The organism is Variovorax sp. BGA-UO-ETr-C22, assembly GCF_059567965.1.
Genome location: NZ_JCAQPA010000007.1, coordinates 505,808 through 619,553 on the forward strand (window position 1 = coordinate 505,808; position 113,746 = coordinate 619,553).

93 protein-coding genes, 3 tRNA genes and 2 pseudogenes (2 of these 98 cut by a window edge) are annotated in these 113,746 nt (G+C 69.2%); 45 read left to right on the forward strand and 53 right to left on the reverse strand.

What is annotated here, in order from left to right:
• A protein-coding gene (locus tag AC57B8_RS06305) for a TonB-dependent siderophore receptor (protein WP_496478987.1) crosses the window boundary here: on the forward strand, nucleotides 1-139 show its 3' end. The gene continues 2,309 nt to the left of window position 1, outside the view; the window shows 139 of its 2,448 coding nt (coding positions 2,310-2,448); its start codon lies off the left edge, out of view; the stop codon is at nucleotides 137-139.
• Nucleotides 140-234: 95 nt separating this feature from the next.
• Here the strand turns inward: AC57B8_RS06305 and AC57B8_RS06310 are convergent, their stop codons facing one another.
• The 10 genes from AC57B8_RS06310 to AC57B8_RS06355 all read right to left on the reverse strand — a co-directional run bounded on the left by AC57B8_RS06310 (nucleotide 235) and on the right by AC57B8_RS06355 (nucleotide 33,464).
• Nucleotides 235-7,617, reverse strand: coding sequence for an amino acid adenylation domain-containing protein (locus AC57B8_RS06310; protein ID WP_496478988.1), 7,383 nt, complete (start codon nucleotides 7,615-7,617; stop codon nucleotides 235-237).
• On the reverse strand, nucleotides 7,618-15,369 hold the full coding sequence (locus AC57B8_RS06315) for an amino acid adenylation domain-containing protein (RefSeq protein WP_496478989.1): 7,752 nt from the start codon (nucleotides 15,367-15,369) through the stop codon (nucleotides 7,618-7,620). It abuts the gene before it with no gap.
• 8 nt (nucleotides 15,370-15,377) lie between these two features.
• Nucleotides 15,378-18,473: a non-ribosomal peptide synthetase gene (locus tag AC57B8_RS06320; protein WP_496478990.1), complete on the reverse strand. Its 3,096-nt coding sequence runs from the start codon at nucleotides 18,471-18,473 to the stop codon at nucleotides 15,378-15,380.
• Nucleotides 18,474-18,487: 14 nt separating this feature from the next.
• Complete coding sequence (locus tag AC57B8_RS06325) at nucleotides 18,488-25,540, reverse strand: SDR family NAD(P)-dependent oxidoreductase (RefSeq protein WP_496478991.1); 7,053 nt, start codon at nucleotides 25,538-25,540, stop codon at nucleotides 18,488-18,490.
• Entirely contained in the window at nucleotides 25,540-30,801 is a 5,262-nt protein-coding gene (locus AC57B8_RS06330) for an amino acid adenylation domain-containing protein (protein ID WP_496479115.1), read from the reverse strand. The genes AC57B8_RS06325 and AC57B8_RS06330 overlap by 1 nt, the downstream gene beginning before the upstream one ends.
• A gap of 5 nt (nucleotides 30,802-30,806) precedes the next feature.
• On the reverse strand, nucleotides 30,807-31,508 hold the full coding sequence (locus AC57B8_RS06335; protein WP_095950825.1) for a 4'-phosphopantetheinyl transferase family protein: 702 nt from the start codon (nucleotides 31,506-31,508) through the stop codon (nucleotides 30,807-30,809).
• On the reverse strand, nucleotides 31,486-32,229 hold the full coding sequence (locus AC57B8_RS06340) for a thioesterase II family protein (RefSeq protein ID WP_496478992.1): 744 nt from the start codon (nucleotides 32,227-32,229) through the stop codon (nucleotides 31,486-31,488). The genes AC57B8_RS06335 and AC57B8_RS06340 overlap by 23 nt, the downstream gene beginning before the upstream one ends.
• Nucleotides 32,230-32,234: 5 nt before the next feature.
• Nucleotides 32,235-32,483 carry an MbtH family protein gene (locus AC57B8_RS06345; RefSeq protein ID WP_070062433.1) on the reverse strand — a complete coding sequence of 83 codons (249 nt, stop codon included), beginning with the start codon at nucleotides 32,481-32,483 and terminating at the stop codon, nucleotides 32,235-32,237.
• Nucleotides 32,484-32,642: 159 nt separating this feature from the next.
• Nucleotides 32,643-32,891: a FecR/PupR family sigma factor regulator gene (locus tag AC57B8_RS06350; protein WP_496478993.1), complete on the reverse strand. Its 249-nt coding sequence runs from the start codon at nucleotides 32,889-32,891 to the stop codon at nucleotides 32,643-32,645.
• Nucleotides 32,892-32,930: 39 nt separating this feature from the next.
• On the reverse strand, nucleotides 32,931-33,464 hold the full coding sequence (locus tag AC57B8_RS06355) for a sigma-70 family RNA polymerase sigma factor (protein WP_496478994.1): 534 nt from the start codon (nucleotides 33,462-33,464) through the stop codon (nucleotides 32,931-32,933).
• Between the two features lie 175 nt (nucleotides 33,465-33,639).
• On the opposite strand from AC57B8_RS06355, the gene AC57B8_RS06360 reads away from it, so the two are divergent.
• The 5 genes from AC57B8_RS06360 to AC57B8_RS06380 all read left to right on the forward strand — a co-directional run bounded on the left by AC57B8_RS06360 (nucleotide 33,640) and on the right by AC57B8_RS06380 (nucleotide 36,971).
• A complete protein-coding gene (locus AC57B8_RS06360) occupies nucleotides 33,640-34,488 on the forward strand; it encodes a plasmid replication/partition related protein (RefSeq protein ID WP_307696023.1) in 849 nt (282 codons plus the stop codon).
• 351 nt (nucleotides 34,489-34,839) lie between these two features.
• Nucleotides 34,840-35,556, forward strand: a complete 717-nt coding sequence (locus AC57B8_RS06365; protein WP_070062429.1) for a hypothetical protein — start codon at nucleotides 34,840-34,842, stop codon at nucleotides 35,554-35,556.
• Nucleotides 35,553-36,077 carry a GTP-binding protein gene (locus AC57B8_RS06370; protein ID WP_496478995.1) on the forward strand — a complete coding sequence of 175 codons (525 nt, stop codon included), beginning with the start codon at nucleotides 35,553-35,555 and terminating at the stop codon, nucleotides 36,075-36,077. The genes AC57B8_RS06365 and AC57B8_RS06370 overlap by 4 nt, the downstream gene beginning before the upstream one ends.
• Before the next feature lie 47 nt (nucleotides 36,078-36,124).
• A complete protein-coding gene (locus tag AC57B8_RS06375) occupies nucleotides 36,125-36,508 on the forward strand; it encodes a roadblock/LC7 domain-containing protein (protein WP_062469906.1) in 384 nt (127 codons plus the stop codon).
• Nucleotides 36,509-36,611: 103 nt separating this feature from the next.
• The gene (locus AC57B8_RS06380) at nucleotides 36,612-36,971 is read left to right on the forward strand and encodes a hypothetical protein (RefSeq protein WP_095746312.1); all 360 of its coding nucleotides are present in this window, start codon (nucleotides 36,612-36,614) and stop codon (nucleotides 36,969-36,971) included.
• Nucleotides 36,972-37,026: 55 nt separating this feature from the next.
• Here AC57B8_RS06380 and AC57B8_RS06385 read toward each other — a convergent pair whose 3' ends face one another.
• From AC57B8_RS06385 to AC57B8_RS06405, 5 genes and pseudogenes are all read right to left on the reverse strand, one after another.
• Complete coding sequence (locus tag AC57B8_RS06385; protein ID WP_496478996.1) at nucleotides 37,027-38,268, reverse strand: dienelactone hydrolase family protein; 1,242 nt, start codon at nucleotides 38,266-38,268, stop codon at nucleotides 37,027-37,029.
• A 51-nt stretch (nucleotides 38,269-38,319) separates the two neighbouring features.
• Nucleotides 38,320-38,808, reverse strand: a pseudogene (locus AC57B8_RS06390) (flavin reductase family protein); the annotation flags it as partial.
• 9 nt (nucleotides 38,809-38,817) lie between these two features.
• Nucleotides 38,818-40,053: pseudogene (locus AC57B8_RS06395) on the reverse strand (styrene monooxygenase/indole monooxygenase family protein); the annotation flags it as partial.
• Between the two features lie 13 nt (nucleotides 40,054-40,066).
• On the reverse strand, nucleotides 40,067-41,314 hold the full coding sequence (locus tag AC57B8_RS06400; RefSeq protein ID WP_496478997.1) for a styrene monooxygenase/indole monooxygenase family protein: 1,248 nt from the start codon (nucleotides 41,312-41,314) through the stop codon (nucleotides 40,067-40,069).
• Between the two features lie 49 nt (nucleotides 41,315-41,363).
• Nucleotides 41,364-42,158 (reverse strand): SDR family oxidoreductase, encoded by a 795-nt coding sequence (locus AC57B8_RS06405; RefSeq protein ID WP_496478998.1) that lies wholly within the window; start codon nucleotides 42,156-42,158, stop codon nucleotides 41,364-41,366.
• A gap of 184 nt (nucleotides 42,159-42,342) precedes the next feature.
• Between AC57B8_RS06405 and AC57B8_RS06410 the strand changes: the two genes are divergently transcribed.
• Nucleotides 42,343-43,353 (forward strand): AraC family transcriptional regulator, encoded by a 1,011-nt coding sequence (locus AC57B8_RS06410; RefSeq protein ID WP_159275867.1) that lies wholly within the window; start codon nucleotides 42,343-42,345, stop codon nucleotides 43,351-43,353.
• 21 nt (nucleotides 43,354-43,374) lie between these two features.
• Here the strand turns inward: AC57B8_RS06410 and AC57B8_RS06415 are convergent, their stop codons facing one another.
• Complete coding sequence (locus AC57B8_RS06415) at nucleotides 43,375-44,184, reverse strand: siderophore-interacting protein (RefSeq protein ID WP_369646202.1); 810 nt, start codon at nucleotides 44,182-44,184, stop codon at nucleotides 43,375-43,377.
• A gap of 110 nt (nucleotides 44,185-44,294) precedes the next feature.
• Between AC57B8_RS06415 and AC57B8_RS06420 the strand changes: the two genes are divergently transcribed.
• The 5 genes from AC57B8_RS06420 to AC57B8_RS06440 all read left to right on the forward strand — a co-directional run bounded on the left by AC57B8_RS06420 (nucleotide 44,295) and on the right by AC57B8_RS06440 (nucleotide 48,944).
• Nucleotides 44,295-44,918, forward strand: a complete 624-nt coding sequence (locus tag AC57B8_RS06420; protein WP_496478999.1) for a TetR/AcrR family transcriptional regulator — start codon at nucleotides 44,295-44,297, stop codon at nucleotides 44,916-44,918.
• A 419-nt stretch (nucleotides 44,919-45,337) separates the two neighbouring features.
• Nucleotides 45,338-46,288, forward strand: coding sequence for a universal stress protein (locus tag AC57B8_RS06425; RefSeq protein WP_095746320.1), 951 nt, complete (start codon nucleotides 45,338-45,340; stop codon nucleotides 46,286-46,288).
• Nucleotides 46,278-46,793, forward strand: a complete 516-nt coding sequence (locus AC57B8_RS06430) for a hypothetical protein (RefSeq protein ID WP_496479000.1) — start codon at nucleotides 46,278-46,280, stop codon at nucleotides 46,791-46,793. Before AC57B8_RS06425 ends, AC57B8_RS06430 begins: the two co-directional genes overlap by 11 nt.
• Nucleotides 46,794-46,867: 74 nt before the next feature.
• Nucleotides 46,868-47,131, forward strand: a complete 264-nt coding sequence (locus AC57B8_RS06435; protein ID WP_070062421.1) for a hypothetical protein — start codon at nucleotides 46,868-46,870, stop codon at nucleotides 47,129-47,131.
• A gap of 169 nt (nucleotides 47,132-47,300) precedes the next feature.
• Nucleotides 47,301-48,944 (forward strand): ATP-binding protein, encoded by a 1,644-nt coding sequence (locus AC57B8_RS06440; protein WP_496479001.1) that lies wholly within the window; start codon nucleotides 47,301-47,303, stop codon nucleotides 48,942-48,944.
• Here AC57B8_RS06440 and AC57B8_RS06445 read toward each other — a convergent pair.
• The 11 genes from AC57B8_RS06445 to folC all read right to left on the reverse strand — a co-directional run bounded on the left by AC57B8_RS06445 (nucleotide 48,941) and on the right by folC (nucleotide 57,711).
• A complete protein-coding gene (locus AC57B8_RS06445; RefSeq protein WP_062469943.1) occupies nucleotides 48,941-49,558 on the reverse strand; it encodes a DUF4337 domain-containing protein in 618 nt (205 codons plus the stop codon). The genes AC57B8_RS06440 and AC57B8_RS06445 overlap by 4 nt on opposite strands.
• A 253-nt stretch (nucleotides 49,559-49,811) precedes the next feature.
• A complete protein-coding gene (locus AC57B8_RS06450) occupies nucleotides 49,812-50,183 on the reverse strand; it encodes a hypothetical protein (RefSeq protein ID WP_159275861.1) in 372 nt (123 codons plus the stop codon).
• Between the two features lie 218 nt (nucleotides 50,184-50,401).
• Nucleotides 50,402-50,478 (reverse strand) — tRNA-Asp (locus AC57B8_RS06455).
• Between the two features lie 69 nt (nucleotides 50,479-50,547).
• Nucleotides 50,548-50,623 (reverse strand) — tRNA-Glu (locus AC57B8_RS06460).
• Nucleotides 50,624-50,674: 51 nt separating this feature from the next.
• A tRNA-Ala gene (locus AC57B8_RS06465) sits at nucleotides 50,675-50,750 on the reverse strand.
• 36 nt (nucleotides 50,751-50,786) lie between these two features.
• The gene (gene gltX / locus AC57B8_RS06470) at nucleotides 50,787-52,175 is read right to left on the reverse strand and encodes a glutamate--tRNA ligase (protein WP_496479002.1); all 1,389 of its coding nucleotides are present in this window, start codon (nucleotides 52,173-52,175) and stop codon (nucleotides 50,787-50,789) included.
• An 11-nt stretch (nucleotides 52,176-52,186) separates the two neighbouring features.
• Nucleotides 52,187-53,410: an O-succinylhomoserine sulfhydrylase gene (locus AC57B8_RS06475; protein WP_070062416.1), complete on the reverse strand. Its 1,224-nt coding sequence runs from the start codon at nucleotides 53,408-53,410 to the stop codon at nucleotides 52,187-52,189.
• Between the two features lie 21 nt (nucleotides 53,411-53,431).
• Nucleotides 53,432-54,934 (reverse strand): amidophosphoribosyltransferase, encoded by a 1,503-nt coding sequence (gene purF, locus AC57B8_RS06480; protein WP_070062415.1) that lies wholly within the window; start codon nucleotides 54,932-54,934, stop codon nucleotides 53,432-53,434.
• A gap of 12 nt (nucleotides 54,935-54,946) precedes the next feature.
• The gene (locus AC57B8_RS06485) at nucleotides 54,947-55,432 is read right to left on the reverse strand and encodes a CvpA family protein (protein WP_070062414.1); all 486 of its coding nucleotides are present in this window, start codon (nucleotides 55,430-55,432) and stop codon (nucleotides 54,947-54,949) included.
• 35 nt (nucleotides 55,433-55,467) lie between these two features.
• Complete coding sequence (locus AC57B8_RS06490) at nucleotides 55,468-56,331, reverse strand: SPOR domain-containing protein (protein ID WP_496479003.1); 864 nt, start codon at nucleotides 56,329-56,331, stop codon at nucleotides 55,468-55,470.
• Nucleotides 56,332-56,403: 72 nt separating this feature from the next.
• Nucleotides 56,404-57,711 carry a bifunctional tetrahydrofolate synthase/dihydrofolate synthase gene (folC, locus tag AC57B8_RS06495; protein WP_095950847.1) on the reverse strand — a complete coding sequence of 436 codons (1,308 nt, stop codon included), beginning with the start codon at nucleotides 57,709-57,711 and terminating at the stop codon, nucleotides 56,404-56,406.
• A gap of 36 nt (nucleotides 57,712-57,747) precedes the next feature.
• Here folC and AC57B8_RS06500 point away from each other — a divergent pair, with 36 nt between their 5' ends.
• From AC57B8_RS06500 to argG, 4 genes are all read left to right on the forward strand, one after another.
• Complete coding sequence (locus AC57B8_RS06500) at nucleotides 57,748-58,101, forward strand: ArsC family reductase (protein ID WP_496479004.1); 354 nt, start codon at nucleotides 57,748-57,750, stop codon at nucleotides 58,099-58,101.
• A gap of 58 nt (nucleotides 58,102-58,159) precedes the next feature.
• Nucleotides 58,160-58,807, forward strand: a complete 648-nt coding sequence (locus AC57B8_RS06505) for a hypothetical protein (RefSeq protein WP_496479005.1) — start codon at nucleotides 58,160-58,162, stop codon at nucleotides 58,805-58,807.
• Nucleotides 58,808-58,933: 126 nt separating this feature from the next.
• Nucleotides 58,934-59,260: a pyrimidine/purine nucleoside phosphorylase gene (gene ppnP, locus AC57B8_RS06510; RefSeq protein ID WP_062469962.1), complete on the forward strand. Its 327-nt coding sequence runs from the start codon at nucleotides 58,934-58,936 to the stop codon at nucleotides 59,258-59,260.
• A gap of 15 nt (nucleotides 59,261-59,275) precedes the next feature.
• Complete coding sequence (gene argG / locus AC57B8_RS06515; RefSeq protein ID WP_062469963.1) at nucleotides 59,276-60,616, forward strand: argininosuccinate synthase; 1,341 nt, start codon at nucleotides 59,276-59,278, stop codon at nucleotides 60,614-60,616.
• A gap of 90 nt (nucleotides 60,617-60,706) precedes the next feature.
• Here the strand turns inward: argG and AC57B8_RS06520 are convergent, their stop codons facing one another.
• Complete coding sequence (locus tag AC57B8_RS06520) at nucleotides 60,707-61,543, reverse strand: glycine-rich domain-containing protein (RefSeq protein ID WP_496479006.1); 837 nt, start codon at nucleotides 61,541-61,543, stop codon at nucleotides 60,707-60,709.
• Between the two features lie 31 nt (nucleotides 61,544-61,574).
• Nucleotides 61,575-62,627 (reverse strand): UDP-N-acetylmuramate dehydrogenase, encoded by a 1,053-nt coding sequence (gene murB / locus AC57B8_RS06525; protein WP_496479007.1) that lies wholly within the window; start codon nucleotides 62,625-62,627, stop codon nucleotides 61,575-61,577.
• A 43-nt stretch (nucleotides 62,628-62,670) separates the two neighbouring features.
• Between murB and AC57B8_RS06530 the strand changes: the two genes are divergently transcribed.
• The gene (locus tag AC57B8_RS06530) at nucleotides 62,671-63,156 is read left to right on the forward strand and encodes a YajQ family cyclic di-GMP-binding protein (RefSeq protein WP_095746332.1); all 486 of its coding nucleotides are present in this window, start codon (nucleotides 62,671-62,673) and stop codon (nucleotides 63,154-63,156) included.
• Nucleotides 63,157-63,163: 7 nt separating this feature from the next.
• Nucleotides 63,164-63,808, forward strand: a complete 645-nt coding sequence (locus AC57B8_RS06535; RefSeq protein ID WP_496479008.1) for a retropepsin-like aspartic protease family protein — start codon at nucleotides 63,164-63,166, stop codon at nucleotides 63,806-63,808.
• Between the two features lie 19 nt (nucleotides 63,809-63,827).
• Here AC57B8_RS06535 and AC57B8_RS06540 read toward each other — a convergent pair whose 3' ends face one another.
• The 4 genes from AC57B8_RS06540 to AC57B8_RS06555 form a co-directional block, all read right to left on the reverse strand.
• Nucleotides 63,828-64,181, reverse strand: coding sequence for a RidA family protein (locus AC57B8_RS06540; RefSeq protein ID WP_070062404.1), 354 nt, complete (start codon nucleotides 64,179-64,181; stop codon nucleotides 63,828-63,830).
• A gap of 7 nt (nucleotides 64,182-64,188) precedes the next feature.
• A complete protein-coding gene (gene plsY, locus AC57B8_RS06545) occupies nucleotides 64,189-64,824 on the reverse strand; it encodes a glycerol-3-phosphate 1-O-acyltransferase PlsY (protein ID WP_062469978.1) in 636 nt (211 codons plus the stop codon).
• A 74-nt stretch (nucleotides 64,825-64,898) separates the two neighbouring features.
• Complete coding sequence (ybaK, locus tag AC57B8_RS06550; RefSeq protein WP_496479009.1) at nucleotides 64,899-65,390, reverse strand: Cys-tRNA(Pro) deacylase; 492 nt, start codon at nucleotides 65,388-65,390, stop codon at nucleotides 64,899-64,901.
• Nucleotides 65,391-65,415: 25 nt separating this feature from the next.
• Complete coding sequence (locus AC57B8_RS06555; RefSeq protein WP_062469984.1) at nucleotides 65,416-66,477, reverse strand: aldo/keto reductase; 1,062 nt, start codon at nucleotides 66,475-66,477, stop codon at nucleotides 65,416-65,418.
• A gap of 118 nt (nucleotides 66,478-66,595) precedes the next feature.
• Between AC57B8_RS06555 and AC57B8_RS06560 the strand changes: the two genes are divergently transcribed.
• A complete protein-coding gene (locus tag AC57B8_RS06560) occupies nucleotides 66,596-67,522 on the forward strand; it encodes an alpha/beta fold hydrolase (protein ID WP_496479010.1) in 927 nt (308 codons plus the stop codon).
• A 263-nt stretch (nucleotides 67,523-67,785) separates the two neighbouring features.
• Here the strand turns inward: AC57B8_RS06560 and AC57B8_RS06565 are convergent, their stop codons facing one another.
• Complete coding sequence (locus tag AC57B8_RS06565) at nucleotides 67,786-68,487, reverse strand: aspartate/glutamate racemase family protein (protein ID WP_496479011.1); 702 nt, start codon at nucleotides 68,485-68,487, stop codon at nucleotides 67,786-67,788.
• Between the two features lie 131 nt (nucleotides 68,488-68,618).
• Between AC57B8_RS06565 and AC57B8_RS06570 the strand changes: the two genes are divergently transcribed.
• Nucleotides 68,619-69,452 (forward strand): MetQ/NlpA family ABC transporter substrate-binding protein, encoded by an 834-nt coding sequence (locus AC57B8_RS06570; RefSeq protein WP_496479012.1) that lies wholly within the window; start codon nucleotides 68,619-68,621, stop codon nucleotides 69,450-69,452.
• Entirely contained in the window at nucleotides 69,449-70,804 is a 1,356-nt protein-coding gene (locus AC57B8_RS06575) for an LLM class flavin-dependent oxidoreductase (protein ID WP_496479013.1), read from the forward strand. The genes AC57B8_RS06570 and AC57B8_RS06575 overlap by 4 nt, the downstream gene beginning before the upstream one ends.
• A 141-nt stretch (nucleotides 70,805-70,945) precedes the next feature.
• On the opposite strand, the gene AC57B8_RS06580 is transcribed toward AC57B8_RS06575, so the two are convergent.
• Nucleotides 70,946-71,848 carry a LysR family transcriptional regulator gene (locus AC57B8_RS06580; protein ID WP_159273302.1) on the reverse strand — a complete coding sequence of 301 codons (903 nt, stop codon included), beginning with the start codon at nucleotides 71,846-71,848 and terminating at the stop codon, nucleotides 70,946-70,948.
• A gap of 111 nt (nucleotides 71,849-71,959) precedes the next feature.
• On the opposite strand from AC57B8_RS06580, the gene gcl reads away from it, so the two are divergent.
• From gcl to AC57B8_RS06595, 3 genes are read left to right on the forward strand one after another with little or no spacing between them, the layout of a single operon-like run.
• Nucleotides 71,960-73,753 (forward strand): glyoxylate carboligase, encoded by a 1,794-nt coding sequence (gene gcl / locus AC57B8_RS06585; protein ID WP_159273301.1) that lies wholly within the window; start codon nucleotides 71,960-71,962, stop codon nucleotides 73,751-73,753.
• Between the two features lie 17 nt (nucleotides 73,754-73,770).
• Complete coding sequence (gene hyi, locus AC57B8_RS06590) at nucleotides 73,771-74,556, forward strand: hydroxypyruvate isomerase (RefSeq protein ID WP_369629719.1); 786 nt, start codon at nucleotides 73,771-73,773, stop codon at nucleotides 74,554-74,556.
• Between the two features lie 23 nt (nucleotides 74,557-74,579).
• Complete coding sequence (locus AC57B8_RS06595) at nucleotides 74,580-75,497, forward strand: 2-hydroxy-3-oxopropionate reductase (RefSeq protein WP_496479014.1); 918 nt, start codon at nucleotides 74,580-74,582, stop codon at nucleotides 75,495-75,497.
• A 98-nt stretch (nucleotides 75,498-75,595) separates the two neighbouring features.
• Here AC57B8_RS06595 and AC57B8_RS06600 read toward each other — a convergent pair whose 3' ends face one another.
• Nucleotides 75,596-76,936 carry an NAD(P)/FAD-dependent oxidoreductase gene (locus AC57B8_RS06600; RefSeq protein ID WP_496479015.1) on the reverse strand — a complete coding sequence of 447 codons (1,341 nt, stop codon included), beginning with the start codon at nucleotides 76,934-76,936 and terminating at the stop codon, nucleotides 75,596-75,598.
• 220 nt (nucleotides 76,937-77,156) lie between these two features.
• On the opposite strand from AC57B8_RS06600, the gene AC57B8_RS06605 reads away from it, so the two are divergent.
• Nucleotides 77,157-79,457, forward strand: coding sequence for an NADP-dependent malic enzyme (locus AC57B8_RS06605; RefSeq protein ID WP_070062392.1), 2,301 nt, complete (start codon nucleotides 77,157-77,159; stop codon nucleotides 79,455-79,457).
• Between the two features lie 74 nt (nucleotides 79,458-79,531).
• On the opposite strand, the gene AC57B8_RS06610 is transcribed toward AC57B8_RS06605, so the two are convergent.
• The 3 genes from AC57B8_RS06610 to AC57B8_RS06620 are packed head-to-tail and all read right to left on the reverse strand — an operon-like array spanning nucleotide 79,532 to nucleotide 83,090.
• Complete coding sequence (locus tag AC57B8_RS06610) at nucleotides 79,532-80,323, reverse strand: aspartate/glutamate racemase family protein (protein WP_496479016.1); 792 nt, start codon at nucleotides 80,321-80,323, stop codon at nucleotides 79,532-79,534.
• Between the two features lie 13 nt (nucleotides 80,324-80,336).
• Nucleotides 80,337-81,386 (reverse strand): S-methyl thiohydantoin desulfurase domain-containing protein, encoded by a 1,050-nt coding sequence (locus AC57B8_RS06615; protein ID WP_159275744.1) that lies wholly within the window; start codon nucleotides 81,384-81,386, stop codon nucleotides 80,337-80,339.
• A 42-nt stretch (nucleotides 81,387-81,428) separates the two neighbouring features.
• Complete coding sequence (locus AC57B8_RS06620) at nucleotides 81,429-83,090, reverse strand: OPT/YSL family transporter (protein ID WP_496479017.1); 1,662 nt, start codon at nucleotides 83,088-83,090, stop codon at nucleotides 81,429-81,431.
• Nucleotides 83,091-83,250: 160 nt separating this feature from the next.
• On the opposite strand from AC57B8_RS06620, the gene AC57B8_RS06625 reads away from it, so the two are divergent.
• The 11 genes from AC57B8_RS06625 (at nucleotide 83,251) to AC57B8_RS06675 (ending at nucleotide 93,881) form a co-directional block, all read left to right on the forward strand.
• Entirely contained in the window at nucleotides 83,251-84,030 is a 780-nt protein-coding gene (locus AC57B8_RS06625; protein WP_495260910.1) for an IclR family transcriptional regulator domain-containing protein, read from the forward strand.
• Between the two features lie 297 nt (nucleotides 84,031-84,327).
• Complete coding sequence (locus AC57B8_RS06630; protein ID WP_496479018.1) at nucleotides 84,328-85,242, forward strand: dihydrodipicolinate synthase family protein; 915 nt, start codon at nucleotides 84,328-84,330, stop codon at nucleotides 85,240-85,242.
• Between the two features lie 38 nt (nucleotides 85,243-85,280).
• The gene (locus AC57B8_RS06635) at nucleotides 85,281-85,898 is read left to right on the forward strand and encodes a TRAP transporter small permease (RefSeq protein WP_496479019.1); all 618 of its coding nucleotides are present in this window, start codon (nucleotides 85,281-85,283) and stop codon (nucleotides 85,896-85,898) included.
• A 1-nt stretch (nucleotide 85,899) separates the two neighbouring features.
• Nucleotides 85,900-87,165, forward strand: a complete 1,266-nt coding sequence (locus AC57B8_RS06640; protein WP_062473357.1) for a TRAP transporter large permease — start codon at nucleotides 85,900-85,902, stop codon at nucleotides 87,163-87,165.
• A 55-nt stretch (nucleotides 87,166-87,220) separates the two neighbouring features.
• Nucleotides 87,221-88,219, forward strand: a complete 999-nt coding sequence (locus AC57B8_RS06645) for a TRAP transporter substrate-binding protein (protein WP_070062387.1) — start codon at nucleotides 87,221-87,223, stop codon at nucleotides 88,217-88,219.
• A gap of 155 nt (nucleotides 88,220-88,374) precedes the next feature.
• Nucleotides 88,375-89,409, forward strand: a complete 1,035-nt coding sequence (locus AC57B8_RS06650) for an ABC transporter substrate-binding protein (protein ID WP_095950867.1) — start codon at nucleotides 88,375-88,377, stop codon at nucleotides 89,407-89,409.
• Nucleotides 89,409-90,272, forward strand: a complete 864-nt coding sequence (locus AC57B8_RS06655; protein WP_493193513.1) for an ATP-binding cassette domain-containing protein — start codon at nucleotides 89,409-89,411, stop codon at nucleotides 90,270-90,272. The genes AC57B8_RS06650 and AC57B8_RS06655 overlap by 1 nt, the downstream gene beginning before the upstream one ends.
• A gap of 10 nt (nucleotides 90,273-90,282) precedes the next feature.
• Nucleotides 90,283-91,053 carry an ABC transporter permease gene (locus tag AC57B8_RS06660; RefSeq protein ID WP_496479020.1) on the forward strand — a complete coding sequence of 257 codons (771 nt, stop codon included), beginning with the start codon at nucleotides 90,283-90,285 and terminating at the stop codon, nucleotides 91,051-91,053.
• A gap of 11 nt (nucleotides 91,054-91,064) precedes the next feature.
• Nucleotides 91,065-91,541 carry a nucleoside deaminase gene (locus AC57B8_RS06665; RefSeq protein WP_159275739.1) on the forward strand — a complete coding sequence of 159 codons (477 nt, stop codon included), beginning with the start codon at nucleotides 91,065-91,067 and terminating at the stop codon, nucleotides 91,539-91,541.
• Nucleotides 91,541-92,359 carry an aminoglycoside phosphotransferase family protein gene (locus AC57B8_RS06670; RefSeq protein ID WP_496479021.1) on the forward strand — a complete coding sequence of 273 codons (819 nt, stop codon included), beginning with the start codon at nucleotides 91,541-91,543 and terminating at the stop codon, nucleotides 92,357-92,359. Before AC57B8_RS06665 ends, AC57B8_RS06670 begins: the two co-directional genes overlap by 1 nt.
• Before the next feature lie 10 nt (nucleotides 92,360-92,369).
• Nucleotides 92,370-93,881 carry a hypothetical protein gene (locus AC57B8_RS06675; protein WP_496479022.1) on the forward strand — a complete coding sequence of 504 codons (1,512 nt, stop codon included), beginning with the start codon at nucleotides 92,370-92,372 and terminating at the stop codon, nucleotides 93,879-93,881.
• Here AC57B8_RS06675 and AC57B8_RS06680 read toward each other — a convergent pair.
• The 3 genes from AC57B8_RS06680 to AC57B8_RS06690 are packed head-to-tail and all read right to left on the reverse strand — an operon-like array spanning nucleotide 93,845 to nucleotide 96,112.
• The gene (locus tag AC57B8_RS06680) at nucleotides 93,845-94,066 is read right to left on the reverse strand and encodes an oxidoreductase-like domain-containing protein (protein ID WP_307588791.1); all 222 of its coding nucleotides are present in this window, start codon (nucleotides 94,064-94,066) and stop codon (nucleotides 93,845-93,847) included. The two genes, AC57B8_RS06675 and AC57B8_RS06680, sit on opposite strands and share 37 nt — an antisense overlap.
• A 16-nt stretch (nucleotides 94,067-94,082) precedes the next feature.
• Nucleotides 94,083-95,435 (reverse strand): ATP-binding protein, encoded by a 1,353-nt coding sequence (locus AC57B8_RS06685; RefSeq protein ID WP_495302729.1) that lies wholly within the window; start codon nucleotides 95,433-95,435, stop codon nucleotides 94,083-94,085.
• A complete protein-coding gene (locus AC57B8_RS06690) occupies nucleotides 95,432-96,112 on the reverse strand; it encodes a response regulator (RefSeq protein WP_062473345.1) in 681 nt (226 codons plus the stop codon). The genes AC57B8_RS06685 and AC57B8_RS06690 overlap by 4 nt, the downstream gene beginning before the upstream one ends.
• Nucleotides 96,113-96,233: 121 nt before the next feature.
• On the opposite strand from AC57B8_RS06690, the gene AC57B8_RS06695 reads away from it, so the two are divergent.
• Nucleotides 96,234-96,926 carry a phosphatase PAP2 family protein gene (locus AC57B8_RS06695; RefSeq protein WP_223301405.1) on the forward strand — a complete coding sequence of 231 codons (693 nt, stop codon included), beginning with the start codon at nucleotides 96,234-96,236 and terminating at the stop codon, nucleotides 96,924-96,926.
• A 127-nt stretch (nucleotides 96,927-97,053) separates the two neighbouring features.
• On the opposite strand, the gene lpxO is transcribed toward AC57B8_RS06695, so the two are convergent.
• The 3 genes from lpxO to AC57B8_RS06710 form a co-directional block, all read right to left on the reverse strand.
• Nucleotides 97,054-97,950, reverse strand: coding sequence for a lipid A hydroxylase LpxO (gene lpxO / locus AC57B8_RS06700; RefSeq protein WP_062473341.1), 897 nt, complete (start codon nucleotides 97,948-97,950; stop codon nucleotides 97,054-97,056).
• A gap of 93 nt (nucleotides 97,951-98,043) precedes the next feature.
• Entirely contained in the window at nucleotides 98,044-99,474 is a 1,431-nt protein-coding gene (locus AC57B8_RS06705) for a sensor histidine kinase (RefSeq protein WP_070062381.1), read from the reverse strand.
• The gene (locus tag AC57B8_RS06710) at nucleotides 99,471-100,154 is read right to left on the reverse strand and encodes a response regulator (RefSeq protein ID WP_062473337.1); all 684 of its coding nucleotides are present in this window, start codon (nucleotides 100,152-100,154) and stop codon (nucleotides 99,471-99,473) included. Before AC57B8_RS06710 ends, AC57B8_RS06705 begins: the two co-directional genes overlap by 4 nt.
• Nucleotides 100,155-100,320: 166 nt before the next feature.
• Between AC57B8_RS06710 and AC57B8_RS06715 the strand changes: the two genes are divergently transcribed.
• Nucleotides 100,321-101,457, forward strand: a complete 1,137-nt coding sequence (locus AC57B8_RS06715; RefSeq protein ID WP_496479023.1) for an alpha/beta hydrolase — start codon at nucleotides 100,321-100,323, stop codon at nucleotides 101,455-101,457.
• A gap of 3 nt (nucleotides 101,458-101,460) precedes the next feature.
• Here AC57B8_RS06715 and AC57B8_RS06720 read toward each other — a convergent pair whose 3' ends face one another.
• Entirely contained in the window at nucleotides 101,461-102,339 is an 879-nt protein-coding gene (locus tag AC57B8_RS06720) for an NAD(P)-dependent oxidoreductase (RefSeq protein ID WP_496479024.1), read from the reverse strand.
• Nucleotides 102,340-102,466: 127 nt separating this feature from the next.
• Here AC57B8_RS06720 and AC57B8_RS06725 point away from each other — a divergent pair, with 127 nt between their 5' ends.
• Nucleotides 102,467-102,820, forward strand: a complete 354-nt coding sequence (locus AC57B8_RS06725; protein WP_062473331.1) for a winged helix-turn-helix transcriptional regulator — start codon at nucleotides 102,467-102,469, stop codon at nucleotides 102,818-102,820.
• Between the two features lie 13 nt (nucleotides 102,821-102,833).
• On the opposite strand, the gene AC57B8_RS06730 is transcribed toward AC57B8_RS06725, so the two are convergent.
• From AC57B8_RS06730 to AC57B8_RS06740, 3 genes are read right to left on the reverse strand one after another with little or no spacing between them, the layout of a single operon-like run.
• On the reverse strand, nucleotides 102,834-103,235 hold the full coding sequence (locus tag AC57B8_RS06730) for an OsmC family protein (protein WP_062473329.1): 402 nt from the start codon (nucleotides 103,233-103,235) through the stop codon (nucleotides 102,834-102,836).
• Nucleotides 103,236-103,266: 31 nt separating this feature from the next.
• Nucleotides 103,267-103,746 carry a GNAT family N-acetyltransferase gene (locus AC57B8_RS06735; RefSeq protein ID WP_496479025.1) on the reverse strand — a complete coding sequence of 160 codons (480 nt, stop codon included), beginning with the start codon at nucleotides 103,744-103,746 and terminating at the stop codon, nucleotides 103,267-103,269.
• A complete protein-coding gene (locus tag AC57B8_RS06740; protein ID WP_062473326.1) occupies nucleotides 103,743-104,210 on the reverse strand; it encodes an Lrp/AsnC ligand binding domain-containing protein in 468 nt (155 codons plus the stop codon). The genes AC57B8_RS06735 and AC57B8_RS06740 overlap by 4 nt, the downstream gene beginning before the upstream one ends.
• 128 nt (nucleotides 104,211-104,338) lie before the next feature.
• Here AC57B8_RS06740 and AC57B8_RS06745 point away from each other — a divergent pair, with 128 nt between their 5' ends.
• Entirely contained in the window at nucleotides 104,339-105,640 is a 1,302-nt protein-coding gene (locus AC57B8_RS06745; protein WP_095746358.1) for a D-amino acid dehydrogenase, read from the forward strand.
• A 42-nt stretch (nucleotides 105,641-105,682) separates the two neighbouring features.
• Here AC57B8_RS06745 and AC57B8_RS06750 read toward each other — a convergent pair whose 3' ends face one another.
• From AC57B8_RS06750 to AC57B8_RS06765, 4 genes are read right to left on the reverse strand one after another with little or no spacing between them, the layout of a single operon-like run.
• Nucleotides 105,683-106,033: a hypothetical protein gene (locus AC57B8_RS06750; RefSeq protein ID WP_496479026.1), complete on the reverse strand. Its 351-nt coding sequence runs from the start codon at nucleotides 106,031-106,033 to the stop codon at nucleotides 105,683-105,685.
• 27 nt (nucleotides 106,034-106,060) lie between these two features.
• The gene (locus AC57B8_RS06755) at nucleotides 106,061-106,885 is read right to left on the reverse strand and encodes a MetQ/NlpA family ABC transporter substrate-binding protein (protein WP_496479027.1); all 825 of its coding nucleotides are present in this window, start codon (nucleotides 106,883-106,885) and stop codon (nucleotides 106,061-106,063) included.
• 43 nt (nucleotides 106,886-106,928) lie between these two features.
• Nucleotides 106,929-107,591: a methionine ABC transporter permease gene (locus AC57B8_RS06760; protein ID WP_056571730.1), complete on the reverse strand. Its 663-nt coding sequence runs from the start codon at nucleotides 107,589-107,591 to the stop codon at nucleotides 106,929-106,931.
• Nucleotides 107,584-108,453, reverse strand: a complete 870-nt coding sequence (locus AC57B8_RS06765) for a methionine ABC transporter ATP-binding protein (RefSeq protein ID WP_062473317.1) — start codon at nucleotides 108,451-108,453, stop codon at nucleotides 107,584-107,586. The genes AC57B8_RS06760 and AC57B8_RS06765 overlap by 8 nt, the downstream gene beginning before the upstream one ends.
• On the opposite strand from AC57B8_RS06765, the gene AC57B8_RS06770 reads away from it, so the two are divergent.
• From AC57B8_RS06770 to pepN, 5 genes are all read left to right on the forward strand, one after another.
• On the forward strand, nucleotides 108,452-108,616 hold the full coding sequence (locus tag AC57B8_RS06770; RefSeq protein WP_496479028.1) for a hypothetical protein: 165 nt from the start codon (nucleotides 108,452-108,454) through the stop codon (nucleotides 108,614-108,616). The genes AC57B8_RS06765 and AC57B8_RS06770 overlap by 2 nt on opposite strands.
• A 72-nt stretch (nucleotides 108,617-108,688) precedes the next feature.
• Nucleotides 108,689-109,504, forward strand: coding sequence for a MetQ/NlpA family ABC transporter substrate-binding protein (locus AC57B8_RS06775; protein WP_496479029.1), 816 nt, complete (start codon nucleotides 108,689-108,691; stop codon nucleotides 109,502-109,504).
• Between the two features lie 126 nt (nucleotides 109,505-109,630).
• Nucleotides 109,631-110,735 (forward strand): peptide chain release factor 2 gene (gene prfB / locus AC57B8_RS06780; protein WP_095950518.1). Its coding sequence is split into 2 segments (ribosomal slippage): nucleotides 109,631-109,711 and nucleotides 109,713-110,735, totalling 1,104 coding nucleotides; the frame shifts between segments, so codons are not numbered across the junction.
• A gap of 3 nt (nucleotides 110,736-110,738) precedes the next feature.
• Nucleotides 110,739-111,428, forward strand: coding sequence for an HAD family hydrolase (locus AC57B8_RS06785; protein ID WP_070062371.1), 690 nt, complete (start codon nucleotides 110,739-110,741; stop codon nucleotides 111,426-111,428).
• Nucleotides 111,412-113,746, forward strand: partial view of an aminopeptidase N gene (gene pepN, locus AC57B8_RS06790; RefSeq protein WP_496479030.1) — the 5' portion only. The gene runs 365 nt beyond the window's last position; 2,335 of the gene's 2,700 nt are visible here — the first part of the coding sequence; it begins with the start codon at nucleotides 111,412-111,414; its stop codon lies off the right edge, out of view. Before AC57B8_RS06785 ends, pepN begins: the two co-directional genes overlap by 17 nt.

A 113,746-nucleotide genomic window follows, 5' to 3' on the forward strand; every position in this document is an offset into this window, starting at 1 on the left:
CATCAACAACCGCCTGAGCGCCTCGCTGCACATCGAGAACCTCGGCGACAAGCGCTACTACAACGGCCTGGGCGCCTACAACGGCTACACGCAAGGCAACCCGCGCAACGCCTGGCTGAAGCTCAGCTACAAGCTCTGACACGCACCAACGAACTGAAATAGGGCGGCACCGGCAGAAGGTGCCCTTGACGCACGACCCGGCTTCCGGGTCGTGCGTTTTTTTATGCCGAGGCCTCAGGCCGCGAGGGCTTCGGCCTCGCCCAGTCGCTCGGCCAGTTGCGTCAACAACACCGGGCTGCGCAGGATCGCGTGGTGGTCCTCGTCGAGCGCCGCGGCGCTCGCGAGGTCCGGCCGGCCCAGTTGCAGCGCCAGCGCGGCGCGGTCCGCCGCCGGGCGCCGTGCGATCCACCAGCACTCGGCGTGGCAACGCAGCGGCACGAGCGCCTCGGTCTCGATCGCCTTCAGCTGCTGGCTCACGAGGAAGATGCGGGCCAGCTCGTCGTCAGGCAGGTTCGCGTGCGCCGGCATCTCCAGTGCATCGCCACGGGCCTGCGCCTTGGCACGCGCCTGGGCAATCAGCGCTGCCACCGTCGCCTCGTCGCAGACGAAGTCGTCGATGTCGAGCAGCCCGTCGAGGCGCGCCGCCGGCCAGGCCGAGGCGACGAAGTCGGCGAAGTCGCGGCGGCCATCGTCGTCCACCGTCTGCAGGGGCGCGTCGGGCTCGGGCACGTAGGGATCGACCAGGCCGAGGAACGCCACGGCCTGCCCTTCTGCTTCGAGCCGCGCGGCCACGGCCGCCGCGAGCGCGCCGCCGAGCGACCAGCCCAGCAGGTGGTACGGCCCCTGCGGCTGCACGCCACGGAGCATGCGGGCGTAGTCATCGGCCATGCGCGCCAGCGACACGTCGCGGTGCGCGGGGTCGGCGAGCATGCGGCATGGCAGGCCGTACACGGTGCGCACGCCCTGCAGGCGGCGCGCCAGCGGCGCGTAGTCGTACACCGTGCCCAGCGCGGCGTGCAGGCAGAACAGCGGCGCCGCACCGGGCACCACGGCATTCAGCGCGACCAGCGGCGGCGCATCGGCACGCCCGCCCAGCAGCCCCGCGATGGTCGGCGCGCGCAGGAAGTCGTGCAGCTTCAGATCGAGCGCCGGCAGGCCCAGGCGCCGTGCCTGCGCCATCACCTTCAGGCTCAGCAGCGAATCGCCGCCGAGTTCGAAGAAGTTGTCGTCGCGGCCCACGCGTGCCACGCCCAGCACCTCGGACCAGATGCGCGCGAGCGCCTGCTCGGCGCTGCCGCGCGGCGCGTCGTAGCCGTCGCCGCCGGCGAACACCGGCGCCGGCAGCGCATGGCGATCGACCTTGCCGCTCATGTTGAGCGGCAGCGTGTCGAGCACGACGATGGCCGCCGGCACCATGTGCTCGGGCAGCAGCGCCGCGAGGCTGGCACGCAGCCGCGCCGGCTCGATGCGCTCGCCCGCCAGCGGCGACACATACGCCACCAGCCGTGCGCCGCCCGCGCCCTGGCTGGCGACGACCACGGCTTCGCGCACCTGCGGCAGCGCCAGCAGCTGCGCCTCGATCTCGCCGAGTTCGATGCGAAAGCCGCGGATCTTCACCTGATGGTCGATGCGCCCGAGGTACGCCATCTGCCCGTCGGCCTCCCAGCGCACGAGGTCGCCCGTGCGGTAGAGCCGACCGCCCGGCACGCCGAAAGGGTCGGCCACGAAGCGTTCCGCGCTCAGGCCCGTGCGCTGCAGGTAGCCGCGTGCCAGGCCGTCGCCGCCGAGGTACAGCTCGCCGGCCACGCCGGGCGGCACCTGGTTCATGGCGCCGTCGAGCACGTAGGCCGTGCGGTCGCCGACGAGGCGGCCGATGGGCATGTAGGCCGCGTCGAAACCCTCGCCCGGCGCGGCCTTGGCGATCATCGGCGTGATCACCGTCTCGGTCGGCCCATAGCCGTTGACGATGCGCGGTGGCTTCAGCACCGACTGCACCAGCGCGAAGCTGGTGCGCGGCATCGCCTCGCCGCCCACGGTGTAGGAGCGGATCGGCAGCCGGCTCGCGGCCTCGCCCATCAACTCGGCCATCTGGTGCAGGTAACCGGGCGTGAAGCAGGCGATGGTGATGCCGTGGCGGGCAATTTCGGCGCAGGTGCGCTCCACCGGCCAGACCTCTTCGTCGCGCGGCATCAACGCCGCGCCGAAGGCCAGCGGCACCCAGGTGCGCTCGTGCGCGCCGTCGAAGTTGATCGACGCGAACTGCAGCTCGCGGTCGTCCGGCGTCATGCCGTAGGCCTCGCCGATGGACTGCACGTGCATGGCCAGCGGGCCATGCGCCACGGCCACGCCCTTGGGCTTTCCGGTCGAGCCCGAGGTGTAGATCACATAGGCCAGATGGTCGCGGTGCACCGCCACGCCGGGGTCGTGTGACGGGCCGTTCGACAGATCGAGTGTGTCGAGCGTCAATGCCTTCACCTCGGGCATGCCGATGCGGCCGAGCACTGCGGCATCGTCGGCCAGCAGCAGCGCGACGCCGCTGTCTTCCACCATGTAGGCCAGGCGCTGCGGCGGGTACGCCGGGTCGAGCGGCACGTAGGCGCCACCCGCTTTCAGGATCGCGAGCAGCGCCACGACCATGTCGGCCGAGCGCCGCACCGCGAGGCCCACGCGCACTTCGGGCCGCACGCCCGCGCGCACGAGGTGGTGCGCCAGCCGGTTGGCGCGCGCGTCCAGCGCGGCGTAGCTCAGTGTGTGCTCGCCGAAGATCAGCGCCGTGGCATCGGGCCGCAGCGCGGCCTGGCGTGCCACCAGCACATGCACCGGCGCGGTGTCCTGGTACGCGGGCGTGTTCTCGCCCCAGGCCTGCAGGCGCTGCGCCTCGTCGGCGGTGTACAGGTCGAAGGCCGCGACCGGGTGCGTGGCCGCGTGCGTGAGGTCGTCCGCCACGCGGCGCACCGCGTCGTGCATGTACTGGCACACGCGCGCGGCACCGACCGATGCATCGACCTGCGCGGTCAGCGCGAAGCCGTCGGCGCGTTCGTTCACCGACAGCGCGAAGGCGTAGTTCGAGCGCTCCTGCGCACCGAGCGTCTCGATGCCTTCCCAGCCGCCGGCATCGGCACCGGCACCCGACTCGGGCGCCTCTGCCACATAGCGGTAGTTCAGCAGCGTCGAGAACAGCGGCGTGCCCTTGGGCAACGCGCTGCAACGCTGCGCGAGCGACAGGCTCGCGTGCTCGTGGTGCAGCAGGCCGGCCAGCGCGGCGTGGGTCTGGCGCACGCAGGCCAGCGCATGGCTGCGGCCCAGCGTCACGCGCAGCGGCAGCGTGTTGATCATCATGCCGAGCGCACGCCCCGCGCCCTCGCCGCCTGCGAGCCGGCCGAACAGCACGGTGCCGAACACCACGTCGTCCTTGCCCGTGGTCTTGGCCAGCACCAGCGCCCATGCCAGGTGGAACAGCGTGGCCGCGCTCACGCCGCTGCGCTGCGCCTGCGTGCGCACGGCCTGCGCCAGTGCCGCATCGAGTTCGAGGTGCGCTTCTTCCACGGCCGTGCCATCGCCGCGCGCATCGAACAGGTCGAAAGGCGCGGTCGGTTCGCGCACGTCGCCGAGCATGCGGCGAAAGAAAGTCTCCTGCTCGGCCACGTCGGCGCCGATCCGCGCCTGCGCGACGAAGCTGCGGAACGGTACGGGTGGGGGCAGCGCGTCGGCGCGGCCCTGCAGCAGCAGCGTGATCTCCTCGACCAGCAGGTCGCGCGAGACATGGTCGAGCGCCAGGTGGTGGCTTGGCAACTGCAACAGCCAGCCGCCGCCCGCCGCATCGTGCGCGGCGATGGCGCGCAGCATGGGCGCGCGGCGCACGTCGAGGCGGTAGTGGCCGGGGCGCACATGGGCTTCGAGTTGCGCGGCGACATCGCCCGCGGCGGCGTCGATAGCCAGCCATTCGATCTCGGCGGGTGCATGGCGGTGCACCACCTGCACCGGCTCCGCCAGCCCTTCCCACAGCACCGCCGTGCGCAGCATGTCGTGGCGCGCGATGACGCGGTTCAGGCAGTCCATGAACGCATGGAGCCGGGCCTCGCTGTCGAAGCGCATCTGCAGCGACTGCACATAGACGTCGCCCTCGGCCTGCATCAGGTGATGGAACAGCAGGCCTTCCTGCAGCGGCGCGAGCGGGTAGATGTCCTGGATGTTGGCCGCGCCGCCGGGCACAGCGGCCTCGATGCGGCGCAGCTGCGCGTCGTCGAGCGTCACCAGCGGCAGCATCTGCGGCGTGAGCCGCGTGCAGCCTTTGGGAATCGCGTTGTCGGGCACCACCGGCACCGGGCGCGGCGAGGCGCCGGCCTCCAGCGTGGCGCGCGCGAAGTCGGCAAAGCGCGGGTTCTGGAACAGCGTGCGCACCTGCGCGCCGAAGCCTTGGCGACGCAGCCGCTCGAGCAGCTGCATGGCCAGCAGCGAATGGCCGCCGAGTTCGAAGAAGTTTTCGTTGCGGCCCACGCGCGGCGCGCCGAGCACCTCGGCCCACACCGCCGCCATCGCCTCCTCGGCCGCGCCCTGCGGCGCTTCCCAACTGCCGGCTGTAGCAGCGAACACGGGCTCGGGCAACGCGGCGCGGTCGACCTTTCCGTTGGCGTTGAGCGGCAGCGCCGAGAGCACGGTGATCGCCGACGGCACCATGTACTCGGGCAGCACCTGTGCCAGCCCGTCGCGCAGCGTGAAGGCCTCGACCGGGCGTTGCGCGTCGAGGCTCGACACGTAGGCCAGCAGCAGCGCCCCGCCTGCACGCTCGCGCGCGACCACCACGGCCTCGCGCACGCCGGGCTGCGCGCGCAGCCGCGCCTCGACCTCGCCGAGCTCGATGCGGAAACCGCGCACCTTCACCTGGTGATCCAGCCGCCCCAGGTACTCGAGCTGCCCGTCGGCGCGCCAGCGCACGAGGTCGCCGGTGCGGTACAGGCGCCCGCCCTTCGCATCGAAGGGGTCGGCCACGAAGCGCTCGGCGCTCAGGCCGGCGCGGTTCAGGTAGCCGCGCGCCAGGCCCGCGCCGCCCAGGTACAGCTCGCCGGCCATGCCGGGCGGCACCAGGTTCATGTCGGTGTCGAGCACCACGGCGCGGCGGTCGCCCACGGGCGCGCCGATGGGCAGGTAGGCGGCGTCGAAAGCAGTGCCGGCATAGGCCTTGGCGATGGTCGGCGTGATCACCGTCTCGGTCGGGCCGTAGCCGTTGATGAGGCGCGGCGGCTGCAGCGTCTGCATCACGCGCTCGCAAGCCACGCGGCCCATGGCCTCGCCGCCGACGGTGTACGAACGCAGCGTGGGCACGCGCCCTTCCTCGCCGAGTTCGTCGGCCATCTGCTGCAGGTAGCCCGGCGTGAAGCACGCGACGGTGATGCCGTGGCGCTGCATCTCCTCGCGGCTGCGGTGCACGGTCCACAGCTCCTGGCTGCGCGGCATCAGCGTGGCGCCGAAGGCCAGCGGCGTCCAGATGCGCTCGTGCGCGCCGTCGAAGTTGATCGATGCGAACTGCAGCTCGCGGTCTTCGGGCGTCATGCCGTAGGCGCGGCCGATGGTCTGGATGTGCATGCTCAGCGGGCCATGCGCCACGGCCACGCCCTTGGGCTGGCCGGTGGAGCCCGAGGTGTAGATCACGTAGGCCAGGTGCCCCGGATGCACCGCGACATCGGGTACGTCTTCGGGCCCGCTGTCGAGCACGCCGCCGTCGAGCAGCAGCGCGGGCAGCGCCTGCATCGACGCGCCCAGCCGCTCGCGCAGACGCGCCTGCGTGAGCAGCAGCCGCACGCCGCTGTCGGTCGCCATGAAATCGAGCCGCTCGGACGGGTAGTCGGGGTCGAGCGGCACATAGGCCGCGCCCGCCTTCAGCACGCCGAGCAGCGCCACCACCATCTCGGGCGAGCGCTCCACCGCGAGGCCGATGCGGTCCTCGGGCTGCACGCCCTGCGCGATGAGTGCATGGGCGAGCCGGTTGGCGCGCACGTCGAGCTCGCGGAAGCGCATCGGCACGCCGTCGACGATCAGCGCCGTGGCCTCGGGCCGCAGCGCGGCCTGGCGCTCGACGAGCCGGTGCACGGGCACCTCGTCCCAGGCGGTGTCCCGGCCCTCGCCCCATTCGCGCAGCTGGGCGTGTTCCTGCGGGCCGAGCAGCGCCACCTCGCGCAGCGTGCGCGAAGGGTCGTCGGCCAGCTGGCGCAGCACCGCGACGTAGTGCGCGGCCATGCGCTCGATGGTGGCGGGCTCGAAGATCGCGCGGGCGTAGGTGAAGCTCAGGCCGAGCGTGCCGTCGGCCTGCTCCAGCGTGTCGAGCGCGAGTTCGAAAGGCGCCGCCTGTTCATCGAGTTCGCAGGGTTCGATGCGCAGGCCTTCAAGCCGGTCGAGCGCGCCCAGGTCCTGCTGCCGGTGGTTGAAGATCACCTGGAACAGTGGCGGGTGGCTCAGGCTGCGCTCGGGCTGCAGCGCCTCGACCAGCTGTTCGAACGGCAGGTCCTGGTGCGCCTGCGCGCCCAGCGCCGCGTCGCGTGCCTGCGCCAGCGCCTGGGCCAGCGTGGTGTGGCCGGCCAGCTCGGCGCGCAGCACCTGCGTGTTGACGAACAGGCCGAGGATGCCGGCCGTCTCGGGCCGGTCGCGGTTGGCCACGGGCACGCCGAGCCGGATGTCGCCCTGGCCCGTGTAGCGGTGCAGCAGCGCCTGGAAGCCGGCCAGCAGCACCATGAAGAGCGTCGCGCCTTCGGCGCTCGCGCGGCGGCGCAGCGCCTGCGTCAGTTCGCCCGGCAGGTCGAGCCGATGGCGCGCGGCCAGGTACGGCCCCTGCGGCGGACGCGCGCGGTCGGCAGGCAATTGCAACAGCGGCTGCTCCCCGCCGAGCCGTTCGGTCCAGTAGGCGAGCTGGCGTTCGCCCTCGCCCGCTTCGAGCCAGTGGCGCTGCCAGGCCGCGTAGTCGGCGTACTGCAGCGCCGGCGCGGGCGGCACGGCGGCGTCGTTCCCTTGACGGTGCGCCTGGTACAGCGCGCCGAAGTCGTCGACCAGCAGCTGCATCGACCAGCCATCGGACACGATGTGGTGCATCACCAGCACCAGCAGCTGCGCGGTCTCGCCGGTGCGCAGCAGGCCCACGCGCAGCAACGGGCCGTTCGCCAGGTCGAAGGGCGTGCGCACGAGGCGCGCAGCCTCGTCGCGCACCTGCGCGGGGTGGGCGCGCAGATCGGCTTCGCGCAGGTCGAGCACCGCCTCGGGCGACACCGTCTGCTGGGGCACGCCGTCGTCGCTCACGCCGAAGCGCGTGCGCAGCGACGGATGCCTCGCCACCAGCGCCTGCAGGCTCGCGCGCAGCGCCGCTTGGTCGAGCGCGCCGTGCAGCGTGAGCGCGGCCGTGATGTGCTGCGCGGTGCTTTCGGGGTCCATCTGCCAGAGGAACCACTGGCGCGCCTGCGCATACGACGCAGGCCTCGGCGCGCCCGGCACGGCGGCCGGGTCGGGCACGATCGGCAGGCGGCCGAAGTCGATGCCCTGCGCACGCAACGCGGCGATGAATTCCTTCTGCCGCGCCGGCGGCAAACCCGCCAGCCGTTGGGCAATGGCCCTACTGCGTTCGCTACTGCTCACTCAACCCCCCAGACTTTCCAACAATGCATCCATGCGATCGAGATCGCTCTCGGCCTGCGCGGCCTGCTGCGCCTGCGCCGGCCCTTGCGCGTCGAGCGCCTGCGCGCACGCCGCCAGGTCGGGCAGCTCGAAGTAGCGCTGCAGCGGCAGGTCGATGCCCATCTGCGCCTTGACCTGCTGGCGCAGCTTGAGCACCGCGAGCGAATGCCCGCCGAGCTCGAAGAAGTTGTCGCCGCGTCCCACGCGCGACAGCCCCAGCACCTGCGCCCACAGACCCGCCAGCGCGGTTTCGGTGGCGCCCTGCGGCGGCACGTGGGCGCGCTGCTCCGCCGCTTCGGGCGGTGGCAGCGCCTGCCGGTCGACCTTGCCGTTGGCGTTCAGCGGCAGCCCCTGCGGCATCGCCACGATGACGCTCGGCACCATGTAGTCGGGCAACGCCGCCGCCAGCCCCGCACGCAGCGCCGCGGGCCGCAGCGACTGGCCTTCAGCGCCGGCCGCATAGGCCACCAGGCGCGCGCCGCCCGGCCCTTCCTGCGCCAGCACCAGGGCCTGTCGCACACCGGGCTGCGCGAGCAGCTGCGACTCGACCTCGCCGAGTTCGATGCGGAAGCCCCGCACCTTCACCTGGTGGTCGAGCCGGCCGAGGTACTCGAGCTGGCCGTCATCGCGCCAGCGCACGAGGTCGCCGGTGCGGTAGAGCCGCCCGCCGTTCGCATCGAACGGGTCGGCGACAAAGCGCTGCGCCGTCAGGCCGGCGCGGTGCAGGTAGCCGCGCGCCAGCACCTCGGCGCCCACGCACAGCTCGCCGGCCACGCCGACAGGCACGGGGTTCAGTTGCGCGTCGAGCACACGCAGCCGCGCGCTCGATGCGGGCGTGCCGATGGGCGGCAGGTCTTCGTCGCCTGCGCCGTCGAGCACGAACTCGCTCACCACGTGCGTCTCGGTCGGCCCGTACTGGTTGATGAGCCGGCACTGCGATTCGCGCGCCAGCCACTCGGCCAGCGCGGGCGTGCGCTTGAGCTGCTCGCCCGCCGTGAGGATCTGGCGCAGCGCCGGCAGCCGGCGGCCCGAGGCCAGCGACTGCTCGGCGAAATGCTGCAGCACCGAGAAGGTGAGGAACATGCGTTCGACGCCTTCTCCGTGCACCAACGCCTCGAGCGCATCGAGGTCGAGCCGCTGCGCGTCGGTGGTCTGCACGAGGCAGCCGCCGCCGGCCAGCCCGCTGACCATTTCCTGGAACGCCACGTCGAAGCACGGCGAGGCGAACAGCAACGTGCGGCTCGCACCCGGCAGGCGTTGCAGCTGCCACGCAATGAGGCGCGCGACCGCGTCGTGGCGCATCGCCACGCCCTTGGGGCGGCCGGTGGAGCCCGAGGTGTAGAGCACGTAGGCCAGCTGCTCGCCATGCACCGGCACCGCCGGGTCGTGATCGGGCCAGGCGGCCATGCCGTCGTCGGTTGCGTCGAGGTCGAAGGCCAGCCGCTGCACGCTCGCTGCGTCGGGCAGGCGTGGCATCAGCGCGCGGCGCGTGAGCAGCAGCGAGGCGCCGCTGTCCTCGACCATGTAGGCCAGCCGCTCGGTCGGGAACGCCGGGTCGAGCGGCACGTACGCGCCGCCGGCCTTGAGCACGGCGAGCAGGCCGACGACGGTCTCGGCCGAGCGATCGACGGCGATCGCGACCGGCATGTCGGGCCGCACGCCCTGCGCGATCAGCCGGTGCGCCCAACGGTTGGCGAGGCGATTGAGTTCGGCGTAGGTGAGGCGATGCTCGGCCGTGACGAGTGCCAGTGCATCGGGGTTCGCCTTCGCCTGCTGTTCGATGAGGTGGTGAACGGGCACGACCGCTTCCGGCTTGAACGCACCACGCGACCAAAGCGACAACCGCTCGCGCTCGACCGCATCGGCCAACGTCAGCTGGCCCACGGCCGGCGCCGCATCGCCAGCCAACGCCAGCAGCGCCGCACGCAACTGGCCCACGAGCGCCGCGGCCTGCGCCTCGTCGCACGCGTCGAGCGCATGCACGAGGTCGATGTGCAGCGCCGCATCGTCATGCACCATCAGCGTCAGCGGGTACGAGGTTTCTTCCTTCGTATGCACCGCGCCGAAGCTCAGGCCAGCCGCAGCGTCGCCTCGCAAGACCGCATCCACCGGGTAGTTCTCGAACACCACCAGCGTGTCGAACAGACCCTGTCCGCCCAGCCCGGCCCAGGCCTGGATCTCGTGCAGAGGCGTGTGCTCGTGTTCACGCGACGCGACCTGCGCCGCCTGCAGTTCGCGCAGCCAGTCGCCCACGGGCTGGCCGGGGCGCAGGTGCGCGACCACGGGCAGCGTGTTGATGAACAGGCCCAGCATGCGCTCGGCACCCGGCATCTCGGCGTTGCGGCCGGCGACGGTGGCGCCGAACACGACGGTGCCGGTGCGCGTGCGCTGGCCCAGCAGCAGCGCCCAGGCGGCCTGCACGAAGGTGTTGAGCGTGACGTGCGCGGCGCGCGCGGCCTCGCGCACGCCGCGCGTGGCGTCGGTGTCGAAGGCCAGGCGCTGGCGGGCCTTGCCCGGGCGCGGCGCGACAGGCGACACCAGCGCCGTGGCAAGGCGCGTCGGCTCCTCCACATCGGCCAGCACGCTGCGCCAGTGCGCCTCGCCGGCTTGTGCGTCGCGCGCCGCGAGCCACGCGATGTGGTCGCGGAAGCGTCCAGGTGCGGGCTCACCCGCCTGCCCCGCGTAGCTGCGCAGCACCTCGGCCAGCAGCTGGGCCACGCTCCAGCCGTCGAGCAGCAGGTGGTGATAAGTCCAGACGAGGTGATGGCGCTGCGCCTGCGTGCGGGCCAGCGCGATGCGCATCAGCGGCGGGCGCGCGAGGTCGAAGCCGCTCGCGCGCTGCGACGCGGCCAGCCGCGCCAGTGCAGCTGGCACATCGACGCTCTCGCGCAGGTCTTGCATCACCCACGGCATCTCGGTACTGCGCGCCACCCATTGCAGCGGCGTGGCGCCGTCGGCCAGGAAGCCGCTGCGCAGGATCTCGTGGCGCGCCAGCACGCGCTGCCATGCGGCGCGGAAACGCTCGGCATCGAGGCCGTCGATGTCCATGCACAGCTGGTTGACGTAGGCCTCTCCTTGCGCGTCGGCCAGGCTGTGGAACAGCATGCCCGACTGCATCGGCGACAGCGGATAGAGGTCTTCGAGCTGTGCCACGGGCAGCGGCAGCGCGTCGAGCTGCGCGGCGTCGAGCCCGGCCAGCGGGAAGTCCGACGGCGTGACGCCGCAAGCGCCCGAGGTGCAGTGCGCGATCAGCGCTTCGAGCTCGTCGCCGAAGCGGTTCACCCAGCCTTGCACGTCCTCCTGCGCATGCCGCGCCGCGCTGAAGTCCACCGTCAGCTGCAGCGCACCGTCGCGCACCTGTGCGTTGACGCTGAATTCGTGCAGCAGCGGCGCGCTCGCCGCGACGGGCTCGCCCGCGTCTTCGGTCGCGAGCGACCATGCGGCCTCGGGCGCACCATCGACCTGCCCCAGGTAGTTGAAGACCAGCTGCGGACGCGGCAACGCGCGCAGCGCCTGCTGCTGTGCGTCCGTGCCCAGGTGCCTCAGCACGCCATGGCCGAGCCCGCGTTGCGGCACGCGGCGCAGGTCTTCCTTCACGCGCTTGATCGCGTCGCCCCACGCGCCCAGCGGATCGAGCCGCACGGGGAACAGGCTGGTGAACCAGCCCGTGGTGCGCGACAGGTCGAGTGCCTTCTGCGCCGGGAGGACGTCTTCGCGGCCGTGGCCTTCGAGCAGGATCGCGAGCTGCGCGTGCCCGCTCCAGCCGCACAGCGCGCGCCCGAGCGCGGTGAGCAGCAGGTCGTTGACCTGCGTGCGGTAGGCGGCCGGTGCCGTCTTGAGCAACGCCTGCGTGCGCGCGCGGTCGAGCTGCCACGCGATGCTGGCGCGGCGCGCCACGGTGTTCACGCCCTCGGGCCGCGCGCAGGGCAGCGCGACCGGCACGTCGGCGAAGGCCTGCCAGTGCGCGAGTTCGCCGTCCATCGCGGCGGCCTGGCCCTGCAGCTCACGCGCCCAGGCCTGCAAGCTGGCGCTCTTCGGCGGCAGCACGACCGGCCGGCCGTCGCGGCACTGCGCGTACGCGGTGGCCAGGTCGTCGAGCACGATGCGCCACGACACGCCATCGACCACGAGGTGGTGCGCCGCCAGCAGCAGGCGCCAGTCGCCGCCGGGCAGGCGGATGACCAGCGGACGCAGCAGCGGCCCGTGCGCGAGGTCGAGGCTGCGCTGCGCCTCGTCGCACAGCGCGGTGATCTGCGCGGGGTTCGCTGCATCGCGCACCCAGAGCCATTCTTCGCGCCAGCGCGTCGGCAGGGCCTCGTAGGCCTGTCGCCAGCAGCCATCGGCCGCGCGATGGAAGCGCAAGCGGAAGGCGTCGTGGTGCTGCACCACAGCCGCCAGCGCGGCTTCGAGCGCGGGCACCGCCAACGGCTCGCGGCCTTGCAGCAGCAGCGACTGGTTCCAGTGATGGCGCTCGGGCATGTCAGCCTCGAAGAACGCGGCCTGGAACGGCAGCAGCGGCACCTCGCCTTCGGCTGCGGTCTCCTGGGCCTGCACCGCCGCGCCCACGGGCTCGGCCACGGCCGCCTGCCCGGCGACGGTCTGGCGCTCGAACATCTGGCGCGGCGTGAGCTTCCAGCCCGCCGTGCGCAGCCGCGACACGATCTGCAGGCTCAGGATCGAATCGCCGCCGAGTTCGAAGAAGTTGTCCTGCCGACCCACGCGCGGAAGGCCGAGCACCTCGGCCCAGACCGTGGCGAGCGCCTGTTCGACCACGCCCTCGGGCGCCTCGTAGGCCTGCGCCCCGCTGCGTTCGGGCCTGGGCAGCGACTTGCGGTCGATCTTGCCGTTGGGGTTGAGCGGCAGGGCCGGCAGCACGCACAGCTGCGCCGGCACCATGTACTCGGGCAGCACCTCGGCCAGGCGCGCCTTGAGCACGGCCGCGTCCACCGCCGCACCGGGCTGCGGTGACACGTAGCCGACCAGCCGCGTGCCACCCGGTCCTTCGTCGGCCACCACCACGGCCTCGCGCACCTGCGGCTGCGCCAGCAGCTGCGCCTCGATCTCGCCGAGCTCGATGCGGAAGCCCCGCACCTTCACCTGGTGGTCGATGCGACCCAGGTAGGCCAGCTGGCCGTCGTCGCGCCAGCGCACGAGGTCGCCCGTGCGGTACAGGCGCTCGCCGGTGTCGCTGAACGGGTCGGCGACGAAGCGCTCGGCCGTGAGGCCCAGCCGGTGCAGGTAGCCGCGCGCCAGGCCGATGCCGCCCAGGTACAGCTCGCCGCCCACGCCCGGCGGCACCGGGTTCAGGCCCGCGTCGAGCACGTAGGTCTTGCAGCCCGCGATGGGGCGGCCGATGGCGACGTGGTTCAGCCCGTCGGCGCGGCAGGTCCAGTGCGTCACGTCGATGGCCGCCTCGGTCGGGCCGTAGAGGTTGTACAGCCCCGCGCCCGGCAGGCGCTCGAACACCTTCGCCTGCGCCTCGGCCGGCAGCGCCTCGCCGCTGCAGACGATGCGCCGCAGGCTGGTGCAGGCCTCGATGCCGTCGTGCGCCAGGAAGGCCTGCAGCATCGAGGGAACGAAATGCAATGTGGTCACGCCGTGCGTGCGGATCAGCTCGACCAGGCGTGCCGGCTCGCGGTGGTCGCCGGGCGCGGCCACGACGAGGCGCGCGCCCTGCATCAGCGGCCAGAAAAATTCCCACACCGACACGTCGAAGCCGAAGGGCGTCTTCTGCAGCACGGTGTCGGCGTCGCCCAGCGCGTAGGCGTCCTGCATCCAGGCCAGGCGGTTGTAGAGCGCGTTGTGGCGGTTGGCCGCGCCCTTGGGGCGGCCCGTGGAGCCCGAGGTGAAGATCACATAGGCGAGGTTCTCGCCATGCAATGCGACCTGCGGGCACGCGGTGGATTCGCCGGACAGGTCGAGTGCATCCAGCGCCAGCATTTGCACATGCGCCGCCACCGGCAGCGCCTCGCGCAAGTGCGACTGCGTGAGCAGCAGCGCCACACCGCTGTCTTCCAGCATGTAGGCGATGCGCTCGCGCGGCAGCTCGGGGTCGATGGGCACATACGCGCCGCCGGCCTTCAGGATCGCCAGCAGCCCCACGACCATCTCGAGGCTGCGCTCGGCGGCGATCCCCACGGGCATGTCGGGCCGTACGCCCAGGCCGATCAAGCGATGCGCGAGCGCGTTGGCGCGCGCGTCGAGTTCGCCGTAGCGCAGCACCGTGTCGCCGAACACCAGCGCGACCGCCTCGGGCCGCTCGCGCGCCTGCGCTTCAATCAGCCGGTGCACGGGCTGCGTGTACGTGCGGTGCGGCAGGTTCTCGCTCCAGCCGCGCAGCCGCGCCTCGTCGTCCGCATCGGTGAGCACGAGGTTCGCGAGCACGCGGTCGGGGTCGTCCGACATCGCCTGCAGCACGCGCTGGTAGGCGCGCACCAGGCGCTGCGCGGTCGCGGCATCGAACAGGTCGGTGTTGTATTCGAGCCGCCCGCGCACGCTTCGCGGGTCGATGTAGAAGTCCAGCGACAGGTCGAACTTGGCGCCCGCGTCATCGAACTCTTGCAGCTCGACGCGCACGCCCGCGAAGTCGAGCGCGACGGCCTCGCCCGCCATCTGCACGCCGAACATGGCCTGGAACAGCGGGCTGCGCGCGGGGTCGCGGCGGTCCTTGCGGCTGGCCAGCAGCACCTCGAACGGCAGGTCGGCATGGTCGAGCGCGGCCAGCGCGTCGGCGCGCACCTGGCGGCACACCTCGCGCAGCGTGCGCCGGGGCGCGAGCCGCGCGCGGAACACCTGGGTCGTGATGAAGAAGCCCAGCAGGTCCTGCACCTCCTCGCGGTGACGGCCGGCATTGGGCACGCCGATGGCGAAATCGTCCTGCCCGCTGCAGCGCGACAGCAGCACCTGCCAGGCCGCGAGCAGCACGACAAACGGCGTGCAGCGTTCGGCGCGGCAGAAGGTCTGCAGCGCCGCCGCCAACGCCGGCGGCAGCTCGAAGCCGAGCGCGGTGCCGGCGAAGGTCTGCTGCGCGGGGCGGGCACGGTCGGTCGGCAGATCGAGCGAGGGCACCTCGTCGCCGAGGTGGCGGTTCCAGTGCGCGAGCTGCGGCGCGAGCGCCCCGCCCTGCACGCGGGCACGCTGCCACATGGCAAAGTCGGCGTACTGAACGGGCAGCGACGGCAACTGCACCGGGCCGTCGCTGCGCAGCGCCAGCGCGTAGGCCGCGCCGAGGTCGCGCGCCAGGATCGGGTTCGACCAGGCGTCGGAGACGATGTGGTGCAGGCAGACGGTCAGCACATGCCGGTCGTCGGCCAGCTTTGCGAGTCGCGCCACCAGCGCGGGTGCGCGGCCCAGGTCGAACACATGCGTCGCGGTGCGGCGCACGAGCGCGTCGACGGCGGCCTGCTGCGCGTCAGCGCCCTGGTCCGAGAGGTCGATGCGCTCCAGCGCGAACGGCACCTCGGCCTGCACCACCTGCATCGGCACGCCGTCGTGTTCGACAAAGTGCGTGCGAAGGATCGCGTGGCGCGCAATGACCGCCTGGAACGCACGTTCCAGCGCATCGGCGTCGAGCGCGCCGCTCAGCCGGAACACACGCGGCAGGTTATAGGCCGTGAGCCCGGGCTCGAGCTTCTGCAGGAAGCACAGCTGCTCCTGCGCATACGACAGCGGCACCGCCTGGCCGTCGTGCACGGTGCGGGTGATCTCGTCCATGGCGATGCTCATGCGGCCTCGCCCACGGATTCGTCGGCCAGGTCGCGCTGCCGGTGCGTCTGCGCCAACTGCTCGAGCGCGACCGCGTCGGCGCTGGCCTCGCGCAACACGGCGGCCAGCGCCGCGGGCGTCGGGTGGTCGAACACCACGCCGGCCGCCACCTCGACCTGCAGCAGCTTGCGGATGCGCGCCACCAGCTTGATGACCTGCAGCGAGTGGCCGCCGAGTTCGAAGAAGTCGTCTTCCACGCCGACCGGTCCGCTGCCCAGCAGCGTGGCCATTCCGTCGGCGAGCAGCGCTTCGAGCGCGTCGCGCGGGGCCTTCACTGCACGCTGCGGCGCTTCGGCCGGAGCCGAGGCCGCCAGCGCGAGCCGGTCGATCTTGCCGTTCGGCAAGCGCGCGAAGGCGCTCACGGCCGTGCAGCTCGCGGGCACCATGTGGGCGGGCAGCAGCGCGGCGATTTGCTCGCGCAGCGCGCGGCCGCCGGCCGCCTCGCTGTCGCCGACGAAGAAGGCGGCGAGCGTGGTCGCGCCGGCCGCATCGGGCACGGCGAGCACGACCGCCTGGCGCACGCCGGGCCGCGCCAGCAGCGCCGCCTCGACCTCGGCCGGCTCCACGCGGTAGCCGTGGACCTTCACCTGGTGGTCGGCGCGCCCCGCGAGCCGCAGGCCGCCTTCGGGCAGCACCCACGCGAGGTCGCCCGTGCGATAGAGCCGCTCACCCGCGCGGAACGGGTCGGCGACGAACACGTCAGCGTTCGCGCGATTCAGGTAGCCGCGGCACAGCTGCGCACCGCCGATGTAGACCTCGCCCAGCCCACCGGCCGGCACGAGGCCCCGCGACGCATCGAGCACGCGCACGCGGTTGTTCGCGAGCACGCGCGTCAGCGGCAGCTGCTCGGAAACGGGCGCACCGGGTTCGACGGCATGCACCATGACGCCGACCGTGGCCTCGGTCGGCCCGTAGTGGTTGTAGATGGCGCACTGCGGCGCCAGCCGCGCGATGCGCTCGACCAGCGCGCGCGGCGCGGCCTCGCCGCCCAGCACCAGCGTGCGTGGCAGGCAGGGCGCGGCGCTTTCGAGCAGTGCCTCGAGGTGCGAGGGCACGATCTTCAGCGCGTCGATGGCGTGGGCGCGCATGAAGCACGCGAAGGCCTCGGCATCTTTTGCCTCGTGCGGCGCCGCCACGACGAGGCAGGCGCCGTTGTGGAACGCGCCGAACAGCGCGGTGTTGCCCAGGTCGGCCGCCACCGAGCTGGTGAGCGCCCAGCGGCGGCAGGTGTCGAGCTGCATCGCCGCCGATGCGGCTGCCACGTAGTTCTGCAGCTGGCCCTGCTCGACGGCCACGCCCTTGGGCGTGCCGGTGGAGCCAGAGGTGTAGAGCACGTAGGCGAGGTCGCTCGGTGCGGCGATGTGCGACGCGGCTTGCGCTTCGGGCAGCGTGGCCGCATCGGGCAATGCCGCGTCGATGGTGAACACCGGCTGCGCATCGGCCAGCACCGCTGCGCGGCGCGCCTCGGGCCAGTCGGGGTCGAGCGGCAGGTAGGCGGCGCCCGCGCGCCAGACGGCGAGGATCGCCACCGGCAGGTCGAGCGCGCGCGGCAGGTTCAGCGCGACGATGGCGCCGGGCGTCACGCCCTGAGCTTTCAGCCAGTGCGCGACGCGGCCGACGCGCTGGTCGAGTTCGCGGTAACTCAGGCGTTGGGCGCCTGCTTCGAGTGCGGGCGCATCGGGCGTTTCGGCGGCCCAATGGGCGATGCGCTGCGTAACGGTCTGCGCGCCGACATCGGCCACGGCTTCCTGCGACTGCAGCAGCAATTCGCGTTCGCGCGGGCCGACCAGCGGCAGCGCGCCGAGCACGGTGTCGGGGCGTTCGACGACGGCGTTCAGCAGGCAGAGGTACTGCATCAGCAGGCGCCGCGCCGCCACTTCGCTGTGGCGCGCGGCATCGGCGTGCAGCGACAGCGCGGCACCGTCGGCATCCCACGCGACCTGCAAGGCGAGTTCGAAAGCCGGCAGCGGCCCGGGCAGTGCAGCCAGTTGCCATTGCGGATCGACACCGTGGCGACGCGGCTGTTCGTGGCACGCGAAGCCGACCGCGAGGTGCGCGGCGATGGGCGGTGCATCGACGGCCCAGTACTCCTGCGCCTCGACATGCGCGGCCAGCGTGCCGTCGACGTTGTCGAACCAGTCGGCAAAGCGCATCTCGGGCGCGGTCTCGACGATGAGCGGCAGCACCTTGTCGAACACGCCGACCGCACCCTGCATCGGCGGGTAGTCGCGGCGGCAGTCGTGCTGCCAGCCGGCGACGAAACGGCCGGTGCCGTCCAGGCGCGCGAGCAGCAGCCACCAGACGGCTTGCAGCAGCGTGTCGGGCTGCGCGCCCAGCGTGTCGGCGCAGACGGCGATGCGACTCGCGAACGTGGCGTCGACGGATTCGTCGGCACGCACGCGCGTGGCCTGTTGCGAGACAGCAGCCTGCCGACCGACGAGGCGTGGCGGTGTGAGCGAGGACGCCTGCGCGAGGTAGCGCTGCCAGTAGGCGCGTCCCTCGGCGGCATCTTCGCCGTCGAGCAGGTCCTGGCGCCAGGTCACGAAGCGTGCGTAGGGGAACACCTCGGCGGCATCGAAAGCGTGCGCGTCCGCGAAGGCCGTAGCGATCTGGTCGAACAGGTGCTGCAGGCTGCCCCGGTCGCCGACCCAGGCATGGATGGAAAGCGCCAGCGTGTGGCGTGCTTCACCGGTGCGAGCGAGCCCGGCATGGACCATCTCGCCGCGCGCGATGTCCAGCGGCGCGGCCTGCAGGTTCGCCAGCCATTCAGCCAGTGCGGCTTCAGGCGCGTCGCGCAGGTCTGCGTCCGCCCAGGCCAGCGGCGTCATCCCGTCGGTGTACTGCTGGCGCAGCCCCCGGTAGCCCGGCACCGCGCGGATGGCACTGCACAGCGCGCCATGCGCGCCCAGCACGCGCGCGACCACGTCGCGCAGGCGCGCGGGGTCGAGCCCGCCCTCGATGTCGGCGCGCAGCAGCAGGCGCGGCGCATCGGCCGGCACTGCGCGTTGTTCAGGGCTCAGCGGGAAGGTCGTGTCGTCGAAGTGGTCGGTCATGGTCGTCATTTCGTTCAGGCGCCTTGTTCGTCGGCCAGGCGGGACTCGGCGCCGCGCGCACCGTCGTCGAGCGCGGCGCGGTCGAACATCGCGCCCATCGCCACCACGATCTTTCGCGGGCCCTCGAAGGGGTCGCGTGCATGGGCGGCGAGCATGTTGTCGAGCATCACGACGTCGCCCTGGCGCCAGTCGAAGCGGACGGCGCAGGCCTCGTAGGCCTGGCCGACGATGGCCATGGTTTCGTCGGCGATGGGCGAGCCGTCGCCGTAGGTCACGTGGCGCGGCAGGCGCTCGACGCCGCCCATGGCCAGCAGGTCTTCGCGCACCTGCGCTTCCAGGCAGGCGACGTGGTGCAGCTGCACCTGGTTGAAGAACACGCGCTCGCCGGTGAGCGGGTGGCGGATCACGGCGGGGCAGCGGGTGCGCGTCTGCAGCGTGTCGCCGTCGAACCAGCGCCATTCGGTGCCGGCGGCGGCCAGGCGCGCCTCGACGTCTTCGCGGCGATCGGTCTTGTAGAAGTCCTGCCAGCTCACGTCCAGGCCGGGCGTGAAGGTGCGCACGTACTGCAGCCCCTTGCGCTCGAAGCCGGCGACCACCTCGGCCGGCAGGCGGCGCAGCATCTCGCGGCAGTCGACGATGGGCGTGGCCCCGCCCACGGGCGACGGCAGCTCGCAGAAGAACCACTGCTTTCGCGGCCAGCGGTCCAGGTGCGCGCTCTCGTTGTGGAACAGGATCATCTGGCGCTCGGGGTACGGCGTGGAGCGGTAGGTCTTCTTGCCGCCCTCCTTCTTCGGCAGGTCGCCGTAGCTGCCGTACAGCTCGGGCTCGATGGCTTCGGCGAAGGCCTCGAAGTCCTGCGGTGTCTTCAGGCCGAAGTCGCGGAACAGGATGCCGCCGTGCTTCGCCACCAGCATCTCGATGTAGTCGGCCTGGCCCTTGGCCCAGGCGACGGTGTCGAGCTCGGGGCTGGTGGCCTGCAGCACGATGGGGAACTCGGCGCCGGGCTTCAGGAACGAGGTCTGCACGGCGGGCCGCGCGGCGGCGCGCACGGGGGCGCGGCCGGCGCCCAGGGCGTCGAGCTTTCCGAGTTTTCCGAGCTTGTTGTCCAGTTTCGAGGCGGGGCGGACGTTGGGCGCGTGAGTCATGGCGATGGATTCCTCCGAGGGCATGGGGGCCAGCGCGTCGATCGGCTGGCCAGGTGTGACGACGATCCGCTCCAGCAGCGCATGCCACGAAGCGGTGAAGGTTTCGACGGTCTCCCGCCGGTAGAGGTCGGTGGCGAACACCCACTCGGCGGTGAGCGCGCCGTCGTGTTCGCTGGCGAACACCGCCAGGTCGAACTTGGATTCGTTCATCTGCTGGGGCAGCACCTCGACCTCGGCGCCTTCGATGGCAAACCGGATCTCGGGCGTGTTCTGGAGCACGAAGAGCACCTGCACCAGCGGGTTGCGGTCGCGCGCACGCGGCACGCCCGACAGCTCGACGATGCGGTCAAAGGGCACGTCCTGGTGGTCCATCGCGGCCAGGGTGTCGGCCTTGGTGGCGGCGAGCCATTGCGCGAAGTCGGTGCCTGCCTTCGCACGGCGCGAGCGCAGCGGCACCACGTTGACGAAGAAGCCGAGCAGCCCTTCGAGGTCCGGGTGGCCGCGGCCCGCGACGTCGGTGCCGATGACGATGTCGTCGGCGCCCGAGGCCTGGTGGAAGAACAGGAAGAACGACGACAGCAGCAGCGTGAACAGCGACGTGTCCGACGCCCGCGCGAGCGCGGCCAGCGACTGCGACAGCGCGGGCGACAGCGTGAGCCGCACCGAATCGCCGGCGTGCGTGGGCACGGCCGGGCGCTGGTGGTCGGGCTTGATACCCGAGGCCTGCGGCGCACCCGCCAGCCGCTCGCGCCAGAACGCGGCCTTCGGCGCGAAGCCGTCGGAGGCCAGCGCGCGCGCATACCAGGCGGCGTAGTCGGCGTACTGCACGGGCAGCGGCGCCAGTTCCAGCGGCTGGCCGCGCCGCGCGTGTTCGTAGAACGCGGCCAGCTCGCGTGCGAACACGGCAATCGACCAGCCGTCGAACACGATGTGGTGCACCACGAGCACCAGCACATGCTCGCGCGCGGCCATGCGTACGACGGTGGCCTTGATCAGTGGCCCTTCGGTGAGCGCGAGCGGTGCGCGCACCAGCTCGTCGAAAAGTTGACCGTAGCGCGCGCCGTCGTCGAGTGCGATGACGGGAATGTCGAGCGGCGCACCGGGGCGCACGACGGCCATGGGTTCGCCCTCGTCGTCTTCGGTGAACACGGTGCGCAGCACCTCGTGACGCGCAACGATCGCGTCGATGGCGGCACGCAGCGCGCCAATGTCGAGCTCGCCGTGCAGCGCCAGGCCGGCCGACATGTTGTAGGCCGCGCGGCCGCTGCGATTCGCGGTGTCGGTGAGGCGATCGACCAGCCAGAGGCGGCGCTGCATCGGCGACAGCGGCAGCGCGCCGCCGCGCACGACGGGCGTGATCTCCATCGCGCTGCGCTGCGGCGCGGCGGCGGTCGAGGCGACACCGAGCCGCGCGGCCAGGCCGGCGATGGTCGGCGCCTTGAAGAACTCGCTCGGGTGCAGCTCGGTCGCGTAACGCTTGCGCACGCGCGACAGCAGCTGGATGGCCACGAGCGAATCGCCGCCGAGTTCGAACAGGTTGTCGTCCACACCGATGGGTGCGATGCCCAGGCGCTCGGTCCACAGCGCGGCGAGCGCGGTCTCGACCTCGCCCTGCGGTGCGACGAACGGGGTCTGCAGCGCGGGCCGGGGATGGGCCGCGCCTGCGGCAGCGGCCGGTGCCTCGTCGCCGAGCAGGTCGAGCATGCCGTTGTCGAGCGGGCCCAGGCGCGTGGCCAGGTCGGTGGTCGAGATCACGGTCTGCGCGCGCGCCGGGCCGTTGACGATGCGCTCGAAGACGCGCGCGCCTTCGGGGCCGTCCATGCCGATGTCGTCGGGCACGTCCATGTGCGCGGCCATGCCCAGGCCGCGCCAGGCGTCCCAGTTGACCGAGAACACCGGGAACGCGCCGAGCCGTTCGTGCGCGACGGCCACGGCGTCGAGGTAGGCGTTGGCGGCGGCGTAGTCGCTCATGCCCAGGCCGCCGGCCACGCTGGAGATGGACGAGCACAGCAGCACGAAGTCCAGCGGCTGGCCGCGCAGCGCGTCGAGCAGCACGCGCGTGCCGCGCACCTTGGTTGCGAACACGGTGTCGACCTGCGCGCGCGTGCGCCCGGCCATCATGCCGCCGCCCGCATCGCCGGCGGCATACACGACGCCGTGCAGCGGGCCGAAGCGGGCATTGGCCTGCGCGAAGGCCGCGCGCATCGCGTCGGCGTCGGACACATCGGCCGACACGGTGAGCACCTGTGCGCCGAGCGTTTCGAGTTCGAGCAGTTGCTGCAGCCGCGCCTTCAGAGCGGCGGGCGTGCTGTCGGCCGCCACCAGCGCCGGCCAATCCGCGCGCGCCGGCAGCGCCGTGCGGCCGAGCAGCACCAGCCGCGCCTGCCAGTGCACGGCCAGGTGCTTCGCCAGCGCGAGACCGACACCGCCCAGGCCGCCGGTGACGAGGTAGACGCCTTCGTGGCGCAGGCGTGGCTGCGCCGCAGCGGTCAGTGTTGCGGGTTCATAGGTCTTGATCCAGCGGTGCGCGCCACGGAAGGCCACCAGCGGCTCGCCGGGCTCGGCCTGTAGCGCAGCGGCCTCGGCCACGATCTGCGCGACCAGCCGGCCTTCGGCATCGCTTTCGGGCGCGGGCAGCACGACGTCGATCACGCGGCAATGCACGCGCGGATACTCCTGGCCGATCACCTTGCCGATGCCGCGCAGCGTGGCCTTCTCGGGGCACAGCGGCTCGGTGCCGGTGACGTCTTCGAGCTGGTTGGCGACGACGGCGAGCGGCAGCGTGCGGTCGCCGGCTTCGAGCGACTGCACGAGCGCGAGCAGGCTGAAGAAGCTGCGTTCGAGCAGCCCGGCCTGCGGCTGCTGCGCGGGCAGCGCCTCGTCGAGGCTCCACAGGTGGTAGATGCCGGCGATGGCGCCGAAGTCGGCCGCGATCTCGCTCTGCAGGCGTGCGTGGTCGTCGCGCGCGCCGGGGCGCAGCGTCCAGTGGCCGTGGCCCGTGCGCGCGAAGGCGCTACCGCGCTCGGCCAGCACCACGGTGCGGCCCTGCGCGCGCAGCTGGCGCACGAGGTGGCCCGTCAGGCTGCGGTTGTCGCCGAGCACGAGCAGGCAGCCGCCGGTATCGGTCGAAGGCGCGACGACCAGCGGCTCCGTGCGCTGCCACGAGGGCACATAGAACGCGTCGGCGTTGGTTCGTTGCGGCGCCTTCGCAGCGCCGGGCGCTTCCACCCAGTAGCGGCGACGCTGGAACGGATACGCCGGCAGCGGCACGCGCCGACGCGCGGCGCCCGCGTGGCAGGCAGCCCAGTCGATGTCCACGCCCGCGACCCACAGCTGGGCCAGCGTCTGCGCAATCTGCTGCGCGTTGCGTGCCTGCTGCTGCGGGTGCGCCTGGCTGGCGAGCACGCCGGCGGCGGTGTCGGCCAGCGGATGCTGGCGCGCCAGGCCCGCCAGCGTTTCGCCGGGGCCGACTTCGAGCAGCACGCGGCCCGGCACCTGCAGCAAGGTGCCCACGCCGTCGGCGTACTGCACGGTGCCGCGCAGGTGGCGCGCCCAGTAGGCGGGGCTCATGGCCTCTTCGGGCGTGATGAGCTGGCCCGTGACGTTCGAGACAAAGGGGATCGTCGGCGGCCGGCGCGGCACCGAAGCGATGAGCGCTTCGAGTGGCGCGAGCAGCGGCTCGGTCATCGCCGAGTGCGAAGCGATCGACACATGCAGCCGGCGCGGCAGGTGGCCCGCCGCGCGCAGCCGCGCCTCGGCGGCCTCGACCGCTTCGCGCGGGCCCGAGATCACGCACAGCTGTTCAGCGTTGGCGGCGGCGAGGTCGCAGCCCGGCGCCAGGAAGGGCGCGAGCGCGGCTTGCGACAACGGCACGGCGGTCATCGCGCCGGGCGGCATCGACTGCAGCAGGCGACCGCGCAGGGCCGCGACACGCAGCGCGTCTTCGAGGCGGAACACGCCCGCCAGGCAGGCGGCGACGTACTCGCCCAGGCTGTGGCCCATCATCACCGCGGGCCGCACGCCGCGGCGCATCCACCACTGCGCCATCGCGTACGCGACGACGAAGAGCGCGGGCTGCGCGAGCGCGATGTCGAACAGCCGCGCGTCAGCCTCGGCTTCGCCGCCGGGCGCGGGGAACAGCACGGTGCGCAGGTCAAAGCCCAGTTCGGGCTCCAGCAGCGCGCAGCAGCGGTCGATGTCGTCGCGAAAGGCCGCGTCGTCCTCGTAGAGCGCGCGGCCCATCTGGGCGTGCTGCGTGCCACCGCCCGGGAAGAGGAAGACCACCTCGGGCGCCTGCGCGGGCGCGGCGCGCACGGCCAGGCCCTCGCCCGCCGAGAGCAGCTGCACCGCGCCTTCGGCATGGTCGGCCACCACGGCGCTGCGGTGCTCGAAGACGCGGCGGCCCGTCTGCAGGGTATGGGCAACGTCGGCGAGCGGCAACGCGGGGTGCGTGCGCAGGTGATCGGCCAGTTGCTGCGCGGCTTGTCGCGTCGCGGACGCGCTGCGGGTCGACAGCGGCAGCACCTGCCAGCCAGTCACTGTGGTTGACGTGGCCACGGGCGGCGCCTCTTCGAGCACGACGTGCACGTTGGTGCCGCCGATGCCGAAAGAGCTGACGCCCGCGCGGCGCGGCGTGTCGCCCTCGGACCAGGGCTGCGCCTCGGTGTTCACGCGGAACGGGCTGTTCGCGAAATCGATCTGCGGGTTCGGCTGCTCGAAGTGCAGGCTCGGCGGCAGCGTGCGGTGGCGCAGCGCCAGTGTCGCCTTGATGAGCCCCGCCACGCCGGCCGCCGCGTCGAGGTGGCCGATGTTGGTCTTGACCGAGCCGATGGCGCAGTAGCCGCAGCGCCCGCCATCGCCGCCATCGCCGCCATCGGCACGGAAGGCCTGCGTGAGCGCGGCCAGCTCGATCGGGTCGCCCAGCGTGGTGCCCGTGCCGTGCGCCTCGATATAGCCGATGGTGTGCGCGGGCACGTCGGCCATCAGCTGCGCCGCGCGGATCGCGCCGGCCTGGCCTTGCACGCTCGGTGCGGTGAAGCCGATCTTGTCGGCGCCGTCGTTGTTGGTGGCCGTGCCCTTGATGACGGCGTGGATGGTGTCGCCGTCGCGCAGCGCGTCGGCCAGCCGGCGCAGCACGACGATGCCCGCGCCGCTGCCGATCACCGTACCCGCGGCCCGGGCGTCGAAGGCGCGGCAATGGCCGTCGGGCGAGAGGATCGCGCCGTTCTGGTAGCGGTAGCCGCCCTCCTGCAGCAGGTTGAGCCACACGCCGCCGGCCAGCGCCATGTCGCAGTCGTGGCTCAGCAGGCCCTGGCAGGCCAGGTGCACGGCCACCAGCGAGGTGGAGCATTCGGTCTGCACGCTCAGGGCCGGGCCGCGCAGGTCGAGCTTGTAGGCCACGCGCGTGCACAGCGAGCCGGCGGAGTTGCCGCTCATGAGGCCCAGCATGTCGGCGATGCCGGTGCCCGCGTCGATGCCGACGGCGGGCAGCAGGTGCTTCATGAGGTAGAGGTTGGGGCCGTCGCCCGCGTAGACGCCGACGGGCGCCCCGCCCTTCTGGCCGGTCGGCCAGCCCGCATGGTCCATCGCCTCCCAGGCGCATTCGAGAAAGATGCGCTGCTGCGGATCGAGGTGCTCGGCCTCGCGCGGCGAGTAACCGAAGAAGCCGGCGTCGAAGCGGTCGAAGCCGTCGAAGAGCACGCCGGCCTTCACGTAGTCGGGATCGGCCAGCGCGCGCTCGGGCACGCCGCGCGCGCGCAGTTCGTCGTCGCTGAAGACGGTGACCGACTCGACGCCGTCGCGGATGTTGCGCCAGAAGGCGTCCACGTCGGGCGCACCGGGAAAGCGGCCGGCCATGCCGACGATGGCGATCTCGAGGCCCGTGGTGTCGGAGGAAAGCGGGGTGTCGTCTTGCGCGTGCATCAGAGGGTTCTTTCCGTGGGTCGGCGGCGTTGCAGCAGGGCGGCGCGTTGCTGCTGCGCGCGCTGTTTCGCCTGCGCGGCGTCGTCGGTGGCGGCGGCGGGGCCGTGCCCCTTCTGCTCGATGTGGCGGGCGAGCGCGCCGACGGTCGGGTACTTGAAGAGGTCGACCACCGCGAGCCCCGGCTGCAGGCGGTCTTCCACCAGCCGGTGCATGCGAATCACGAGCAGCGAGTTGCCGCCGAGGTCGAAGAAGTTGTCGTGCAGGCCGACCTGCGCGACCTTGAGCAGCTCGGCCCAGATCGCGGCCAGCGTCTGCGCGACGTCGCCGTGGGGGGCTTCGTAGCCTGGCGTGCCGGCGGCCGCCGGTGCGGGCAGCGCGCGGCGGTCGACCTTGCCGTTGGCGCCGAGCGGGAAGCTGTCGAGCACCATCAACGCCGAGGGCACCATGTAGTCGGGCAGCGCCTGCGCCAGCTGCGTCTTGAGCGTGGTCGCATCGAGCGATGCGCCTGCAGCGGGTGCGACGTAGGCCACGAGCGACGGGCCCGCTGCGCCCTCGTGCAGGCACACCAGCGCCTCACGCACGCCGGGCTGCTCGCGCAAGCGCGCCTCGACCTCGCCGAGCTCGATGCGGAAGCCCCGCACCTTCACCTGGTGGTCGAGCCGCTCCAGGTATTCGAGCTGGCCGTCAGCGCGCCAGCGCACGAGGTCGCCGGTGCGGTACAGGCGCCCGCCTGATGGATCGAAGGGGTCGGCGACGAAGCGCTCGGCCGTCGGCGCCGCGCGCCCGAGGTAGCCGCGCGCGAGGCCGTCGCCGCCGAGGTACAGCTCGCCGGGCACGCCCTGCGGCACGGGCTGCAGGTCGGCGTCGAGCACATGGGCGGTGCGGCGGCCGACCGGGCGGCCGATGGGGGCGTAGCCCTGCACGATGGCCTCGGCGTCGGCGGACCACAGGGTCGGCGTGATCACGGCCTCGGTCGGGCCGTAGGCGTTCACGATGCGTGCAGGGTGCAGCACGCGGCGGACCAGCGCGAGGTCTTCGCCGGTCCAGGCCTCGCCGCCGAAGAGCGCGAGGCGCACCGCGTGCCGGAACGGCGGCTGGTCCTGCAGCAGCTGGCGCGCATAGGCCGGCGGCAGGTCGACCACGCTGACGCGGTGGCGCTGCAGCAAGGCGTCGAGTTCGCTGGCGAGCGAGCACCACTGCGGCTGCAGCACCAGCGCGGCGCCGGTGGTCAGCGGCAGCAGGCACTGCTCGATGGCGGCGTCGACGTGCGGCAGCGCGAACTGCAGCGAACGATCGCTCGCCGTGAAGCCGCAGGCATCGGCCATGGCCTGCAGGTGCGTCGACAGCGCGCCGTGCGCGACCGCCACGCCCTTGGGGCGGCCGGTGGTGCCCGAGGTGTGGATCACGTAGGCCAGGTGGTGGTCGTGCAGCGCGACCTGCGGGGCCTCGTTCGGTTCGTCGTCGAGCGATGCGTCATCGACTGCGAGGCGCGCGACGGTTTCGTTCACTGAGCTGTGGCTGCCGGCCAGCAGCAGCGCGGCGCCGCTGTCGGCCAGCAACTCCGACAACCGCTGCGGCGGGTGCGACGGGTCCATCGGCAGGTAGGTGCCGCCGGCTTTCAGCACGGCGAGCAGGCTGGCGACGCGATCGACCGGGGCATCGACGGCCACGGCGACCCGCGTGTCCGGCCGCACACCGTGGCGCAGCAGGCGGTGCGCAATGCGGTTCGCGCGGCGGTCGAGGGCGGCGTAGGAAAGTTCGGTGGCGCCGGCGATCAACGCGATGGCATCCGGTGCACGGCGGACGTTCGCCTCGAACAGGCGATGCGCGGGTGTCGCGGCGGATGCGGGCGATGGCCCCGTGCCCCAGGCGTGCAGTTGCGCCTGCTCTTCGGCAGCGAGCCACGGCGCATCGCCGACGGCACGGGCCGGGTCGGCCGTCAACGCTTCGAGCAGCGCGCGGTAGTGCGCAGCCATGCGCGCAACCGTCGCGGCATCGAACAGCTCGGCCGCCGCGGTGAAGACCGCGCGCACCTGGCCGTCGGCGCGCTCGCGGATGTCGAGCGCGAGTTCGCACTGCGCGGCGCTGTCGTCCATGCGGTACTCGTCGACCGCCAGGCCCGGCAGGCCGCGCAGCACGGCCGTGTCTTCGCGCAGCAGGTTGAACATCACCTGGAACAGCGGGTTGTGGCTCAGGCTGCGCTGCGGCTGCAGGGCGTCCACGAGCTGCTCGAACGGCAGGTCCTGATGGGCCTGCGCGCCGAGCGCGGCCTCGCGGGTCTGGGCCATCAGTTGCGCGAACGGGGTGCGGCCGTTCAGCGTGGCGCGCAGCACCTGCGTGTTGACGAAGAAGCCGATGAGGCCCGCGGTCTCGAGGCGGTGGCGGTTGGCGACCGGCACGCCCACGCGCACATCGGGCTGGCCCGTGTAGCGATGCAGCAGCGCCTGAAAGCCCGCGAGCAGCACCATGAACAGCGTGGCGCCATGCGCCTGCGCGGTGGCGTGCAGGCGGGCGACGAGGGCCGCGTCGAGGTCGAAGGCTTGCGAGGCGGCGCGGTAGTTGGCGACCGCGTGGCGGGGGCGGTCCGTGGGCAGGGCCAGCACGGGATGGTCGCTGCCGAGCTGGGTGCGCCAGTAGGCCAGCTGGCGTTCGGCCTCGCCGGCGGCAAGCCAGTCGCGCTGCCACGCGGCGTAGTCGGCGTACTGGATCGCCGGTGCGGCGAGCGACGGCGCCTCGCCCCTCGCGTGCGCCGCATAGGCCACGCCGAACTCGTCGAGCAGCACCTGCAGCGAGGCGCCGTCGGACACGATGTGGTGCGTGACGATCGCGAGGATGTGGTGCGCGTCGCCGAGCTGGAGCCAGGCGGCGCGCAGCACGGGGCCGGCCACGAGGTCGAAGGGCTCGGCCTGGAGCGCGCGCGCCTGTGCGGCGGCGGCGCCTTCACGTTCGTCGGCCGGCAGTGCGCGAAGGTCGATGTGGGCCAGGGCCAGCGGCGCCGTCGGCAGCACCTGCTGGCCGACCGTGCCGTCGGCCGCGGTGCGGAACACGGTGCGCAGGCTTTCGTGGCGCGCGAGCAGGACTTCGAGCGCCGCCTTCATTGCGTCGGCATCCAGCACGCCCGACAGGCGCAGCGCCACGCCCACGTGGTAGGCGCTGTTCTTCGGATCGAGCTGCCACAGGAACCACTGGCGCGCCTGCGCATGCGACAGCGCGAGCAGCCCGGTGCGGTGCTCGGCCGGCAGGGCCGGGATCGGCTGGTGCGCACGGCGCTGGCCGAGCGCCCGCACGCGCCGCAGTTCGCGCGCGAGGTCGCCCAGGCGCGGTTGCTCGAACAGCGCGCGCAGCGGAAAGTCAATGTCCCAGCGCTCGCCGATGCGCGCGGCCACCTGCGTGGCGGCGAGCGAGTTGCCGCCGTGGGTGAAGAAATGCGCATCGCGCGCCAGCGGCCGTTCGGCGGGGCGGCGCAGCACCTCGTGCCAGACCGTGGCGAGGGCCTGCTCGACGTCGTCGAGCGCGGCTTCGGTTGTGTCGACTGCGGGGGCGCTGCCACCCAGCACGAACGCACCGTGGGCGTAGATCGCATAGGCGTCCGCCGTGCGATCGATCCAGCCCTGGCGGCAGGCGCCGCGCTGCAGCTTGCCGCTCGTGGTCTTGGGCATGCCGCCGGGGTTGAGCAGCATCACGACCGACAGCGGCTCGCCGCACTGTTCGCTCACGGCAGCGCTCAGCGCCTCGACCAGCACCTCGGGCCGCACCAGCTTCTGAATGCTGCGCGACACCTCGGCTGCAAGGCCGATGCCCTCGCCTTCCGGCCCCTCGACCGCGAAGGCCGCGACGCGGCCCTTGCGCACGGCCTCGACCTCGCGCTCCACTTCGCGCTCGATGTCCTGCGGGTAGAGGTTGTGGCCGCGCACGATGACCATGTCCTTGATGCGGCCCGCCACGTAGAGCTGGCCGTCGTGCACGAAGCCCAGGTCGCCGGTGCGCAGCCAGCGCGTGCCGTCCTGCACGACGAAGGTCTGCTGCGACACCTCGGGCTTGTTCCAGTAGCCGCTGCCCAGGCTCGGGCCCGAGGCCCAGATTTCGCCGACGGCGCCATCGGCGCACACGCTCAGCGTGGCGGTGTCGACGATGCGCACCGCGTGGTGCGTGACGCTGCGGCCGCAGCCCACGAGCATGGCGCCGCCCTCGTCGCGCACCACGGCACCTTGTGCCAGGCGTGCCTTGTCGAAGGCGTGCGCGACCATGCCGGCGCCGCGCTTCCCGCCCGTGACGAACAGCGTCGATTCGGCCAGGCCGTAGCAGGGATAGACCGCTTCGGCCGGAAAGCCCGCGGGCGCGAAGCGTTGCTGGAACGACCGCAGCGTGTCGGCGCGCACCGGCTCGGCGCCGGAGAACGCGAGGCGCCAGGACGACAGGTCGAGCCTTTGCAACTGCGTGTCGGACACGCGGTCCAGGCACAGGCGGTAGGCGAAGTCGGGCCCACCACTGACCGTGGCGCACAGCCGCGAGACGGCTTCGAGCCAGCGCACGGGGCGCTCGAGAAAGTAGCGCGGCGACATCAGCGCCACCACGGCGCCACGGTGCATCGGCTGCAGCAGGCCGCCGATGAGGCCCATGTCGTGGTTCAGCGGCAGCCAGGTGACGAAGGTGTCGCTCGTGCAGACCGAGAGGCCCTCTTCGATCGCGCGCATGTTCGCCATCAGGTTGGCGTGCGTGACCATGACGCCCTTGGGCGCCGAGGTGGAGCCGGAGGTGTACTGCAGGAAGGCGATGTCGGTGGCGGCCGGCGTGTGCGGGCGCCATGCGTCGGCGCCGGCGGCGTCGATCTCGTCCACGGCGATGAGCGTGGCCTGCGCGAAGGCGTCGGCCACCCCCGCCATCGCATCGCGGATGGCGGCGTGGGTCAGCACGCAGCAGGCGCCCGCGTCGGCGGCGATGCCCTCGAGCTTGCCCAGGTGGCGCTTGCGCGTGGACTCGGGCGGGAACACCGGCACGGCGACGAGGCCCGCGTAGAGGCAGGCGAAGAAGCTGACAACATAGTCGTCGCTGTTGTCCAGCATGATCAGTGCGCGGCCGCCGGGTGCGAAGGCCTGCTGCAGGTGCGCCGCGAGACCGCGCACGCGCGCGTCGAGCGTGCGGTAGCTGATGGGCGTGTCGAGTGCGGTGCCGTCGCGGTCGGTGATGGCGATCAATGCGATGTCGTCGGGGCGCTGCGCGGCGAGGCCACGCAGGTGGGTCACGAAGTCCACGGGATGCATCGGGTTCACAGGGGTTGTTCCTTGGTGTGCCAGGCCAGCGCGGCGGCGTAGCCCGGCGGCGCGGACAGCGCCATCGCTTCGATGCCGGCCCACGCGGGCACGGCGCAGTCGATGGCGAGCGCGCCGTGGGCGTCGGGGTGGATGCCGACGCTTTGCAGGTGTTCGGCCATGCCGACGCCGGCGGCTTTCAACACAGCTTCCTTGCCGACCCAGCGTCGGTAGAAGGCGCGTGGCAGGTCGGCGTCGCTGCGGATCTCGCGCTGTTCGCGCGCGGTGAAGGCCATGGCGAGCAGCGCATCGGCGTCGGCCATGAGGTCGCGCGCGCAGGCTTCGATGTCGACGCCGACGCAGCGCACGCGCGCCGGGTCGGCCAGCGCGATGAGCGCGTGGTCGCCGGCGTGCGAGATGTTGAAGAGGGGCACGGCGTTGTCGCTGCCGGTTTCGACGAAGGGCTTGCCGTGTACGTCGGCACGCAGCGGCACCTCCGCCGGATGGCAGGCGAGGCGCTGCGCGATCAGCCGGCGCACGGCGGCGCGGGTGTGGGCGAAGCGCACGCGGTCGGCGCGGCGGGCAAAGCGATTGGCGCGTGCGCGCTCGTCGGGCGTGAGGTCGGACCAGGCATCACCGTCATTCGCCGCAAGGTCCAGGTCCAAGCGGTGCAACGCGATGCCCGGCGGCAAGGGGTCATGCCAGGGCACGAGCCGCATCGACGCCTCCCGCCATCACCGCCGGCGCGAGGTGCCGCGCCAGCGCGGCCAGCACGGAGGTCTCGTGCTGGCGGATGAAGAAATGGCCGCCCTCGAACCAGTCGAGCGTGAAGCGCGCGTGCGCGGTCTCGGCGGCCCAGGCCTGCATGCGCCACGGCGCGATGTCGTCCTGGCGGCCGGCCAGCACATGCAGCGGCACGGGCAGCGGCGCAGGGTCGGCGTGCACGAAGCTGCGGCACAGGCGGTAGTCGGCGCCGAGGGTGTCGAGCGTCATGCGCAGCAGCTCGGGGCTGCCGAAGAGTTCGTCGGGCGTGCCACCCTGCTTGCGCAGGTCGGCGATGAGGGCCGCGTCGTCGGTGATGTCGAGAAAGCGGTCAGGGTCGCGCTGCGACGGCGCTGCGCTGCCGGAGACGATCAGGGCGCCCGGCAGCGGGCGGTGCTGCTGCCGCTGGTGCTGCGCCATGCCCCAGGCCAGCAAGGCGCCCATGCTGTGGCCGAAGAGCGCGTAGCGGCCGCGCAGCAGGCCTTCGTGCTCGGCGCACAGCTGCGCGACCATGCGGTCGAAGCTGTCGACGAAGCTTTCGCCCAGGCGCCCGCCGCGGCCCGGCAGCTCGACCGGCACGACCTCGATCCAGCGCGGCAGCGCACGCCGCCAGCGCAGGTACATGGTGGCGCTGGCGCCCGCGCAGGGCAGGCACAGCAGGGGCAGCGAGGCCTGCATGTGCGTCAGGCGGAGGCGGACGCGTTGTCGCTCTGCTGCTGCGCGGCCATCCAGTCGCGCAGCGACTTGGGGCGCATGTCGGTCCACTGGGCTTCGACGTAGTCGAGCACGGTCTTCTTGTCGCCCTTGACGCCGTCGACGGCGGTCCAGCCGCCGGGCACGGCCTTCCAGTGCGGCCAGATGGAGTACTGCGCTTCGTGGTTGACGAGCACGATGAAGGTCTCGTCCTCGCGGTCGAAACAGCTGGTAGACATGGGCGGTCCTCTTGGTAAGTGCAATGACGGGCAGGGTTTGCCCTTGCGATACAAGACGCGCCGCGAGGCCGGGTGTTTAGTCCCGCATGCATCCAGACCGTGCACGGCTGCGCCGCGGCGAGGGCCGCTGCAGAAGCTGCGAAAAAAAGAGGGAGCGGGCTAGCGGGCCGCGTCTTCGGCGTCCGGCGAAGGGACGTCGTGCGCGGGCGGCACGAGGCCGACGAGCAGCCAGAGGCGGGCCGCCTCGGCGTAGGTCTGGCGATGGGCGGGATCGGCGGCGAGCCATTGCGCGAACTCGGCGCTCGCGGCGGCGTCGAGGGCGCCTTCGCCGGCGTGCTGGCGGCGAACCCACGCCCAGGCGGTCTGCCAGGTGGGGTCGCTTTGCGTGTCGTTGGGGCTGCTGCTCATCGGCGGCCATCGTAGCGCCGATGCGGTGCGTCGGAAAACTCAGGCGGCTTGCACGAGGTAGCGGCAGCTTTCGAGTGCCGCGTCGGCGTCCTTGATCATGAAGTTCACGAGCGTGGCGGAGCAGCCCAGGCGCGCGGCGATCTCGCGCTGGGTCAGGCCACTGAGACGGTTGAGTTCGAACGCGAGGCGGGTGCGCGGCGGCAGCGCTTCGAGCACGCGGTCGATGGCCACCAGCGCCTGCCGGCCGCCGAGCACGCGGTCGGGCGCGTCGTTGCTGCTGGGCGGGCTCACGAGCTCGACGTCGTCGCAGTAGGTGCGGTAGCTGGCCTCCACGGAATGGTGGCGGTGGTAGTCGACCGCCACGTTGCGCACCACCTGGCAGCAGTAACCGAGCGGCTTGCGGACATCGCGCACCGAAGCGCCGTCGGCGAGCTTCAGGTAGGCGTCCTGCAGCACTTCGTCTGCGAGGTCAGCGGTGCGGACGATCTTTTGCGCGACGCGCTGGAGCTGGGCACGGTTCGCGATGAAGACCTCCCCCAGCGTGGGCGCGGACGGGGAAAGCGACAGATCCATGGGTACTCCTGAAGTGTTCAAGGGCAAAGATGCAAATAAGAACTATTACCATTTGATGACGCAAGAAGGCCCTGTTTTTCCCGGTGGCGCCTTCTCGTCTCTCTCCCTGTCTAGACGTTCGAGCGGCCGAAACCGAGACACCTAAAATTCCGCCCCTTACATCGCACCCGTACCCATGAACATCGTCGTCAACGAAGAACTCAAAGCCTATATCGATCCCTTGACGCCGGAGGAGTACGAAGCCCTCGAACGCAGCATCCTCACCGAAGGCTGCCGCGACGCGCTGGTGCTGTGGGGCGACGTGCTGGTGGACGGCCACAACCGCTACGGCATCTGCCAGAAGCACGGCCTGCCCTTCCAGACCGTGCAGAACACGCGCTTCAAGACGCTGCAGGACGTGCACCTGTGGATGATCGACCAGCACCTGGGCCGCCGCAGCATCTCGGACTACTTGCGCGGCGTGCTGGCGTTGCGCAAGAAGGACATCGTGGACGAGCGCCGCGCCCGCAGCAGCGCCGCCACGCCGACCACCCCGACCACGGCGGACGATCCGCCCTTCGACGTCGACGACGCCCCCGCTTCGACCTCCACTCCCGCTTCCGACGAGGCCCTGCCGCCGCCCGTGCCGCTGAACAGCCGCGAGGCCATCGCCCGCGCCGCGCGCCTGAGCAGCAGCCAGGTCGTGATGATCGAGAAGATCCAGAAGCAGGCCGCGCCCGAGCTGGTGGCGGCCGTGAAGTCGGGCGTGATCTCGATCAACACGGCCGCGGCCGTCGCCTCGCTGCCCGCCGAAGAGCAGGTGTCGGCGGCCAACGCCGGCAAGGACGAGCTCAAGCAGGCCGCCAAGCGTGTGCGCGAGGCCAAGCGCAAGCCGCGCGAAGCGGCGCCCGAAACCGAAGAAGGCGCCGAACCGGCGGCGCTCGACGCCGTGCAGCAACTGCAACAGCGCGTGGCCGAACTCACGGCCGAGAACGCGGACCTGCGCCGGCAAGTGGCCGAGTTGCAGGCGCAACTGGCGCACTGACGCCCCGGCGGGCGACCTTCCCCTCGCCCGCCGCTTTCACCGCCCCTCCCTGAAACCTCGCGCGCCGCACTGCGGCCCGCGAGGCTTTGTCGCGTCCGCGACCCACTGAAAACAGTTGTTCGTAATCTTGTGTTTTTATTTGCAACAAGTGTTATATTTTTGACGCCACCTCCAAACAAACACTTTAGTTCTCCCAGCCAGCGTTGCGATCGGCGTCTCCGTCCAACTTCTTACAGTGAGTGCTTAAGTTGCAAAAAGAACGGCGATGCCGCCTCCAATCGGTGTTTTCGATGCGGTTGAACGCAACACCCCACAGCGGCCGGCCGATGGGCACGGTGGTGCGGAGGCTGCATGACGGCCGTTAACACCGTTCCCAAAAGTCAGCGCGCCCTGCTGAGCTACAGCGTCGAAGGGCTGCCGCACCGCGAAGAAGTGCTGCTCAAGTCGCTGATCCGGCTGCTCGACCACCGCACGCACCAGAACTGGTCGTGGAAGGCCGAACAGGCCGACCTGCGGGTCGTCGGCGACCAGGTCGCCCTCGCCGCCGCCTCGCCCCAACCGGCGGTGCCCACGTTGACGGTCGCCCATGCCGATCCGCAACGCGGCCCGTTCCTGGCCCTGCCGCTGCACACCGATGCGCTGGAAGTGGCGCTCAACCGCCTCGGCGCGATGGTGGTCCACGCCCGCGGCCTGGGGCTGGCTACGACCGAGGTGCCGATCGGCGAGCACGAAGAGTTCCGCATGCTGCGCTGGCCGCCCGCGGCCGTGCTCGAGGCGCCGATCCGCCTGCGGCTGGCCACGCTGATGTCCAACCGGCCGGCGTCGGTGCTGTCGCTGCAGCAGCGCTCGCCCGCCACGCGCCAGGAGTGCGCGGATTTCCTGGCCGACCTGCAGCGCGCCGGCCTGCTCGAACGCGCCGCACCACCCGGCGCGCTGGTGGCGGCCTCGGCCCCCGACAGCGTCTTTCCCGACAGCCGCTTCCCGGCACCCGCCCGCGACACCGTGCAGCCCGGCCTGCTCGCACGCATCAGGAACCGACTCGGCTTGCTGCCGTCAGGCCCTCAATGACCGTAGAACACAAGATCCTCTTCACCGGCACCATGGGCGCCGGCAAAACCACGGCCATCGCCGGCGTGAGCGAGATCCCGCCCGTGAGCACCGACGTGCGCAACAGCGACACCTCGGTCGCCAAGGCCACCACCACGGTCGGCCTGGACTACGGCGAACTCACGCTCGACAACGGCGAGAAGCTGCGCCTGTACGGCACGCCCGGCCAGATGCGCTTCGACTTCATGTGGCGCATCCTGGGACGCGGCGCGCTCGGCGTGGTGATCCTGGTGGACAACAGCCGCCCCGATCCGCTGGCCGACCTCGACATCTACCTGGACGGCTTCGCCGAACTCATCGCGCAGACCGCCTGCGTGGTGGCGGTGGGCCGCATGGAAACGCACCCGACCCCCGGCATCGACGCCTACGCCCGCCGCATGGAGGCCAAGGGCGTCGTGTGCCCGGTGCTGCCGGCCAACGTCACCGATGCGCAGCAGGTCGTGCAGCTGCTGGAACTGCTCCTGCTCCAGCTCGAGGTCTGAACGCAGGACGCCCCTCTTTTTCTCCTTTTCCTTCCATTCAGGCAGCAATGAACATCACTCCAAGAATCAGGCTTGCAGCGGAATCGGCCATCGACACCCTGATGCGGGAAATCAAGGGCGTGAAGGCCGTGGTGATCTCGACCGAGGACGGCCTGGAGCTGGCCGCGCGCGTCGAGAACACCGCGCAGGTCGCGCGCCTGTCGGCCATCGCCAGTTCGCTGGCCGCGCTGGGCGCCGTGGCCGGCGAGGAAAGCCAGCTGGGCCACTGCGACAACGTGGCGATCGAGGCCACGCACGGCCACATCCTGATGCTGCAGGCGCGGCATCCCGAGATGACGCTGATCGTGAGCGTGGTCACCAGCCGCGAAGCCATCATCGGCCAGGTCCTGTACTTCGCGAAACAGGCGACGCAGCTGCTGCAGCACGCCTGACGCCGGGCATCGGCGCACCACACCCATTCGACACCGGCAGCCGCCCATCCCCTTCGCCCGGGTGGCCGCCGACTTTCAGGGGCGAGGACTAGGAAAGATTTCGATGGCAAATATCAAGCAATCCATGGACGACCTGATGACCTGCGACGGCGCCCTGTGCGCGGCGCTGGTCGATTCGAGCAGCGGCATGATCCTGGGCCAGATCGGCTCGGGCGTCGATCTCGAGGTGGCCGCCGCCGGCAACACCGAAGTGGTCCGCGCCAAGCTGCGCACCATGCGCGACCTCGGCCTGAACGACAGCATCGAAGACATGCTGATCACGCTCGGCAAGCAGTACCACATCATCCGCCCGATGCAGAAGAAGGAAGGCCTGTTCGTCTACCTGGTGCTGGACAAGACCAAGTCGAACCTGGCCATGGCGCGCCGCAAGACGCTCGACGTCGAACAAGGCATGACGGTCTGAGACGCCCGCCGCGTCCCGCGCGGCAGCTTCGCCGCGCGGACGCATCAGGCGCGCATCAAGCGCGCGTCAGCAGCGTGTTCGACGGCAGCGTCTCGTCGAGCAGCTTGCGCGCTGTTTCCACGCCCGCCACCGGCAGCAGTGCCGCATCGAGCAGGCCCACCTGCACCAGCACGCTCGCCTGGTCCCAGTAGATGTGCTCGTGGTAGAGCTTGTCGCCGCGGAACTTGATGACCGCGAGCAGCGGGATCTCCACGCGCTTTCCGGTGGGCGCCACGCCGGGCAGCATCCACGGGATCTCGGTGGTGTGGGTGAAGCAGAACAGCATCTCGTCGACCACCTGCGTCGCGCCCACGGTGCGCGAGATCGGCACCAGCGAGGTGTCGGGCGGGTTGCTGTTGACGAAGTGGTTCGTATAGAACGCGTGCAGGTTCTTGTAGCCCACGCCACCGGTCATGGTCGGGATGTGGTTGACGTAGGGCTCGGCCACCATGGTGCCCATGGTGTCGTCGACGTTGCGCGTGCCGAACTCGTACTCGCAGTGCTTGTCCCACAGCGCCGCCAGGTCGTAGTTGGGGCCGATGGCCGACTTCAGCGCGGCCACGCTGCGCTCGTGCGCCATGAGCGCCGAGGCGCGGTGGAAGTGCTCGCCGCCCACGCGCGCAAAGGCGTGGTCGACGCCGGGGTACACATGCACCTCGACATTCGGCCGGCCGCGCAGGGTCTGCACGATGCGGTCGCGCGCCTCGGGCGGGCAGAAGCCGTCGAGTTCGGCCACGTGCAGCGCCAGCTTGCAGCGGATGCGGTCGGCCTCGTCGAGCGCGGCGTCGATGCCCACGCCGTAGTAGCCCACCGCCACGTCCGCGTCGGTGCGGCAGGCCGCCAGGTAGGCGAGCTTGCCGCCCAGGCAGAAGCCGAGCACGCCGACCTTGCCGCCGGGCACTTCGGGGCGCTGGCGCAGCGCGGTGATGGCGGCCTGCATGTCCTGCATGCCGAGCGCTTCGTCGAAGCCCTGGTACAGCGCGAAGGCGCGCTGCCAGTCGTCGGGTGCGTAGCCCAGCTGCACGTCGGGCTGCTGGCGCCAGAACAGGTCGGGCACGAGCACCACGTAGCCTTCCTCGGCGTAGTAGTCGGCCACGTCGCGCATGGTCTTGTTGACGCCGAAGATTTCCTGCGCGAGCACCAGGCCCGGGCCGGTGCCGCCGCGCGGCAGGGCGAGGTAGGCGCCGAAGCTGCCGCTGCCGTCGGCGGCCTGGATGCGGATGTCTTGCGACGAGGAGGTGGATGCCTGGTTCTGCATGGGTGTGTGACTCCGTTCAATGCTCAAAGGTGGACGTGGGGAACCAGGGGCTCACTGTACGCATTCCGGATGGCGCGTCGTGACCTGGTAGTAGCCCGAGTGAAAAACCAGCGGCTCGCCGTCGAAGCGTTCGTAGCCTTCGACCTCGCCGATGAAGATCAGGTGGTCGCCGCCGTCGTACTGTCGCACGTTGCGGCACACGAAGCGCGCGAGCACGCCGTTGAGCAGCGGCACGCCGGCCGTGCCCTCGCAGCAGTCGACACCGCCGAACTTGTCGGCCTGCGGTGTCGAGAACTGGCGCGACAGATGATGCTGCGGAGCTGCCAGCACGTTGATCGCGAAGTGGCTCGCGCCCGTGAAGTCGGCCACGCTGGGCGCCTGCCGCGCCAGGCTCCACAGCACCAGCGGCGGATCGAGCGACACCGACGAGAACGAGTTGGCCGTCATGCCGACGCGGCGCCCGTCGAGCGCGCGCGTGGTGATCACGGTGACGCCGGTGCTGAACTGGCCGAGCGCCTTGCGGAAGTCACGCCGGTCGAAGCGATCGACCGCGGCCTCGCGCGCCTTGGCTTCGAGAAAGCGATCGGCCTCGGCCGCGTCGAACCACCAGGGTGCGAAGTTGCGAGGGTCGTCGAAGCCGTTGACCACCGCGCTCGCCACGGCCGGCCTGTGCGTGGCGCTCTGCAGCAGCTTCTGCAGGTGCGGCGCGGGCGGCGTGAGCAGGCTGTGCGTCCAGTCGGTGGCCCAGCGGGCGTAGCCCTCCCAGTAGCGGTCGAAGGTCTGCTGCATCCATGCGGCGTCGAAGGGCGCGTCGCCGTGCTCGAGGATGCGCTTGAGGTAGATGTCGGCGGCCTTGGCCGCGTTGTTCGAGCCCTGCCCCGTGATCGGGTCGTTGAGCACCACCGCGTCGGCGAGCCCCAGCACCTGGCGGCCCGAGGGCAGCGTGGCCACCGGGTGGCGCACCACGGGCGTGACGCGGCCACGCAGCACGCCGTGGTCGTCGGTGAGCTCGATGTGTTCGCAGCGCTCGGCCTCCCACGGCAGGAAGGTGGCAAGAATCTGCTTGCTACGCGCCAGGTGCTCCTGCGGTGTCTTCACGTCGTCCCAGCAATCCATGGGGCCGCCCGGCACGCCTTCGAACACCATGATTTCGCACGGGCCGCTGGTGGTGAGCGCGGGGAACACGAAGTACTCGCCGACACCCGGAATGAGGTTGAAGCTCACGGCCGCGAACGGTTCGCGCGGGCGCATGCCCTTCACGTAGGTGAGCGCCAGCGCGCGCTGCGGCGCGTCGAAGGGCGAGCGCGCGTCATCGCGCGGGAACAGCGCCGAGATTTCGCCCTTGCCGCTCGCGACGACCACGAGATCGTGCATGCGCGCGCAGTCTTCCAGCGTGTCGAGGTCTGCGTCCTGGTGAACGAGCCGGCCGCCACGCGCCTCGAACAACGTCATCCACGCAGAGATCTTCAGCCGCTGGTCGACCGACTGCGCGGGGCCGTCGAGCTTCGCCTCCCACGCGATGGCGCGACTGCCTTCCGGGCTTCGCACCGACATGCCGATGCCCTCGACCACCGGGCAGGTGTCGGCCCAGCTGTCGAGCCCCAGTTCGCGCTCGGTCTGCAGCGCGGTCTCGAACATGCACTGGCTGGACATCACCGGCCCGTCGAAGATCTCCTGCGCCGTGCGGTTCGCATACACCGTCACGGCGTACCCTTTGGCCCGCAGGCCCAGCGCGAGCTGCATGCCGGACTGGCCGGCGCCGACGATGGCCACGCGTCGTGTCATGCGCTGGCTCCGCCTACGCAGCCGCCGCGGCGGCCGCGCAGGTGTCGAGGTAGCGGTCGGCCTCCTGCGGGTCGGCGAACCACGGGAAGAAGGTGCGCGGATCGTCGAAGCCGTTGGCGATGGCGCTGGCCATCGGCGCCACCGCGCCGGCGCTGCCGAGCAGCTTGAGCACGTGCGGCGGCGGCGGTGCGAGCAGCATGTTGGTCCAGCGCGTGACCCACTGCGCGTAGCCGAACCAGTAGCGGTCGAAGGTCTGCTGCATCCAAGGCGCATCGGCCGCGCCCTCGCCGCGCGCCAGGATGCTTTTCAGGTACGTGTCGGCGCACTTGGCCGCGTTGTTCGAGCCCTGCCCCGTGATCGGGTCGTTGAGCACCACCACGTCGGCCAGGCCGAGCACCTTGCGGCCCGAAGGCAGCGTGGCGATCGGCTTGCGCACGGTGGGCGCGAAGCGGCCGGCGAGGATGCCGTTGTCGTCGGTGAGTTCGATGTCGGCGCAGCGCTCGGCCTCCCAGGGCGTGAAGGTGTCGAGGATCCACTTGCTGCGCGCCAGGTGCTCCTGTGGCGACTTCACGTCGGCCCAGCAGTCCATCGGGCCGCCGGGCACGCCTTCGAACACCATGATCTCGCACGGGCCCGTGGTGGTGAGCGCCGGGAACACGAAGTACTCGCCCACGCCCGGAATCAGGTTGAAGCACACGGCCGAGTACGGCGTGCGCGGGCGCATGCCCTTCACGTAGGTGAGCGCCAGTGCGCGCTGCGGCTGGTCGTAGGTCGACTTGGCGGCATCGCGCTCGAAGAGCTTGGAGATCTCGCCCTTGCCGCTGGCCACCAGCGTGAGGTCGTGGCTGCGGGTGCAGGCTTCGAGGTCGTCGATGCCCGCGTCCTTGAAGACCAGCTCACCGCCCTTCTGCTGGAACAGCGCCATCCACGCCGGCACCTTCACGCGCTGGTCGACCGACTGCGCGCTCGAGTTCAGCCGCGCCGCCCATTCGATGGCCTTGGCGCCCTTCTGCTCGGGGTGCGGCACGGCGAAGCCGATGCCGTCGACCGTGGGGCAGTCGCTGGCCCAATGGTCGAGCCCGAGGTCGCGTTCGACCTGCAGCGCGGTGTGGAACATGCACTGGCTCGACATGACCTTGCCGTGGCGGATGTCGTCCGCCGTGCGGTTGCTGTACATCGTGACCTCGTAGCCTGCGTCCAGCAGACCGAGTCCCAGTTGCAGGCCCGACTGGCCCGCGCCGACGATGGCGATTCGCTTCATGGCTTGCTCCTTCTTTCGTTGTCTCGTGGGGTGTTGTTGTGGATGCCGATCAGGGTTCCATCAGGCGGGGAATCGCGGGCACGGCCTGCTCCGGGCCCATGGCGGAGTAGCCGCCGTCCACCGCGTAGTCGGCGCCGGTGACGAAGCTCGCGTGCTGGGAGCACAGGAACAGCACCACCTGCGCCACCTCGTCGGGGTCGCCGACGCGCCCCAGCAGGTGGTAGGGCGCGGCCACGCGGTCGGTGCGCGCGCGGTCGCCGCCCGTGAGCTGGTCCATCACGGCTGACCAGGTCCAGCCCGGCGAGACGCTGTTCACGCGGATGCGGTCGGGGGCGAGGTCCATCGCCATGTTGCGCGTGAGCTGCGCCATCGCGGCCTTGCTCACGGGGTAGAGCCAGCGCCCCGTCTGGGCCACGCGCGACGAGATGCTGGTGAAGTTGACCACCGCCCCGCCGCCGGCCGCCACCATGTGCGGGTGCGCCGCCTGCAGCATGGCCACGGCGCTGGCCACGTTCACGTTGAACGAGGTGAGCCAGTCGGCGCGCGGCGACTTGAAGCCGTCGTCCACGTACGAGCACGCCAGGTTGACGAGAAAGTCCACGCTGCCGTGGCGGGTGGCGGCTTCATCGACGCAGGCCTTCACCTGCGCGTCGTCGGTGATGTCGGTGCGCACGAAGCGCGCTCCGGCGCCCAGCGCGTCGGCCAGCGGCTGGCCCTTGTCGGCGTCGATGTCGGCGATGACCACCTTCACGCCCGCCGCGTGAAAGGCGCGCACCACGCCGGCGCCTATCAATGTCGAACCACCCGTGACGATGGCGCTTTTGCCTTCGAGTCCCTTGAACATGACGCTTGCTCTCCTCGGTTGAATCGCCGGTTCGGCGAATGGGCCAAAGGTAGAACGCAAGGCCTCGCCGGCCGATCCGGAAAACGCAGGCGCTGTCCCTGCCGCGCAGGTTTTTTCGGGGGTTCCAAGGGACGGCCCGAATTGTGGGCTGGAAGGCTTTTTGCTACGGTCACTGCGCTTCCCTATGGAAACCGCCACCGCCCCACGGCTGCCGCTGCAGCGTTACCGTTTGTTCGAGAGCCACGACATGGACGAGGCGCGCGAGAGCGTGGCCCGCGTGTTCTGCCCCCACGGCCTCACGATGCTGCGCCCACGCACCGAACTGGACGCCTGCCACCACAGCGCGCGGCTGCACCGCGACGTGAGCCTCAATTACGTGCAGTACGGCCCCGGCGTGCAGATCGATCCGGGCTACCTGCAAGACTTCTTCCTGTTGCAGATTCCGTTGCGCGGCGGCGCCGACATCCGCTGTGGCGGCCAGCAGGTCGAAGCCACGCCGCGCGTCGCCTCGCTGCCCTCGCCCACCGAACTGCTGTCGATGCGCTGGGCCGACGACAGCCCGCACCTGATCGTGCGCATCGCGCGCGCGGCGCTGCTGTCGCGGCTCGAGGCGCTGCTGCAGGCCCCCGTGCGCCAGCACCTGGTGTTCGACCTCGGCGTGCCGCTGGACAACCCCGCGCTCGCGCCGCTGGTGCATTTCATCGACTACCTGCGGCTCACGCTCGACGCCGGCAATGCGCTCCAAGGCGGCGGGCGACTGGCCGAGCATGCAGAGGAGTACCTGATGTCGAGCCTGCTGATGTCGGCCGGCCACAACCACTCGCGCGCCCTGGCCGGCGACGCGCAGCGCCACCTGCTGCCGCGCGCGGTGCGCAAGGCACAGGAGTTCATGGCCGCGCACGCCGAGCAGCCGCTGTCGCTGGCCGACGTGTGCCGCGAGGCCGGCTGCAGCGCGCGCGCCCTGCAGATCGCGTTCCGCCAGCATGCGGGCCAGGGACCGATGGAGTTCCTGCGCGAGCTGCGGCTGGACCGGGTGCGCGCCGAGCTGCAGGCCGCGTCCACGCAGACGGGCGTGCGCGACGTGGCGGAAAAATACGGCTTCCTTCACCTGGGCCATTTCGCGGCCCAGTACCGCGCGCGCTTCGGCGAGCGGCCTTCGGACACCCGCACGCGCCACGCACCGGCCGAGCACTGACCCGGCCAGTGCGTGTCGGGCTCAGGCCCGATCGCGGTGATCGGCTTCGCCGTGCTTCCAGTAGCCCTTGGCGGTCAGGCGCGTGCGCGCCAGGCCCTGGTCGTTCAGGAAATGGGCGCGCAACGTGCGCACCACGCCCGACTCTCCCGCCAGCCAGATGTAACCCGGCCCCGCCGGCTGCGGCCGGTGCATCAGCTGTTGTTGAAGCGCCAGCCCCGGCTCGGCCGGATCGCCGGTGAGCCAGCAGGTGCGCAACACAGCCTGGCTGCGGATCTCCTGCACATCGGCCGCCGTGGGCACTTCGACATAGGTCTTGAGGCGGATCTCCGGCCCGAGGCTCGCGGCAATCGACTGGATCGCAGGCAGCGCGGTCGCGTCGCCGGCCAGCATCACCCAGCGCGCGTCGTCCGGGAGCGCGAAACCGCCGTCGCGCGGGCCGGCGAAGCCGATGCGTTCGCCCGGCTGCGCCCGTGCCGCCCAGGCCGAGGCCGGGCCTTCATGGCCGCTGTCGCCATGCAGCACGAAGTCCAGCTCGAGCGTGGCGGCGACGCGGTCGATGCGGCGCAGGGTGTAGGCGCGCCCTTCGCCGCCGGGCACGAACACCTTCACCCAGGCGCCGGGTTGGTCGGCCGCCGCGTGGCGCAAGAAGGCGGCGACGTCCGGGCCGCCGAGGGTGATGCGGCGCATGTGCGGCGTCACGAGGCGGCACTGGAGGACATGGGCTTCCAGCCGCGTGCCCCGTTCGGGTGGGACCGCTGCGATTGGCTGCAGGAGCGGGAAGGCGGAAGGCAACGCACGCGGCGCGTGGGCCTCGGAGGCATTGGCTGTCATGGTGTGTGTATCGATTCGAATGTTGCGAACTCTTGAATGCGAGCATTTGCTCGGTTCTTCTTAGAATACGAGCCATCACTCGCATTGAAAACTCGCATTCGGACCATCCGATGAAATCCCTTCCCCAGCCAAGAAAGACGCCGCGCCAGGCGCGCTCGCAGCAGATGGTCGAGGTCATCCTGGAAGCCACGGCTCGCGTTCTGGGCGAGCGCGGCTATGCCGGCACCAACACCAACGTGGTGGCCGAACGCGCCGGCGTGAGCGTGGGCTCGCTCTACCAGTACTTCCCGAACAAGGACTCGCTGATCACGGCGCTGCACGAGCGACACGCCGCGCAGATGTACGCGGCCATCGACGACGTACTGGCCACATCGCGCGCGCGCAGCCTGCGCGGGCGCGTGCAGGCCATGGTGCGTGCACTGCTCGCGGCGCATGCGGTGTATCCCGAGCTGCATCGCGTGCTCGAAAAGGAGTTTCCCTTCTTCGATGCGCCGCGCGAAGAGAGTGCGGCCGATCACGACATCTTCCGGCGCGTGCGCCAGCTGCTGGACGAGCACCGCCCCGAGCTCGCGCCGCGCAACCTCGACCTCGCCACCTGGGTGGTGCTGCAGATCATGGAGACGCTGGTGCATGCGGCCGTCATCGAGCCGCCCGCGCAGTTCGAGCCGGCCGCGCTCGAGGCCTCGATCGTCGATGCGCTCATGGGCTATCTCTGCGGCCCGGCCGGGCGCTAGGCAGTGGGATCTCATGCGTGAACCTCCAGGAAGACGGGGACAGACACGGAAACACGTCCCCTCCTGCGCATGACAAATGAAAAGGAAAAATGGGAAGCCCAACCGCGCACGCCCTGCACCGCGCGGCTTCAATCTGGCAAAGGTTGTGCGGGTACTGAACGGATTCGGCCGCATCCGGCCTAGACTCCCCGCCATGAACGCCCAGCCCTTCCTCCACACCTTGACGTCCCGCCCCGGCGGTTGCACGCCTGCGTGGGCGCGGATGACAGCGGCGGCCCAGCAGACGCCCGCACATTCCTGAGCCCGGCGGTCCGCCTCTTTCCCCCTCTCTCTTTTCAGCGCAAACCATCGACCGCCGGGCACCTGCCCCGCGCGGCTGCGCCCCCGTCATCCGGGGTCGCGTTCGACTGGAGTGCGTCATGCATCATCATCAGGTTCAGCGGGAGCACGCCCTTCCCGGAGGCGGCGTCGCATCCAGCACGCCGTCTTTTCAATCCATCCTCGCCGTCACCGACCTGACGGCGCGCGGCAACCGCGCGGTCGAACGCGCCGCCCTGCTCGCGGCCGAACACGGCGCGCTGCTGAAGCTCGTGTACGCGCCCGCGGACCTCGCGCCGCTCGCGCACGCCGAGGCGGCCACCGCCCTCGCGGGGCTGGCCCGCGCCATGGCCTCGCGCTTCGATGTGCTGGTCAAGCAGGTCGCGGGGCCGGGCGGCGGCCTCGCGCAGATCGTGGACGAGGCACGCTACGTCGACCTCGTGGTGCTGAGCCACGAACGCGACCGCTCGCCCGCCGCCTTCTTCACCGGCCAACCCGTGGAGCGCCTGCTGCGGCAGCTGCGCTGCCCGGTGCTCGTGACGCGGCTCGACACGCGCCTGCGCTACAGCCGCATCCTCGTGGCCGTCGACTTCACGCCCGCCTCGCGCGAGCTCGTGAGCCTGGCCCACGGACTGGACCCCGACGCCGCGCTGGAGCTGTTCCACGCACTCAACACGATGCACGAGAGCAAGCTGCGCTACGCCGAAGTGTCCGAGCACGCCATCAAGACCTACCGCCACGACAGCATGCGACAGGCGCGCGAGCGGCTGTTCTCGCTCACCGACTCGTCGAGCGCACGGCGCAACCGCGTGCTCTCGGCCATCGGCCGCGGCGACCCGGCGCGCCAGGCCACGGTGCAGCAGCAGCATGCGCGCGCCGAGCTGCTGGTGGTCGGCAAGCGCCGCGCCCATCCGCTGGCCGACTTCCTGTTCGGCAGCGTGGCGCAGCGCGTGCTGTGCTGGGCCACGGGCGACGTGCTGGTCGTGCCCGCCGACCGCCGCGCCGACACCCCGTCGCTCGTCATTTCGAGGAAGCTGCAAGATGTTCGCTGAAGACCCCCTCACCAAGTACCCGCTGCGCCAGTCGCTGCTGCCCGGCGCCGAAGGCCTGGCCGTCTTCGCCCAGCGCGGGCCGGTCGACTGGCTCTCGCGGCCCGACCAGTACGTGTTCATCTGCGAAGGACGCGGCGGCCGGATCTACGCGGCGAACGAGGCCGCGCTCGAAGAGGCCCGGCAGCTGATCCGGGACGCGCACGGCGACCAGGTCGTCTCGCGCGAACCCGAGATCCACACCTTCGTCGATCCCGCGCTCGACGCCGTGGTCGAGCCGATCATGTTCCTGCGCCTGAAGAGCCCGCGCGCCTACGCCACCGTGCTGCGCGACGAACTCGACCGGCGCCGCGCGGACGTGAAGGAAGAAGACCTGCAGCGCCACGACGTCGTGATCCGCGCCGAGGTGCGGCTGGCCGACCTCATGGGTTACGCGAAGTCGGCACTGGCGATGTCGAACGGCTCGGCGGTGATCTGGAACTGGCTGCTGCGCTACGGGATGGCCTGAGGGCTGCGGCCGGGCGCCTTCTCCTCCCACAAACCCGGTAGCCGGATTTCGGCCGGCGCGGCTAGATTTGCGGCATGGCCGACAACCCGCTGTTCCTCTTCTTCACGATGACCGAGAAATTCTCGGACCACCTGAGCGCGACCGGCGCCTATCCGGAGAAGTTCGTGCTGAACCTGGCGCAGCACGACACCTACCTGCGCGACGTGGCGCTCTTCAACGCGGGCCGCCAGCGCCCCCTGGACCCGGCCTTGCACATGGGCATCCGCATCGAGATCGATGCGGCGTCGCCGGGCGTGATGGTGGCCTCCGACGGCACGCAGGTCCTGCTGCTGGGGTAGCGCTGCGCCTGAACTCGCGCAACCTGGGAAGGCACGAACCGGTCAATGACCGGACAGGGCGCCCGATCAAAACCGGCGCACCGCCAGGCAAAGGCGGCTGACGAGATCCTCCGCAGAATCGGACTCCCCTCGGAGCGACGCGCATCGCCAAGCGTCGATCGAAGTCCAAATGAACCTGAATCTGGGAACTGCTGCGTTCTTCACGGCGCTGGCGGAATTCGTCCTTGCCGCCGGCATGCTGGCGCTGTGGGCGAAGGGACGCGCGCGCTATCTGCTGGTCTGGGGCGTCGGCTTCCTTGTGTTCGGCGTCGGCGCCTTGCTGCTCATCCTGCGGGACAGGATCCCGGACTTCTTCTCCATCCTCCTCGGGAATTTCCTCACGACACTGAGTTCGGTCCTGTTCTACGTGGGCATCTGCCTGTTCTTCGACCGGCGCCGCGCGTGGCTGCCCTGGATGGCGGGGGTACTGGCCGTGGAAGTGGCCTTGCTGGCCCGCTTCTCCTATGTCACGTACGACACCTCGGCGCGTGTCTACGTGTACGGCGCGGCCCAGTCGCTGATCGCCCTGATGACCCTTCAGGCACTGTGCACGATGGGTCGCGGGCGCGGGGAAAACAGCAACCCTGAAGTGGTCGTCGTCGCCTTGCTGGCGTTGCTGGTCCATGGCGCACGCCTGGTCGGCACGCCCTTCTTTCCCGTGCCACAGGATTTTCTGGCGTCGGGCAATTTCCAGACCCTGCTGGCCTTCGGTTTGAAACTGACCCACATCGGCTACGCGCTCGCGTTCGGCAACATGCACGCCGCCGCCTTGCATGCCGATCTGCGCGCGGCCCTCGCCCACATCGAGGCCAAGGCCCATCAGAAAGTCGAGATCCTGGGCTACATCGGCCACGATTTGCGCGCACCGCTTGCGACGATCGGCGGGTACGCGTCTCTCCTGCTCGCCGATGCGCACGACAGGCAGCGCAAGCATCTGCTGACCATCCAGCGCAGCGTCAAGTACCAGCTCCACCTGATCGACGAACTGCTGGAATACGCCAAGGCAGAGCTGCAACCGCTGACGGTCCACCCCGTCACGACCGACCTGCCGCGCCTGCTGGACGACATTTCCGACTACGCCGTCGCCCTGTGCGCGCAGCGGAACAACCGCTTTCGCTACCGCCCTTCCAAGCGAATGCCCCGAGAGATCGGCCTGGACGGAAAGCGCATGCAGCAGGTGCTGCTGAACCTGCTGTCCAACGCCGCCAAGTTCACGCGCGACGGCGTGGTGACCTTGTCGGTCACGGCCCGGCCCGAGGGGCGCGCCTGTGTCTTGAACTTCGCTGTCAGTGACACCGGGATCGGCATCGACATGAGCCGGAACATCGACATCTTCGGCGCCTTCCAGCAGATGCACCCCGCGAGCGGCAGCACGGGACTGGGCCTGTTCATCGCGCAGCGCATCGTCTCGGCCATGGGCGGAATGCTGAGCGTGGCCAGCGTGGCCGGCCAGGGCGCGACGTTCTCCTTCACGCTATCGGTACCGGTCGATACCTCCGACGCGGACTGGCCCGTCGTCGCGCAGCGAGAGACAGCGCCTGGCGAAGCATCACCGACGCCCGCGATGCCCCGACATGCCATGCCGGAGGATCGCGCCCTGGACGAACTCGCCAGCCTGGCGCTTGAGGGCCGCGTCACGGACATCGAGCACTGGATCGCACGCCACGCCGACGAAGCCGCCTACGCGCCTTTCATGGCTCTGCTTGCCGACCTGCTGGAGCGGTTGGACTTGCGCGGGATTCACGCGCTGGTGAACCGCCCCGCCCAGTCCTAGATGTGCAGCGCGGCCAGCGCGCCGATCGCGACGCCCGCGACGGCCACGCCGTACATGGCGCGCTCCAGCCATTTCTTCCGGGTGAGCAGCGCAATGGCCGCCAGCGCGATGGAGACCTGCAGCACGGTGGTGGCCTGCGCCCAGCGGTGGTGCTGGTGCATCTGCGTCTCGGACTGCGCGTCCCAGCGGCTGGCCTCGTCCTCCAGCTTCTTGGCGGCGGCCTGGATCTCGGTCTTCTCCTGCTCATAGCGGGTGACCTTCACCTGCCAGCCCTGGCGACGGCCGTCGTCGGTGGCCGTGTCGCGTGCGAACTCCGCCAGCGCCTGCTTGGTGCTCTTCGACTGGAAGTAATTCCACTGGTTCGAAGCCTCGGTCTTCTTGATGGCCGCGTTGTTCTTGTAAAGGCCGGCGTTGGCCTGCGTGGCCCCGCCCATGTACGCGAAGATCGCGCCCGCCGTCGCAATGGCGGCGGTGCTCACGGCGATCTTTCCCGTCGTGCTCATGCCCTTGCCTGAAGAGGCGGCACCGTCATGGCCGTGGCCGTGGCCGCCGGAGGCGGCATGTTCGAGTTCGTGATCGTGCGGACCATGCACGTGAAAGCCGTGTCCTGACATGAAGTTCTTCTAGGCGTTGTTGTTGGAAATCTGGAGGGCGCGCGAGTATGCCCGGACTTCACGTGTTGATGGCTCGGTGAAAGTCCTGTCGGCCCTGCGGATGCGCAGGGCGCGCAGGCAACCGCCGGGAGCGCGTGGCTGCGCTCGGGAAACGTGCTGCGCTCAGGTCAACCGCGCGTGCATGCGAGCCGGGCCTGGCAGCAGATCACTGATGCCAGGCCCGGCAGATTCGCAGGGATCGACGTTCCCGATGTCAGTCGCGATCCTCGTAGTAGCGGCGGTGCTGCTCGCGCTCCCATTGCCGGCGGCGCCATTCGCGGCGCTCTGCGCGGCGTTCCTCCCAGCGTTGCGCGCGACGTTCTTCCCAACGGGATTCAGGCTCGTAGTAGACAGGTGCAGGGGCGGAGTAGACCGGCTGTGCGGGCTGGTAGTAGGTCGGGGCTGGCCTAGAGTAGACAGGCGCCGGCTCGTAATAGACCGGTGCCGGCTCGCTCACGACCACGCCAGGCAGGTTGACGCCAATGGACCAGCTGGTGGCCGCACTGGCCGATGCGGCGGTGAAAACGGCGGCGGCAGCCACGAGACCTGCGACACCGAGCTTGAGAGTGGACCGGGGAAAAATCATTTCATCTCCTGGAGGGCGAGAAACTGCCCTGATGCATCACCAACGCCTGGCCTGGCGGCGTCGCGTACATCGCCACGGTGAAGAACGTTCCCAAATGTCACGCTGCCAGCTGGTCGAGGTGGGTTAGCCGGAATCCCAGGAACAAGTGCCCATCCGCGCCCAAGCCCCGGAGCAAAACAAAAAGCCCCAGTAGCAGAACTGCTACTGGGGCTTGTGTTTGGCGGAGTGGACGGGACTCGAACCCGCGACCCCCGGCGTGACAGGCCGGTATTCTAACCAACTGAACTACCACTCCTGGTAGACAACGTTCGTTCCTTGCGAAACCGAGTGTTGACGACTCGTGCCGACTTCACCGAAGTGAAACTGGCGACCCTACGGGGATTCGAACCCCGGTAGCCACCGTGAAAGGGTGGTGTCCTAGGCCTCTAGACGATAGGGTCAAAACCTTGGACGTGCTGCGATCAGCATCTCTAACCTACTCGACACTTTGATGGTGGAGGTAAACGGGATCGAACCGATGACCTCTTGCATGCCATGCAAGCGCTCTCCCAGCTGAGCTATACCCCCGTGTGGGTGTCGAGCCTCGAATTATAGCCCGATTTTTCAGGCCTTTTTCAATCGCTCGATAACTTTTTCGCGGGAAAAAATTTCGAGCACTGAATCGAGGGACGGTGTCTGCGATGTTCCCATCACAAGCACTCGTACTGGCATCGCTAACACGGGCATTTTCAGCGCGTGTGTCGCGAGGACTTCCTTGATCATAACTGCGATTTCGGCCCTCTCCCAGGCGACCGTCATCAATTTTTCAACGAGTGTTGCGATCGCGGGCTTCACTGCATCGGTGATGTGCTGCGCGCGGTCTGCGTCGGTCACTTCGATGTCCGCATAAAACGCTGCAGCCCAACCAGCGAGCGCCACAGTCGTATCGCAACGGTCCTTGAAGAGCGCGCAGATCGCAGGCAAACGTGCGTCGGCGACGATGCCGCGCTTTTGCAACTGCGCTGCAACAAGCGGTGCAAGCTCCTCGCCGCTCTTGGCCTTGATGTACTGCGCATTCACCCATGCGAGCTTGGCCGCGTCCCACTGCGCGGGGCTCTTCGACAGGTGCGATCCGTCGAACCAGCTCACCATCTGCTCGCGCGTGAAGAGCTCGTCGTCGCCGTGGCTCCAGCCCAGGCGCGCGAGGTAGTTGAGCATGGCTTCGGGCAGGTAGCCGTTGTCCTCGTACGCGGTGACGCTCACGGCACCGCGGCGCTTCGAGAGCTTCTGCCCGTCGTCGCCGAGGATCACGGGCACGTGGCCGAACTGCGGCAGCGGTGCGCCGAGCGCGCGGAAGATGTTGATCTGCCACGGCGTGTTGTTGATGTGCTCGTCGCCGCGGAACACGTGCGTGATGGCCATGTCCCAGTCGTCGACCACCACCGCGAAGTTGTAGGTCGGCACACCATCAGGACGCAGGATGATCAGGTCGTCGATCTCGCGGTTGTTGATGGTGATCTCGCCCTTGACGAGGTCGTTCCACGTCACGTCGCCTTCGGGCGGATTGCAGAAGCGCACCACGGGCGGCACACCTTCGGGCACGGGCGGCAGCACCTTGCCCAGCGCCGGACGCCAGCGGCGGTCGTACAGCGTCTTCTCGCCGCGCGCGCGTTGGGCTTCGCGCATCTCGTCGAGCTCGGCCGGCGTGCAGTAGCAGTGGTAGGCCGTGCCGGCCGCGAGCATCTGCGCGATGACTTCGCGGTAGCGCTCGAGGCGCTGCATCTGGTAGATCGGGCCTTCGTCGTAGTCGAGGCCGAGCCAGTGCATCGACGCGAGGATCTGGTCGGTCGAGTCCTGCGTGGAACGGGCCACGTCGGTGTCCTCGATGCGCAGCACGAACTCGCCGCCGTGGTGGCGCGCGTAGGCCCACGAATAGAGTGCGGTGCGCGCCGTGCCCAGGTGCAGGAAGCCGGTGGGAGACGGTGCGATGCGGGTGCGAACTTTGCCGGTCATGAAATGAAAAATCAGGAAGTCAGGGTACTCAGGCCGCGCGAAAGGTCGGCCGTGATGTCGTCGATGTATTCGAGGCCGACCGCGAGGCGGATCAGCCCCTGGCTGATGCCGGCGGCCTGGCGCTGCACTTCGGTGAGGCGGCCGTGCGAGGTCGTGCCGGGGTGCGTGATGATGGTCTTGGTGTCGCCCAGGTTGGTGGCGATGCTCACGACGCGCGTGCTGTTGATCACGTGGAAGGCGTTGGCGCGCGCGGCGTCGGGCGTGTCGCCGACCACGTCGAACGACACCACCGCCCCGCCCTGCCCCGACTGCTGGCGCATCGCGAGTTCGTGCTGTCCATGCGAGGCAAGACCGGGGTAGTACACGCGCGCAATGCCGGGCTGCTGCTCGAGCCACTGCGCCACGGCCAGCGCATTCGCGCATTGCGCCTTCATGCGAATGCCGAGCGTTTCCATGCCCTTGAGCACGACCCACGCATTGAATGGCGACAGCGCCATGCCGGCGGTGCGCACCACGGGGCCGAAGACATCGACGATGAGCTTCGACGGACCGCAGATCGCGCCAGCCATCACACGGCCCTGGCCGTCGAGGTACTTGGTGCCCGAATGAATGATCAGGTCGGCGCCCAGCTCGGCCGGCCGCTGCAGGATCGGCGTGCAGAAGCAGTTGTCGACCGCGAGCAGCGCGCCCACGCCGTGGGCCAGGTCGGCCAATGCCTGGATGTCGCAGACTTCCGTCAGCGGGTTGGTCGGCGTTTCTGCGAAGAGCAGCTTGGTGTTGGGCTTGAGCGCCGCGCGCCATTCGGCCACGTCGGTCTGCGAGACGAAGGTGGTCTCGACGCCGAACTTGGCGAACTCCTTGCCGAACAGGTTCAGCGTGGAGCCGAACACCGAGCGCGAGCAGATCACGTGGTCACCGGCCTTGAGCAGGCCCATGCACATCATGAGGATCGCGCCCATGCCGGTCGAGGCGCCGATGGCGGCCTCGGTGCCTTCGAGCGCGGCCAGGCGCTGCTCGAAGCTGGCCACCGTCGGGTTCGAGGTGCGCGAATAGGTGAAACCGGCCTCGGTGCCGGCGAAGCGGCGGGCCGAGGTTTCGGCGTCGGGCTGCACGAAGCCGCTCGTGAGGAACAGGGCCTCCGAGTGCTCGCCGTGCTGGCTGGGCGCCAGGCCGGTGCGCAGCGCGAGGGTGTCGCGGTGCAGGCCGGGTGGCAAGGTGCGTTCGTCTTGGCTCACGTCGGCCCTCTCTTCTTTCTCTTACTCGCTGGGGTTCGGCAGGGCGAGGCGCGAAGCGTCTTCTTCGTTTTCCTCGATGCGCGGACGGTTGCCGTTCATGCGCGAGATGGCGGCGGTATCGATGTCGCCGGTCACGTACACGCCGTCGAAGCACGAGGCATCGAAACCGGCGAGCTTCGGATTGAGCGAACCGATGGCGCGCTTCATGGCGTCGACGTCCTGGTAGATCAGCGCGTCGCAGCCGATGAGCTCGCGGATTTCCTCGACGGTGCGGTCGTGCGCCACGAGTTCGTCCTTGGTCGGCATGTCGATGCCGTAGACGTTCGGGTAGCGCACCGGCGGTGCGGCGCTGGCCAGGTAGACCTTGCGCGCGCCGGCGTCGCGCGCCATCTGCACGATCTCGCGGCTGGTAGTGCCGCGCACGATGGAGTCGTCGACCAGCAGCACGTTGCGGCCCTTGAACTCGCTGCCGATCACGTTGAGCTTCTGGCGCACCGACTTCTTGCGAACGCCCTGCCCCGGCATGATGAAGGTGCGGCCCACGTAGCGGTTCTTCACGAAGCCTTCGCGGTACGGAATACCCAGGAGGTGCGCGAGCTGCGTGGCGCTCGGGCGGCTCGATTCGGGAATCGGGATGATCACGTCGATCTGGTTCGGCGGCACGGTCGAGACCACGCGCTTGGCCAGCGTTTCGCCCAGGTTCAGGCGCGCCTGGTAGACCGAGATGCCGTCGAGCACCGAGTCGGGACGTGCGAGGTACACGAACTCGAAGATGCACGGGTTGAGCGACGCACCTTCGGCGCACTGCATCGAGTGCACGTTGCCTTCGAGGTCGATGAACACGGCTTCGCCCGGTTCGATGTTGCGCTCGAACACATGGCCCGAGCCTTCGAGCGCGACCGATTCGCTGGCCACCATGACGGTGCCGTCGGCGCTGCGGCCCATGCACAGCGGGCGGATGCCGTAGGGGTCGCGGAAGGCCAGCAGGCCGTGGCCGGCGATCAGCGAGACCACGGCGTACGAGCCGCGCAGGCGCTTGTAGACGTTCTTGACGGCGGCGAACACCTCGGCCGGGTGCAGCGGCACGCCGCGCGAAGAGCGCTCGACTTCGTGGGCCAGCACGTTGAGCAGCACTTCGGAGTCGCTCTCGGTGTTGGTGTGGCGGTGGTCGGTGGAGAACAGTTCCGCGCGCAGGGCGTGCGCGTTGGTCAGGTTGCCGTTGTGCACCAGCACGATTCCGAAGGGCGCGTTCACGTAGAAGGGCTGCGCCTCTTCTTCGCTGTAGGCGTTGCCCGCGGTCGGGTAGCGCACCTGGCCCAGGCCCACGTTGCCCGGCAGCGCGCGCATGTTGCGGGTGCGGAACACGTCGCGCACCATGCCCTTGGCCTTGTGCATGAAGAACTTGCGTTCCAGCAAGGTCACGATGCCGGCCGCATCCTGGCCACGGTGCTGCAGCAGCAGCAGCGCGTCATAGAGCAGCTGGTTGACGGGTGCGTTGCTGACAACGCCGACGATTCCACACATGAACGATTCCTCTCAGGGCAGGTAGCTTGCCAACTTTTCAGGCAGCGAGGGTTTGAGGCCCTGCAATGCCGCATCGAGAACAATGGCGCTGCGCGATTCGTGCCACCAGGCACTGTCGCTCAACGCCAGCAAATGAACAACGACCGCCAGCACGAGCAGGGCCACCGCCCCCCGTGCCGCGCCGAACGCTGCTCCCAAAATCCGGTCCACCGGCCGCAGGCCGACCGCGGCGATCAACTTGCGCGTGAGGGCTGCCGCCAGCCCCACGCCGAACGCCACCGCCACGAACACCAGCACGAAGGCCAGCGGGTAGCGCCAAGTGGCCTGCGGGTCGCCGAACGGCAGCCAGGCCGCCACGTCGGAGGCCACCCACTGGGCCACGATGAAGGCGGCCACCCAGCCGATCAGCGAAATCACTTCGAACACCAGGCCGCGCACCAGCCCGAACAGCATCGACAGCACGATGAGCGCGATGGCGATCCAGTCGAGCAGGGCCACGGCAATGAACTACAGGCAGCGGGCGACGGCGGTGCTTACAACGTGAGGATGGCTGCGGCCAAAGACAAGCCCTTGACCCGGTCCGCGGCCTTCTCGGCCTCGGCACGCGAGGCGAACGGCCCGACGCGCACACGCGTGCGCTCGCCGTCGGTCGTCTTGGCGACGTGCACGTAGGTCTTGAGGCCGGCGCGCTCGAGCTTCTGGCGCACTTCGCGCGCCTTGTCGGCATCGGCAAAGGCGCCGACCTGCACGACGAAGCGGCCGTTGTCGTCGGCGGCCGGCTTGGGCGCGGCGGCGGGCGGCTTGCCTTCGAGCAGCGCGCGGGCGCGGGCGCCGTCGTCGGCATTTGCGGCGGGCTTGGCGGGTTCCGGCTTCGGCTTGGCCTCGGGCTTCGGTTCAGGTTTTTTCGGCTCTGGCTTGGGTTCCGGTTTGGGCTCAGGCTTCGGCTCGGGTTTGGGTTCGGGCTTCTTCGGCTCCACGGCGGGCTTCGGGGCCGCCGGGGTGGCGGGCACGGTCGTGCCGGGCTCGATCACGGTGCCGTCGGCGGTCTCGGTGATCATGCCGCCGGCCGACGAGGCTGCCGCCACGCGGGAGCTGCCGTCGGACGGCGACGAAGGCGCGCTGCTCGTGGCAGGTGCCGGCGTGGCGGGCACGGGCAGCGGCTTGGCCTTGTTGCGGTCAGGAATCTCGATCGGGATGTCGACCGGCACGGGGCGCGGCTGGGTGTCGAACAGCAGCGGAAAGCCGATCACGCCGACCAGCACCAGCACCGCCGCGCCGAGCAGCCGATGGCGCGCGCGCCGGCGCATGGATTCGACACTTTCCGCCGGCACCGCCGCGGGGGCGCTGCGTCCTTCGTTGCCTTGTGGGCCGCGCGCGCGGAACTTGAAAAACGCCATGAAGTTCGATCCCTGGAGGAGTGCAGCGAGGTGGTGCCCGATGGTGCCGGATGGGTGTGGACAGCCCGACGATCAGCCGCCTGGCAGCAGGTGTTTGGCTTGCAGCCGGGGGGTGCCGTTTTCGAGGACGCCACCCACGGTGAAGAACGATCCGAAGACCACGATTCTATCAGTGGCACCTGCCTGCTCGATGGCCGCGCGCAGGGCGTCCATCGGGCTCGCGTGCACGCTACCCGAGGCGTCTTTGCGCGTGTTCTGGGCCTGCCACGCGGCCAGCAGATCGGCGGCCTTGGCGGCGCGCGGCGTGGGCAGGTCGGTGAAGTACCAGCGGTCGATCAGCGGCCCGATGCGCGCCAGGATGGGCGCGAGGTCCTTGTCGGCCATGACGCCGAACACGCCGTGCGTGGTGGGCGAAAAACCCATGGCGTCGAGGTTCTCGGCCAGCGCCGCGACGGCGTGGGCGTTGTGCGCCACGTCGAGCACCAGCGTGGGCTCGCCCGGCACGATCTGGAAGCGGCCCGGCAGCTCGACCATCGCGAGCCCGTTGCGCACCGCCTGCGCCGTGATCGGCAGCTGCGGGCGCAGCGCCTCGAGCGCCGCGAGCACGCCCGCCGCGTTGAGCAACTGGTTGGCGCCGCGCAGCGCCGGGTACGCCAGGCCGCTGTAGCGCCGCCCCCGGCCCGACCAGCCCCACTGCTGCTTGTCGCCCGAGACGTTGAAGTCGTGCCCGAAACGCCACAGGTCGGCGCCGATGGCGTTCGCGTGGTCGATGACGCTTTGCGGCGGCACCGGGTCGCTCACGATGGCGGGCTTGCCGGCGCGCAGGATGCCGGCCTTCTCGAAGCCGATGCTTTCGCGGTCGGGGCCGAGGTACTCCATGTGGTCCAGGTCGATGCTGGTGATGACCGCGCAGTCGGCGTCGATGATGTTCACCGCGTCGAGCCGGCCGCCCAGGCCGACCTCGAGGATCGCCACGTCGGGCTTCTCCTGGATCATGCAATGCAGGATGCCGAGCGTGGTGAACTCGAAGTAGGTCAGGGCCATGTCGCCGCGCGCCTTTTCCACCACCTCGAAGCTTGCTATCAGTTTGGAAGCGTCGACCGCTTCGCCCTTGAGCCGCAGCCGCTCCTCGAAGCGCACCAGGTGCGGCGAGGTGAACACGGCCGTGCGGTAGCCCGCGTGCGTCAGGATCGATTCGAGCATGGCGCAGGTCGAGCCCTTGCCATTGGTGCCCGCCACCGTGATGACGGGGCAGTCGAAACGCAGGCCCAGACGCTGCGCCATTTCTTTGGCGCGATCGAGCCCGAGTTCGATCTTGTCGGGATGAAGGTGCTCGGCGCGCGCGAGCCAGTCGTTCAGGGTTTCCATGGAGGCCGGCATTGTCGCCGACCGGCCGCTCGCGGCATCATGGCGGCCATGACAACCCTATACGGCATTCCGAACTGCGACACCGTCAAGCGCGCCCGCGCCTGGCTCGACGACCATGGCGTGGCCTACGCCTTCCACGATTTCAAGAAACAGGGCGTGCCCGAGGCCGAGCTCGACCGCTGGCTCAAAGCCCCCGGCTGGGAGGCGCTGGTCAACCGCAAGGGCACCACCTGGCGCAAGCTGGACGAGGCCACGCGCGACGCGGTGGTCGACGCCGCCTCGGCCCGCCCCGTGCTGCTCGGCAACCCCAGCCTGATCAAGCGGCCGGTGGTCGATTGGGGCCCGAACACGGGCGTAACGACTGGTTTCGATGCCGATAGCTGGGCTGTGAACGCCGTGTAAACCCCGGAACCCCGTCCCGCCGGCCGGCCTCCAACCGCGATCTGCAGGAGAGAACACCATGAACAGACACGTTTTTCGCATCCTCACGGGGCTGTCGGCGGCCGGCCTGCTGGCCACGGGCGCCAGCGTCGTGCAGGCCCAGCAAGTGGTCCAGGCGCGCGTGATTTCCGCCACGCCGATCCGCGAAACGACCGGCAGCGACGTCAGCTACAACGTCACCTACGAATACCAGGGCCGCCAGTACACGACCCGCACCACCAGCCGGCCGGGCGCCACCATCCCGATTCAGGCCAGCGCCTACGGCGTGACCACGCCAGGCGCGACCACCGCGCCGGTCCAGCCCCAGTCGCAATTGCAGCCCTACCCTGTCGAGGCCAACAACGGCCCGCAGTACCAGGAACAGTACCAGCCGTACCCGCAACAGGGGCAGTACCAACAAGGTGCCAACTCCCCCTGGGACAGCGTCGTACCCGAACCCGGCGTGGTGGTGTCCAACGCGCCCGCGTCGGTCTACGTGCAGCCGGCCCCGGTGTATGCCCCGCCCGTCTACGTGCAGCCCGCCTACACCTACCCGTATGCGCAGCCCTACGTCTACCCGCCGGTCGGCATCTCGCTGAACCTGGGCTATTCGCGCGGCTGGGGCGGTGGCGGCTACTACCGTGGCTATCGCGGATGGGGCGGCCATCGCCACGGCTGGCGCTACTGAGTTCCCCCACGGCGGGCCGGCTCGCCCGAGCCCCTAAAATCGAGGGCTTCTCCAACCCCGGGGGTGCTGCTGCCGCGGCGCGTCCCTCGATCCGCCGAACGCGCAGGCGCCGGCGCCATCCATCCAATGACGACGACTACCGACACCATCAACAGCGCCGCAGTGGCCACCAAGGCCAATGTGTATTTCGACGGCAAGTGCGTGAGCCACAACCTCACCCTGGCGGACGGCACCAAGAAATCGGTCGGCGTGGTCCTGCCCTCCACCCTCACCTTCAACACCGGCGCGCCTGAAATCATGGAAGGCACCGGCGGCAGCTGCGAATACCAGCTCGCGGGCACCAGCGAATGGATCGCCTCGGGCCCCGGCCAGAAGTTCAGCATCCCGGGCAACTCCAGCTTCCAGATCCGCGTGAGCGGCGAGCCCTACAGCTACATCTGCCACTTCGGTTGAAACGGAACCCCTGACATGTCGACCATTCTCCAAAACGTTCCCGCCGGCCAGAAGGTCGGCATCGCCTTCTCCGGCGGCCTGGACACCAGCGCGGCGCTGCACTGGATGAAGCTCAAGGGCGCCGTCCCCTACGCCTACACCGCCAACCTCGGCCAGCCCGACGAGCCCGACTACGACGAGATCCCGCGCAAGGCGATGCTCTACGGCGCCGAGAACGCCCGCCTGATCGACTGCCGCGCGCAGCTGGCCAACGAAGGCATCGCCGCCCTGCAGGCCGGCGCCTTCCACGTGACCACCGCCGGCGTGACCTACTTCAACACCACGCCGCTGGGCCGCGCGGTGACGGGCACCATGCTGGTGTCGGCCATGAAGGAAGACGACGTCCACATCTGGGGCGACGGCAGCACCTACAAGGGCAACGACATCGAGCGCTTCTACCGCTACGGCCTGCTCACCAACCCCGCGCTGAAGATCTACAAGCCCTGGCTCGACCAGGTCTTCATCGACGAGCTGGGCGGCCGCGCCGAAATGTCGGCGTTCATGCAAAAGGCCGGCTTCGCCTACAAGATGTCGTCCGAGAAGGCCTACTCGACCGACTCGAACATGCTGGGCGCCACCCACGAAGCCAAGGACCTCGAGCACCTGAACAGCGGCATGCAGATCGTGCAGCCCATCATGGGCGTGGCCTTCTGGAAGGACGAAGTCGAAGTCAAGCGCGAAACCGTCTCGGTGCGCTTCGAAGAAGGCGTGCCCGTCGCGCTGAACGGCGTGCGCTACACGAACCTGGTCGAGCTGATCCTCGAAGCCAACCGCATCGGCGGGCGCCACGGCCTGGGCATGAGCGACCAGATCGAAAACCGCATCATCGAGGCCAAGAGCCGCGGCATCTACGAGGCTCCCGGCCTGGCGCTGCTGTTCATCGCCTACGAGCGCCTGGTCACCGGCATCCACAACGAAGACACCATCGAGCAGTACCGCGACAACGGCCGCCGCCTGGGCCGCCTGCTGTACCAGGGCCGCTGGTTCGACCCGCAGGCCATCATGCTGCGCGAGACGGCCCAGCGCTGGGTGGCACGCGCCATCACCGGCGAAGTGACGGTCGAGCTGCGCCGCGGCAACGACTACTCGATCCTGAACACCGAATCGGCCAACCTCACGTACAAGCCCGAGCGCCTGAGCATGGAAAAGGTCGAAGGCGCGTTCACGCCGCTGGACCGCATCGGCCAGCTCACGATGCGCAACCTGGACATCGTCGACACGCGCGAGAAGCTCGCCATCTACACGCAGGTCGGCCTGCTGTCGTCGGGCGAAGGCGCCTCGCTGCCGAAGCTGGCGAACGACGGCGACGCGAGCTGATCGATCCCTTCGCTGCCCTTGCCAACCGCAAGGGCAGCAATGACAACGGGCCCCTCGGGGCCCGTTTTTCTTTGGAAGGTGCACCCGGCGTCAGTCGCCGCCGCCTCCGCACCCGCCGCCGCATCCACCACCGCCATCGGACGCACCACCGCCGTCGCTGGAGCCGCCATCGCCGCTCCCGCTCGACTCGCTGCCACCGAAGCCCCCGGCATCGCCCGAGCTGCCGCCGTCGGACGACGAATCGCCGAAGCTCGAGCCGCAGTGCGCGTCGGTGCCCGTTGCGCGCTCGATCGCCCGGCAATCGGGGATGTAGTGGAAGCCGCCCGCAATCGCGAACTTGATGTCCAGCGCAAACAGCAGCGGCAGCCGCGCCGGCTTGCGCGGGTCGATGCTCTCTTCCTTGCAGGCCCAGTACCAGGTGCGGCGCAGGCCGTCGTTGCGCCGCGCATCCTTGCCCAGCACCTCGGCCGGGCTGTGGTGCAGCATGCCGCCGAAGGCCGCCTGGCACCAGGTCTGGTAGGCCTGCGTGTGCAGGATGAACTCGTGCCAGGCCGTGTCGACCACCCGCGAAGGCATGGCCACGAACTTCCGGTCGCTGCGCAGGTGCGCCATGAAGAACTGCCGCAGCCCGCGCAGCACCAGCTCGGCGTCGCGCGGGCTCAGTTGCGGGTGCGCAGCGCGCAGCTTGCCGATGAGGAATGGCGGCAGCCGGGCCTCGCGGATGAACTGGCGGCGCATGCTCTTCTCGACCCAGGCGAGCGTCGCGACGAAGGCAAAGCCGGCGAACAGCACGAAGGCCACCGACCCGGCCCCGTTGTGCCACCCGAAAAGCAGCCAGGCGATGCCGCCCACGACGGTGAGCCGCTGGGCCCACAGGGCAACCGCAATACGGCGCCGGAAATTCAGGTGAAGAAAGTCGAGCTCCATGCGCGCGGCGGTGTGCGGGGTGCCGGCGGGGTCAGACCACCACGGGCTCCGGCTCCAGCCGGATGCCGAAGCGCTCGTACACGCTGGTCTGGATCGCCTTGGCCAGCGTCATCACCTCGCCGCCGGTCACCGGGTTGGCCGAGCCGCCGCGGTTGACCAGCACCAGCGCCTGCTTTTCGTACACGCCGGCGTTGCCCACCGACTTGCCCTTCCAGCCGCAGGCGTCGATGAGCCAGCCGGCCGCGAGCTTGATGCTGCCGTCGTCCATCGGGTAATGCACGATCTTCGGGTCGCGCGCGATGATGTCGGCGCACTGCTCGGGCGTGACCGTCGGGTTCTTGAAGAAGCTGCCTGCGTTGCCCAGCACGCGCCAGTCGGGCAGCTTGGCGCGGCGGATGGCGCAGATCCACTCGAAAATGTCCACCGCACTGGGCGTGAAATTGCCGGTTTCTTCCATCTTGCGCTCGAGGTCGAGGTAGCCGACCACGGGCTTCCAGGGCTTGGGCAGCCGGAAGCGCACCCGCGTGATGACCGCGCGGCCCGCCAGGCCGAAGTCGTTCGGGCCGCTGCGCACGTGCTTGAAGACGGAGTCGCGGTAGCCGAAGGCGCACTGCGCCGCGTCGAGCGTGAAGGCGCGGCCGGTTTCGAGGTCGAAGGCGTCGAGCGAGTCGAAGCGGTCCTGCAGCTCGACGCCATAGGCGCCGATGTTCTGCACCGGCGCGCCGCCCACCGTGCCGGGAATGAGCGCCAGGTTTTCCAGCCCCGGGTAGCCGCTGCGCACCATCCATTCGACGGTGTCGTGCCAGGTTTCGCCGGCGCCGGCCTCGACGACCCAGGCGCGCGGCGTCTCTTCGACCAGCCGCCGCCCCTTGATCTCGACCTTCAGCACCAGTGGCTTGACGTCGCCCGTGAGCACGATGTTGCTGCCGCCGCCGAGCACGAAACGGGGTTCGTCGCGCCAGGCCGGATCGGCGTGCAGCGCGGCCAGGTCGGCCTCGCCGGTGATGCGCGCCAGGTGCTGCGCGCGCGCGACGATGCCGAAGCTGTTGTAGGGCTGCAGCGGGACATTGGACTCCACGATCATGGGAGAATTGTCGCATTCAGTCCCCGTGCGTCCAGGAGAGCCTATGCCGTCTTTCGATACCGTCTGCGAGCCCAATCTGCCCGAAGTGAAGAATGCGGTCGAAAACACCGCCAAGGAAATCGGCACACGCTTCGATTTCAAGGGCACCGCCGCCGCCGTCGAGCTCAAGGACAAGGAGATCACCATGATCGGCGACGCCGAGTTCCAGCTCGTGCAGGTCGAGGACATCCTTCGCAACAAGCTCACCAAGCGCAACGTCGACGTGCGTTTCCTCGACAAGGGCGACGTCCAGAAGATGGGCGGCGACAAGGTCAAGCAGGTCATCAAGATCAAGAACGGCATCGAGAGCGAGCAGGCCAAGAAGATCACCCGCATCGTCAAGGACAGCAAGCTCAAGGTGCAGGCCGCGATCCAGGGCGACGCCGTGCGCATCACCGGCGCCAAGCGCGACGACCTGCAGGCCGCCATGGCCCTCATCAAGAAGGACGTGCCCGACATGCCGCTGTCCTTCAACAACTTCCGCGACTGACCCGCGCATGAATGCGCTCCTCGTCGCGGCGCTGTGGGCGGCCGCGGCCATGGCGGCGCACGCCGCCGACTCGGTCACGCTGACCGGTTCCATCGGCAGCCGCGCGATCCTCATCGTGAACGGCGCGCCGCCCAAGACGGTGGCGGTCGGGGAGACCTTCCAGGGCGTCAAGCTGGTGTCGCTGCAGGCCGACCAGGCGGTGGTCGAATCGGCGGGCAAGCGTTTTTCGCTGCGCATGGATTCGCCCGTGAGCATCGGCCGGGGCGGCATTGCCGGCAGCGGCGGCAACCGCATCGTGTTGCAGGCCGACAGCCGGGGCCACTACATGACGCAGGGCCAGATCAACGGCCGCGCCGTCACCTTCATGCTCGACACCGGCGCGACCACCATCGCGCTGTCGGCGGTCGATGCCCAGCGCATCGGACTCGATTACAGCAAGGGGCAGCTGGTGCAGATGCGCACGGCCAACGGCAACGCTGCGGGCTACAGGCTGCGGTTGCAGAGCGTGCGCGTGGGCGACGTCGAGGTCTACGACATCGACGCCATCGTCTCGCAGCAACCCATGCCCTTCGTGCTGCTGGGCAACAGCTTTCTCAACCGCTTCTCGATGCGGCGCGACGCCGACGAGATGATTCTCGAGAAGCGGTACTGAGACCGCTTCCGATCCGGCCTCAGGCCTGTGCGGCCGTGACGACGATCTCGATCTTGTAAGCCGCGTTGGCCATCTTGGCCTCCACGGTCGCGCGCGGCGGCGTGTTGCCGGCCGGAATCCACGCATCCCACACCTCGTTCATGGCGCCGATGTCGCCGATGTCGGCCAGGAAGATCTGCGTCATGAGGATGCGCGACTTGTCGCTGCCGGCCTCGGCCAGCAGGCGGTCGACCATGCCGAGCACCTGCGCGGTCTGGCCGCGGATGTCCTGCGTGGTGTCGTCGGGCACCTGGCCCGCGAGGTAGATGGTGCCGTTGTGCACCGCGGTCTCGGACAGACGCGGGCCGACGTGGAAGCGGGTGATGGATGCCATGGTGAGTTCAAGCCTTTTTCTTCGAGCCGAGTTTCGACTCCGTGCCGGCCGCGAGCCGGCGGATGTTTTCGCGGTGCCGCCAGATCAGCAGCAGACTCATGATGATGATCGCAATCAGCACCGTGCGGTCGAGTGGCCACGCAATGTTTCCACCCAGCAGGTAGTAGGCCGGCGCAAAGAACGCCGCCACCAGCGACGACAGCGACGAATAGCGGAAGAAGATCGCGATGATCAGCCAGGTCGCGCCCGTGGCCAGCCCCAGCCAGGGCGCGATGCCCACCAGCACGCCGGCGGCCGTGGCCACGCCCTTGCCGCCCTGGAAGCCGAAGAACACCGGGTACAGGTGGCCCAGGAAGGCCGCCAGGCCCGCCAGCGCCGCCACGCCCTCGCCCAGCCCCCACTGCGCGCCGAACTGGCGGATCAGGAACACCGGCAGCCAGCCCTTCGCCGCATCGAGCAACAAGGTGGCCAGCGCGGCTCCCTTGTTGCCCGAGCGCAGCACGTTGGTGGCACCGGGGTTGCCGCTGCCGTAGCTGCGCGGGTCGGCCATGCCGAGCGACTTGCTCACGATGACCGCAAACGACAGCGAACCGATCAGGTACGACGCCACGATGGCAAGGAGGGAAGGCAGATCGAAACTCAAGGCGGGTCTCCGGGGAACGGATTGTTGTTGTGCGCCGCCGGCCTGCATGCCCGGCGGGAAAAAGCAAACGCCGGCTATTCTGCCAGCGCGCACTGCACGGGCTTTGCGCCCAGCAGCGTCACGCACACCTGCGGATCGATGCCCACGAGGTAGCCGCGCCGCCCGCCGTTGATCGCGATCGTCGGTAGCTCGAGCACGCTCGACTCGATGTAGACCGGCATCTCGCGCCGCGTGCCGAAGGGCGAGGTGCCGCCCACCATGTAGCCGCTGTGGCGCTGCGCCACCTCGGGCTTGCAGGGCTCGACCGACTTGGCGCCGATCTGCCGCGCGAGGTTCTTGGTCGACACCGTGCGGTTGCCGTGCATCAGCACGATCAGCGGCTTGGCGTCCTGGTCCTGCATCACCAGCGTCTTGACCACGGTGAACGGGTCGAAGCCCAGCACCTGCGCGCTGTGCTGGGCGCCGCCGTGCTCCTGGTACTCGTAGGGGTGCTCGGTGAAGGCGACCTTGTTCGCCCGCAACAGCTGGGTGGCGGGCGTCTCGGAAACGTGGGCTTTCTTGCTCACTTGCTCACTTGCTCACTTGCTCAGGTCAGGCGGCGGGGTCGCGGATGTCCAGGCGGATCTTGTCGATCTCGGCCAGCACCTCGGCCGACAGCGTGGTGCCGTAGGCGTCCAGGTCTTCGTCGAGCTGCGCCACCGAGGTCACGCCGATGATCGTGCTCGCCACCTGCCACTTGGTGTAGCAGAAGGCCAGCGCGAGCTGCGTGGGGCTCAGGCCGTGGTCGCGCGCGAGCTGGTTGTAGCGGCGCGCCGCGCGCAGCGCGTCGGGCTTGCCCCAGCGCTGCTTGCGCACCGACTCGTAGCTCGAGATGCGCGCGCCCTTGGGCGCGTCGGGGCCCTCGATGCCACTCTGGTCGTACTTGCCCGTCAGCAGGCCGAAGGCCAGCGGCGAGTACGCCAGCAGGGACACGCCGAGCCGGTGCATGGTCTCGTCGAGCGCGTTCTCGTGCGCGCGGCTCACCAGGTTGTAGACGTTCTGCACCGACACCACGCGCGGCAGCCCGTGCTGCTCGGCCAGCCGCACGAACTCGTGCACGCCGTAGGGCGTCTCGTTCGACAGGCCGATGGTGCGCACCTTGCCCGCCTTCACCAGCTTGCCCAGCGCTTCGAGCTGGTCGTGGATCGGCGTCTGCGAGGTTTCCTTCTCGGGGTTGTAGTGGATGTTGCCGAACACCGGCACGTGGCGCTCGGGCCAGTGGATCTGGTACAGGTCGATCACGTCGGTCTGCAGGCGGCGCAGGCTGCCGTGGCACGAGGCCTCGATGTCGGCCGCCGTCATGCCCGTGCCTTCGCGCACCCAGGGCATGCCGCGCGAGGGGCCGGCCACCTTGGTGGCCAGCGTGATCTTCTGGCGCGTGCCGGGGTTGGCGGCAAACCAGTTCCCGATGATGGTTTCTGTGGCGCCGCAGGTTTCCTTGCTCGCCGGCACCGCGTACATCTCGGCCGTGTCGATGAAATCGACGCCGCGCTCGAGCGAACGGTTCAGGACGGCGTGGGCGGTGGGCTCGTCGACCTGCTCGCCGAAAGTCATGGTGCCGAGGCAGATCGGGGTGACGTGGAGGTCGCTCTGACCGAGTGGAATCTTTTTCATGCGCGGAATGCTAGCGCGCCCGCGCGGCAGGCGTTGCCCCGGCCCCGAGAAACCGAGCGCCGCCCTGTCCTGTGGCGGACTGCGCGCGGCGCGGCCTCTCCGTATCATCGAGCGCCATATGTACCAAGCCCTCCGCCCCTCGCGCAGCGAATTCGTGCCCGTGCGCAACCTGAACTACCACGTCCGCCTCTGGGGGCAACCGTCGAGCGAGCGCCCGCCGCTGGTGCTGGTGCATGGCTGGATGGACGTGGCGGCCTCCTGGCAGTTCGTGGTCGATGCGCTGAAGGACGACCGCTTCATCATCGCCCCCGACTGGCGCGGCTTCGGCCTCACCGACGGCGGCGGCGTCGACAACTACTGGCTGCCCGACTACCTGGCCGACCTCGAATGGCTGCTCGACCACTACGCCGGCGAGGGCGACGATGCGCGCCCGATCGACCTCGTCGGCCACAGCATGGGCGGCAATGTGGCGATGCACTACGCGGGCGTGCGCCCGGCGCGCATCCGCCGCCTCGTCAACCTCGAGGGCTTCGGCATGCCCGCGCGCCAGCCCGCCGAGGCGCCCGCGCGCTACGGCCAGTGGATCGACGAGCTCAAGGGCTTGCATCGCGGCGAGAAAGCGCTCGCGGGCTATTCGGCGGTGGACGGCGTGGCACGCCGCCTCATGAAGACCAACCCGCGCCTCACGCAGGACAAGGCCGACTGGCTGGCCGGCCACTGGTCGGCGCCGCAGGCCCAGCCCGACGGCAGCGCGCGCTGGCAGATCCTCGGCGAGGCCGCGCACAAGATCATCAACGCCAACATCTTCCGCGTCGACGAAACACTGGCGCTCTACGCGCGCATCACCGCGCCGACGCTGATGGTCGAGGCCTCGGACGACAGCCTGCACGGCTGGTGGAAGGCCCGCTACACGCTCGCCGAATTCCACGAGCGGCTGAAGTCCGTGCCTTCGGTGCGCATCGAGCAGCTCGACGACGCAGGCCACATGCTGCACCACGATCAGCCGCAGCGCGTGGCGCAGCTGATCGAGGACTTCCTGGCCTAGGGCCTGTTCACCCTATTTCTGGCGTCGCGAAGGTCTGCCACGGCGGGCCAATCAAGGCGCGTGACGCCGCGTGTGCATGCGCACACGCAAGGAGCGCAACGCCGAGTGGCCCGCCGTGGCAGACCTTCCCTTCGGGTTGGCTGGCAAAGGGGCCGTCTGCGGCGTTGCCCGCGCTTGCAAGGCAGAAGCCTTGCTGCGCACGGGCGCCTTGCAGCCAGCCCCTTTGCCAGCCAACGCGACGCCAGAAATAGGGTGAACAGGCCCTAGTCGGCCTTCTGCGTGGCGCGGCGCAAGGCCGCGCGCGCCAAGAGCCGCGTCGAATCGAGCGTCGGCAACGGCGAGTTTGCGTCGCTCATGATCAGCGGGATCTCGGTGCAGCCGAGCACGACCGCGTCACAGCCCTCCTCGTCCTTCAGGCGCTGCATCACGCGCTGGAAGGTGGCCACGGCCTCGGGCTTGAAGATGCCGCAGACCAGCTCGTCCATGATGATCCGGCCGATCTCGGCGCGCTCTTCGACGGTGGGGCGCACGTATTCAAGGCCGCGCGCCGATAGCTTCTCGGGATACACCTCGCTGTCGGTCAGCCAGCGCGTGCCCGTGATGCCGATGCGGCGAAAGCCCCGGCGCACGGCCTCGTCGGCCACCACCTCGGCGATGTGCAGCCAGGGCCGCGGCGAACGCGGCGCCACATGGTCGAAGGCCTGGTGGATGGTGTTGTCGGGGCAAATCAGGAAATCCGCGCCCGCCGCGGCGAGCTTGTGCGCGGAGCCGAGCATCAGCGCGCCCACGCCCGCCAGGTCGCCCGCGTCCAGGCAGCGCGTGTACTCCGCGAGCGAGGGCGTGTGCATCGACACCTCGGGGTGCGCGTGCGGGCCGAGCAGCGCCGCGCCCTCGATGCAGATGGTCTTGTAGCAAAGGGCCGCGCCTTCGGCGGAGCAGCCGACGATTCCGATGTGCAGGGTCATGGGCGCATCCTACAAAAGCCGGCGCGGTTTATCCGGCCTGCGGATATGCAAGCGCGCAAATCTTCGTTCGCAGCGCGCAGCGTGCGTCCTAGAGTGCCCGACTCCCCTTGCCGTCTCCCGGAGTTGTCGCCATGCCTTCCCTTTCGCGCGCCCCCTTGTGGCTGCGCCGCCTTGCCCCGCTGTCCGGCGGACTCGCCCTGAGCCTGCTGCTGCTCGCGCCCGCCCACGCGGACGACCTGCGCGTCGGCTTCATGCCGGGCCCCTACCGCGACGCCTTCACCCACGGCATCGAGCCCCAGTTGAAGAAGCTGGGCTACAGCATCAAGTACGTCGAGTTCAGCCAGGGCGTGCAGCCCAACGACGCGGTGGAGCGCGGCCAGATCGACGCCAACATCTTCCAGCACTCGCTGTACCTGAACGCCACCAACAAGCAGCAGGGCTTCGACCTCGTACCCGTGGTGCACGTGCCGACGCCGCCCATGGGCCTGTATTCGCGCCGCCACAAGACGCTCGACGCCGTGCCCGACGGCGCCACCGTCACGCTGCCCGCCGACCCGGTGAATGCGGCGCGCGCGCTCAACATCCTCGCGGCCATCGGCTGGGTCACGCTCAAGCCGGGCGTGAGTCCGCTGAGCGTGTCGGAGCGCGACATCGCGAGCAACCCCAAGCGACTGAAGATCGTGCCGCTGGACGCCGCGCAGGCGCCGCGCTCGCTGGCCGATGCCGACCTCGCGGCCGTGCAGGGCAACTTCGCCGTGGCCTCGGGCCTGAAGCTCACCGAGGCGCTGAAGCTCGAAGACATGACGCTGCCCTACGTCAACGTGGTGGCGGTGAGGCGCAGCAACGAGCACGCGAAGTTCGCGAAGGACATCGCCACCGCCTACCAGTCGCCCGAATTCCAGAAGTTCTTCAAGGCCAACCCCGTGTGGGCGGGCTACCGGCTGCCGGACTATTTCAGCCAATGAGCAACGACCACACCACCGCGCCGCGCAGGCAGCTGCACCTCAACGTCAACATCCTGCATTCCGGCTTCGTGCCTTCGGCCTGGCGCCTGCCCGAGAGCGACCCGTGGGCGTTCGCCGACATCCAGCACTACATCCGCACCGCGCAGATCGCCGAGGCCGCCAAGCTCGATGCCGTGTTCCTGGCCGACAACGCGGCCATCGTCGACCAGATCCATTTCCGCCCGATCACCGCGCTGGAGCCCACCATCCTGCTGGCCTGCGTGGCCGCCGCGACCACGCACGTCGGCCTCATCGCCACCGCCTCCACCAGCTACAACGAGCCCTACAACATCGCGCGCCGCTTCGCCACGCTCGACCACGTGAGCGCCGGCCGTGCCGGCTGGAACATGGTGACCACGGCCGACCTGCCCTCGGCGCGCAACTTCGGCCTGGACACCACGCCCGACCACGCCAAGCGCTACGCCCGCGCCTCGGAGTTCGCCGACATCGTCAAGGCGCTGTGGGACAGCTGGGAAGACGACGCCTTCGTCGGCGACAAGGCCGCCGGCCGCTTCATCGACCCCGCCAAGGTGCACGCCCTCGCACACCGCGGCGAGCACTTCGCGGTGCAGGGTCCGCTCAACCTGCCGCGCCCGCCGCAGGGCCACCCGGTGCTGGTGCAGGCCGGCGCCTCGGCCGACGGACGCGAGCTCGCATCGCGCCATGCCGAAGCCGTGTTCTCCGCCTCGCAATCGTTCGAAGAATCGCAGGCCTACGCACGCGCCCTCAAGACCCGCGCCGCCGAACTGGGCCGCGGCCCCGACGCGGTGAAGGTGCTGGCCGGCCTCACCACCATCGTCGGCGCCACCGAAGCGCAGGCGCTTCGCCGCCGCGACGCGCTGGTCGACCTGATCCCCTGGGACTACAGCCTCACGCGCCTGGCCGGCACGCTGGGCATCACGCCCGGCCGCCTCAAGCTCGACGAGCGCCTGCCCGACGACCTGCCGCTGCCCGCCAACGGCAACGGGAACCACACCTTCTTCAACGCCGTGGTCGCGGCCGGGCGCACGAACGGCTACACGGTGCGCCAGCTGATCCGCGAACTCGCAGGCGGCGGCGGGCACCGCGTGATCGTCGGCACGCCCGAGCAGATCGCCGACGACATCGAACGCTGGTTCAAGGGCGGCGCGGCCGACGGCTTCAACCTGATGCCCGACGCGCTGCCGCATGGGCTGCAGGACTTCGTGGAGGGCGTGGTGCCGATCCTGCAGAAGCGAGGCCTCTTTCGCACGGAGTACGAAGGACGCACGTTGCGCGATCACCTGGGGTTGGCGCGGCCTGCAGGGCGGGCGGCGCAACGGCTGGCAGCCTGAAGGTTCCGTTCCCCCACAGCGTGCCCTGTGCCCAGGACACTGGGTGCTTCCCGCAGCGAAATCAAGGAGGAGGCCGCAGGCCGGGGGACATTCGCGGAGGGAAGTACCCGGTGGCCTGGGCACGCGCCCTGAACAGCCGGCTCAGGCCTCCCACCACCCTTCGTCGAAGCGCCCCTGCAGAAACGCCACGAACCCCGACACCTTCCCAGGCACCAACTTCGGTGAGGGAAACACCGCGTGGATCTCCTGCTCAGGCAACGCATGGTCCCCCAGCACGGCGTTCACCTTGCCAGCAGCCAGCGACTCACTCGCCACATAGCGCGGCATCAACGCGATCCCCAACCCATCACGCGCCGCAGCCAGCACCGCCGACAGGTTGTTCGATCGGAAGCGCCCCGACACCGGCACCGTCACCGGCTCCCCGCGCGGCGTGTGCATGCGCCAGAACTCGTCGCCCACCACGCTGCTGTAGATCAGCGCCACGTGCGCGCTCAGGTCCTGCGCGCGCTTGGGCGTGCCGTGCTTCTTCAGGTAGGCCGGCGACGCCACCATGACCCACGGATTCGCGCCGAGGTAGCGCGCCCCCAGTGACGAATCGGCCAGCTTGCCCATGCGGATCGCCACGTCGATGCCCTGCGCGATGAGGTCCACGTAGCGGTCCTCGAAGCTCAGGTCCAGCTGCACCTGCGGATGCCGGCGCATGTACTCCAGCGCCAGCGGCACCACCACGCGCCGCCCGAAGGCCACCGACGTGCCCACGCGCAAGAGGCCCTGCGCCTGGTTCTGGCGCAACTGCACGATGCTGTCGGCCTCCTCGGCGTCGCGCACGATGGTCTTGCACTTCTCGTAGTACAGCGCGCCCGGCTCCGTGAGGCTCACGCCGCGCGTGTTGCGGTTGAGCAGCCGCACCTTCAGGCGCGCCTCCGTGGCCGCGACCTGCTTGGTCACGGTGGGTTGCGTGGTGTTGAACTCGCGCGCCGCCTTCGAGAAGCTCCCCGTCTCGACGACCCGCACGAACATTTCCATAGCCAGTAGACGATCCATGGCCGGATGGTAGCCAGTTATTCCATGGCGGAATAGGTTTTATGGCCCCCAGCCGTCTTCTTGGAATGCGCCCTGCTTCCTACAGTGAGGCCACCTCAAGGAGACTTTCAAATGGCAAAGATGACAGCGGTCCAGGCCGCAGTTCTGGTGATGGAAAAAGAAGGCGTCACGCAGGCCTTCGGCGTGCCGGGCGCGGCGATCAACCCGCTGTATTCGGCGCTGCGCCAGCGCGGCAGCATCTCGCACATCCTCGCGCGCCACGTCGAGGGCGCCTCGCACATGGCCGAGGGCTACACCCGCGCCGTGGCCGGCAACATCGGCGTGTGCATCGGCACCTCGGGCCCCGCGGGCACCGACATGATCACGGGCCTGTACTCGGCCTGGGCCGATTCCATTCCCATTCTCTGCATCACCGGCCAGGCACCGCGCGCCCGCCTGTACAAGGAAGACTTCCAGGCGGTCGACATCGAGTCGATCTCCAAGCCCGTCACCAAGTGGTCGGTCACCGTGCGCGAACCCGGCCAGGTGCCGCAGGTGTTCCAGCAGGCCTTCCACCTCATGCGCTCGGGCCGCCCGGGCCCCGTGCTCATCGACCTGCCCTTCGACGTGCAGATGGCGCAGATCGAGTTCGACATCGACGCCTACGAGCCCCTGAAGCCCTACAAGCCGGCCGCCACGCGCGCCCAGATCGAGAAGGCCATCGGCATGATGCAGGCGGCCGAGCGCCCGCTCATCGTGGCCGGCGGCGGCATCATCAACGCCGACGCCTCCGAGTTGCTCGTGCGCTTTGCCGAAGCCACCGGCGTGCCGGTGATCCCCACGCTCATGGGCTGGGGCGCCATTCCCGACGACCACCCGCTCATGGCCGGCATGTGCGGCCTGCAGACCAGCCACCGCTACGGCAACGCCACCGTGCTCGCTTCGGACTTCGTGCTGGGCATCGGCAACCGCTGGGCCAACCGCCACACCGGCTCGGTCGACGTCTACACCAAGGGCCGCACCTTCGTGCACGTGGACATCGAGCCCACGCAGATCGGCCGCGTGTTCACGCCCGACTTCGGCATCGTCTCCGACGCCAAGGCCGCGCTCGAGCTCTTCGTCGAAGTGGCCGAGGAAATGAAGGCTGCCGGCAAGCTCACCGACCGTGGCGCCTGGGCCGGCGAATGCCGCGAGCGCAAGAAGACCTTGCTGCGCAAGACCAACTTCGACACCGTGCCGATGAAGCCGCAGCGCGTGTACCAGTGCATGAACAACCACCTGGAGCGCGACACCTGCTACGTGAGCACCATCGGCCTGTCGCAGATCGCGGCCGCGCAGTTCCTGCACGTGTACAACCCACGCCACTGGATCAACTGCGGCCAGGCCGGCCCGCTGGGCTGGACCATTCCCGCCGCGCTGGGCGTGCGCGCCGCCGACCCGACGCGCAAGATCGTCGCGCTCTCGGGCGACTACGACTTCCAGTTCATGATCGAAGAGCTGGCCGTGGGCGCGCAGTTCAAGCTGCCCTACCTGCACATCGTGGTCAACAACTCGTACCTCGGCCTGATCCGCCAGTCGCAGCGCGGCTTCGAGATGGACTACTGCGTGCAGCTGGCCTTCGACAACATCAACGCACCGGCCGACGCCGGCATCGAAGGCAGCTACGGCGTCGATCACCTCAAGGTGGTCGAGGGCCTGGGCTGCAAGGCGATCCGCGTGCACAAGCAGGAAGAGATGGCACCCGCCATCGCCCGCGCCGAGGCGCTCATGGCCGAGTTCCAGGTGCCGGTCGTCATCGAGGTGATGCTGGAGCGCGTGACCAACATCGCGATGGGCACCGAGATCGACGCCATCAACGAATTCGAACCGCTGGCCGAAAGCACGGCCGACGCACCCACGGCCCTCGCCGTGGCGATGCTGGATTGATCGAGGAGACAAGAGACATGCCCAAGTTCGCAGCCAATCTCACGATGCTCTTCACCGAGCTGCCGTTCATGCAGCGCTTCGAGGCGGCCGCCAAGGCCGGCTTCAAGGCGGTGGAGTACCTCTTCCCCTACCCCTTCGACAAGAAGGAACTCGTCGCCGCCCTGCGCGCCAACGGCCTGCAGCAGGTGCTGCACAACCTGCCGGCCGGCGACTGGGACAAGGGCGAGCGCGGCATCGCCTGCCACCCGGACCGCACCGGCGAGTTCCGCGAAGGCATCGCGCTGGCCATCGACTACGCCACGGCGCTGGGCTGCCCGCAGCTCAACTGCCTGGTCGGCAAGGTGCCGGCGGGCGTGAGCGCCGACGCCGCGCACAAGACCGTGGTCGAGAACCTGCGCCTCGCAGCGCGCGAACTCGAAGCCGCCGGCCTGCGCCTGCTGATCGAACCGATCAACACCTTCGACATCCCCGGCTTCTTCCTCACGCGCACCGACCAGGCGCTGGCACTGATCGACGAGGTGGGCTCGGACAACCTGCGCGTGCAGTACGACATCTACCACGCACAGCGCATGGAAGGCGAGCTGGGCAACACGCTCACCAAGCAGCTGGCGCGCATCGGCCACATCCAGCTGGCCGACAACCCGGGCCGCGGCGAGCCGGGCACGGGCGAGATCAACTACCCGTGGCTGTTCCAGCACATCGATGCGCTGGGTTACGACGGCTGGATCGGCTGCGAATACAAGCCCCGTGCCACCACCGTCGAAGGCCTGGGCTGGCGCGAAGCCCTCACGAAGAAGCAATGAACGTTCACGAAGGAAACAGAGACATGACCACCGCAGCAACTGCACAAAAAATCGGATTCATCGGCCTGGGCATCATGGGCGCCCCCATGGCGGGCCACCTGCTCGACGCAGGCCACGAACTCTTCGTGAACACGCACGGCAACACGCCGGAACCCTTCGTCTCGAAGGCCACCATCTGCGGCTCGGCCGCCGAAGTGGCGCGCAAGGCCGACATCGTCTTCATCATGGTGCCCGACACCCCGGACGTGGAGAAGGTGCTGTTCGGCGCCCCCGGCGCGGAAGGCGTGGCCGACGGCCTGAAGGGTTCGCAGGGCAAGATCGTGGTGGACTGCAGCTCCATCGACCCGATCGCCACCAAGGAATTCGCACGCCGCATCGTGGCGCTGGGCGCCGGCTACATCGACGCGCCAGTCTCGGGCGGCGAAGTGGGCGCCAAGGCCGCGAGCCTGACGATCATGTGCGGCGGCGACGAGGGCACCTTCGGCCGCGTGAAGCCCCTGCTCGACAAGATGGGCAAGAACGTGACGCTGGTGGGCGGCGCGGGCGACGGCCAGGTCTGCAAGGTGGCCAACCAGATCATCGTGGCGCTGAACATCGCCGCCGTGAGCGAAGCCCTGGTGTTCGCCTCGAAGGCCGGCGCCGACCCGGCCAAGGTGCGCCAGGCGCTGATGGGCGGCTTTGCCAGCTCGCGCATCCTCGAAGTGCACGGCGAACGCATGATCAAGCGCACCTTCGCGCCGGGCTTCCGCATTTCGCTGCACCAGAAGGACCTGAACCTGGCGATGCAAAGCGCCCGTTCGCTGGGCGTGGCGCTGCCGCAGACCGCGAACGCAGCGCAGCTGATGAACGCCTGCGCGGCGATGGGCTACGGCCAGCTGGATCACTCGGCGCTGGTGAAGGCGCTCGAGGCGCTGGCACAGCACACGGTTACCCCGGATTGACCAGCAAACACCGAGGAACCGGCTTTGCCGGGCCTCAGGTGTTGCCCCCGGTAGGGGGTTGGCTTAGCGACACGAAGTGCGCGCAGCCTGGGGGCGAGCTAAGTTTTTGCAGCTTCCAGCGATTCCTTCAGATTGCGTCGGCGCCATGCCCAGGTCTTCACGGCCTGCGGCAGGATGCCGATGCACGACGCGTAGTACGTCACCTTGAAGCCCCAGAAGCGCGGCCCGATGGGCGTGTTGCGGAACAGGTCGCCGGCCAGGATGGACAGGAGCGCCTCCTGCATGCGCCAGATGTTGCGCGGCGCCATGAACAGGCGGCGGATGGCGGGCGAGGTGATGCGGTAGATGAACCACGAGAACATCTTCGGCCCGTGCTTCATCACCTTCTCGTAATGGCGGAAGGCCTTCTCGGCCTCCTTCGCCTCGCCCTTGAGCCAGTGGTCGGCGCAGGTCGCGGCCTCGAAACCGCTGTTCATCGCCAGGTACACGCCCGAGGAGAACATCGGATCGACGAAGGCGTAGGCGTCGCCCACCATCATGAAGCGGTCGCCGCGGCAGAACTTGGAGTCGTAGGCGTAGTTGCCGGTGGTGGTGGCGCCTTCCATGAGCGTGGCGTTCTTCAGCCGCGCAGCCAGCTTGGGCGCCAGCGCGATGGTCTGCATCAGGAAGTCTTCCAGCGACGCGCCCTGGCGCCGCTTGAAATAGGCCGGCGAGGCCACGGCGCCCACGCTCACGGTGCCGTCCTTCAGCGGGATGTACCAGAACCAGCCGTGGTCGAACCAGAAGAGCGAGATGTTGCCCTCGAAGCGGCCCGGCCGGCGCTCGGCGTTGGCGAAGTGGCCGTACAGCGCCGCGCTCGCATGCTTGCGGTTGCGCTGCTTGGCGTCGAACTGGTTCGACAGCAGCGTGTCGCGCCCGCTGGCGTCGATCACGAAGCGCGGGCGCCATTCGGTCTCGGTGCCGTCGTCGGCCTTGACCTTCACCAGCGCCCGGTTGTCGGGCGTGCCCTTGCCGGCGTCCATGTCGACGCCGGTGACGCGCCGGCCCTCGAAGGTGCGCGCGCCGCGCTTGCCGGCATGGCGGAACAGCAGCTCGTCGAATTCCGAACGGCGCACGTGCACCGCATAGGGAAAACTCTTGTCCATCGCCTGGCCGAAGTCGAAGTGGCTGCTGTGGTCGTGCCAGGGCGAGACGAACTCGGCGCCGTGCTTGCGCAGGCCGATGGCCTCGACCTCGGTGCGCACGCCGAGCCGGTCGAACAGCGGCATGTTCATCGGCAGCAAGGATTCGCCGATGTGAAAGCGCGGGTGCTGCGCCTTCTCGAGCAGCACCACGTCGTGGCCCTTGTCTGCGAGCAAGGCGGCCACCGTGGAGCCCGAAGGGCCTCCGCCGATGACCACGACATCCGGCTCGGTGCCGGTGAAAGGTCCGGGTGTCATTCGATGTCCCTCCGTGTTGTTCTGTGGTTGTGGACGTTGGTTCGCCGCACCGCCCGTGCGGCACGGATTTGCCCCCCGGAAACGGGGGTGTTGAAGTTTAGCGAGTCGGCAGACCCTCTCGATCAGGCGGAAGATAGAGGGTCTCGTCGTTCCCCCCGAGAGAAGAGGCCGCGCTTTTGCGGTAGCCTCATTGCCCGCCAGAACCTAGGAGACTTTTCAAATGGCTGCATCCCTGTCCCCCGCTGAAGAAGCACTTCGAGAAGCAGCGCGCGAATACCACCGCTCGCCCGTCAAGGGCAAGATCTCGATCACCCCCACCAAGCCCCTGCTGAACCAGCGCGACCTGTCGCTGGCTTACTCGCCGGGCGTGGCCTACCCCTGCCTCGACATTGCGGAAGATCCCGCGCTCGCGGCCGAATACACCGCCCGCGGCAACCTCGTGGGCGTCATCACCAACGGCACCGCCGTGCTGGGCCTGGGCAACATCGGCCCGCTGGCCTCCAAGCCCGTGATGGAAGGCAAAGGCTGCCTGTTCAAGAAATTCGCCGGCATCGACGTGTTCGACATCGAGCTGGCCGAGAACGACCCCGACAAGCTGGTCGACATCATCGCGGCGCTGGAGCCCACGCTGGGCGGCATCAACCTCGAGGACATCAAGGCACCCGAGTGCTTCTACATCGAGAAGAAGCTGCGCGAGCGCATGAACATCCCCGTGTTCCACGACGACCAGCACGGCACGGCCATCATCTCGGCCGCAGCGCTGCTCAACGGCCTGGAGCTGGTCGGCAAGAAGATCGAAGACGTCAAGATCGCCGTCTCGGGCGCCGGCGCCGCCGCCATCGCCTGCCTGGACGTGATGGTCGGCCTGGGCGCCAAGCCCGCCAACATCTACGCCTGCGACTCCAAGGGCCTGATCTACATGGGCCGCGCAGGCGGCTTCGACGAATCGAAGGCCCGCTACGCCCAGAAGGACACCGGTGCCCGCACCCTGGCCGACGTGGTGAAGGACGCCGACGTGTTCCTGGGCTGCTCGGCCCCCGGCGTCATGAGCGCCGAGATGGTCAAGACCATGGGCACACAGCCGATCATCCTGGCGCTGGCCAACCCCGAGCCTGAAATCCGCCCCGAGCTGGCCAAGGCCGTGCGGCCGGATTGCATCATTGCCACGGGCCGTTCGGACTACCCGAACCAGGTCAACAACGTGCTGTGCTTCCCGTACATCTTCCGCGGCGCGCTCGATTGCGGCGCGAGCAAGATCACGGAAGAAATGAAGCTGGCCTGCGTGCGCGAAATTGCCGACCTCACCAAGGCCGACATCAGCGAAGAAGTGGCCACCGCCTACGCTGGCCAGGAGCTGGCCTTCGGCCCCGACTACATCATTCCCAAGCCCTTCGACTCGCGCCTGATCCTGCGCATCGCGCCGGCCGTGGCCAAGGCGGCCGCGGCCTCGGGCGTGGCCTCGCGCCCGATCGAGGACATGGAGGCCTACCGCCAGCACCTGACGCGCTTCGTCTACCAGACCGGCATGTTCATGCGCCCGGTGTTCAGCGCCGCAAAAATCTCCACCACCAAGCGCGTGGCCTACGCCGAGGGCGAGGACGAGCGCGTGCTGCGCGCCGCGCAGTGGGCGGTCGACGAAGGCCTGGCCCAGCCCATCCTGGTGGGCCGCCCCGCCGTGATCGAGGCGCGCATCCAGAAGGCCGGCCTGCACATCCGCCCCGGCACCGACTTCGAGATCGTGAACCCGGAAGACGATCCACGCTTCCGCACCTACTGGGAGAGCTTCCACAAGCTCATGGGCCGCCGCGGCGTCACGCCCGAGGCCGCCAAGACCATGGTGCGCCGCTCCAACACCACCATCGCCGCGCTGATGCTGCACCTGGGCGACGCCGACGCGATGATCTGCGGCCTGGTCGGGCGCTTCGACGTGCACCTAGAGCACATCCGCAACCTGATCGGCCTGAAGCGCGGCGCGCCCGGCTTCGCCACGCTGAACGCGCTCACGCTCGAGAAGCGCACGGTGTTCATCACCGACACCAACGTGAACGAAGACCCGAGCGCCGAACTGCTGGCCAGCATCGCCGTGATGGCCGCCGAAGAGGTCCGCCGCTTCGGCCTGCCGCCGAAGGTGGCCTTCCTGTCGCACTCGAACTACGGCACCTCCAGCCGCGGCTCGGCGCGCAAGATGCGCCTGGCGCGCGACCTGTTCTCGCAGATGGCGCCCGACATCGAGTGCGACGGCGAGATGCACGGCGACGCCGCGCTGTCCGACGAGATCCGCCGCACCGCCCTGCCCGAGACCACGCTCACCGGCGAGGCCAACCTGCTGGTGTGCCCGAACCTCGACTCGGCGCACATCCTCTACAACGTGCTGAAGATGACGGGCGCGAACGGCATCACGGTGGGCCCGATCCTGCTGGGTGGCGCGAGCTCGGCCCACGTGCTGACGCCCTCGGCAACGGTGCGCCGCATCATCAACATGACGGCGCTGGCCGTGGCGAAGGTGAAGTCCCAGGACTGACGCCGACGTTTCTTCCATGAAACACAACGCCCCGTCGCGGTCTCCGCGGCGGGGCGTTTTTCATGGCGCAATGCTCAGGCGCGCACGGGGGACGCCACGGGCACGTCGGCCGGGTCGAACACATTCCAGGCCAGCAGCTCCCTGTCTTCAGGCGGTGGCTCGCAGCCGCCGACGCGGCTGGGCTTCCAATCGAAACGCTGTTTCGTATCGGCCAGCGCCTCGGCACGCTTGAAGGCGGCCAGCGCCGAATCGATGACGGGCACGCCCAGCGCGTCCTGCAGCTGGCGGTAGAAGCCGAACTCGAGCGTGCAGCCCAGGATGAGCGCCTCGGCGCCGTCCTCGTCGATGGCGCGGCGGCCCTGCGCGATCATGCGGCGCACGGTTTCGTCGCGGTCGCGCTGGAAGTCTTCCACGCCGAGTTCCAGCGCGCGGAACGAGGCGATCAGGTGCGCGTGGCCGTACTCGCGCACGCGCGCCTCGATGCGCGGCACCCACTTGCGGCGCCCCACGATCACCGACACCTTCTGCGCCAGGTTGGACGCGACCTCGAACGAGGCCTGGCAGGGCGCGACCACCACCGTCTGGCCGGAGATCTCGCGCGCCTCGACCAGCACCGGGTCGTAGAAGCAGCCGACCACCACGGCGTCGAAGCCCTGCTGCGCGGTGTCGCGCACGGCGCGCACGATGTCGGCGCCCAGCAGCGCCTCGTAGCTCTGGTACTCGACGTGGTGCTGCACCGACGCGTTGCGCAGCGACACCACCTCGACCTCGGTGCCGGGGTTCTTCACCTCGGCGAACTCCTGCGCGAAGCGCGCGTTGTAGGTGTCGTTGCCGACGGCCCGGATCCAGCGGATGCGCAGTGCCATGTGGTTTCTCCGTTCAGGCCGGCGCGAAGGCTTCGCCCAGCGACTTCTCGAGCGGGCGGTACAGCTCGGGCATGAACATGGTGCGCGACAGCAGCAGCCGCGCGCGCGGCGCCACCAGCACGCGCAGCCGTGCGCCCTGACGCACATGCGCCGACACCACGGGCTGGCCGTCGTCAGAGAAAGTCATGATCAGGTCGGGAAAGCGCGCGATGCGCTCGCCGCCCTGCGCCAGCAGCATGTACTCGTTGATGAAGCGCAGCGTGGTGCCGGCCGCGTCGTCGAGCTCGACCACGCCGACGTCCAGCCCTTCCTGCTGCTCGCAGCGGTAGCTGCGCACCGTGCCCTCGGCCACGAGGCGCCCGTCGAGCGAACGGGCCACGGCATCGACGCCGCCGTCGAGAAAGGCCTGGCCCAGCGCGATGGCGTGGCTGATGGCGCCCGGCGCGCCGTGCTGGCGCGCGTAGCCCACGGTCACGGGGTTGCGCGCCACCGCCACGAGGCCGCCCGCCTCCACCGACGCGCGGCGCACCACGGCCGAGGTCTGCTCGAGCCGGCCCGACACCACGCCTTCCACGTAGCGGTGCGGCTCGCCGCCCGCGTAGGCCTGCACCGAGAGGTAGTCGGGCTCGGTGTGCAGGCCCAGCGCGCCCATCACGCTCGAGGGGTGGGCGCGGCCGTTGCACGCGAGGTCGATCACGGGCAGGCCGGTCATGGCGGCGTGGAACCAGCCGTTGACCGTGGTCTCGGCGCCGTTCTCGTTGGCATGCAGCGCGACCAGCTTCTGGCCCGCCGGCAGCTCGCGCCGCAGCAGCTCCAGCGTGCGCAGCAGATGCGCCGGCTGCACATGCGGGTCGGGCGCGGCCGGTGCGCCCACGAGGGCCATGGTGGCGGTGAGCGCGGCGTCGTCGAACTCGTCGACGCTCCACAGCTGCGGCGTGCCGACCTGCAGCGCCAGGCGCGCGGCGCGCTCGCCGGCCGCGATGAGCCCGCCGCCCCCGCCGCCGAGGATGGCGCCGCCCCAGATGGCCGCGCGGACGTCGTCGCTGGTCAGATTGCGTTTCATGGATTCGATTCCTGTGTGTGTGATGAAAGGAAAGAAGGAGAACTACTTGCGCAGGCTCTTCACCGCGCCCGAGAAGAAGCTGTAGAGCGCGTCGCCCGCGATGACGCCGCCGGCGAACACCTCGAGCCGCTCGCGCGCGGCGGCGCCGAGCACGCCGTGCACCGCGAGCCGGCAGGCGATGCCGGCCGCGACCATCCAGCCGGCCATCGGGCTGGCGATGAGCAGGCCGGTGGCGAACAGCACGCCCAGCTGCTGGCGCGGCCCGCCCGCCAGCTGCAGCAGCGCGCCGGGCACGGCCCACAGCGCGAGGTTGCGCGCGGTCTCGCCCGAGATGCCGGCCTTGATCGCGGCCACGTAGGCGGCGTTGATCGGCGCGGTCTGGTGGTTGGCGAAGAACAGCGGGTACGCGCAGGCCACCACCACGATCGCCACGCCGAAGCCGACCATGCCGGCGATCATCTGTTCGCGCCGGCCTTCGAGTTCGAAGGCCGAGCCCGAGGCCTCGCCGCGCAGCAGGTGGCCGGCCTTGAGGTCGTAGCCCATGTCGGCAAAGGCCGGGCCGGTGGCGGCAGAGAAGCCGGCCAGCACCACCAGCGCCTCGGGCGGAAAGCCGATCAGGATGCCCAGCAGCAGCGAGATCAGCGCCACCGCGAAGGCCGGGAACCAGCCCGAGTGCATGGCCGCGATGCCCACGATGAGTTCGTGCACGAAGGCCGCGAAGGTGCCGTACACGATGAACAAGGCCAGCATGCCCGGCGACATGCCGGTGTAGATGCCGGTGCCCGCGCACAGCAGCACCATGATCGCGAGGTAGCCCGCGCCGCCCAGCTTGAGCGAGCGGCCGAGCACGCTGGCGCCGCGCGCCTCGGCCAGCGCCTCTGTCGTCGCGGCGGTGCTGTCGGTGCCGGCCGCGCGCCCGTGCTTCTTCAGCACCACGCGCGCCACCTGCACCAGCGCCACGAGGCCGGCGCCGATCATCATCCCGTGCGGCACGTAGCGCGTGCCGATGTCGAAGCCGAACAGCGACGCCGAATAGCCGCGCACCAGCAGCCCGATGCCGAAGGCGGTCATGGCGCCGAGCCCGCCGATCAGCGCCACGCCGAAGGCCGACATCGGCAGCTTGAACACCGCGCCCGCCACGCCGGTGGCCAGCCCGCCCAGCAGCAGCCAGGCCTGCTTGCCGCCGCCGTCGCCCGCCTTGATGGCCTCGGCCGCGGCGATGCCCAGCGGCCACGGGTTCTTCGCCGGGAAGGCCGGCGTGTCGAACATGCGGTACAGCAGCCAGGCGTCGAGCAGCATCGCGAGGCTCACGCCGACGAGCATCGGCACCACCATCTGCGGCAGGCCGAACAGGAAGGGAATGCCGATCGGCAGGAACAGGCTGTTGGCCGCGCCGAAGGTGGCCGACGAGATGCTCGTCTGCGCCAGGTTCTGCGCATGCACCGAGCGGAAGCCCCGGAACATGGCCAGCGGCACGCGCGCCAGCGTCATGGCCGCGAGCGCGCCGATCAGCGAGGTGCTCGGCGTGATGCCCAGGCTGGCCAGCATCTGGATGCCGACGATGGCGCCGAACACGCTGAGCACCACCGTGAGGATCAGGTTGGCGGGCGCGAGCGCCTTGGGATGCAGCGCGGCCGGCGGCAACGCGGTGTGCCCGGCGCCCTTGTCTTCCAGCGGCGCGACGGCGGTCACTTCATGGTGCATGGTCATTCCTTGTTAGTTCCATATTTTGGAACCATGTCCAATAAACTTGAACCGAATGATAAAACCGTACTTTCGGCTGTCAAGCGGGCGTTCACCCGGGTCGGCCGAAAAGACGCACCGGCGCCGAACCTATGATTCCCACCCCAACCTACCGAACACGATGAGCACCCTTGCCAACGCCATGGACGTCCTGAAGCTGATCGCGCGGCTGCGCCGCGACATCACGGTGACGGACGTCGTGACCGAGCTGGGCCTGCCCAAGAGCTCGGCCTCCCGCACGCTGAGCATGATGGCCGGCTACGGCTTCCTGGACCGCGACGCGGCCACGCGCGCCTACCGCCCGGGCGGCGTGATCATGGAAGCCTCGTACCACTTCCGCGCCTCGCGCAACACGGCCTCGCTGGTCGAGGAGGCGCTCGACGCGCTGGTGCGCGAGACGGGCTGCACGGGCTACATCAACGTGCTCGATGGGGCCGACACGCTCGTGATCCAGATGCGCACCGGCGCCGGCGCGCTGCAGATCTACACGCCGCCGGGCAGCCGCGCACCCGCCTATTCCAGCGCCATGGGCCGCGCCCTGCTGGCCCGGCTGGGCGACGACGAAGTGGGTGCCCTGATCGGCAGCCGGCTCGACCAGGGCCGCGGCCACGCACCGAAGACGCGCAAGGACCTGCTCGCGCGCCTGGCCGTGATCCGCGACACCGGCTGGGCCCTGTCGCGCGGCGAGTACGTGACCAACGTGGCGGGCATCTCGTCGGCGGTGCTCGACCCCGCCACGCGCCAGACCTACGCCTTCGGCATCGCGCTGCCCGCGGAGCAGCTGTCGGAAGCGCTGGTGGAACGCTTCGGCGCCACCGTGCGCGACGCCGCCAGCAGCGTGGGCAAGCGCGTGGGCGATCCGTACTGGCTGGGCTTCGGGGCGACAGCCGCGCTGACGTAGCCACGCTGGCGCCGGCGCCAGCCGCACGCCCCGTTGCGTTCACCGCTGCGGGGCTTTTTTTCGTCTACCGCATCGTGAGGCGCCTCGGTGCGCGGGGTGCGCCAAGGCGGTGCTTCCGGGCGCCCGAACGCCCTTTCCAGAAGCCTCCAACCACCATTTCGGCTGGCATGCAATCTGCTAATACCCTGAACAGATATTTCTCATATCTTACTAATATATTTAAAAACCAAGCCTTCAAGCCCTGGTTTCGACCGCTGTCCGCAGCGCCCTTTTCTTCTTTTTTCGAGGTACACGTTCATGAGCAATCCCCGCTGGCAAGGCATCTTCCCCGCCATCACCACCAAGTTCCACGCCGACGAAAGCATCGACGCCGAGGGCACCGCCCGCCACATCGACTTCCAGATCCGCAACGGCATCCACGGCCTCGTCACCTGCGGTTCGCTGGGCGAAGCCAGCACGCTGACGCTCGAAGAAAAACTGCAGGTCGCCAGGATCGCCCTGGAAGCCGCCGACGGCCGCATCCCCGTGCTGGCGAACGTGTCGGAGACCAGCACCCGCGAAGCCCTGCGCTACGTGGACGGCGCCAACAAGCTGGGCGTGGCCGGCTACATGGTCATGCCCTCGGTGATCTACGTGGCCGACGCGCGCGAAGCCATGCTCAACGTGCGCACCATCGCCAACGCGGCCCAGAAACCCATCATGGTCTACAACAACCCGGTGGCCTACCGCGTGGACCTGAAGCCCCAGCACATGGTCGAGCTGGCCGACTGCGAGTGGATCGCCGCCATCAAGGAAAGCACCGACGACATCCGCCGCATCACCGACCTGCGCAACACCGTGGGCGACCGCTACCAGCTGTTCCTGGGCGTGGACGACCTGGCCTACGAAGGCCTGGCGCTGGGCTGCGACGGCCTGCTGGCCGGTGTCGGCTGCGCCTTCCCGCGCGAGACGGTGGCGCTGTACGACCTGATGAAGGCCGGCAAATTCGCCGAAGCCCTGAAGCTGTACCAGTGGATGACGCCGATGCTGCACCTGGACGTGTCGACCAAGCTGGTGCAGAACCTCAAGCTCATCGACCTGCTGGTCGGCGTGGGCACCGAGCACATGCGCCGCCCGCGCCTGCCGCTCATCGGCGAGGAGCGCGCCTTCATCGAGAAGGTCGTCGCCAAGGCGCTGGCCACGCGGCCCGCGCAGTACCAGTCGGTCATGTAATCGCCGCGCGCACGACGCACCGCAAGGCCCAGAACACCATGCAAGAAAACGCCTTGAAAGAAAGCGGCGGCCTGTCCCGCCGCGTGCTCGACGCGTCGGACTTCGTCCTGCGCTGCGAGCGCCACCTGCTCAGCAGCCTCATGGGGTTGCTCATCGTGCTGGTGCTGCTGAACGTGGTCACGCGCTACGGCGGCTTTCCGCTGTACTGGGTGGACGAGGCCTCGGTGTACTGCGTGGTCTGGCTCACCTTCATCGGTGCGTCGGCGATGACGCGGCTGCGGCTGGACTTTGCGGTGACCTTGCTCACCGACAAGCTCGGCACCCGGGCCGCGCGCATCGCCAAGGCCAGTGCCTCGGGCGGCGTGCTGCTGCTCGGGCTGGCCCTGCTCGCGATGTGCTGGCTGTGGATGGACCCGGCCGGCATCGTGCGCCACGGCTTCGACGCGAAGGAGTTCGCGGCCGAGAGCTTCAACTTCCTCTACACCGAGCGCACGCAGACGCTCGACTGGCCGACGTGGGTGGTGCAGCTCATCCTGCCGATCTTCGCGCTCACCCTCAGCGTGCATGCGCTGGCCAACCTCTTCGAAGACCTCGGCCTGCAGCCCAAGCGCACGCACGACGAGTTCCATGTCGCCAACGCGGACGCCGTGAACTGAAATGCTGACCTCTGCCTTCTTCCTGCTGATCATGCTGGTCGGCGTGCCGATCGGTGCCTGCCTGTGCCTGTCGGGCATCGTCTACATCCTCAACTCGGGCGACACGGTGCTGTTCCAGTCGTTCCCGGTGCAGATGTTCGGTGGCGTCGACAGCTACAGCCTCATTGCGATTCCGCTGTTCATCCTGATCGGCGAGATCATGAACGGCGGCGGCATCACGCGCCGGCTCGTCGACCTCGCGCTGGCCTTCATCGGCTCGGTGAAAGGCGGCCTGGCCTACGTGAACATCCTGGCGAACATGCTGGTGTCGTCGATCATCGGCTCGGCCACCGCGCAGGTGGCGATCATGAGCCAGATCATGGTGCCCGAGATGGAGAAGCAGGGCTACGACAAGACCTTCGCCGCCGGCATCACGGTGTACGGCGGCATGCTCGGCCCGATCATTCCGCCCTCGGTGATGTTCGTGGTGTACAGCGTGCTCGCGCAGGTGGCGGTGGGCGACATGCTCATCGCCGGGATCATCCCCGGCGTGATCCTCACGGTGCTGTTCTTCATCGTGATCGCCGGCATGGGCGTGATCTACAACTACCCGCGCACCGAGAAGCGCACCGCCAGGCAGCGGCTGCACACGATCCTCACGGCCTGCCCGACGCTGCTCATTCCCATCGTGATCGTCGGCTCGATCCTCGGCGGGCTGGCCAACCCCACCGAATCGGCGGCGGTGGGCGCGGTGGCCGCGGTGCTGGTGGGGCGCTACGTGACCAAGGAATTCCGCTTCGCGATGATTCCGCAGATCCTGCTGAAGTCGGCGATCTACTCGGCGGTGGTGCTGTTCCTGGTGGCGGCGGCCGCGGTGTTCTCGTGGCTGCTCATCTACGGCAAGGTGCCGCAGGCCACGGCCGCATGGATACAGACCGTGGCGAAGGACCCGATCGCCTTCCTGCTGCTGGTGAACGTAATCCTGCTGGTGATCGGCACCGTGATCGACGGCATTCCCGGACTCATCATGACCGTGCCGATCCTGCTGCCCATCGCGACGGAAATCTACGGCATCGACCCGCGCCATTTCGGCGTGGTGGTGGTCATCAACCTCGTGCTCGGGCTGATGACGCCGCCGGTGGGGCTGAGCTTCTTCGTGGCCTCGGCGGTGACGGGGGCCAAGCCCGGAAAGATGTTCATCGTCACGCTGCCCTTCTTCCTGATCTGCTGCGTGGCGCTGGTGCTGCTGTCGCTGTTCCCGAGTCTTTCGCTGGCGCTCATCAAGTAAGCGCTGAACCGATCTCTCTCTCGCTTCCCTTCACCTCACCCCACAGGAGCTTCGCATGGCCCTCTCCCGCCGCCAGTTCGTCCAGGCCGCCGCCGGCACCGCCGCCGCGTCGACCGCCCTCTTCGGCACCGTGTCGCGTGCCGCCGCCGCCAAGGAATTCCGCCTGGGCCTCATCACGCCCGCAGGGCACTCGTGGAACCGCGCCGCGGTGAGCTTCGGCGAGGCGCTGAAGAAGGCCACCGACGGCCGCCTGAGCGCCACGGTGTTCCACTCGGGCCAGCTCGGCAACGAGTCGGCCATGATGCAGCAGTTGCAGTCGGGCGCGCTCGACATGGGCTGGATTCAAGCCGCCGAGCTCGGCTCGCGCGTGGCGAGCGTGGCGGCCATCAACGCGCCCTACCTCGTGCGTTCGACCACCAACGTCGCCTCGCTGGTGCGCACGCCCGCGGCGCTCAAGCTGCTCGACGTGCTGCCGCGCGAGACCGGCACCATCGGCCTGGGCTGGGGCATCACCGGTATGCGCGTGGTGTTCGCGACCAAGGACATCGCCTCGCCCACCGACCTGAAGGGCATGAAGCTGCGCATCAACCCCACGCCGGTGTACCGCGATTTCTACCAATTGCTGGGCGCCGCGCCCACGCCCATTCCCACGCCGGGCGTGTTCGACGCCATGTCCAACGGCCAGGTCGACGGGCTCGAAGCCGACATCGAGTTCTCGTGGAACCAGCGCTTCGACCGCGTCTCGAAAACGCTGCTGCCGATGAACGCGCTGTTCATGCCCTTCGCACCGCTGGTGTCGGGCCGCATCTGGCAGACGCTCGATGCGAAGGACAAGGCGCTGATCACCGACCTCGTGAAGCAGCAGCTCGACGCGCAGATCAAGGACATCGTGACCACCGAGCTGGGCCTCATCGACAAGTTCAAGGCCAGCGGCATCGCGATCAAGAGCGCCAGCAACTACAACCCCGCACCGGTCATCGCCGAATTCGACAAGGTCTGGCTGCCCAAGGCGCCGCAGATCGCCGAGCTGCGCAAGATCGGCGCGACGCTCTGACGGCGGTCCACGGCCCGGATTCCCAGGCGCGGTGCACGCCGCACACGCCCTGGGCGGGCCGCGCACCTTGGTGATTCACCGGAAGGGTTCGCACCAATCGCGTGCGGGCACCGTTTTTGCTTGAATGCCGAAGCATTCACCTTCACGGAACCCGCATGAACAAGCGTCAACTGATCCAGTCCTTCCTCGCCGCCTCGGCCCTCAGCTTCGGCCTGTCTTCGGCCATGGCCCAGAGCCCGACGCCGATCAAGTTCCAGCTCGACTGGCGTTTCGAAGGACCGGCTGCGCTGTTCCTGCACCCCGCGGCCAAGGGCTACTTCAAGGCCGCCGGCCTGGACGTGACCATCGACGCCGGCAACGGCTCGGGCGGCACCGTGACGCGCGTGGCCTCGGGTGCCTACGACATGGGCTTTGCCGACCTCGCGGCGTTGATGGAGTTCCACGCCAACAACCCCGACAGCCCGAACAAACCCGTGGCCGTGATGATGGTCTACAACAACACGCCGGCCTCGGTCATGGCACTCAAGAAGAGCGGCATCACCAAGCCGGCCGACCTCGCCGGCAAGAAGCTCGGCGCACCGGTGTTCGACGCCGGCCGCCGCGCGTTCCCGATCTTCGCCAAGGCCAACAACATCGGCGCCGTGAACTGGACCGCCATGGACCCGACGCTGCGCGAGACCATGCTGGTGCGCGGCGACATCGACGCCATCACGGGCTTCACCTTCACCTCGCTGCTCAACCTGGAGGCGCGCGGCGCCAAGGCGGCCGACGTGGTGATCCTGCCCTACCCCGACTACGGCGTGAAGCTGTACGGCAACGTGATCATCGCCTCGCCCAAGCTGCTCAAGGACAACCCGGCGGCGGTGAAGAAATTCCTTTCGGCCTTCGCCAAGGGCGCCAAGGAAGTCATCGCCAACCCCGCCATGGGCATCGAATCGGTGAAGGCGCGCGACGGCATCATCGACAGCAAGCTCGAGACGCGCCGCCTGCAGCTGGCCATCGACACCGTCATCAACAGCGCTGACGCGCGCACCGACGGCTTCGGCGCCGTCAACGCGGGCCGCATGTCGCTCATGGCCTCGCAGGTCTCCGACGCCTTCAACACCAAGACGCGCGTGAGCCCCGACGCCGTGTGGACCGCGGCCATGCTCCCGCCCGCGGCCGAGCTCAGCGGAATCCTGCGCAAGTGATGGCGGCCGGCGCAACGACACCCGACGCAGCCGCCCCCTTCGTCGATTTCCAGGACGTCTGGCTCGCCTACAACGAAGAGCTGCTGCGCGCCAACCACTTCGCGGTCGAGGCCATCGACCTGAAGGTGACGCGCGGCGAGTTCATCGCCATCGTCGGCCCCTCGGGCTGCGGCAAGTCGACCTTCATGAAGCTCACCACGGGGCTGAAGATGCCCTCGATGGGCAAGATCCGCATCGACGGCCAGCCCGTGACCGGGCCGCTGAAGATTTCGGGCATGGCCTTCCAGGCGCCCTCGCTGCTGCCGTGGCGCACCACCGTCGACAACGTGCTGCTGCCGCTGGAAATCGTCGAGCCCTACCGCTCGAACTTCAAGGCCAAACGCAAGGAATACGAAGAGCGCGCCCGCCGCCTGCTGCAGAAGGTCGGCCTGGGCGGCTACGAGGACAAGTTTCCGTGGCAGCTCTCGGGCGGCATGCAGCAGCGCGCGAGCATCTGCCGCGCACTCATCCACGAGCCCAAGATGCTGCTGCTGGACGAGCCCTTCGGCGCGCTCGACGCGTTCACGCGCGAGGAGCTGTGGTGCATCCTGCGCGACCTGTGGACCGAGCAGCAGTTCAACGTGATCCTGGTCACGCACGACCTGCGCGAGTCGGTGTTCCTGGCCGACACGGTGTACGTGATGAGCAAAAGCCCCGGCCGCTTCGTGGTGAAGCGCGAGATCGACCTGCCGCGCCCGCGCGAGCTGGAGCTGACCTACACCAAGGAGTTCACCGACATCGTGCTCGAACTGCGCGGCCACATCGGCGCCATCCGCGGCAACGCCACCACCACCTCCTCCGCTGCTGCGGCGGCAGCGCACTGAGGAGGCGGCCATGAAAAACAGCAAACAACTCGAGCGCTGGTCGCCGTGGCTGCTGCTCGTGGCGGTGCTCCTGCTGTGGCAGGTGATCTGCGCGGGCTTCGGCGTGTCGGACTTCATCTTTCCGAGCCCGCTGCGCATCTGGGAGCAGTTCTGGGAGTTCAAGGCCATCATCGCGGGCCACGCGTGGCGCACCTACTGGGTCACGATGGCGGGCTTCGGCCTGGCGATCGTGGTGGGCGTGCTGCTGGGCTTCGTGATCGGCAGCTCGCGCCTGGCGTATGCGGCGATCTACCCGCTCATGACGGCCTTCAATGCATTGCCCAAGGCGGCCTTCGTGCCGATCCTGGTCGTGTGGTTCGGCATCGGCATCGGGCCGGCGATCCTCACGGCGTTCCTGATCAGCTTCTTCCCGATCATGGTGAACATCGCGACCGGCCTGGCCACGCTCGAGCCCGAGCTGGAAGACGTGCTGCGCGTGCTGGGCGCCAAGCGCTGGGACGTGCTCGTCAAGATCGGCCTGCCGCGCTCCATGCCCTACTTCTTCGGCTCGCTGAAGGTGGCGATCACGCTGGCTTTCGTCGGCACCACGGTGTCGGAGATGACCGCCGCCAACGAGGGCATCGGCTACCTGCTGATCTCGGCCGGCTCGGCCATGCAGATGGGCCTGGCCTTCGCGGGCCTGATGGTGGTGGGCGCGATGGCGATGATCATGTACGAACTCTTCAGCCTCATCGAGAAGCACACCACCGGCTGGGCACACCGCGGCTCGCAGAACCAATAAATAATGGGGGCATGACCCCCGAACAGATCACCCGCGCGCTGCGTCGCGCCGACGCCGTGGCGCGACGCGCCATGGCCATGGGCCGCCACCCCTTCGGCGCCGTGCTCGTTGCGCCCGACGGCGAGACCGTTCTCGCCGAGCAGGGCAACATCGACACGGTGCACCACGCGGAGGCCACGCTCGCGCGCCACGCGGCGCAGAACTGGCCGCCCGAGTACCTGTGGCAGTGCACGCTGGTGACCACTTTCGAGCCCTGCGCCATGTGCGCGGGCACGAGCTACTGGGCCAACATCGGGCGCGTGGTGTACGGCGCGGAAGAATCGGCGCTGCTCGCACTCACCGGCGACCACCCCGAGAACCCCACGCTGAGCCTGCCCTGCCGCGAGGTCTTCGCGCGCGGACAGAAACCCGTCGAGGTGATCGGCCCGGTGCCCGAGGTGGCCGACGAGATGATCGCCACGCACCGGGGGTTCTGGGAATCGCGCTAGTGGTCCCGCTCGGCGTGTTCGCGCCTTACCTGGAACGCTGGAACCTCACGCCCGACGGCGAGGCCTTCACTTCGCTGAGCGGCACGCTGCTGCCCGTGCGCCAGCAGGGCATTGCGGCCATGCTCAAGGTGTCGCACGAGGCCGAGGAACAGGCGGGCAGCCTGCTGATGGCCTGGTGGAACGGCGACGGCGCCGCGCCCGTGCTGGCCCATGACGGCAAAGCCCTGCTGATGGTGCGTGCGCAAGGCACGGCCTCGCTCGCGCAGATGGTTCACGGCGGCCGCGACGACGAGGCCACGCGCATCCTGTGCGCCGCCGCCGCGCGCCTGCATGCCCCGCGCGACACGCCGCCGCCCCCGACGCTGGTGCCGCTTGCGCGTTGGTTCGAATCGCTGTGGGCCGGCGCGGCCACGCACGGCGGCGTCTTCGACCACAGCGCGCGCACCGCACGCGAACTGCTGGCGGCGCCGCGCGAGGTGGTCGTGCTACATGGCGACATCCACCACGGCAACGTGCTCGACTTCGGCCCGGCCGGCTGGCTCGCCATCGACCCCAAGGGCCTGCACGGCGAGCGCGGCTTCGACCACGCGAACATCCTGTGCAACCCGGACGGCGAGAGTGCATTAGCGCCCGGGCGCTTCGCGCGTCGCATCGAGGTCATCGCGGAGGCCACGGGCATCGAGCGGCTGCGATTGCTGCAATGGGTGCTGGCGTGGGCCGGGCTGTCGTCGGTGTGGATGCTGGAAGACGGCGAAGCGCCTGGGAGCACGCTGGAGGTGGCGAAGCTGGCGGCCGCGGCGCTCGGGATCGCCGGCTAGATTCGGACGCATGTCTCGCCCTCACTCCTACCTCGATGTCCTCGCGCGGGTCCTGGCGCTGCCGATATCGGAAGGCCTTGCGTCTTCTGACGAGCGCTTTCACGCGGCATCGGCGGGTGCGGACACGCTGATCGTCGACATCGAGAAGCGCCGCTACCACCGCGTGCCCGATGCGCGTCCTCTGAGCTTTGAAGACGCGACGCACGACGGCGTCGCGCAGGCAGCGCTCCAGCTTGAACACCGCGATGGCGTTCGCACGATCGCACTGGCCGCGCAGGACGACAGCTTCTGGACACCGCTGCCCGATCCGCGCGTGATCGGCCTGCCGCGCATCGTGCAGCGGCACGACACGGCGTGGACGTCTCCGGCACCGCCACCTTCAGATGCTCCCCAACGGACCCGTCTCACCGACTGGCTGGGATCGCTGGTCGCGCTGGCGGTGCTGGCCTTCTTTGCCGCCTTCGGGTTCAACGCACTGCGCTGGTCGTTGGAAGGAGGCTGGAACCTGCTGTGGCTGCTGGTGGGGCTGCCGGTGTTTCCGGTCTTCACCGTGCTGACACTGTCGACCGCCTACGGCTTTTTCCGAACTGCGGTGCCACCGCGTCAAGCCCTGAACGCGATCGATGTCCGTCGCGACGAGCGCTTTCGCATCGGCGAACCCCTGGCGTTTCGCGTGGATGCCACGGTGCCAGCGTCGGTGGGCGATCAACCCGCGGAACCGCCGCCCCAGATCTTCGCTCGCCTGATCGTCCAGACGGTGAACGACAAGGAAGATGGCAGTTGGTCGGTGAACGATTGGGCGTGGGACGCGGACCCCGCCGACTGCGTTCCATCGACGCTCACCGGCACAGGCGAACGCCACGTGCACTATGCCGGCAGCGTGACTGCCTTGCGCAACATGCCGCGCAAGGCACAGGAGCGCTGGCACCTGGCGTTGTCCGCCAACCAGGAAGCGGAAACCGAGCCGTTCTATGTCACCAGTCTCGCCACGCCGCCCTTGATCACGCCCCACCGGATGGTGCAACCGCCGGATCGCCTGGCACAGCTCAATGCCCTGCTGCACGACGATGGGTTTGAGTTGGTCCGCACGGCCTACGGCAGAGAACGCAGCAGGGCATTCTTCGACGACTTCACGCCGGAGGATATCCGGGCAGTGTTCACGGTCGACGCCGAGGCGGTGGTGGACCACGCGATGGCCACTGCTTGGTACGAAGGCCAGATCGAGACCGAGCGAGTCGGCGGCGACAGCTCCTACTACCTGCTGAAGGAAGGCTCTGCCTACAAGGTGATGTTCACCGAACGCTGGTGGACCGAGTCACTGTACGAGTCGACCGATCTGCGCAGCACCGTGGCACGCTACCTCGTGGCAACCAACCTCTTTGTCCGACGCCTGCCGGGCGCGCAAGCGCTGGAGATTCCAGCGCCCTACAGCGACATGAGGTCCGACTCAGCCCCTTCGGTTTCCGCGACCGACGAGACGCCTCCTCAATCCAGCAGCAGCGACGCCTCATCCCGCCAATAGGCCACCGCCGCCAGCCACCCTTCCCACACGCATCCATTGCAGCCGCGCCCGCAGCAGGTGGTGGGTTCCGGCGGCGGCGCGCGCATCGCCACCCCTTCGGCATCGAGCATCGCCTGCACGCGCGCGATCAGCGCCTGCGCGCCGGCGAGGTTCGTGGGTTCGGGCAGCCGGTCGATGGCGTTCATGACAAGCGGCTCTTCTTCAGGCCTCGAGGTTCATCAGTTCGAGCCGCATCTTCGCGCCGCCCGATTCGCTCGAGCCGATGCTCAGCTGGCCGCGGTGCAGCCGCGCCACCTCGGCCACGAGGTGCAGGCCCAGCCCGGCGCCGCGCCCGCGCGGCACGAGCCGGTGGAACGGCGCCACCACGCGCTCGCGGTCGGCCTCGGGAATGCCGGGGCCCGAGTCGCGCACCTCGATGCACGAGGGCTCGCACAGCCGCACCTGGATGTCGCAGCCCGGCCCACCGTGCTCGATGGCGTTCTGGATCAGGTTGGTGAGCGCGCGTTCCAGCGAGGGCGCGTCGCCTCGCACCGTGAGCGGCTGCGGCGCATCGACCGACAGCGTGCAGCGGCTGCGGATCGCGAGCGGCGCGATGTCGGCCGCCACGCGCTCGCACAACGACTTCAGCTCCACCTGCTGGTCCAGCGACAGGCCGTGGTCCAGGCGCTGCAGGTCGAGCAGCTGCTCGGCCAGCGTGGCCAGCCGCGCCGAGGCCTGCATGAGCTTCATCTTCAGCGGGTCGTTGGGCAGGCCTTCGAGATGGATCTGCAGCGTGGTGATCGGCGTGCGCAGCTCGTGTGCGGCATCGGCCAGGAAGCGCTCCTGCCGGTCGTAGCCTTCGTTGAGCCGGTCGAAGGCGCGGTTGACCGCGTTGACCAGCGGACGGATCTCGCTGGCCACGTTGGCCAGCGGCAGGCGCGTGGTGCGCTCGTGCACGTCGATGCCCTCGGCATGCTCCGCCGTGGCCACCACGCCCTTCAGGCCGCGCTTCACGACGAAGGGCGTCGCCAGGATCACGCCCAGGCAGGTGACGAGCGCCATCGGTGCCACCAGGAACAGGAAGGCGATGCCGGTGCCCTTGAGCGTGTTCTCCACCGTGAGCGGGCCGCCGGTCTGCGCCATCACGGCCACCGGGCCGGCGCGCGATTCGATGCGCTCGAAGCGGGCCTTGGGGCGGGTGCCGTCGCTCTCGGGGTCGATGGCCACGCGCTCGGTGTCGTCGAGTGCATCGAGCAGCCGCAGGTAGGTGGGGGGCACCTCGCCATGGCGCAGCTGCACGCCGTGCGGGTCGCGCACGATGAACCAGAACTGCGGGTCGGCCTTCTGCAGCCGCCGCAGCGCGCTCGTGGGCTCGACCACCAGCTGGCCATCGGCGCCGCGCATCAAGGCGCGCTGGATGGCGGCCACCGTCTCGTGGCCGGTCTCGTCGACCACGCGGCCCAACGCCCATGCCAGCCCGAGGAAGCCGCCCATCACCAGCAGGCCGACCACCACCTGCAAGAGGATGAGGCTCCAGATCAGTCGCCAGCGCAGCGAAAGCAAGCTAAGGCTCATGCCGACTGGGGCGCGCACATGAGATAGCCCACCCCACGGATCGCATGGATCTCGACCTGCGCGCCCGCCTTGTCGAGCTTGGAGCGCAAGCGCGAGACGTGCGTGTCGAGCGCGTTCGACTGGATGTCGTCCTTGTGACCGTACACGCGGTCTTGCAGCGCCTCGCGCAGCACGGTGCGGCCTCGGTGTTCGAGCAGCGTCTCGAGCACCAGCAGCTCGCGCCGCGGCAGCGTGAGGCAGGCCTCGCCCACGTGGGCCTGGCGCGTGTGATGATCGAAGCGCAGCTGCCCGAGCGTCATGATGAAGTTGGCGCGCACCGCGGGGCGGCGTGCCAGTGCGCGCACGCGGGCCAGCAGTTCGTCCATCGAGAAGGGCTTGGCCAGGTAGTCGTCGGCGCCGCCGTCCAGGCTCAGCACGCGCTCGGCCACGTCGGTCATGGCGGTGAGCACGAGCACGGCGCAGGCGATGTGGTTCTGCGCGAGGAACGCGACGAGCGAGAGGCCGTCGCCGTCGGGCAGGCCGCGGTCGAGCACGACCACGTCGTAGGGCGCGCCGAGCGCGGCCTCCTCGGCCGCGCGCAGCGAGCTCGCCACATCGACCACCGCCTGGTTCTGGCGCAGCGCCGACGCGAGCGCCTGCGCCAGGTCGGCTTCGTCTTCGACAAGCAGGATTCTCATGGGGGGGATGGGGAGAGACCGGACAGGCGGGTGATTCTAGAGAGCCCTGCACGAGGTAACGCAATGTTCACGCAATGCATGCACCTACGCTGTAGCGCTTCCCTCTCCTGAAAGCGCACCGGTGACGCTGCCCTCCCGCCCGAACCCCGCCGCCCTCCCCGTCACGCCCTGGCACCTGGCGCTGGGGCAGCGCTTCGCCACGCTGTGGGTCGTGAAGATGATCGGCACCACGCTCGGCATCTCGGGCTTCTTCGTCCTGTACTTCTGGGTGATGCACCACCCGCCCTCGGTGCCCACGGTGATGCCGCTCACCGCCATCGACCACTGGGTGGACGTGAGCGACGACGCGATGCTGCTGTACAGCTCGCTGTGGTTCTACATCTCGCTCGCACCGGCCTTCACGAAAAACAAGGCCGAGCTGTGGGCCTGCGCACGCGGGGCCGCGCTCATGGCGGCCATCGGCCTGGCGGTGTTCTGGTGCTTTCCGACAGTGGTGCCGAGCTTCGCGATCGACTGGTCGCAGTACCCGGCGCTGCAGTTCCTCAAGAGCGCCGATGCGGGCGGCAATGCCTTCCCGTCACTGCATGTGGCCTTCGCCGTGTTCGCGGCCGTGTGGCTCGGCCGACAACTGCGCAGCGTGCAGGCGCCCGCGTGGACGCAATGGGTGAACGTGCTGTGGGCCGCGGGAATCGTCTATTCGACGCTGGCCACGCGCCAGCACGTGCTGCTCGACGTGCTCGGCGGTGTGCTGCTGGCGGGCCTGGTGTGCTGGCGTCGCGCGCCGCGTGCCCGTTTGATACTGGCTGAGGCCTGAGCAGCGCTGTCAGGCGGGATCCTTCAAGAACCACCGCGGAACCGGCTTTGCCGAGCCGCCGGTGGTGCCCCCGGTAGGGGGTTGGCGCAGCGACACGAAGTGCGCGTAGCCTGGGGGCGAGCCTAGTTCACCAAAAGATCCAGAGCGCCAGGCCGCCGAAGATCGTCCACTTCACGAGGTAGTACGCGCGCTTGTCCCAGGCCTTCAGGCGCTTGCCGACCACGCGGATCTGGTAGATGTACTTGAAGGCGCGGTTCAGCCCGCCCGTCTTGTCGCCCGCGTCGTTGGGCGAGGCGGCGGCGGCCAGCAGGTTCTTGGCGAACCAGCGGTTCACGGCGCTGGCCCAGCGGTACTTCAGCGGACGCTCGATGTCGCAGAACAGGATCACGCGGTCGTGGTCGGTGGTGTTCTCGGCGTAGTGGATGTAGGTCTCGTCGAACACCACGGCCTCGCCGTCGCGCCAGTGGTAGCGCTGGCCGTCCACGTCGATGTAGCAGCCTTCGACGCCCGGCGTCCACAGGCCCAGGTGATAACGCAGCGAACCGGCGAACGGGTCGCGGTGGCGCACGAGGCGGCTGCCCGGGGGCAGCTCGGCGAACATCGCGGCCTTGATGGTGCCGATGCCCTTGAGCAACTCGGTGGTGCGCGGGCACAGCACGGCGGCCGAGGGGTGCGCCTCGTCGTACCACTTCAGGTAGAAGCGCTTCCAGCCGCTCTTGAAGAAGGAGTTGAAGCCCACGTCGTTGAACTGGCTCGAGGCCTTGATGCTGCCGCCGTTGCGCATGGCCAGCGCTTCTTCGCGAATGACTTCCCAGTTTTCCTCGAGGATGCGCATCTCGGGGAACTGCGCGGGCGACAGGTACGGCGTACCGGGCACCTTCGAGAAAAGGTACATGAAGACGTTCAGCGGCGCCAGGAAGGTCGAGTGATCAGAGAGCTGTCTGAAGAACTTGTGCCGGACCTGGCCACGGAAGTGAACGTAGAGTGCGCTGAGCACGAAGATGGCAAGAATGACCCACTTCATTGGTGAAAGTGTCCTGTAGACGAGCGCCGGGGGAGCCGGCTAGTGTAAATCCTTGCCCCGAAACAGGCCCGGCCGGGGCCTTTTCCCCCGGGCTCAGGCGCCGACGAGCAAGGGCTGCGGCACGTCGGCCTGCGCCAGCGGCAGCCGCACCGTGGCCAGCAGGCCGCCGCCCGGGGCCTCGCCCAGCACCGCATCGCCGCCGTGCCGGTCGACCACCGACTTGACGATCGCCAGGCCCAGCCCGCTGCCGCTTTGCGTCTGGTCGGGGTTGCGGAAGAAGCGGTCGAACACGCGTTCGCGCAGCGCGGGCGGAATGCCCGGGCCCGTGTCGGCCACGGTCAGCAACGCCCGTGCGCCCTCGCGCGCCACGTGCACCGTCACGGTGGCGCCGCAGGGGCTGTACTTGATCGCGTTGTCGATCAGGTTGTCGATCATCGAGACCAGGCTTTCGCGCTCGCCGAGCACCGGCACGGCGTCGTCGCACACCAGTTCGAGCTCCACGCCGCGCGCGCGTGCCAGGCCCTCGATCATGGCCAGCCGGTCCTGCACCAGCCCGTCGAGCGACAGCATCACGGGCAGCGCGTTGGTGGCCACCGCGTCGCTGCGCATGAGCTGCAGCAGCTGCCCCACCAGCCGGGCCGCGCGGTCGTTGCTGCGCAGCAGGTTGGCCATGAGTTCGCGCTGGCCCTCGTCGCTGCTCTGCTCCTTCAGCGCCTCGACGTTCACGCGCATGGCCGCCAGCGGCGTGCGCAGCTCGTGCGCCGCGTCGGCGATCAGGCTGCGCTCGCGCGTGGTGCTGTCGCGCACCCGCAGCAGCAGGCTGTTGATGCTCTGCACCATCGGCTTGAGCTCCTTGTGCGGCGGCGTGTACGACAACGGCGTCAGGTCGTCGGGGCCGCGCTCGGCGGTCTCGCGGCTCACCTGGCGCCACGGACGCAGCGCCAGCCGCACCGACAGCCAGGCGGGAAAGACCAGGAACGGCAGGCTGATCACCAGCGGCAGCAGGTAGTAGCCGCGCGACAGCACGGTGACGGCCAGCCGCCACACGCTGGGCTCGGCCAGCACCACGCGGGTGTCGGCGATGGGCGAGGCCATCGTGCGCGCGCGCCACTCGCGGCCGCCCGCGACCACGGTCTCGTTGCGGTCGGGCACCGAGTTCAGCAGCACGGGCACGCCGGCGCGCGAGTTGTAGATCAGCTTGCCGTGCTGCCACACCTGCATGACCGCCAGGGCTTCGTTGGTTTCGTCGCCGTCGCTGAGCGCCTCGATGAGCGCGGCGTCGAAGGCCTCGAGCGCCTCTCGCTGCCGCTCGGGTTGGTCCTCGAGCTTCTGCGCGATGGAGATCGCCGCCTTGAAGATGCTGGTGAACCGGAGCAGCCCCGGGTCCTTGTACGAGTCGTACAGCAGCAGCCCCACGGCCGAGGTCCACAGCAGTGCGACCACGGCCATCTGCGCCACCAGCAGGCGGCGCATCAGGGACGGCTGGTTCCAGTTCTTCCAGCCGCGCGCCAGCTGGCGCATCATTTCGACGGGCTCCGCACCAGCGACTGGGTGTCGATCACGTAGCCGATGCCGCGCACCGTGCGGATGTAGCCCTGCCCGATCTTCTTGCGCAGGTTGGAGATGTGCACCTCGAGCGAGTTGCTGCCGTTGGCCTGGCCGCCGGGCAGCACCTGCTCTTCCATCACGCGGCGCGTGACCACGCGGCCGGTGCGCTTGAGCAACAGCGCCAGCAGGTCGAACTCGCAGCGCGACAGCTCCACCGGCTCGCCGTCGACGATCACGCCGCGCGTGGGTTCGTGCAGCGCCAGGCCGCGCATGCGGATGGTCTCGTCGTTGAAGCCGTAGCTGCGCCGCGCCAGGGCCCGCACGCGCGACAGCAGCTCGGCCAGCGCGAAGGGCTTCACGAGGTAGTCGTCGGCGCCGTCGTCCAGGCTGCGCAGGCGGTCGTTGAGCGCGTCGCGCGCACTCAGCACCAGCACCGGCAGGATCTGGCGGGTGCGGCGCAGGCGCAGCAGCAGGTCGAGCCCGTCGCCGTCGGGCAGGCCCAGGTCGAGCAGCACCATGTCGAAGGCGCCGTTGTCGAGGGTGCGCAAGGCGTCGTCGAGCCGGCGGACCCACACCACGTCCAGGCCCTGGTTGGCGAGCGCAATGCGCACGCCGTTGCCAAGATCAAGATCGTCCTCAACAAGCAAAAGATTCATGGGAAGGATTCCAAGCGAACAAGCCCGGTTCCGGGAAGTGGCCGAAGTATCTGCCACACCCCGTCGCTGCGCTTCAGGAAGCCTTCATGAAGGCTGCAGGGCTTCTTCAGGCGGCGTGCCCACACTGCAAGGCTCTTACTTTCTTCTTCCTGCCTGGAGCATCGACGTGCCTCGCCCCTGTCTTTCCACGGTTCGCCCGCACTGGGCGAACCCGCTTCACTTCCAGCGCCGCGACCTGCTGCGCGCCGTGCTCCTGGGCAGCGCGGCCGGGCTGGCCGCTTGCGGCGGTGGTGGCGGTGGCAACACCGGCCCCGCCCCCATCGGCAACGACCTTCCCGTGGCGGCCACCGACCGCCGCGTGAAAGTGTCGACCACGCCCGAGGTCTCGTTGCAGGTGCGCGACTGGCAGCGCAGCGACGACGGCGGTCCCGTGCTCGTGCTGCTCGCCGGCCTGGGCGGCAACGCGCGCTGCTTCGACAGCCTGGCGCCCGCGCTGCTCGCGGCCGGCGCCGCCTCGCGCGTGCTCGCCGTGAGCCGGCGCGGCTACGGCCTGTCGGACAAGCCGCTGCCGGTGAAGAGCGCCACGCAGCACTACGAGGTCGACACGCTGGTCGACGACCTGGCCGCGCTGTGCGATGCGCTCGGCCTCACGCGCGTGGTGCTCGGCGGCCATTCGATCGCCGGCAACGAACTCACGCGCTTCGCAGGCCGCTTTCCCGAGCGGGTGCGCGGCCTCGTGTACCTCGATACCACCTTCGACTACACGAAGGACGCCGACACCGGTGGCGAAGACCCGCCGCTGAACCGCCGGCTCGACGAGCCCGCGCCCACGCCCGAGGACGGCCGCTCGATGAAGGCGGCCATTGCGTACCTGCGGCGAAAGTCCAAGAACTGGTGGCCGGCGCTCGAAGCAAACCTGCGCGACGCGCTCGACGCGCTGGCCGACGGCAGCGTGCGGCCCAACACGCCCGACGCCGTGGAGACCGCGATGGACACCGCGGCCCACCGCTTCTCGCCCGACTACCGCCCGGTGCGCGCGCCGGCGCTGGTGGTGAGCGCGCTGCCGTTCGACCAGCGCGACCTGTTTCCCTGGCTCGAACGGCCGCTCGACGCGCAGACCGGCCAAGACGCCGCCGACTTCCTGCGCATCTTCCGCCGCGTGCGCCGCGCCGACGCCGACCGCCTGGCCACCGCGCTGCAGACCTCGCACCGGCTCACGCTGGACCACTGCAACCACACCGACTTCTTCATGGAACGCGAGGCCGAGGTGGTGCGCGCGATCCAGTCGATGCGCTGGGCCTGATCCTTACTTGCGCAGCAGCTTGATCAGCGCCGCCAGTTCCTCGCCGCCGAGCCCCGCCGCATCGGCGCGCTGGAACAGACCCGCGGCAAAGGCCGGGAACTCGGTGTTGATGCCCGCCTCCTGCGCGGCCTGCAGGATGCGCTGCGTGGCCTCGACCGAGATGCGCATCGGGCTCTGCGTGATCGCGAAGTCGCCCGACTGGATCACCGCGCCCTCGTGCTGGAGAAAGCCCGCGAAGGTCGGCATGATGCCGGCCACGATGCGGCCGTACTCGGCCACGTCGAAACCTTCGTGCTCGGCGATGCGCGCGCCGTGCAGGAAGCCGAGCATCGTGCCGTAGATGCTGGACAGCGTGGCCAGGTCCATGGCCGCGGCCGCACTGGCCTTCTCGCCGAGGTAGACGATGCCGCCGGCCAGCACCTTCAGCAAGGGCTCGGCCTCGGCGAACACGGCCTGCGCACCCGACACCAGCAGCGGCGTGTCGGCCCGGCCCATCTGGTCCGGTGCGGCCTGGATCGCGCCTTCGAGGTAGGCGGCGCCGTGGCGGTGCGCCCAGGCCTCGGCCTCGCGCGCGTCCTTCGGGCTGCCGGTGGTGAGCTGCGCGAGCAGGCGGCCGTCCATGGCGGCGGCCACGCCGTCCATCGCGAAGATCGCGTCGGCGGCGCGGTAGTCGTACACGCACATCACGGCCATGCGACTCGCGCGCAAGGCCTCGGCCGCGCTGCGCGCCAGCACGGCGCCGCGGGCGACCAGCGCGTCGGCCTTGTCGGCCGTGCGGTTCCACAGCGTGACCTTGTAGCCCTGGTCGAGAAAGAGCCGCGCGATGACGACGCCCATGGCGCCCAGGCCCAGAACCGAAACTTCCTTGTTGGTGTTGCTCATGGCAATCCGATGCAGTGGTGGTTGATGACGCCTGCATGGTAGAAATTGCACTTCCACATGGTCAAGTACCTACGATAAAGTAAGGTACTTACCAAATGGGAAGTATTGGAATCGCAAGGAGCAAGAGATGGCAGCGAAGAAGCCCTACAACTGCGGCATCGGCCCCGCGTTCGAGGTCATCGGCGGCAAGTGGAAAGCCGTCATCCTGTGGGAGCTGCACCTGCAGCCCTACCGCTTCGGCGAGCTGAAGCGGCTGCTGCCCGAGGTCAGCGAGAAGATGCTGATCCAGCAGCTGCGCGAGATGGAAACCGACGGCCTCGTGCACCGCGAGGTGTTCCACGAAGTGCCGCCGCGCGTCGAGTATTCCGAGACCTCGCTCGGCGCCACGCTCAATGCGGCGCTGGGGCCGCTGGCCGATTGGGGCGACCGCTATGCCAAGCGCGTGGCGGCGGCGCGCAAGCAGGCCGAAGCGGCGAAGTAGGAACGCAGCGCGTTCAGTCGGCCCAGCCGGTTTCGATCTCGGTCTTGACCTCGGTCATCAGCTTGTGCACCGGGCACTTGCCCGCCACGCGCAACAGCTCGTCACGCTGCGCCTCGGTCAGCTCACCCGTCAGGCGCAGGCCCGACTTCAGGCGGTAGATGCCCTTGCGTTCCTCGCTGTCGTCGCGGTCGACCACGACCTCGATGTCTTCCACCGGAATGCCCTTGCGGCGCGCATAGAGCAGCACCGTGAGCGCCTTGCAGGCCGCCAGCGACGCGTCGTACAGGTCGTGCGGCTCGGCGCCACCGTCGCTGCCACCGCCCGCGGGCGATGCATCGACCGGGATTTCGTGGTTGCGGATCTTGAGGATGTGGCGCGTGCCGGTGGTGCCGTCGCGGCGGATCGAGAGGGTCATGCCGATGTCCTTGAAGGGGTGGAAAGAAAGCTCAGGCCAAGTCTTTCACATACAGGATGGTCGTGAATCCGCTGTGCCATTCGAGGTCGGGGTAGCGGCCGGCCTCGCGGTAGCCGAGCGCGCGATACAGGCCCTGGCTCTGCGTGTTGAAGGTGTCGGTCTCGAGCCGCGCCTGCGCCACGCCGTCGGCGCGCATGCCGGCTTCGGCAAAGGCCATCAGCGCGCGGGCGATGCCCTTGCGCTGGTGCGCGGCGGGCACGTGCAGGGCCTGCACGAAGTCGTGTTCCCAATGGACCATGCCGACCACCTCGCCGTCGAGTTCCGCCACGAAGAAGGCCGGGCCGCTCTCGTCGATGTAGCCCACGGGCTCGCCGCTGTCCGCATAGGCCTTCGCAGCCTCGGGCGTGAGCTGCGGCAGCCAGGTGCTCGCGAAGGTGTCGTCGAGGATGGCCTTCACCGCGTCGAAGTCGGCCAGGCGCCAGGGCCGGATGACGATGACGGCGGCGCTCACCGGTCCACCGCCAGCATCAGCGTTTCCTTGATCTCTTCCATCACCACGTAGCTGTGCGACTCGGCCGCCACCGGCAGCTTCTTGAGGATGTCGCCCAGCAGGTGCCGGTACTCGCTCATGCCGCTCAGGCGCGCCTTCACGAGGTAGTCGAAGCTGCCCGACACCAGGTGGCATTCGAGCACCTCGGGCATGTGCAGCAGCTCCTGCTTGACCTTGTCGAACACGTCGCCCGACTTGGCCGAGAGCTTGATCTCCACGAACACCAGCAGCGTCTTGCCCAGCGCCTCGGGGGACACGTGTGCGTGGTAGCCGGTGATGACGCCGTCGCGCTCCATGCGCTTGACGCGCTCGGCGCAAGGCGAGGCCGACAGGCCGATGCGCTCGGCCAGTTCGGTCATGGAAATACGGCCCTGGCGCTGCAGCAGGTCGAGGATCTTGCGGTCGATTCGGTCGAGTTCGGGCATTTCACTCCGCGCGGGGCCTTGGACGGTTTTCGGCAGAGATTTTCACTGCCAAAGACCTAAAAACAATGGAATCCACTGCATTGTGCACTTTAGATTCACATCATTCCATTCAGATCAGCGGATACACCATGAAAGTCATCGTTCTCGGCGGCGGCGTGATCGGCACCACCACGGCGTACTACCTCGCGCGCTCCGGCGCCGAGGTCACCTTGCTCGACCGGCAGGCCGGCCCGGCCGAGGAAACGAGCTTCGGCAACGCCGGCCAGGTGTCGCCCGGCTACTCGACGCCGTGGGCCGCGCCCGGCATTCCGCTGAAGGCGATCAAGTGGATGTTCCAGAAGCACGCGCCGCTGTCGATCCGCCCCGACGGCACGCTGTTCCAGCTGCGCTGGATGGCCGCCATGCTGCGCAACTGCTCGCCCGAGCGCTACGCCGTGAACAAGGAACGCATGATGCGCGTGGCCGAATACAGCCGCGGCTGCCTGCAGCAGCTGCGCGCCGACACCGGCCTGCAGTACGAGCACCGCACCGGCGGCACGCTGCAGCTGTTCCGCACGCAAGCGCAGCTCGACGCGGTGCAGCGCGACATCGCCGTGCTCGAGGAATGCGGCGTGCCCTATGAACTGCTCGACCGCGACGCCCTGGCGCGCGTCGAACCCGGCCTGGCCGGCGCGCGCGAGCGCCTCACGGGCGGCCTGCGCCTGCCCAACGACGAAACCGGCGACTGCCACCTGTTCACGCGCGGCCTGGCCGAGATCGCACACGGCCTGGGCGTGGACTTCCGCTTCGGCCAGACCATCGACGGCCTGGAGACCGACGGCGGCCGCATCACCGGCGTGCGCACGCGCGCCGGCAAGATCCTCACAGCCGACCGCTACGTGATGGCTTTCGGCAGCTACTCGCGCGCTGCCATCGCCTCGCTGGGCCTGGACATTCCGGTGTATCCGGTCAAGGGCTATTCGCTCACGGTGCCGCTGCTCGACGAATCGCTCGCGCCGCAATCGACCGTGCTCGACGAAACCTACAAAGTGGCCGTCACGCGCTTCGACAATCGCATCCGCGTGGGCGGCATGGCCGAGCTCGGCGGCTTCGACCTGCGCCTGAACCCGGCGCGCCGCGCCACGCTCGAGAAGGTCGTGAGCGACCTGTTCCCGGGCGGCGACCTGCCCAACGCGAGCTTCTGGACCGGCCTGCGCCCGATGACGCCCGACAGCACGCCCATCGTCGGCGCCACGCGCTACCCCAACCTGTTCCTCAACACAGGCCACGGCACGCTGGGCTGGACCATGGCCTGCGGCTCGGGCAAGCTGATCTCGGACCTGGTGACGGGCCAGCGGCCGGAGATCCGCACCGACGGGTTGGCGATGGACCGCTACACGCAAGGGCCGTCGCGTTCGGCGCGCCCGAGCCCGACGACGGCGCCGGCCTGAGCGACGCCTGGGAGGCGACGGGCCGCGCAGGCCCGCGCTGACCTACTCGTCGCTCGCGTCGTTGCCCGTCATCGCGAGCACCTCTTCGACAAAGGCCTCGAAGCGCGGCAACGCGGCAGGCAGCCCGTCGAGCGAAGCCGCCTCGCCCGCATCGAAGAAATGCGGCGCATCGGCGGGCATGGCAACCCATTCCCCGCCCTCGACCAACAGCCCCAGATACCCCTCCGCCGTCGGCAGGTAGAACAGCCCCGCGCTGTCGAGCACGCGCTGGCCGTCAGCCTCGCCGCGCCCCCAGCGCACGCCGTGGCGCGCGAGGTGGTCGCTGATCCAGCCGTCGCACACGTGCGTGTCGCGCCAATTGGCCTGGCCATCGAATACGGCGAGCACGGGCATGGGCGTCCTTCGCTGAAGCGTGGTGGATTACTGCAGGAAGCTGGGCTTGGCGTAGCCCTGGAACTTGCTGTCGACCACCGTCTTGAACTCCTTCGAGCGGTAGGCGTCGGCGATGTCCTTGGCCCAGGCGGCGTTCTTATCGGCGCTCTTCACGGCGACCACATTCAGGTAGTAGTCGGGCGTCTTCTCGAGCACCACGGCCTCGGTGAGCTTCAGGCCCGACGAGATCGCGAAGTTGCCGTTGACGATGGCGTACTCGGTGTCGTCCAGCGAACGCGGCAGCTGCGCGGCCTCGAGCGGAATGAACTTGAGCTTCTTCGGGTTCTCGGCCACGTCCTTCTCGGACGCGCGCAGCGGATCGATGCCGGCCTTGATCGTGACCAGCTTGTTCTGCTCCAGCAGCACCAGCGCGCGCGCCAGGTTGCTCGGGTCGTTCGGCAGCGTCACGCGGTCGCCTTCCTTCACGTCGGCCAGCGTCTTGCGCTTGGTCGAGTACACGCCCATGGGCGCGATCGGGCCCTGCACCAGCTCGGCGAGGTCCAGCTTCTGGTCGGCCGAGAACTTCTGCAGGTAGACCCGATGCTGGAAGAAATTGGCGTCGAGCGAGCCCTGGGCCAGCGCGAGGTTGGGCTGCACGTAGTCGTTGAACTCGACCAGCTTCACCTTGTAGCCCTTCTTCTCGAGGATCGGAATGATGCCGGCCTTGAGCTGGTCGGCGTTGGAGCCGGCGGTGCCGCCGATCACGAGGTTCTTCTTGGCGTCCTGCGCCTGCGCCGACAGCGAGAGGCCGCCGAGCGACAGCGCGACGAGGGAAACGGCGAGGACGGAACGGCGCAGCAGTGCGGTTTTCATGGAATGAACTGAAAGATGAGAGAAGAAAAAGGAGAAAGGGACATCAACGCTTGTCGAGCCGGCGCGCCGTGGTGTTGCCCACGAACTGCAGGATCTGCACCAGCACCACGAGCAGCGCCACAGTGAGCACCATCACGTCGGTCTGGAAGCGGTAGTAGCCGTAGCGGATCGCCAGGTCACCGATGCCGCCGCCGCCCACCACGCCGGCAATCGCCGAGTACGACAGGAAGCTCACGGCCAGCACGGTGAGCGCGAGCACCAGGCCCGAGCGCGCCTCGACCACCAGCACACGCCAGACGATCTGCAGCTCCGACGCCCCCATGGCATGCGCCGCCTCGATCACGCCGCGCGGCACCTCGCGCAGGCACTGGTCGACCAGCCGCGCAAAGTACGGAATGGCCGCGAACGACAGCGGCACCGCGGCCGCCAGCGGGCCGATGGAGGTGCCCGCGATGATCCGCGTGAACGGCACCAGCGCCACCAGCAGGATGATGAACGGGAAGGAACGCACCGTGTTCACGATCCAGTTGAGGATGTGGAACGCGGGCTTGTTCTCGAGCGACTGGCCCGGCCCCAGCAGGAACAGCAGGATGCCCAGCGGCCCGCCGATGAGCACCGCCGCCGACAGGCCGATGGCCAGCATCAAAAAGGTCTGGCCCGTGGCCGTCCACAGTTCGGGAAGGATGGGGGTGATGTTCTCAAACATAGGCCAGCTCCTGCGCGTTGCGCTGTGCGGTCGCCACGCGCGGCGCCACGGGTTCGCGCGCCTCGCGTTCGCGGCGGCGCACCAGTTCGTCGATCTCGCGACCCAGCGCGGTCTTGCGTTCCTCGCTCGGCGCATCGACGGCGAACTGCTCGATGAGGCGGCCCTTTTCGAGGATGGCCACGTTGCGGCACAGCACCTCGACCACCGAGAGCTCGTGCGTGACGATCACGATGGTCACGCCGATCTTCTGGTTGATGTCGCGCAGCGTCTCGAGCAGCGCGCGGGTGGTTTCGGTGTCGAGCGCCGAGGTGGGCTCGTCGCACAGCAGCACCTGCGGGCGCGGCGCCAGCGCGCGGGCGATGGCCACGCGCTGCTTCTGGCCGCCCGAGAGCTGGGCCGGGTAGGTGTCGATCTTTTCGGCCAGGCCGACGAGGTCGAGGCACTCGCGCACCCGCTCGTTGATCTCGGCCTTGGAGTGGCGGCCGTGGATCTTCAGCGGGAAGGCCACGTTGTCGAACACCGTGGCGTTCTGCAGCAGGTTGAACTGCTGGAAGATCATGCCGATGTTCTGGCGCGTGTCGCGCAGCTCGCGGCGCGACAGCGTCGTGAGGTCGCGCCCGCCGACGAACACCTGGCCCGCATCGGGGCGCTCGAGCAGGTTGATGAGGCGCAGCAGCGTCGACTTGCCGGCGCCGCTCTTGCCGATGAGGCCGAACACGTCGCCCTGCTGGATCTCGAGCGAGAGCGATTGCACGGCGTCGAACACCTCGCCGCTGGGCAAGGCAAACGACTTCTGCACCGATTGAAGACGGATGACCGGCGCCGCGTTGCCGCGTGCCGCATCAGGCGAAGGGAAGGTCATGAAAGAAGGCGCGGGCCGCACAGGCGCGACCGCGCAGGTTCGCAAAAAGGTGCCGAGTATGAAAAGAAACAAGCCGAAAGGGAACGAACAAATCGGCTCGTGCTTATATGAAAAATCAGATAAGAAAGACCGCATGGAGCGAGTGGACGCCATATCGATATGAGGATTGGTTCGTTCCCGATCCGCGGCGGCAATGCCACATTCGGCGCCTTCATTTCTTCGAATTTGCGCCACCATGCATTCCACTTTCCGCCGCCGCGGCCTCGTGCTCGCCACCCTCGTCACCGCCCTTTTCGCTGGCGGCACCGCCTTTGCGCAGGACAACAAGAACACCGTCAAGGTCGGCATTTCCGTCGGCAGCGCCGAGCAGGTGTTCGAGGTGGTCAAGAAGGTGGCCGCCAAGGACGGCCTGACCGTCCAGGTCGTGGTGTTCAACGACTACCAGCTGCCCAATGCGGCGCTGGCCGCCGGCGACCTGGACGCCAACGCCTTCCAGCACCAGCCCTTCCTGGACAACCAGATCAAGGCGCGCGGCTTCGACCTCGTGCCCGTGGGCCTGACCATCACCGCGCCGCTGGGCTTCTACTCGCGCAAGATCAAGTCGATCGACCAGCTGGCCGACGGCGCCTCGGTCGGCATCCAGAACGACCCCTCGAACGGCAACCGCGCCCTGCTGCTGCTGCAACAGGCCAAGCTCATCACCCTCAAGCCCGAGGCCGTGAAGAACAACAACGCCACGCCGCTGGACGTGGTGACCAACCCCAAGAAGCTCAAGCTGGTGTCGCTGGACGCCGCCCAGCTGCCGCGCTCGCTCGACGACCTGGCCATTTCGGCCATCAACAACGACTACGCCGAGAAGGCCGGCCTGTCCTTCGGCAAGGACGCCGTCATCAAGGAATCGGCCCAGAGCCCCTACGCCAACCTGATCGCCGTGCGCCGCGCCGACAAGGACAAGCCCTGGGCCAAGCGCCTCGTGGCGGCCTACCAGTCGCCGGAGGTGCGCAGCTTCATCGAGACGCAGTTCAAGGGGTCGCTGATTCCGGCGTTCTGATTCCGGTCCCCGCGCCTTCCCCCCGAGAGGGAAGGCGCAATACAGGGGCGCTGCCTGGCGGGTTGGCGGACCGTGAGAAAATGACGGGTTCCCCCGAACACCAACCTCACACAGTCAGGACACCCCATGGACGCAGAACAGATCAACCAAATCGGCGCAATGCTCGCGGACCTGAGCGTCCGTACGGTCGATTTACGGAGGTATCTTTGACTACGATGCCAAAGCTGAACGACTGAGGACAGTCAACGCATCGCTCGAAGACCCGAACGTCTGGAACGACCCCAAGAAGGCCCAGGAACTGGGCAAGGAAAAGAAGTCGCTCGACGACGTGGTCGTCACGCTCGACCGGCTCACCAACGGGCTGTCGGACAACACCGAGCTCTTCGAGATGTCGAAGGAAGACGGCGACCTCGATGGCCTGCAGGCCATTGCCGATGACGCCGCCACGCTCGAAGCCGACATCAAGCAGCTCGAATTCCGCCGGATGTTCAACAACCCGGCCGACCCGCTGAACGCCTTTGTCGACATCCAGGCCGGCGCCGGTGGCACCGAGGCCTGCGACTGGGCCAGCATGCTGCTGCGCCAGTACCTGAAGTACGCCGAGCGCAAGGGCTTCAAGACGCAGATCGAAGACGAAACGCCCGGCGACACCGCCGGCATCAAGGGCGCGACCATCAAGGTCGAGGGCGACTACGCCTTCGGCCTGCTGCGCACCGAGACCGGCGTGCACCGCCTGGTGCGCAAGTCGCCGTTCGACTCGTCGGGCGGGCGCCACACCAGCTTCGCATCGATCTTCGTGTACCCCGAAATCGACGACTCGATCGAGATCGAGATCAACCCTTCGGACGTGCGCACCGACACCTTCCGCGCCTCGGGCGCCGGCGGCCAGCACATCAACAAGACCGACTCGGCCGTGCGCCTGACGCACATTCCGACCGGCATCGTGGTGCAGTGCCAGGACGGCCGCAGCCAGCACAGCAACCGCGACGTGGCGTGGAAACGCCTGCGTTCGCGCCTGTACGACCACGAGATGCGCAAGCGCCAGGAAGAGCAGCAAAAGCTCGAGGACAGCAAGACCGACGTGGGCTGGGGCCACCAGATCCGCAGCTACGTGCTGGACAACAGCCGCATCAAGGACCTGCGCACCAACGTCGAAGTCTCGGCCACGCAGAAGGTGCTCGACGGAGACCTCGACGTGTTCATCGAAGCCTCGCTCAAGCAAGGCGTCTGATCGATGAGCCTGAACACCGGCAGGGTCGAAGCCCTGATCTTCGACATGGACGGCACCATGATCGACTCCATGCCCTGGCATGCGCGCTCGTGGGTGACCTTCGCGCAGCGCCACGGCGTGCAGCTCGACGTGAGCGAGATCCTCGCGCGCACCACGGGCCGCACCGGCACCGAAAGCATGCGCGAGCTGTTCGAACGCGAGCTCTCCGATGCCGAGTGCCAGGCGATGGTGCACGAGAAGGAAGAGATCTACCGCGAGCTCTTTCACGACAACTTCACCGAGGTGGCAGGCTTCACCGCCTTCGCCAAGGCCGCGGTGGCACGCGGCCTGAAGGTGGCGGTGGGCACGGCCGGCGACAGGCACAACATCGCGTTCGCCATGTCGCGCCTGAAGATGGACCCGCTGCCGCTGGCCATCGTCGGCGGCGACGAAGGCTTTTCGGGCAAGCCCACGCCCGCGATCTTCCTGGAAGCCGCGCGCCGCATCGGCGTGGCGCCCGAGCGCTGCATCGTCTTCGAAGACGCGCCCTTCGGCATCGAAGCGGCCCGCCGCGGCGGCATGCGCGCCGTGGCCGTGTGCAGCACCCATACGGCCGCCGAGCTGGCCGGCCCCCACGTGATCGCCGCCGTTCGCGACTACAACGAACTGGCCCATTCGAATTTTCTGGAGACCCTCGATGCTGCTTCAGCGTGACGCCCAAGGGCAACCCATTGCCATCCGACGCGAAGACTATGCCGCGCCGGCGTTCTGGATCGACACCGTCGACCTGACCTTCGACCTCGACCCCGCCAAGACCCGCGTGCTCAACCGCATGCAGCTGCGCCGCAACCCCGAGGTGCCGGCCCAGCCGCTGCGCCTGGACGGCGACGAGCTCAACCTGGCGCGCGTGCTCGTGAACGGCCAGGGCGCCTCGTTCCGCATGGAAGGCGACCAGCTCGTCATCGACGGCCTGCCCGATGCGTTCGAACTCGAACTCTTCACCACCTGCTGCCCCATCAAGAACACCAAGCTGATGGGCCTGTTCGTGAGCGAAGACACCTTCTTCACGCAGTGCGAGGCCGAGGGCTTTCGCCGCATCACCTACTTCCTCGACCGTCCCGACGTGATGGCGATGTACACCGTCACGCTGCGCGCCAGCAAGGCCGCTTACCCGGTGCTGCTGTCGAACGGCAACCTCGTCGACCAGGGCGAGCTGCCCGAGGGCCGCCACTTCGCCAAGTGGGTCGACCCCTTCAAGAAACCCAGCTACCTGTTCGCCCTGGTGGCGGGCAAGCTCGTGGCGCGCGAGCAGCGCATCACCGCGCGCAGCGGCAAGGAACATCTGCTGCAGGTGTACGTGCGCGCCGGCGACCTCGACAAGACCGAGCACGCCATGAACTCGCTGGTCAACTCCGTGCTGTGGGACGAAGCCCGCTTCGGCCTGCCGCTGGACCTGGACCGCTTCATGATCGTGGCCACCAGCGACTTCAACATGGGCGCCATGGAGAACAAGGGCCTGAACATCTTCAACACGAAGTACGTTCTGGCCAACCAAGCCACCGCCACCGACGCCGACTACAGCAACATCGAAAGCGTGGTCGGCCACGAGTACTTCCACAACTGGAGCGGCGACCGCGTGACCTGCCGCGACTGGTTCCAGCTCTCGCTGAAGGAAGGCCTCACCGTCTTCCGCGACCAGGAATTCAGCCAGGACCTGTGCGCCGACGCCTCGGCCCGTGCCGTGAAGCGCATCGAAGACGTGCGCGTGCTGCGCACCGCCCAGTTCCCCGAAGACGCCGGCCCCATGGCCCACCCGGTGCGGCCCGACAGCTACATCGAGATCAGCAACTTCTACACCGTCACCATTTACGAAAAGGGTGCCGAGGTCGTTCGCATGATGCAGACGCTGGTCGGCCGCCAGGGCTTCGAAAAGGGCATCACCCTGTACTTCGAACGCCACGACGGCCAGGCCGTGACCTGCGACGACTTCGCCCAGGCCATTGCCGACGCCAACCCCGATTCCGAACTGGCCCGCCTGCTGCCCCAGTTCAAGCGCTGGTACAGCCAGGCCGGCACGCCCCGCCTGGCCGCGCACGGCGTGTACGACGCGCAGAACCGCAGCTACACCCTGAGCGTGGTGCAAAGCTGCCCGCCCACGCCGGGCCAGCAGACCAAGGAACCCTTCGTCATTCCGCTGAACATCGGCCTGCTCGACGCCGCCACCGGCCGCGAGCTGCCCATGCAGCTCGAGGGCGAAAGCGACGTCGCACGCGGCACCCGCACCATCGTGCTGTCGCGCGCGGGCGAGCAGATCACCTTCGTGGGCCTGGACGCCGAGCCCGTGCCGTCCATCTTGCGTGGCTTCAGCGCGCCGGTGATCCTCGACTTTGCGTACACCGACGCCCAGCTGCTCACCCTGCTGGCCAACGACCCCGATCCGTTCAACCGCTGGGAAGCCGGCCAGCGCCTGGGCCTGCGCGCCGCGCTGCAAGCCATTGCCGCGCACGCCACCGACACCACGCCGGTGCTGAACGACGCCTACCTCGACGCCATGCGCGGCGTGCTGCGCCACCCGCAGCTCGACGCCGCCTTCAAGGAACTGGTGCTCACGCTGCCGTCGGAAACCTACATCGCCGAACAGCTCGACGTGGTCGATCCGCAGCGCGTGCACCTCGTGCGCGAAGCCATGCGCGCCCAGCTCGCCACCGCCCTCTTCGCCGACTGGGAACAGGTCTACGAGGACAACAAGGACACCGGCGCCTACACGCCCGACCCGACCTCGTCGGGCCGCCGCGCGCTGGCCGGCATGGCGCTCAACTTCCTGTGCCTGGCGGCGCGCGCCTCGGGCGACACCGTGTGGCCCGGCAAGACCCTGCAGCGCTTCAAGGACGCGGGCAACATGACCGACCGCTTCAACGCGCTCAACGCCCTCGTGTCGTCGGGCCACACCCTGGCGGCGCAGGCGCTCGCGCGCTTCCACGCCATGTTCAAGGACGAGGCGCTGGTCATCGACAAGTGGTTCTCGCTGCAGG

Coding starts and splice junctions, on each gene's coding strand:
- AC57B8_RS06705 (WP_070062381.1), bottom strand. CDS start 99,474: ATGATGCGCCAGCTGGCGCGCGGCTGGAAGAACTGGAACCAGCCGTCC.
- gltX (WP_496479002.1), bottom strand. CDS start 52,175: ATGACCGGCAAAGTTCGCACCCGCATCGCACCGTCTCCCACCGGCTTC.
- AC57B8_RS06600 (WP_496479015.1), bottom strand. CDS start 76,936: ATGACACCCGGACCTTTCACCGGCACCGAGCCGGATGTCGTGGTCATC.
- AC57B8_RS06655 (WP_493193513.1), top strand. CDS start 89,409: ATGGCGGCCGGCGCAACGACACCCGACGCAGCCGCCCCCTTCGTCGAT.
- AC57B8_RS06770 (WP_496479028.1), top strand. CDS start 108,452: ATGAAAGAAGGCGCGGGCCGCACAGGCGCGACCGCGCAGGTTCGCAAA.
- AC57B8_RS06660 (WP_496479020.1), top strand. CDS start 90,283: ATGAAAAACAGCAAACAACTCGAGCGCTGGTCGCCGTGGCTGCTGCTC.
- AC57B8_RS06420 (WP_496478999.1), top strand. CDS start 44,295: ATGAAATCCCTTCCCCAGCCAAGAAAGACGCCGCGCCAGGCGCGCTCG.
- AC57B8_RS06625 (WP_495260910.1), top strand. CDS start 83,251: ATGAGCACCCTTGCCAACGCCATGGACGTCCTGAAGCTGATCGCGCGG.
- AC57B8_RS06630 (WP_496479018.1), top strand. CDS start 84,328: ATGAGCAATCCCCGCTGGCAAGGCATCTTCCCCGCCATCACCACCAAG.
- AC57B8_RS06320 (WP_496478990.1), bottom strand. CDS start 18,473: ATGACCGACCACTTCGACGACACGACCTTCCCGCTGAGCCCTGAACAA.
- AC57B8_RS06440 (WP_496479001.1), top strand. CDS start 47,301: ATGAACCTGAATCTGGGAACTGCTGCGTTCTTCACGGCGCTGGCGGAA.
- AC57B8_RS06370 (WP_496478995.1), top strand. CDS start 35,553: ATGACCGTAGAACACAAGATCCTCTTCACCGGCACCATGGGCGCCGGC.
- AC57B8_RS06640 (WP_062473357.1), top strand. CDS start 85,900: ATGCTGACCTCTGCCTTCTTCCTGCTGATCATGCTGGTCGGCGTGCCG.
- AC57B8_RS06745 (WP_095746358.1), top strand. CDS start 104,339: ATGAAAGTCATCGTTCTCGGCGGCGGCGTGATCGGCACCACCACGGCG.
- AC57B8_RS06410 (WP_159275867.1), top strand. CDS start 42,343: ATGGAAACCGCCACCGCCCCACGGCTGCCGCTGCAGCGTTACCGTTTG.
- AC57B8_RS06385 (WP_496478996.1), bottom strand. CDS start 38,268: ATGCAGAACCAGGCATCCACCTCCTCGTCGCAAGACATCCGCATCCAG.
- AC57B8_RS06360 (WP_307696023.1), top strand. CDS start 33,640: ATGAACATCGTCGTCAACGAAGAACTCAAAGCCTATATCGATCCCTTG.
- AC57B8_RS06540 (WP_070062404.1), bottom strand. CDS start 64,181: ATGGCATCCATCACCCGCTTCCACGTCGGCCCGCGTCTGTCCGAGACC.
- AC57B8_RS06610 (WP_496479016.1), bottom strand. CDS start 80,323: ATGGCACTGCGCATCCGCTGGATCCGGGCCGTCGGCAACGACACCTAC.
- AC57B8_RS06450 (WP_159275861.1), bottom strand. CDS start 50,183: ATGATTTTTCCCCGGTCCACTCTCAAGCTCGGTGTCGCAGGTCTCGTG.
- AC57B8_RS06645 (WP_070062387.1), top strand. CDS start 87,221: ATGGCCCTCTCCCGCCGCCAGTTCGTCCAGGCCGCCGCCGGCACCGCC.
- AC57B8_RS06740 (WP_062473326.1), bottom strand. CDS start 104,210: ATGCCCGAACTCGACCGAATCGACCGCAAGATCCTCGACCTGCTGCAG.
- AC57B8_RS06730 (WP_062473329.1), bottom strand. CDS start 103,235: ATGACCCTCTCGATCCGCCGCGACGGCACCACCGGCACGCGCCACATC.
- AC57B8_RS06315 (WP_496478989.1), bottom strand. CDS start 15,369: ATGGACGAGATCACCCGCACCGTGCACGACGGCCAGGCGGTGCCGCTG.
- AC57B8_RS06775 (WP_496479029.1), top strand. CDS start 108,689: ATGCATTCCACTTTCCGCCGCCGCGGCCTCGTGCTCGCCACCCTCGTC.
- AC57B8_RS06535 (WP_496479008.1), top strand. CDS start 63,164: ATGAATGCGCTCCTCGTCGCGGCGCTGTGGGCGGCCGCGGCCATGGCG.
- AC57B8_RS06755 (WP_496479027.1), bottom strand. CDS start 106,885: ATGAAAACCGCACTGCTGCGCCGTTCCGTCCTCGCCGTTTCCCTCGTC.
- AC57B8_RS06615 (WP_159275744.1), bottom strand. CDS start 81,386: ATGAAACGCAATCTGACCAGCGACGACGTCCGCGCGGCCATCTGGGGC.
- AC57B8_RS06650 (WP_095950867.1), top strand. CDS start 88,375: ATGAACAAGCGTCAACTGATCCAGTCCTTCCTCGCCGCCTCGGCCCTC.
- purF (WP_070062415.1), bottom strand. CDS start 54,934: ATGTGTGGAATCGTCGGCGTTGTCAGCAACGCACCCGTCAACCAGCTG.
- AC57B8_RS06560 (WP_496479010.1), top strand. CDS start 66,596: ATGTACCAAGCCCTCCGCCCCTCGCGCAGCGAATTCGTGCCCGTGCGC.
- AC57B8_RS06400 (WP_496478997.1), bottom strand. CDS start 41,314: ATGAAGCGAATCGCCATCGTCGGCGCGGGCCAGTCGGGCCTGCAACTG.
- AC57B8_RS06620 (WP_496479017.1), bottom strand. CDS start 83,090: ATGCACCATGAAGTGACCGCCGTCGCGCCGCTGGAAGACAAGGGCGCC.
- AC57B8_RS06375 (WP_062469906.1), top strand. CDS start 36,125: ATGAACATCACTCCAAGAATCAGGCTTGCAGCGGAATCGGCCATCGAC.
- AC57B8_RS06605 (WP_070062392.1), top strand. CDS start 77,157: ATGGCTGCATCCCTGTCCCCCGCTGAAGAAGCACTTCGAGAAGCAGCG.
- hyi (WP_369629719.1), top strand. CDS start 73,771: ATGCCCAAGTTCGCAGCCAATCTCACGATGCTCTTCACCGAGCTGCCG.
- AC57B8_RS06760 (WP_056571730.1), bottom strand. CDS start 107,591: ATGTTTGAGAACATCACCCCCATCCTTCCCGAACTGTGGACGGCCACG.
- AC57B8_RS06340 (WP_496478992.1), bottom strand. CDS start 32,229: ATGCAGGCCTCGCTGCCCCTGCTGTGCCTGCCCTGCGCGGGCGCCAGC.
- AC57B8_RS06665 (WP_159275739.1), top strand. CDS start 91,065: ATGACCCCCGAACAGATCACCCGCGCGCTGCGTCGCGCCGACGCCGTG.
- AC57B8_RS06365 (WP_070062429.1), top strand. CDS start 34,840: ATGACGGCCGTTAACACCGTTCCCAAAAGTCAGCGCGCCCTGCTGAGC.
- gcl (WP_159273301.1), top strand. CDS start 71,960: ATGGCAAAGATGACAGCGGTCCAGGCCGCAGTTCTGGTGATGGAAAAA.
- AC57B8_RS06325 (WP_496478991.1), bottom strand. CDS start 25,540: ATGCACGCGCAAGACGACACCCCGCTTTCCTCCGACACCACGGGCCTC.
- AC57B8_RS06725 (WP_062473331.1), top strand. CDS start 102,467: ATGGCAGCGAAGAAGCCCTACAACTGCGGCATCGGCCCCGCGTTCGAG.
- lpxO (WP_062473341.1), bottom strand. CDS start 97,950: ATGAAGTGGGTCATTCTTGCCATCTTCGTGCTCAGCGCACTCTACGTT.
- AC57B8_RS06710 (WP_062473337.1), bottom strand. CDS start 100,154: ATGAATCTTTTGCTTGTTGAGGACGATCTTGATCTTGGCAACGGCGTG.
- AC57B8_RS06355 (WP_496478994.1), bottom strand. CDS start 33,464: ATGGATCTGTCGCTTTCCCCGTCCGCGCCCACGCTGGGGGAGGTCTTC.
- AC57B8_RS06415 (WP_369646202.1), bottom strand. CDS start 44,184: ATGACAGCCAATGCCTCCGAGGCCCACGCGCCGCGTGCGTTGCCTTCC.
- AC57B8_RS06765 (WP_062473317.1), bottom strand. CDS start 108,453: ATGACCTTCCCTTCGCCTGATGCGGCACGCGGCAACGCGGCGCCGGTC.
- AC57B8_RS06570 (WP_496479012.1), top strand. CDS start 68,619: ATGCCTTCCCTTTCGCGCGCCCCCTTGTGGCTGCGCCGCCTTGCCCCG.
- AC57B8_RS06580 (WP_159273302.1), bottom strand. CDS start 71,848: ATGGATCGTCTACTGGCTATGGAAATGTTCGTGCGGGTCGTCGAGACG.
- AC57B8_RS06680 (WP_307588791.1), bottom strand. CDS start 94,066: ATGAACGCCATCGACCGGCTGCCCGAACCCACGAACCTCGCCGGCGCG.
- AC57B8_RS06685 (WP_495302729.1), bottom strand. CDS start 95,435: ATGAGCCTTAGCTTGCTTTCGCTGCGCTGGCGACTGATCTGGAGCCTC.
- AC57B8_RS06595 (WP_496479014.1), top strand. CDS start 74,580: ATGACCACCGCAGCAACTGCACAAAAAATCGGATTCATCGGCCTGGGC.
- AC57B8_RS06425 (WP_095746320.1), top strand. CDS start 45,338: ATGCATCATCATCAGGTTCAGCGGGAGCACGCCCTTCCCGGAGGCGGC.
- AC57B8_RS06490 (WP_496479003.1), bottom strand. CDS start 56,331: ATGGCGTTTTTCAAGTTCCGCGCGCGCGGCCCACAAGGCAACGAAGGA.
- murB (WP_496479007.1), bottom strand. CDS start 62,627: ATGATCGTGGAGTCCAATGTCCCGCTGCAGCCCTACAACAGCTTCGGC.
- AC57B8_RS06635 (WP_496479019.1), top strand. CDS start 85,281: ATGCAAGAAAACGCCTTGAAAGAAAGCGGCGGCCTGTCCCGCCGCGTG.
- AC57B8_RS06435 (WP_070062421.1), top strand. CDS start 46,868: ATGGCCGACAACCCGCTGTTCCTCTTCTTCACGATGACCGAGAAATTC.
- AC57B8_RS06445 (WP_062469943.1), bottom strand. CDS start 49,558: ATGTCAGGACACGGCTTTCACGTGCATGGTCCGCACGATCACGAACTC.
- AC57B8_RS06335 (WP_095950825.1), bottom strand. CDS start 31,508: ATGCGGCTCGTGCCCTGGCATGACCCCTTGCCGCCGGGCATCGCGTTG.
- AC57B8_RS06430 (WP_496479000.1), top strand. CDS start 46,278: ATGTTCGCTGAAGACCCCCTCACCAAGTACCCGCTGCGCCAGTCGCTG.
- AC57B8_RS06405 (WP_496478998.1), bottom strand. CDS start 42,158: ATGTTCAAGGGACTCGAAGGCAAAAGCGCCATCGTCACGGGTGGTTCG.
- AC57B8_RS06675 (WP_496479022.1), top strand. CDS start 92,370: ATGTCTCGCCCTCACTCCTACCTCGATGTCCTCGCGCGGGTCCTGGCG.
- AC57B8_RS06330 (WP_496479115.1), bottom strand. CDS start 30,801: ATGCATCCCGTGGACTTCGTGACCCACCTGCGTGGCCTCGCCGCGCAG.
- AC57B8_RS06530 (WP_095746332.1), top strand. CDS start 62,671: ATGCCGTCTTTCGATACCGTCTGCGAGCCCAATCTGCCCGAAGTGAAG.
- AC57B8_RS06555 (WP_062469984.1), bottom strand. CDS start 66,477: ATGAAAAAGATTCCACTCGGTCAGAGCGACCTCCACGTCACCCCGATC.
- AC57B8_RS06565 (WP_496479011.1), bottom strand. CDS start 68,487: ATGACCCTGCACATCGGAATCGTCGGCTGCTCCGCCGAAGGCGCGGCC.
- AC57B8_RS06350 (WP_496478993.1), bottom strand. CDS start 32,891: ATGAGCAGCAGCCCCAACGACACGCAAAGCGACCCCACCTGGCAGACC.
- AC57B8_RS06575 (WP_496479013.1), top strand. CDS start 69,449: ATGAGCAACGACCACACCACCGCGCCGCGCAGGCAGCTGCACCTCAAC.
- AC57B8_RS06750 (WP_496479026.1), bottom strand. CDS start 106,033: ATGCCCGTGCTCGCCGTATTCGATGGCCAGGCCAATTGGCGCGACACG.
- folC (WP_095950847.1), bottom strand. CDS start 57,711: ATGCCGGCCTCCATGGAAACCCTGAACGACTGGCTCGCGCGCGCCGAG.
- AC57B8_RS06345 (WP_070062433.1), bottom strand. CDS start 32,483: ATGTCTACCAGCTGTTTCGACCGCGAGGACGAGACCTTCATCGTGCTC.
- AC57B8_RS06785 (WP_070062371.1), top strand. CDS start 110,739: ATGAGCCTGAACACCGGCAGGGTCGAAGCCCTGATCTTCGACATGGAC.
- argG (WP_062469963.1), top strand. CDS start 59,276: ATGTCGACCATTCTCCAAAACGTTCCCGCCGGCCAGAAGGTCGGCATC.
- AC57B8_RS06505 (WP_496479005.1), top strand. CDS start 58,160: ATGAACAGACACGTTTTTCGCATCCTCACGGGGCTGTCGGCGGCCGGC.
- AC57B8_RS06690 (WP_062473345.1), bottom strand. CDS start 96,112: ATGAGAATCCTGCTTGTCGAAGACGAAGCCGACCTGGCGCAGGCGCTC.
- ppnP (WP_062469962.1), top strand. CDS start 58,934: ATGACGACGACTACCGACACCATCAACAGCGCCGCAGTGGCCACCAAG.
- AC57B8_RS06500 (WP_496479004.1), top strand. CDS start 57,748: ATGACAACCCTATACGGCATTCCGAACTGCGACACCGTCAAGCGCGCC.
- AC57B8_RS06520 (WP_496479006.1), bottom strand. CDS start 61,543: ATGGAGCTCGACTTTCTTCACCTGAATTTCCGGCGCCGTATTGCGGTT.
- AC57B8_RS06380 (WP_095746312.1), top strand. CDS start 36,612: ATGGCAAATATCAAGCAATCCATGGACGACCTGATGACCTGCGACGGC.
- AC57B8_RS06720 (WP_496479024.1), bottom strand. CDS start 102,339: ATGAGCAACACCAACAAGGAAGTTTCGGTTCTGGGCCTGGGCGCCATG.